Here is a 112,557-nt window from a genome sequence, read left to right on the forward strand (position 1 = left end):
GTCACGGTGTGACCGCTTCGGAGAAATGCCGTCATGACGGCTGGGTTTGATGGATCGGTTGCCGGTGGTGACAGGCGTCCTTGAACCGATGTCGAGCATCTGGTCCTGGGGCGCGGCGATAGATCGTTCAAGCCATGATTGTTGGTGTTTCTCTGTGCCGTCTTCAGGAGAATAAAGATGAAGATCATGGCGTTGTTGCGTGCCTTCGACAGGCACTTCGAGCCGGTGCTTATCGTCATCGGTGTAACACTTATCACTTTTTTTATTTCGCTGCAGATAGTGCTGCGTGTCTTCGACAATCCCATCAGCTGGGCCGAAGAACTCTCACGCTACCTGTTCGTCTGGGTAATCTATTTAAGTATCAGCTACGCCATTAAAGACGATCGACATATCAGGATAACCGCGGCCATCGCCTTGCTGCCGAAGAGGGGACAAGTGGCTTGTTTGATCCTGGCGGATATGATTTTTCTGGTGTACTCCGTCTTGGTGGTCTATTACGGCGCAAACATCATTGAGCGAAGCCTCGAGCTGGGCCAGATATCCTCCGGGCTCGAGATCCCTGTCGCCATTCTGTACGGGTCCATTGTTCTCGGTGGTGCCTTGAACGTGATCCGGCTGCTGCAGAAGATTTCCCAACGTCTCAAGGAACGGCACGCTTCGCCCACCACGGAAGGAGCCTTGTCATGACGGCCACCTTGCTGTTCGGTTCATTTCTGGGATTGCTGGTGGTGGGGGTTCCCATCGGTATCGCGCTTGCGGTTGCCAGCCTTATCGTGATCTATAGCCTGCCGTTTCTTAATCCGGATTTTCTTTTTCAGGGGCTGGTGTATGGGTTGAACTCTTTTCCTCTGCTTGCCGTCATCCTGTTTACCCTGGCCGGAAACATCATGAGCCGTGGCGGTATCGCCAATCGTCTGATTCGTGTTGCGGAGCTGTTTCTGGGGCGGGTGACGGGAGGCTTGGGTATCGTTGCCATCGTGGCCTGCATGGTGGTTGCCTCAATTTCGGGTACAGGCTCGGCGACGGTAGCGGCGATCGGACTTGCCATGATTCCTGCCATGGTTCAGAAGGGATACGACCGTGCCTTCTCTGGCGCTATTGTCGCTTCTGCCGGGGGGATTGGTGTCATCATTCCTCCTAGTGTGGTGATGATCGTTTATGCCATCACCGCGCAGGTATCGGTGACCGATATGTTCCTGGCGGGGATTCTGCCTGGCATCATCATCGGCGTAGCGCTGATGGTCTATACCTATATCCAGTCCAGGCGTCATGGCTACCAGGGGTCGGATACCAAGTTTTCCAAAGCGGAAGCGCTGCAGATTCTCCAGCAGGGCATATTGCCCCTGCTGATGCCGTTCATCATCCTTGGCGGTATCTATTCCGGCCTGTTTACACCCACCGAGTCCGCTGCCGTTGGCGTGGTTTACGGACTGGTGCTCGGAGTGTTCGTCTATCGCGAGATAAAGCCACAGGATCTCTACGGAATCATCCTACAGTCGGCGCTGCTGGTGGGTGCCGTGCTGGTGATCGTTGGCGCCTCGACGGCCTTCGGTCGAATCCTCACCATCGAGAGAGTCCCGACCGACATTGCCAACTGGGTGCTCGGCGTTACGGATAGCAAGGTTCTGATACTACTGGCTATCCTCATGCTGCTATTGGTGGTGGGCACCTTTATGGAAACGCTGGCGGCGATTGTCATCCTGACGCCGCTGCTGCTTCCTATTGTCACGTCGCTAGGGATGTCGCCGGTGCATTTTGGTGTCGTGATGATCGTCAACCTGGCCATCGGATTCGTCACCCCGCCACTGGGGGCGAACCTCTTCATGGCCTCTCAGGTCGGCCAGGTAGAGATCGAGAAACTGTCCCGTGCGGTGATTGGTTTCATCTTTGCCATGATCATTGCGCTGTTGATCATCACCTTCGTGCCGTGGTTCTCGCTGGTCATACCGGAGCTGAGGACTGGTTAGTCGACTGGCTGAGCGTCAACGCTATGTCGTGCCAGGCCTATCCTGCCCGGCCTGCACCTCGGCAAACCGATGACGAAAGCGCTGAACAAACTCCTCGGCCAGCCGCGACAGCGGCTGGTCCCGGGGTGTCAGCAGGTAGAAGGTCTCGGTCAGGGGCTCTTGCAGCGGTAGCGCAATGCTGTCGCTGCCGCCCATGGCGCGGGCGTTGAGGGCGTCGACGATGGCGATGCCGGCGCCCTGGCCAACCAGCCGGGTCGCCTGCAGCGCCAGCGACACCTCCAGCCGCGAGCGCGGCGCGACGCCTCGCTCGGCCAGGGCACGCTCCAGCGTCTGGCGGCTGGGGTCTCCCGGTTCATAGTGGATCAGCGTCTGGCCATCGAGGTCCTCAACGGCGATGCTTTCGTGCCCTGCCAGCGGATGATCCCGGGGCAGCAGGCAGACGCTATCGAGCGTGAAGGCTGACGCACCGAGGCGTTCGTCCTGGCCTCCCAGCAGGGAAAAACCGATCTCCGAGCGCTGGGTGACCACGTCTTCCACCACCTGCTCGGAGCGGTAGGTGGACAACCGCAGGTGCTGGTCCGGGTGATCCTTGGCCATCCCGGCGATGACGTCCGGGACAAAGGTCAGGCCGAGCAGCGGCATGGCGCTGATGCCGAGCCCGCCAAGCTCGCGCTGGCGAATCCGCCGGGCGCTGTCTCTAAGGTGCTCGAGTCCCTGCCACAGGCGCTGCTGTTCGCGATAGAACAGGCGCGCCTCCGGCGTCGGCACCAGACGTCCCTTGATCCGCGAGAACAGCGCAAAGCCGAGGTCATGTTCGAGCTGCTTCAACAGCCGAGTGACGCCTGGCTGGGCGATGCGCATGCGGCTGGCGGCGGCGGTGACGCTGCCGCTGTCCATGGTGTGCTGAAAGGCCTGCAACTGGCGGTCACTGAGCCGGGGGCTGTCCATCGCTGTCCTCCATCGAAACCTCCACTGAACCCATCCATCAGCCCCACCCATCAGCCCTGCATCCAGCCCTGCATCGAAAGGGACCATAACATCAGGGTATGGGTTTGCCATTGATTGGTATTGGATCGTATGGGATGTGGCTTCTATCGTCGAGTCATCGGCAATCGACGGCTAGGGGATCGAGGCTTCCATGGCACACGAGGTGATGATCATTGGCGGGGGTGTGGTGGGCATGGCGGTGGCCTACGGGCTTGCGCGCCGTGGCCGTCGCGTCTGCGTTCTCGATGAGCACGATACCGCGCTCAAGGCCTCCCGGGGCAACGCGGGCCTGGTCTGGGTTCAGGGCAAGGGCGCCGGCATGCCCGCCTACGCGGCGATGTCGCTGGCCTCGAGTCGAGCCTGGCCGAGATTCGCCAGCGAGCTTGGCGAGCGCACCGGCGTGGATCTGGAATTCGAGCAGCCCGGAGGCGTCGATCTGTGTCTTGACGACAACGAGGTGCGCAGCCGTTGCGCCGAGTACCAGGCACTGTACGACGTGCCCTGGGCGCGTGAGGCTGGCGTGCGCTGGGAGTACCTGGAGGGCGAGCGGCTACAACGGCTGCTGCCGGGCCTTGGCGGCGACGTCCCGGGGGGCATCTGGACACCCCACGACGGCCACTGCAATCCGCTGTTTTTGCTGCGCGCACTCTACAGTGCCTGCCAGGCGCTCGGCGTGGACGTACGGCCTCATCATCCGGTCGCCTCGATCGACCCCGGCGAGGCGGGCTTTGTTGCCCATACCGCCCGTGGCGCCGTGCGTGCCGAACGGCTGGTACTGGCCTGCGGACTGGGGGCGGCGCGGCTGGCACCGCCGCTCGGGCTCTGCGGTCGGGTCACGCCGGTGCGTGGCCAGGTGCTGGTCAGCGAGCGTCTGCCCGCCGCCGGCCGCCTGCCGACACCGCAGATTCGCCAGACGGCGAGCGGCGGCTACCTGATCGGCGACGTGCTTGAGCACGTTGGCCACGACACCCGGGTCACCCTCGATACCCTGCACGCCCTGGCGCGGCGGGCGGTGACCATCTATCCCGATCTGGCGTCGGCGCGGCTGGTGCGCAGCTGGGCGGCGCTGAGGATCATGACGCCGGACGGCTGCCCCGTCTACGAGGCCTCGCAGCGCTATCCCGGGGCCTACAACCTGAGCTGCCACAGCGGCATCACCCTGGCCGCCTTTCACGCCGATGACCTGGCCGCAGCGCTGGACGATGATCGGCTCACCGAGCGCTATCCGCTCTTCTCGGGAGGACGCTTCGATGTTCAAGCGGCATGAAAGGGCCACGGCCACGCCCGAGGTCACCATCACCATCGACGGCGCACCATACCAGGTGCCCTCGACGCTTAGCGTGGCGGCCGCGGTGCTGATGCACCAGGGCGCTGCTGGCTACCGCCGACATGCCGCCGGTGGCCATCGCGCGCCGCTGTGCATGATGGGGGTCTGCCACGACTGCCTGATCACCATCGACGATGCCCCCAATCGACAGGGCTGCCTGGTCACGGTGGAGCAGGGCATGCGGGTACGCCGCCAGCTCGACGAGGCGGCCGCGACCGCCACCCGGTGGGACACCGCCAACCATGCCAGTGGTGACGAGCAGAGGGGGCGCGACGATGCAGACCTGTGAGCCGAGGGAGACCGTCGGCACCGACGGCAGCAAGGAGCGGGCCCGGGTGGTGGTGCTCGGCGCCGGCCCGGCCGGCATGGCGGCGGCCCTGAGACTGGCCGAGGCCGGCCTGCGCGCGCTGGTGCTGGACCAGGCCAGGGCGCCGGGCGGGCAGATCTATCGCGATCTCGACCAGCCCCAGCTCGACGCCGCCGTCATGGGCAAGGACTACCATCGCGGTCGGGCCCTGGTCGGCGCCTTCCTGGACGCCGCCAGGCGGGGGGAGATCGACTATCGCCCAGGCACGCGGGTGTGGTGGATCGAGGCGCTGGATGACGCCCTGAACGACGCCCTGAACGACGGCCTGAACGACGCCCATCGCCTGGGCGTGCGGGGGCACGATGGCATCAGCCGGGAACTGGTTGCGGAGCGTCTGATCATCGCCACCGGCGCCATGGAGCGGGGCTGGCCCTTCCCCGGCTGGCAGCTACCTGGGGTGATGCAGGCCGGCGCCGCCCAGATCCTGATGAAGCAGGGCGCGCTGCTGACCGAGGGGCCGCCGGTGCTGGCGGGCAACGGGCCACTGCTGTACCTGCTGGCCTGGCAGTACCTCAACGCCGGCTGCCCGCCCCGGATGATCCTCGATACGGCGCCGAACCTGGGACTGGCGCGGACCCTGCGTCACCCGCTCAGGGCCTGGCGGGCGCGCGGCTACCTCGCCAAGGGCGCTCGCATGCTGGCGACGTTGAGGCGCGCTGGGGTGCCGGTCGTACGTGGCGTCCAGTCGCTGGCCGCCGAGGGCGACCAGCGCTTGACCGGGGTGCGCTATCGCCGGCGTGGAGATGACCAAGAGCACAAGCTCAAGACCGATTGGCTGTTGACCCATATGGGGGTGGTGCCCGAGCCGCAGCTCCCCCGAGGACTGGGCATCGAGCACCGCTGGCAGGAGGCGCAGCAGGCGTTCGTGCCTGATCGTCGCGACGATCTTTCGGTGCGCCCGGGGGTGTGGCTGGCCGGTGACGGCGGCGGCATCGGCGGCGCCATGAACGCCGAACGCGAAGGGCGACTGGCGGCGCTGGCCGTGCTGGATGAGCTGATGGCTGACCTGATGGATAAGCCGCAGGACACGACAGCCAACGCGAAAGGCGCCGCGGCGCCGCGACCAGACGCCGATAATCGCCGGGCGGTCGCCAGGGATAGCGCCAGGGAGAGCGCCAGGGCGATCGCCAGGGAAAGCGCCGCGCTGAGGCGTCGGCGCCGCCTGGATCTGTCCGGTCGACGTCTGCTGGATGCGCTGTTCACCCCACCGGCGGACTGGGTCGAGCGACAGCCCGGCGAGACCCTGATCTGTCGCTGCGAAGGGGTGAGCCAGGCCCAGCTCAAGGCAGCGCTGGGAGCGGGGCCTGCCGGGCCCAACCAGCTCAAGGCCTTCACCCGCTGTGGCATGGGCCCCTGCCAGGGACGGCTATGCGGCACCAATGTGTCGCGGTTGATGGCCCGCGAGCAGGGCCGCGACATGGACGAGGTCGGCTACTACCGCATTCGCCCTCCGTTGACCTCCATCACGCTGGGCGAGCTGGCACTGGCGCCCTCCGATCACCTGACCACACAATCACAATAGAGCGAGAAACGACCATGAAAATTAACGCTTTGCTGTCTGCCTCCCTTGGCCTGGCGATGGCCCTTGCTGGCGCCGGCGCCGCTGTTGCCACCACCGCCCAGGCCGACGATCGTCCGCTGCGCATCGGTGTCGACGTGCCCTATCCGCCGTACCAGGAAAAGCTGCCCGACGGCAGCCTGACCGGCTTCGAGGTCGAGCTGGTCGAGGCCGCCTGCGAGCGCATGCAGCGCCAGTGCGAGTGGGTCGAGCAGGGCTGGGACGGCATCATCCCGGGGCTGCTGGCGCGCAAGTATGATCTGATCGCCTCGGCCATGAACATCACCGACGAACGCGCGAAACAGGTGCTGTTCTCCGATCCCTACTATCAGGTGCCCTCGGTGTGGGTCGGCCAGGCCGACGCGGAGATCGATCCCGAAGGCGACCTGTCGGAGATGACCATCGGTGTGCAGCAGGGCACCATCCAGGACGAGTACGTGACCACCTACCACGGCGAGGCGGACATTCGTCGCTACTCGGACTCCGGCGGCGTGGTCAACGACATGTTCACCGGTCGGCTGGACCTGGTCTTTACCGCCTTCCCGTTGGCCCAGGAGCGGCTGTTCAGTGATGAGCGTTTTGCGCGCAAGGGCGAGCTGGTGACCGGCCCCGAGTCGATCTACGGGCCCGGCGTCGGCGCCGCCTTCCGCCAGCGCGATCGCGAACTGGCCATCGCGTTCAGCGAGGCCATCCAGGGGCTCAAGGACGACGGTGACTACCAGGCGCTGTGGGCACGCTACTTCGAGAAATAGCACCGGCGGAGTCGACCTCCCGCGGGGGGAAGACGAGAGGCGTGAAAGCCCGCTATGTAAGGAGCCCACCATGCGACGAGCCCTCCATCGGAGGGCTCGTTGGTGTCGGGGGTTCGGCCATTTACGCCGTCGGCGGCACGGTGCAATAGGCGGCTAGGCGCTGTCCGAAAAGTCGACGAGCGAAGGTTAGACAAGGCAAAAATCGGTGAGAAAGCGCAGTTTACGTGGTGTAAATGAGCATTTTGATCCGATTTTTAACGCCGTATTACCGAGCGCAGGCACTTTTCAGACAAGCCCTAGGGCGTCACCGGTAGCGCTGCGTAGGCCACCATCTCGACCAGCATTTCTTCCCGGGCGAAGCCGGAGACGATCACCGCCGCGCGGTTGGGGTAGGGCTCGCTGACGTACTCGGCGTAGACCCGGTTGACCGTGGCCAGATCCTCGCGCCGGGTCACGTAGATCAATACCTGGGTCAGCGATTCAACGCCGCCACCGGCGCAGGTGAGGGTGTGCACCAGATTGTCCAGCGTCTGGCGGGTCTGGGCCTCGATGCCGCCGTCGACCACCTCGCCGCTCTTGTCGATGGGGATCTGGGCGGTGAACAGGATGCCGTTGCCGACGCTGGCCCAGGACAGTGGGGCGCGGGAGGCGAACAGCTCGGTCTTGACCGGGTGAACCATGGGGTATCCTCGAACGTTGGAAGTCGGGGGTAGTAGGGCAAAGAGAGTGCCAAGGGGTGAGGGTTGTGTGTCAGTCGTTGTCGTGGGTGCCGGCGCCGGCGCCGCTGCGAGAGGCCTCGGTAGATTCCACCAGCAGCCGGGTGGCCAGCGCCTTGAGCTGCGCCCACAGGCCGTCGTCGACCTCGATGCCTTGCTGCATGGCACGCTCGCGGCAAGCCAGCAGGTCGGACTCCTGGTGACGGGCCAGCAGGTCGAGCTGATACTCGGAGCGCAGCGACGGCAGCAGGTCCACGTGGTTGGCCATGATCAGCGTCACCCCGTCGTTGGGTTCGTTTTCCTCGGGCACCTCGTGCACCGCGTAGACGCGGATCTCCGGCACCGAACTTCCCGCACGAAAGCCCACCACCTGCTCGATCAGCGGGGTGGCTGCCGCCTGCTCTGCGCCAGCGGTCCGGGCCTCACCGTCAGGCGCCTGGGCATTGCGCCAGAAGGCGGTGACGTTCATCCCGCGCCCGGCCAGCCGCGCCAGGTAGCCCATGATCAACTGGCGGTTGTGGCAGTGGCGGATCTTGATCACCGCAAGGCCTCGCGCCCGGGCCTTGGCAAAGCCCAGCTCCAGTGCCAGGGTCGAGCTCTTGAGCACGCTGGCGCCGTGGCTGTCGAGCACCGCCAGGTCGCCGTCCGAGTAGACGAGTTCCGGGGGGCGCTCGCCCTGATCCGCGAGCAGAAAGTCGAGGCCTCGTCCCAGCGCCGCCAGTCCACCGAGCTCGTAGAGCTGCATCCAGGCCACCATGTCGGCGGCGTCGCTGGCGTCTCCGTCCTCGAAGCCCATGGCCTGGAAGGCCTTGCGGCAGAGTCCCTGGAGTTCGTTGTAAGACACCTTCATGAGTTGGCTCCGGCGTGCTGGCGGGGTTGGGCATCGGCTTCCTTGAGCGTGCCGGCGGCGTCCTGGTCGGGCTCCAGCGGGAAGCTCCAGTCGTCGAAGTCGATCAGGTCGCTGGGCTCGGCGTTGAGTTCCTCGACCAATGGCGCGCCCTGGAACAGGGTGATGCGCACCCAGCGATCGGACTTGGGATCGAAGCGACTGGCGCCGAAGAACGACAGCTTGGTGCGAAGCAGGTGCATCGGCTTCATCTCGCGGGCCCACAGGTTGGCGCGGATCTCGCCGAAGGGCGTCTCGGCCATGCTCTGGATGCGCCGGATGATGTCCTTGTGACGCGGGTGGTGAATCAGGAACTCCACCACCAGGGCGCGCGGATGGGCGCTGAGGAAGTCGTCGATGACCCCATGGGTATCGGCCACCCGAGGCGCGATGGCGAGCTTCAGTTCACGGTCGGCGCCGGGTTCGACGTCGCGCACGCCCAGGCGCGGCTCCTCCTTCTCGACCGATCGATACCAGAACCAGTAGCGCTCCTCGGGGTCGCCGAAGTCATGACGCAGGGCCCAGTCGTAGTGGGTCTCGATCAACTGCTTGAGTCTGACCAGCGGCATGTCCGGGGTCAGCTCCAGGCCCTCCTCGACCCCCATCTGGTCCTCGAAGGGATCGACGATCTCCGGGTAGAGCTCAAGCAGCAGGGTGTGGATCAGCTCCTGGGCTTCCAGGCTCAGGGTCTGGCGGCTCCAGTCGATCAACTCCTGCCACAGCTCCTCGGCCAGTGGTACCTGCTCGAGCCAGGCGCGTACCGCTGGCAGGGCGCTGGCGGTCTCGCGGTTACGCGCGCTCTGCTCGCTATCCTCGGTCACGGTCTGGGCCAGGTGGCGCTCGGCCCGGGCGACAAGCGCCACCAGGCGCTGTCGCTCCGGTTCACCGGGAACCTGACCACTGACCTGGGCCAGCGCCTTCTCGCGGCTCTCGACCCAGCGCTGGATCAGCTGCGGGTGGTTGATCAGAAAGGGCGCCATGCCCAGTCCGGTGGAATTGCCGATGCCCAGATAGCGGCGCAGCGGCGCGGCCATGGCGACTGCGCTGCCCGGCGCGCGGGCCCGGGCCATATGCTCGATCTGCTCGATGGAGAAGTGGCGCAGCAGGTAGACCGCCAGCATCTGGGTCGAGAAAGGGCGCTGGAAGTCCGGGTTGTGTTTGAGCCGATCGAAGTCGGCGATGCCGAACTTGCCATTTCCGTAGACCGCGGTGGTGCGATACAGATAGCCGACCCGGGTCAGCCAGGCCGGGTCCGGCTGGCGCCCGGCGCACAGCGCGTCGAGAAAGGCGGCGAAGTTTCTGAGGCTGCGGTTGGCCCGGGACAGCACCAGCAGACGTGGATGCTGGCGCCCGGCCTCCTGTAGCGGCACATTGGCGGCCATCTGTTCGAGTAGCGAGTCGTCCACGTCACCTTCGACCACGCCGAAGGTGACGTCCCAGGCCTCGGCGATGACCCGGTCGGAGCGGGCGGCGTCGTCCAGTGGCTGGGAAAAGATCACCCCGTGGTAGCGGGCCTGGGGTGTCTGCAGACGATAGATGGCGACACCGTGGCCCTCGGCGTCGAGCTCGAAGCGGGTGGTGCTGATCTGCCAGCGCTGGCGCGCCATCTGGCGCACCAGGCTACGCACGAAGCTCAGCCGGCTGGCGTGCAGGCTGCCCAGGCGATCGAGTTGCATCACCTCGTCGGGCGCGCGCAGACGCAGGCGCTGCTCGACGTCGGAAAGGCGGCTGGCGAGGTCTTCGCGTCTCATCTCAGGCCTCCCCTGTAGCGCTGGCTTTGTGGCTGGTGATGCCCTGGGCGCGGGCCATGGCGAGGGCGGCCTGGGGGCCGGTCCACAGCGACGGCAGCAGCACCAGCGACACCGGGATGGCGGTCAGCACGATGAACTGCTGCAGGGCGCTGATCTGCCCCGCGCCCATGTACAGGAGGATAGCCGCCATCAGCGCCATGGCGATGCCCCAGAAGGCGCGAACCAGCGGGCTCGGCTCGTCGTGACCGGCACCCACCACGGCGATGGCGTAGCTCATGGAGTCACCGGTGGTGGCGACGAAGATGGTGGTCAGCACCAGGATCGCCACTGCCATGACGGTACCGCCTGGCAGCGCCTGGGCCACGGTCAGCGTAGCCACGTCGAACTGGAAGTTGTTGAGCGCCTCGGTCAGGTCGATGGCTCCGGTCATCTGGTAGAAGATGCCGGAGCCTCCCAGCAGGGTGAACCAGATGGCCGTGGCCACCGGTGCCAGCACCGCCACGGTGAGCACCATCTGGCGAATGGTGCGGCCCCTGGAGATGCGCGCGACGAAGATCGCCATCAGCGGGCCGTAGCCGATGAACCAGGCGAAGAAGAACACCGTCCACCACTGCATCCACCAGTCCGGTGCGCTCTGGGCGGTCATCGTCGACATGGCGAAGAACGACGTCAGGTACTCGCCGAAACCCTGGGTGAAGGCGTTGACCATGAACAGCGTCGGCCCGAACAGGAAGATCACCGCGGCGATGGCGAGCGCCAGGAAGACGTTGAAGCGCGACAGGATCTGGATGCCCTTGTCGATGCCGGTAACCGCCGAGGTGACGTAGACCGCGCCGAGGCCGATCAGGATGATCAACTGGGTCATGTAGGTGTTGGCCACACCGAACAGCTCGTGCAGACCGAAGCTGACCTGGGTGGCAAGAAAGCCGATGGGCCCGACGGTACCGGCCACCACCGCAATCACGCACAGGGCGTCGACCACGCCGCCCAGCGGGCCCTTCATCATCCGTTCGCCGAGTACCGGATAGAGCAGGGTGCGCGGCTGCAAGGGCTGGCCCTTGTCATAGTGGGCGTGGGACAGCACCACCGCGGTCAGGCTGCCGAGCACCGCCCAGGCCAGAAAGCCCCAGTGCATGAACGACTGGGCCAGGGCCGGGGCGATGGCGGAGTCGCTGCCGGCCTCGATGGCCGCGCTGCCGGCAAAGGCCGGCGGCGTGACCACGAAGTGGTAGATCGGCTCGCCGGCGGCGAAGAACACCCCGCCCCCTGCCAGCAGGGTGCACATGATGATCGACACCCACTTGAAGGTGGACAGTTCCGGCGTGCGGGTGTTGCCGATGCGTGCACTCGCCGCCGGGGTGGCGATCAGCCCCATGGCGATAAAGAAGGTCAACAAAAGCAGGATCTGGAAGTAGCTGCCGAGCGCCTTGGCGGTCCAGGCGAAGCCCGTGCCGATGGCCCCCGCGACGCCGTCGATGTCGTACAGCGACAGGCCGACGAACAGCAGGATGAAACCGATACTGAGACAGAGCACGACGGGGTCGCCCAGGCGATACTGGCCGGCGGGCAAGTCCGTGGTCGCTGGCGCCGAGCGATCGGCGGGTGACGAGGTGCCGGTGGTGGAGGTGGTCATGGCATGAACCTCTGGCGTGCGGCACCGTCGGGGCGGTGCCTGTTATGGTGATTGATGGCCGCAGGCATTCGGTTGTTGTTGGGATCTGGGATGCCGGCGGGTCGGTGGCTGACGGGTGGCTGGTCTAACGTTGGTCGAGGGCTGGTCGGGGGCTGCTCCGAGGGCCGCCTCAGGCGACCTTGGCGATACCCTGAGGCGTGGCGGCGCGCTCCAGCAGCGCCAGCCAGTTGCGGCCCATGATGCCGGCCACTTCGTCCTCGTTCATGCCGACGTCGCGCAGGCCCTGTATCAGGTTGGGGAAGTCTCGACTGTCCTTGAGCCAGGCCAGTGGTCGCGGCCAACCGGCGTTGGCGGCGCTGCCCTCTCCGTAGTCCATGTCCTTGGACCAGCGGCCGTTGCGCATCCAGTCGAGTACCGAGGTGGGCTGGTTCTGACACAGGTCGGTGCCGATGCCCAGGTGTTCGACCCCCATCAGGTCGGCGGTGCGGGCGATCATCTCGCAGTACTCGGCAAGGGTGCAGTCCGGGCCGTTGCGCAGGTGGAAGGGGTAGGCCGAGAAGCCCAGCAGGCCGTTGCACTCGGCGATGGCCCTGAGTACCCGATCGGACTTGTTGCGCTTGGCCGGGTGGAAGCTCTCGGGGTTGGCGTGGGAGATGATCACCGGACGGCTCGACAGCTCGATGGCCTCGAGGGTCGAGCGCTCAGCGCTGTGGGACATGTCGATGACCATGCCGACCCGGTTCATCTCGCGAATCACCTGGCGCCCGAAGCGGGTGATACCGCTGTCTTCTGCCTCGTAGCAGCCGCAGGCCAGCAGGCTCTGGTTGTTGTAGGTGAGCTGCATGATCAAGAGGCCGAGATCGCGCATCACCTCGACCATGTCGATATCGTCCTCGATGGGCGAGCAGTTCTGGGCGCCGAGAAAGACCCCGATGCGCCCGCTGGCCTGGGCCCTGGCGATATCGCCGGGCCCGCGCACCGGCATGATCAGGTCCGCATGGGCCTCGAAGCGGCGGTTCCACTCGCCCAGGCGCGACAGCGTCTCGCGGGTGGTCTCGTGGTAGACCAGGGTGGCGTGGACGGCGTCCAGGCCGCCCTCGCGCATCTGCTCGAAGATCTCCCGCGACCAGTTGGAGTACTGCAGGCCGTCGACGGTCAGCATTTCTCGGGACATGACGTCTCTCCTCAGGCCTTGACGTAGCAGGTCTTGACCACGGTGTAGAACTCGCGGGCGTAGCGGCCCTGCTCGCGGGGGCCGAAGCTCGACGCCTTGCGGCCGCCGAAGGGCACGTGGTAGTCGGTGCCCGCAGTGGGCAGGTTGACCATCACGCAGCCGGTCTCGGCGCGGGCCTTGAACTCGCTGGCAAGCTTCAGCGAGTCGGTAATGATGCCGGCGGTCAGGCCGAAGTGGGTGTCGTTGAGCACCTCGATGGCCTCGTTGGCGTCGGCGACCTTGATCACGCAGGCGATCGGGCCGAACACCTCCTCGCGATTGATGGCCATGTCGTTGGTGGTATCCACCAGAAGCGCCGGTGCCATGAAGTAGCCGTCGCTTGCCGCGCTGACGCGCTCGCCGCCGAACACCAGGCGGGCGCCGTCGGCCTGGGCGTGCTCGACCCATGCCAGGTTGGAGGCAAGCTGGCGGGCGTCGGCCGCCGGGCCAATGTGCACGCCGTCTTCCAGGGCGGGGCCGACACGCACCTGCTTCAGGCGCTCGATTAGTCGCTCGACGAAGGCGTCGTGGACCTTTTCTGTGACGATCAAGCGCGACGAGGCGGTGCACTTCTGGCCGGTGCCGGAGTAGGCGCCGTTGAAGGCGGCCTCCACGGCGAGGTCGAGATCGGCGTCGTCGGCCACGATCAGCGCATTCTTCGAGCCCATCTCGAGCTGGCACTTGACCAGGTTGGCGGCGGTGGCGCCGGCCACCCGGCGACCGACCTCAAGCGACCCGGTAAAGGTCAGGGCGTTGATTTCGGGACTTGCGATCAGGGCGTCGCCGACGCTCGAGCCCGGTCCCATGATCAGGTTGAAGGTGCCGGCGGGCAGCGCCTGGCGGCTGAGGATCTCGGTCAGCGCCCAGGCGCTGCCCGGGACCAGGTTGGCCGGCTTGAACACCACGGCGTTGCCGAAGGCCAGCGCCGGGGCGATCTTCCACACCGCGGTGGCCATGGGGAAGTTCCAGGGGCTGATGACGCCGACCACCCCCACCGGCTCACGGCGCACCTCCACTTCCACGCCGGGACGCACCGACTCGGCGCGCTCATCGATTTGGCGCAGTACCTCGGCGGCGTAGTAGTGGAAGAACTGGGCGGAGCGGTGGACCTCGCCGACGGCCTCGGCCAGGGTCTTGCCCTCTTCACGGGCCAGCAGCTCGCCGAGCTCGGCCTTGCGCGCCATCAGTTCGTCGCCCACCGCCATCAGCACGCCGTAGCGCTGCTCCAGGCCGCTCTTGGCCCATTCGCGGCCACCCCGGCGGGCGGCGGCGATGGCGTCCTTGACCTGCTCGGTCGAAGCCTGGGCGTAGACGCCGATCAGGTCGCTGGTATCCGACGGGCTGCGGTTCTCGATCTGGTCGACGCCGTCGATCCACTGGCCGTCGATATAGAGTGCGTAGGCTGACTGCTGAGACATGATGACCTCCTGTGACGAATGCGACACAGCCTAGGAGAGCCACCAAAATAAAGATAATCAATAATAACGAGCATATGATAAGTAAGGCTTACCGCCTGTCTGTGTGACGGCCCGTGTGAGGAAATGCCATGCTCCCGATCCAGCCGCTGCGCTACGTGCTGGCGAGGCCTGGGCTAGTCTCGGGGCGGACTTCCTGGAGCAAGGCGCCAGCCGGGACGAGAGACGAAAGGAAGGGTGACTGAGTTAGTGTTCGTCACGGTCAGTTCAGTGTGATGGTCGATGCCTCGTACCCGAGAGCCAGCGCAACGATAAATAGGCCGCAGGTATACAGCTGTTCGAATGTGGAAGGCTTTGCGGGTGGGGGGCCGTAGCGATTTTCTTCCTTTTGACCTGCAGAAAAAAGAAGAAAGAGAAATAGAGCGATGTTGGCAACTGGAAGCAAGTGAAGAACTAACCACCAAGGTGAAAGGTTCTTGTCATTTAGCCGCCACCTGGAAACGAGGAGGATTATGGCAAGTGAAGCGATAGAGAGTAAGATCTTTCCTATGCTAAAGCTTATGATGGTCGCCCTGGGAGAGGGTATCGGTAGTGTTAACTCGCTATATAAGATTCCTGAGAAGAGCACCAATTGGATGATGAAGGCAGTGAAAATGATGTAGAAAAATTTCAATCTGCCTATTCGAGAAGATGACGTGGATGTAATGGTATTTTGGCTATAGTTCTGTGTTGTATGCATTTCTTTCTCGCAAAAAAGGGGTGAGTGTTGTCTGGGAAAATATACTTCTATCGTTAGCTGGTGTTTCGATAGGTTCGTGGCGCGATGGTTTTGATTTCGTTGGCGTGGTTCATATCGGGGAAGTGAGACTTTTATTGCTGTCATGAGCCAATGTCAAGTCTGGTGGTTTTGCTTGTCTGGCACAGCAAAAAAATGGTTGTGATCGTAGAATGTGCGTGTTTTTTTCATCTGTTGCGCTAGGGGTTAGTGTTTTACACAATATTTATTGTGCTGCTGTGAAGCCTGACGTGGAGGAGGTGTTTGTGCTTTCAGGTGGCGGCGAATATTAATGCTCTTCGGATGATGAAGTGTGCTGCTTTCGGTGGCTTCAGGTGTACTATGGTCTCAGGTGTATATTTGTCGATTTGCTGCGTAGTCATGGCAGGAAATGCCGGCAGTGGCTGTAGACATATAGCGAAACCTGTAAAAAATTTGGAATCATCAAGCACTCGCAGATGGATACAGTATGCTCCCCGACCTCAAGATCCAGCCGCTGCGCTACGTGTTGGCCATCGTCGACCACGGCGGCTTTCACGCCGCCGCGCGCCAGCTTCACCGCAGCCAGCCGGCGGTGTCGATGGCGGTGCGCGAGCTGGAGGCGCGGCTTGGCGAGGCGCTGTTCGAGAAGGGTGCCCAGGCGAGCCTCACCCCCTTCGGCGCATACTGCGTGCCGCGCTTTCGCGAGCTGATCCTCCAGCATGATCGCCTGAGCCGTGACCTGCTCGCCCAGGTCGAGCGCCAGGCGGGGCATCTGGATATGGCGGCGGTACCGTCGGTGGCCAGCCGCCTGATGCCGAACTTGCTGTCGGAGTTCGTTGAGCGCTATCCGGGCATCCGCGTGGCGCTGCACGACGGCAACGCCGACTTCGTGCGCGAGCAGGTGCTGGGCGGTGAGGTGGATATCGGGCTTTCAAGCCTGTGGCAGCCTGACGATGCCCTGGCGTTCACCCCTTTGCTGCGCGACAAGGTGGGGGTGGTGTGTCGCGATGACCATCCCTTCGCCGGGCGCGAGAGCCTGCACTGGCGCGAGCTTGCCGGCGAGACCCTGATCGGCAACGGCACCTCGCGGCTGCTCGAGGGCACCGAGGCCGAGGCGCTGCTGGCGAGTCCCACCTTCTTTATCTCCAACATGATCTCGCTGACCGCCAGCCTGGTGGCGGGGCTCGGCATCACCACCCTGCCGCGACTGGCGTTCGCCGAGGAGTACGAGCGGCTGAGGTTCGTTCCGCTGGAGTGCCCGGTGGTGGAGCGCCAGGTGGGACTGGTGCGCCTGGCCGGTCGCAGCCTGTCGCCGGCCGCCGCTGCCATGGCGGCCTTTATTATCGAGCGCCTGGAGGAGGGGCAGGGGGAGGATGGCCATGGCCCGAGCAGCCAATAGCCGATCAGCCAATAGCCGATCAGCCAATAGCCGTTCAGCCAATAGCCGATAACGCCAGGCGGGCTCGCCGTCCGTCAGCCGTTGCGGTCGAGTTCGCCGGCGTCCATGCCGTTGCGTCGCCGGACCTCGAGCAGCAGGGCGCTGTGGTCGAGGTCAGCACCACCTGCGTTGACCAGATCGCTGAACAGGCGGTCGGTCAACTCAAGCAGCGGCAAGTCGAGGCCGAGTTCCCGGGCGACGTCGCAGGCGGCGCGAGTGTCCTTCATCTGATGCCTGGCCGGTCCGCCGGGTGCGAAGTCGCCGTCCAGCATGCGTTGGCCATGCTGGTCGAGAATCCGCGAGTAGGCGAAGCCCCCCAGCATGGCCTGGCGCACCTTGGCGGGGTCGGCGCCGCCGGCTTCGGCCAGCACCAGGGCTTCCGACACCGCCGCGATGGTGCTGGCCACCGTCAACTGATTGACCAGCTTGGCCAGGGCGCCGCTGCCTGCCGGGCCAATATGCAGGGGATGGCCCATGGCCTCGAGAATGGGCTTTGCCCTGTCGTAATCGACGGCGTCTGCTCCGGCCATGATCGAAAGAGATCCTTCGCGCGCGCCCTTTTCGCCGCCGGAGACCGGGGCGTCCACCCAGCCAAGGCCAAGCTCGCGACAGCGTTCGGCCAAGGCGATTGCTTCACTGTGGCCAATGGTCGACATCACGATGAGCAGGGTACCGGGAGACAACTGACGGGCGATGCCGTCGTCGCCGAACAGCAGCGTCTCGCATACCGCGCCCGAACTTACCATCACCACCACCGCCTGGGCGTTTGTCGCTGCCTCGATGGGTGTCTCGGCCAGAGTGGCGCCAAGTTCGCCCAGCGGGGCTGCCTTGTCGATGCTGCGATTCCAGGCACGCAGGGGGAAGCCTGCACGGATCAGATGACGGCCCATGGGCAGGCCCATGATACCGGTGCCCAGCAGGGCGATGGTGGCAGGAGAGGTCATACGGGCGGCTCGTTGTAGATTAGAAAGTAGGTAACAGCCTAACCTCTTCCGCCCGGTGCCTCCACGCTCAGTCGACCTGCCGCCACCACTGTACCGGCCAGCCGCGCTCGCGGGCGGTGGCGTCAAGCGTCGGGTCGGGGTTGATGGCGAAGGGACGGTCGACGAATTCCAGCAGGGGCAGGTCGTTACGCGAGTCGGAGTAGCCGAAGCTCTCCACCGGGGTGTGCTCGGCCAGCCATTCGCGCAGCGCCTCGAGCTTGCCGCCCTGGAAGGTGCGGATGCCCTCGGCCTTGCCGGTGTAGCGCCTGCGCGAATCGAGTTCGAGGGCGGTGGCCAGCGCCTGATCGGCACCGAGGCGCTCGGCCAGCGGGCCGACCACGTGGATCGGCGAGGCCGAGATGATCACCACCCGATGGCCCTGGTCACGGTGCCAGGCCAGGCGTTCGTGGCCCTGAGGGAAGAGCCGGGGCACCACCTTGGCCTCGAGGAAGGCGTCGACCTGTTGCCTGACGTCGGCCTCGCTGCGGCCGGCCAGCGGCGTCAGCAACAGCGCCAGATGGGCTTCCATGTCGAGCGTTCCGGCGGCGTAGGCGGCCATGTGTTCGGCGAAGGCGGCGCGGTAGGCGTCGCCGTCCTCGATCCAGCCGAGATCGATCAGCCACTGACTCCATAGTCCGGTGATGTCGCCGTCGAGCAGGGTGTCATCGAGGTCGAACAGGGCCAGGGTCATGGGCGCGTCGGGGGCCTTGGCGGCATCGCCGTGGCAGGCGTCAGTGGTCATGGTGACAGGGCTCGTCAGGTCGTTCATGCATCCAGCTCCTGAACCTCGTCGAGATCGACGTGGATCGTCACCTCGCAGCCGGCGGGCAGCAGGCTGCGGGCGGAGCGATTGAGGGTATCGACGGCGAGGCTGGTGCCATCGCAGTCGATGTCGTAGCGCACGATGTTACCGAGCAGGCGATGTCGACGCACACGACCGCTGACGCCCGGTCCCACCCGCGCCGGCCGCTCGCCACCCAAAGGGCGGCCCTGCACGCTGAGATAGAGCGCCTCGGGGCGCAGCGCGACACGACCGGCCTGGCTGCGAAAGCCCAGCAGTGGCGCGGCCTCGACGGCGTCGAGCAGACAGTAGTGGCCCATGAAGCCGGCGGCGTTTTCGTCCCGGGGCCGGGTGTAGAGCACCTCGGCGGTGTCCTTTTGCAGGATCCGCCCCTGGTGCATCAGGAACACCCGGTCGGACATCAACATGGCCTCTTCCTGGTCATGGGTCACGAACAGGGTGGTCAGGCCGAGGGTCTTCTGAATCTCGCGGATCTGGTCGCGCAGATGTCGACGAATGCGGGCGTCCAGCGCCGACAGCGGCTCGTCCATCAGCAGTACCTTGGGTTCCACCACCAGCGAGCGTGCCAGTGCCACCCGCTGGCATTGCCCGCCCGACAGCTGGTGGGGAAACTTGTGCGCCTGGTCCTGCATCTCGACCAGGCGCAGCACCTCGTCCACCCGGCGCGCGCGCTCGTCACCGGGGACCTTCTGCATGCGCAGGCCGAAGGCGACGTTGTCGGCGACCTTGAGGTTGGGAAACAGCGCATAGTGCTGAAACACCATGCCGACCCCGCGCCGCTGGGGCGGCAGGCGGGTGATGTCGTCACCGCCGATGTGGATGCTGCCGGCGTCCAGCGAGGTCAACCCAGCGATGGCCCGCAGCAGGGTCGACTTGCCGCAGCCGGACGGCCCCAGCAGGGTGATGAACTCGCCATGCTCGATATCGGCGTCGATGTCGGCGAACACCGAGGTCTCGCCGAAGCGCTTGGCCAGCCCCCTCAGCGAGACCGCGTTGCCGCTTTCCTGGCGGCCTGGCGCGGACGGGGTCGTGGTCTGGACCGAGGACGGGATAGTGGACGGGACCGTGGACGGGGCGGCGCGCTGGGTGGCAGGTGTAGTGGCAGCCATCATCGTGTGGCCTCCGTGATGGTGTGCTCGGCCTGGCGATTGCCCAGCCAGGTCAGGATCAGGGTAAAGGCGAACAGGGTGATCACCAGGGCGCTGGTGAAGTGGCCGCTGGCGCCGCGCATATTGTTGAGGTAGACCTGCAGCGTCTCGAAGCGGGTGCCCACCAGCATGTTGGCGAAGACGAATTCGCCGACCAGGAACGAAAACGACAGGAAGATGGCGATCTGCACCCCGCCACGCAGGTTGGGCAGGATGACCAGAAAGAAGGCTTTAAGCGGCCCGGCACCCAGCAGCTGGGCGGCGTCCATCAGGCTTTGCACGTCCACCGCACGCAGGCTGTTGGCAATGGCGCGGTACATGAACGGCAGCACGATGGTGAAGTAGGTGGGAATCAGGATCCAGGGGGTGCCCACCAGCGGCAGCGGGCCGCCAGCGTAGAGCTTGAGTAGCCCCACCGAGGACACCACCGGGGGCACCGCGAAGGGCATCAGGATCAGGGTGTTCATCCAGCGGTCCAGCCACGGATAGCGGGTGTGGGCCAGCAAAGCCACCGGCATCACCAGCACCAGCGACAGCGCCAGGGCACCCACGGCGACAGCCAGCGACCGGGCGAAGGCCGCCACAAAGCGCGGGGTGGTCCATAGCTCCACGAACCAGGCCAGGGTCAGGCCATCGGGGACCAGGGTCGCGCCCCAGCGGGTGGCCAGGGCGTAACCCAGGGTCGCCACCAGCGGCAGGGCCAGCACCGCGAAGACGCTGCCGACGATCCAGGCGTAGGGGTTGAAGGTCGCCGACAGCGGCGCTGCGGTCGGGCTCTTGTGAGCCGGCAGGGTTTCAGCGTGAGCCATGCTGTGCACTCCTTCTCAACAGCCACTGCTGGACCAGGGTGACCAGCACCAGCAGCATCACCAGAATCAGCGCCAGGGCGCTTGCCAGATTGGGCTCGAGGAACAGGTCGCCGGCCACCAGGTTGGCAATACGAATGGTCATCAGGTTGTAGCTGGTGTTGACCAGCGCGTAGACGGTGGCGTAGGCGCCCATGGCGTTGGCGAACAGTACCGTGAAGGTGCCGGCCAGGGCCGGCCACAGCACCGGCAGGCCGATGCGCTGCCAGTAGGCGATGCGCCCGGCGCCGAGCAGGCTGGCGGCATCACGCCATTCGGCCTTGAGGCCGGCGAAGGCCGGGAACAGCAGCAGGATGCCCAGCGGAATCTGGAACCAGGTGTAGATGACGATCAGCCCGCCGGTGGAGTAAAGACGCACGTCCTCGATGATGCCGAGTCGTTGAAGCGCCAGGGTCAGCACGCCGTTGGCCCCCAGCAGGATGATGAAGGCGAAGGCCAGGGGCACGCCGGCAAAGTTGGAGGTCATGTTGGTGAAGGCGATCATCGCTCGCCTCAGGCGTCCGCCGGAACGTACCAGGGCGTGGCAGGTCAGGGTGGCGATGACCAGGCCGATGGCGCTGGACACCAGCGAGATGGTCAGACTCTTCCAGATCGCCTGGCGGAAGAACGCCGACTGGGCGATCTCCTGAAAGTGGCCAAGGCCCCAGTTACCGTTGACGTTGAAGGCGCTGATCGCGACCCAGGCCATCGGCGCCAGCTGGAAGGCGGTGAATATCACGGCGAAAGGCACAAGCCACAGCCAGGCCGGTAGGGGCGCCTTCACGAGCCGGCCTCCTCGTTGCAGGTGGCGTTCGCGGTGGATGCGACGCCTGCGCTGCTGGACGCGGCCAGCAACTCGGGATGCCAGGGCTTGTCGTGGGAGAGCCCGAGGACGCTTGCCAGGGTGCCGCACAGGTGGGTCTGGCGGATGACCCGTCCGGCGGGGTCGGCAAAGGCGTCGCCGAACAGCCACAGCGGCACCCGGCGTTCTTCTTCCAGCAGGCCCGAGTGGGAGCGATCGGCGTTCATGCCGTGGTCGGCGGTGATCATCACCTGGCAGCCGTCGGCCAGCCAGCCTGGCAGGTAGTCGGCCAGGGCGATGTCGGCGTGGCGGGCGGCGTTTCTGTACTGGGGCGAGTCGCCGCCGTGACGGTGGCCGGTATCGTCGATGTTCATGCTGTGAACCAGCAGGAAGTCCGGCGCGTGGCGTTGCCTCAGGGCCTCGGCGTCGCTGAACAGGTGATCATCCGGATAGTGGTCCTGCCAGTAGAAGATGCCGGCCTGGATGGCCGCCGCAGGGTCGTCGAGAAAACGGTCGCGGGTGCGCTCGAAGGGCGCCTTGACGTAGAGCTCACTGACCCAGTGATAGGCCGCCGCAGCGGTGGCAAGGCCCTGGCCGCGGGCCAGGTCGAACAGGCTGATGCCATGGGACCGGCGCACGATGTCGTTGTGCACTACCCCGGAGTCCACCGGGCGATCGCCGGTCAGCAGGCACTCGTAGAGCGGCCGAGACATGGCCGGCAGCTCGCAGTCGAGGTGGGTGGTGTAGCCGCGTCCGGCCTCTACCAGGGCGCTCAAGTGGCCCATGGCGTGATGGCCGACGGCGTGATTGAGGCCGTCCAGCACCACCAGTATGACGGGTCTGGTCATGATGACTCCCGGCCGCGCGGCAATACAGGGCGCGGCGCTGTCGCGATAAGACGTGGAATGCGCTGAAGACAGGCCACTTGGGCACTGTCTTCAGCGGTCGATCGACGTAGCGGCGCTGTCCTCAGCGCTTGATCACTGCTGGTGGATCAGCACCTCGGACTGCCACTGGCGCGGCAGCACCTTGGCGCTCTGTTCCCAGGCGGCAAAGTCCTGGATCGGACGGGCGCTGGCGTACTGCTCGTTGGGCAGCAGCTTGGCGGCGATGTCGTCGGGCAGGGTCAGGTGCTCGGCGCGGATCGGGCGAGCGTAGCCCTCGGCCAGGTTGAACTGCCCTTCGTCGGACAGGATGTACTCACGGGCCAGCTTGGCGGCGTTGGGGTGCTGGGCGTGGGTGTTGATGATGGTGGCATAGCCGGAGGTCACCGAAGCGTCCGAGGGGATCACCACCTCGAAGGCGTCACGGTCGATCTGGTCGCGGTAGTTCAAGGCGTTGAAGTCCCACAGCAGGGCCACTTCCACTTCGCCCTTCTCCAGGTTGGCGATGGACACGTCGGCCAGCGACAGTCGGCCCTGCTCGGCCAGTTCGGCGAACAGCTCGAGGCCCGGGGCCAGATTGCCCTCGTCGCCACCGGCGGCGTAGGCGGCGGCGAGTACCGCATTGTTGGCCTGGGAAGCCTGGCCCACGGCGCCCACCGATACCGAGTAGTCACCCTCGCGCAGGTCGGCGAAGGAACTCGGGCGCTGGTCCTCTTCCACCAGGTTTTTGTTGATCATCAGCGCAATGGTGCCAGTGTAGCCGAGCATCCAATGGCCATCGTCGTCCTTGGCCCAGTCGGGGATCTCGTCCCAGGTGGTGGGCTTGTAGGGCTGAGTCACCCCCTGCTGCACCGCGATCGGACCAAAGGCGAAGCCGACGTCGCCGATATCGGCGGTGGCGTTCTCGCCCTCGGCCTTGAACTTGGCGACTTCCTCGGCGGAGCTCATGTCGGTATCGGTGTGCGCCAGGCCGTAGACGCTTTCCAGGTCGGCCCAGGTGTCCTTCCAGTTGGCCCAGGTGTCGGGCATGCCGACGCTGTCGACGCGGCCTTCCTGCTTGGCGGCCTCGATCAGTGACTCAAGCTCGGCGGTGTTTGCCTGGGCGGCGGTGGACAGCAGGCCAACGCAGGCCAGGGCGGTCAGGGTCGGGTAACGCAGAGAAGTGACGATCACGAGAGGGTCTCCGGGTCAGGGGCGAGAAGTCGACGGAAACCGATGCGCCTTTCTGGTCTAGATCAGTTCCCGTTGACGATCACCCTAAGGAGCTAGCGTGACAGCCTCGTGTCAGTTGCGTGGCAGTCTCGTCTCAGTCCATATGAGCTAGGTAAAGGACGAAAAACCCGACTCGTTCGAGCACTGTCATCGCGTTGTCACCGGCTTGCCACTAGACTGCTGAAATTACGTTGAACCTTCTTTGGTCTATACCAGAAAGCTGGACGCCGCCGGATACTGCCCGGCGGCGATCCTGGTCAGAGCTTCGAGAGTCCGCCTTGCCTACTGTCCCTGACGACACCTCGCACGACGCCTCCCCCTCCCATCGCCTGCGCGAGCGTCTTGCGCCCTTGCTGAGTCTGGCCTCGACACGGGGCGATCGCCGTCTGCCCAGCGAGCGAGACATGATGGCGCGCCTCCAGACCACCCGCATCACCCTGCGCGAGGCACTCAATGAGCTGGAGGCGGAGGGCTGCGTGTATCGCGAGAATCGGCGCGGCTGGTTCGTGTCGCCGCCACGGCTACGCTATGACCTGTTGGCCTGCCTGCCGTTTCACGAGATGGTGCGATCCCAGCAGCGCAGCGCCCGCACCCTGTTGCTCAGTGCCGAGGAAGTGATCGCGCCCGTCACGGTCGCCCGCCGGCTGGGACTCGCCGAAGGCGAGCGCGTCTACCGCATCTGTCGTGCCCGGCTGGTGGACGAACGCCGGGTGCTCTACGTGGAACACCATCTGTTGCCGCGCTGCTTTCCCGCCATTCTGGAGTTCGATCTGGCGCGGGAATCGCTGACCGAGCTCTACCGCCGCGAGTACGGCATCCGGGTCGGGCGGGTCAGCTACGAGCTCGGCACCTGTGTACTTTCCAGCGACGCCGCCAGCGCGCTCAACGCGGTACGCGGCAGCCCCGCCCAGCGCATCACCCGCATCAACCACGACCAGAACGGCCGTGCCATCGACTGTGATGATGAGTACTGGCGCCACGACGCCATCGAGCTGACGCTTTCCGCCGCCCCTCAGGGAGTTTGAGGTGCGAGATCGAGGGGCTTCGAACTGCAGGGGAGTGCTAGACCGCGGGAGGGCGTTCTTCCAGCAGGTGCCACAGGGGGGCTGCCACTGCCGCTTCGTCGCGATGGCGATAGCAGGCCACTTCCAGAGAGGGGCCGCCGAGGATTTCCTGCAAGGAAATCAGCTTGCCGCTCTCGAGGTCTTCCTCGATCAACCCGTGGGGTAGCCAGCCGATGCCGAGACCGGCCAGGGCGAGTTGGCGAATGCCGATGGTGAAGGCGGTCTCGCAGACCAGTTCGATCTCGTAGTGGCGTTGGGCATCGAGCAGGTAAGGCGTCGCCAGGGCCTGGCCAAGAAAGCTGTCCGGATCGTAGCCGATCAAGGGCAGTCGTTGACCTTCCTCGAGTTCGTGCATGAGACCACCGTGATGATCCGATGCGCACACCGGCAACAGCCGTTCAACGCCCAGTGACAGCCGCTCGACGCTGTCGCTGCCGCTGAACAGGGGGGCGCCCTCCAGCTCCGAACACAGCAACAGGTCGGCCTTGCCTTGCTCGAAGTCGTGGATGCACTGGCTGCGGTCGGATGAGGTGATCTGCAGTCCCACCTCAGGCGCGTGATGACGCAGGTGGCGCAACAGGCGCGGCAGGTAGCTGACGGTCAGGGTGTGCTGGGTGGTCAGAATGGCCCTGGGCCCCTGGCGGGCATCGCTTCTAAGACGACTGCGCATGGCGTAAAGGCGTGCCAGCCACTCTCGTAATTGGGGCTCGTACGCCCGCGCGTGGGCGGTCAACTCCAGGCGCGAGGCGCTGCGATCGATCAGCGCCACCCCCAGCCATTCTTCCAGCTGGCGGATACGGCGCGAGAATGCCGGCTGGGTGACGTGGCGCCGTTCGGCCGCCTGGGAAAAGGTGCCCGCTTCGATAAGCTCGAGAAAATCCTCTATCCATTCGATCTTCATTGGTGTTTTGGTCTGCCTTAGTGGGTGGCGGCCGGGGCTAAGCAGTGGCTATGCAAAAATTTAACAGCTGGCGAGCAACTTGGCATTGGTCTCATGTTCCAGGCGAGGCTTAACTTGGAAGCGATCGCTCGAGGGCAGGCCTTCAGGCCTGCTGTGTCTTTCGACGTAGGTCGTCAAGAGAGCACGCCAATGCCAACAATGACTCGCCTGGAGGCCCGTATGCACCTGTCCCGTTTTCCCCGTGTCCGTCTCGGCCATATGCCCACTCCGCTGGAGCCCATGGACAACCTGAGCAAGCTGCTCGGCGGTCCGCGGCTGTGGATCAAACGCGACGACTGCACCGGCCTGTCCACCGGTGGCAACAAGACCCGCAAGCTTGAATTCCTGATGGCCGACGCCCTGGAACAGGGCGCCGACACCATCATCACCCAGGGCGCCACCCAGTCCAACCACGCCCGCCAGACCGTGGCCGCCGCCTGCAAGCTGGGGCTCGAGTGCCACATCCTGCTGGAAGACCGCACCGGCAGCGAGGACCCCAACTACAACTACAACGGCAACGTCTTCCTTGATCAGCTCCACGGCGCCAGCGTCGAGAAGCGCCCGGGCGGTGCCGACATGGCCGCCGAGATGGAAGGCCTGGCCGATCGTCTGAAGAGTGAAGGCAAGAAGCCCTACATCATCCCCGGCGGCGGCTCCAACGAGATCGGTGCCCTGGGCTACGTCAATGCAGCCCTGGAACTTCTGGCCCAGGCCAACGACATGGGTCTGCGCATCGATCATCTGGTCCACGCTACCGGCAGCGCCGGCACCCAGGCGGGCCTGGTCACCGGCCTCAGCGCCTGCAACGCCGGTATCCCGGTGCTCGGCATCGGCGTTCGCGCGCCGAAGGACAAGCAGGAAGCCAACGTCTTTGCCCTGGCCCAGAAGACCGAAGCCAAGCTCGGCCTGTCCGGCGTCGTCAGCCGCGAACAGGTGGTCGCCAACTGCGACTACGTGGGTGAGGGCTACGGTGTGCCCACCGACAGCATGATCGAGGCGGTCACCCTGCTGGCCCGTCACGAAGGCATCCTTCTGGACCCGGTGTACTCCGGCAAGGGCATGTCAGGGCTGATCGACCTGATCCGCCAGGGCCACTTCAAGCAGGACGAGAACGTCGTCTTCCTGCACACCGGCGGCGCCGTTGCGCTGTTCGGCTATCCCGATACCTTCGGTTTCCCCGACTACAAGGGCTAGGCCCAGGGCGCTTCAGGGCAGGCGCCCGCTGAGTTCGGGCGCCCTCGACGACGTTATTCGGAGACAACAATGACCATTCGTCATCTCAAGAAGGCGGAGGCCGCCGCTGGCGTTGCCGCCGAAGACCAGCGCGTGACGGAAGCGGTGCGTGGCATGCTCGAGGATATTCGTGCCCGCGGCGAGGCGGCCGTGCGCGAATACGCCGAGAAGTTTGACGGCTGGACCGGCGACTTTGTGTTGAGCGACGACAAGCGGCGTCAGTTGATCGACAGCGTGCCCCAGTCGGTCAAGGACGACATCGACTTCGCCCACCGCCAGATCCGCCGTTTTGCCGAGGCCCAGCGTGACAGCCTGACCTCCTTCGAGATCGAGACCGAAGAGGGCGTGCTGCTCGGTCAGCGTGTGCTGCCGGTACACAGCGCCGGCTGCTATGTGCCGGGCGGCCGCTACGCTCACGCCGCCTCGGCGCTGATGAGCGTGGCCACCGCCAAGGCCGCCGGTGTCGAACACGTGGTGGCCTGTTCGCCGCCCCGGGGCGACAGCATCAACCCGGCGGTGGCCTACGCCATGCATGTGGCCGGCGCCGACATGATCCTCGAGATGGGCGGCGTCCACGCCATGGCCAGCATGGCCTTCGGCCTGTTCGGTGGCCGCGAGGCCGACATCCTGGTCGGTCCCGGCAACGCCTACGTGGCCGAAGCCAAGCGCCTGCTGTTCGGTGAAGTGGGTATCGATGTGTTTGCCGGCCCCACCGAGTCGGCGATCATCGCCGACGAGTCCGCCGACCCGATGACCATCGCCGTCGACCTGGTGTCCCAGGCCGAGCACGGCCCGAATTCACCGGTGTGGCTGTTCAGCACAAGCGAAGCGACCGCCCGCGAAGTGATGGAGATTCTGCCGAAAGTCGCTGACGACATGCCTAACGCTGATATCGTTCACGCTGCCTGGCGCGACTTCGGTGAGGTCATCGTGGGCGACAGCCGCGAGGAGATCGTCGCGATCAGCGATCAGTACGCCTGCGAGCACCTGCAGGTGCTGTGCGAGGATCTGGACTGGTGGAAGCAGCATCTGAGCAACTATGGCTCGCTGTTTCTGGGTGAGGGCAGCACCGTCACCCACGGTGACAAGTGCTCCGGTACCAACCATATCCTGCCGACCAAGCGTGCCGGGCGTTACTCCGGTGGACTCAATGTCCACAAGTTCATGAAGGTGCTGACCACCCAGCAGTTGAGCGTCGAGGCCAATCTGACCTTTAGCGCGGTGGGATCCCGGATTTCCCGTACCGAGGGCATGGAAGGCCACGCCCGGGCCTGTGACTGGCGCCTGGCCAAGTACTTCCCCGAGCAGGAATGGGATTTCCCTGTTCACCGTCAGGCTCGTTACTGAGTCGCCAGCGGAGGAGCCAGCCATGCGCCGTTTTGCCAAATCCTTCACCCAGCAGGAAGCCATCTCTGACGACGCCATCGCCTCGGCGGTGGCCGTGCTCCAGAGCGGTCGCCTGCATCGCTACAACCTGGCCGAAGGCGAGGCCGGTGAGACCGCCCTGCTGGAGTCCGAGTTCGCCGCGAGCCTGGGTGTCGACTACGCACTGGCCTGCGCCTCCGGCGGTTATGCGTTGCAGCTGGCGCTGCGCGCCTGCGGACTCGAGGCCGGCGACAAGGTGCTGTGCAACGCCTTCACCCTGTCGCCGGTGCCCGGCAGTATCGTCGCGGCGGGTGGCGAGGCGGTACTGGTGGACATCCTGGACGATACCACCGTCGATCCCGACGACCTGGATCGCGCCGCCCGCGAGAGCGGTGCCGGCTTCTTTGTGCTGTCGCACATGCGCGGCCATATCGGAGACATGGACGCCATCGTCGCGGTGTGCGAGTCCCACGGCATCGTGCTGATCGAAGACTGTGCCCACACCATGGGGGCGGCCTACGATGGCCGACCCAGCGGCACCTTCGGCAAGGCAGGCTGCTTCAGCACCCAGACCTACAAGCACATCAATTCCGGAGAGGGCGGACTTCTGGCCACCGCCGATGCCGAGGTCATGCGGCGTGCGGTGATCCTCTCCGGCTCCTACATGCTGTTCGATCGGCACCTGGCCGCACCCGCGCCCGAAAGCTTCGCCGAGACGCGTCTGATGACACCCAACATGAGTGGCCGCATGGACAATCTGCGGGCGGCCATCCTGCGTCCTCAGCTGGCCGAGATGGAGCACCGCAAGACGCGCTGGAATTCGCTGTATCGGCGCATGGAGCAGCGTCTTGGAGATATCGCCGAGGTGTGCCTGATTGACCGGCCCGCCAGGGAGGACTTCGTCGGCAGCTCCATCCAGTTCCGCCTGCCGGCGCTGGGCGCCGACACCATTGCGCGCTTTGTCGAGGGCTGCGAGGCCCGCGGCATTCCGTTGAAGTGGTATGGCAAACCCTTGCCGGAGGACTACACCAGCCGCTACGACAGCTGGGGTTATCTGGCCGGCACACGTGCACTGCCGATCGCCGACAGAGTACTCGCCACCCTGTGTGACCTGCGCCTGCCGCTGACCTTCGATCAAGCAGACTGCGACGACATCGTCGCGCTGATGAGCGCCGCCATGGAAGAGGCGGTGCAGCCCCCCGAGGCAACACCCGACAAGGCGCTCGGCTCTCGCTGAGCCACGTCTGACGACGCAATAACAAGACATCCGGAGTGACAATAATGTTCAAGAAGACTCTACTTACCGCCGCCATCGTCATGGCAGCCACTGCCACCGCCGCAGAGGCCAAGACCTTCAAGGTCGGCATGGGCGATCCCATGGACTCCGACCAGGGGGCCCTGGCCCAGCGCTTCGAGGAGTTGGTCGAATCGCTGTCCGACGGCGAGATGCAGGTCGAGCTGTTCCCCGGCGGCCAGCTCGGTTCCGAGACCGGCATGATCCAGGACACCCGCATCGGCAAGCTGGACTTTGCGCTGGTCGGTGTCGGCAACCTGACGCCCTACGCAGCGCGTCTGGGCGCCTTGACCATGCCCTATGCCCTGCGTAGCCACGCCGATGCGGTCAAGGCCACCACCGGCCCCCTGGCCGATCGGTGGAACACGATCGCCGAGGAAGAGGCCGGTGTGCACATCGTCAGCTGGCTGTACTCCAACTTCCGTCACCTGACCAACTCCCAGCGGCCGGTGACGACCCTCGCCGATGTCGAGGGACTCAAGGTTCGCGTGCCGCAGAACGAGATCATGCTGGCCAGCTACGAGGCCTGGGGCGCCAGCCCCATCAGCATGTCCTGGCCGGAGGTCTTCACCGGCCTGCAGCAGGGCGTGATCGATGGCCAGGACAACCCCTACATCGTCAACAGCACCATGAAGTTTCACGAGGTGCAGGACCACCTCACCGAACTTCACGCCCAGTACTCGCTGCAGCCCATCGTGATGGGGGTGCGCAGCTACGAGCGTCTGTCCGACGAGGAGCGAGCGATCATCGATCGCGCCGGCCTGGAGGCGCAGCTGTACGCGCTGCAGTTCCAGCTGACCAAGGCCTCCGAGGCGCGTGCTGCCATGGAAGCCGAAGGGGTCGAGGTGGCCACCCTGGAAGACGAGGATGAATGGATCCGCATCGCCCAGGAAGAGGTGTGGCCGCAGTTCTACGAGGACATCGGTGGCCAGGAAGCCTTCGAGGAAATGCAGGCGGCGCTCGGTCACTGATCGTTGTCGCCGCGGGCGGCGGTCGCTGACCGCCGCCCGGGTCTTGTTGTCATTGCTGCTGCATTCCCGTCGGGAAGGAGGCCTCCATGCTGGCCAAACTCAACTATATCGAAGACTACGCCTGCCGCTTTCTGCTCGGGCTCTTTGTCATTCTGCTGTTCGTTCAGGTGGTGATGCGCGTCACCCTGGGCATCGGCATGGCATGGATCGAAGAGCTCGCGCGCTACGCCTTCGTCTGGTTCGTCTTTCTGGGCGCAGCCCACGCAGCCCACTTGAGCGCGCATAACCGCCTGCAGACCCATATCAAGCTGATGCCACGCAAGGTGGCCAATACCCTCTTGTTGCTGGTGGATCTGATCTGGGTCGCCTTCTGTCTGGTGCTGGCCTACAAGAGCCTGGATCTGATCGGGCTGTTGCTGGAATTCCCCTATGACTCGCCGGCCCTGGGCTGGTCGCTGGCCTACGTTTACTTCGTCTTCCCCATCGCCTTTACCTTGATGGCCTTTCGCGTGCTGCAGGTGCAGTACCTGAAGCTGTTCAAGGGCATCGAGCCAGGTGACGTGGACGCCCAGGAAGTGTCCAGGATCACCGAGGAAACGAGCCACTACAGCGACGGCAAGACGTCGTCCAAGGCGGAGGGCTAAGCCATGGCCGCAACCGTACTGTTTTCCATGTTTGCCGGGCTGTTGTTCTTCGGCACCCCTATCGTCGTCTCTCTCGGCGTGGCCTCGATGGCCGTCTATATACTCAACGGCGACGATCTCAGTTCGCTGATCGAGCTGGCCTTTTCGGCCATCAACTCGTTTCCGCTGATGGCCTTGCCGTCGTTCATCCTGGCCGGCGCACTGATGGGGGATGCCGGTATCGCCAGACGCCTGATCCTGATCGCCGAGGAGCTGGCCGGTCCTGCCGCTGGTGGGCTAGGCGCCGCTGCGGTGATGGCCTGCATGTTCTTTGGCGCGATCTCGGGCTCGGGACCTGCCACCACCGCAGCGGTGGGGATGCTGGTGATACCGGCGATGATCGAGCGCGGCTACGGCAGAAGCTACCCGGCGGCGATCACCGCCACCGCTGGTGGTCTCGGGGTGGTCATTCCGCCCAGCATGCCGCTGGTGATCTATGGCGTCACCGCCAACGAGTCGATTTCTGCGCTGTTCATGGCCGGCGTCATCCCCGGCGTGATGCTGGGGGCGGGCCTGATGGTGGCCAACTACATCACCGCCAAGCGCAACGGCTACCAGACCGAGGGAACTTCCTACGATCGCAAGCGGGTGGTCGCGGTGCTCAAGGATGGTTTCTGGTCGCTGATGGCGCCGGTGGTGATCCTGGGCGGCATCTATTCGGGCATGTTCACGCCCACCGAGGCGGCCGTGGTCTCGATCTTCTACGCCCTGTTCGTCGGTGTCTTCATCCACAAGGAGTCGTCGCTGCGCGGGCTCAACGAGGCCTTCCAGAGCACCACCTGGCTGACCGGGCGTGTGTTGATCATCATGTTCACCGCCACCGCCTTCGGCCGCATCCTGGTCGAGAATCACATTCCGGCGATGATCGCCCAGGGCATCCTGGATATCACCAACAGCCTGTGGCTGGTGTGGATTCTGGTGATCGGCTTTCTCCTGATCGTCGGCATGTTCATCGAGATCCTGGCCACCATCATGATCGTCACGCCGGTGCTGTTGCCGGTGATGGTTGAGCTCGGCGTCGATCCCGTGCACTTCGGCATCGTGCTGGTGGTCAGCCTGGGCATCGGCTTCTCGACGCCTCCGCTGGGCGAGAACATGTTCATCAGCTCGTCGATCGCCAATGTCTCCATCGAGAAGATTTCGGTGCGCGCCTTGCCGCTGGTGGGTTCCATGGTGGTCATCGCCTTGCTGCTGGCCTTCTTCCCGCAGCTCAGCCTGTGGTTGCCCAACCTTCTCGGCTTCTGATACCGGTCATCACTCGTCAAAGGACCCGCTATGACGCTTTCCACCGATAACTCCGCAACAATCGCCGACCATACGATGGTCGGCGTGCTGGGCGGCATGGGACCGGACGCCACGGTGGCCTTCATGCAGAAGGTCATCGAGGTGACGCCCGGCGAGGACGATATCGACCACGTGCATATGCTGGTCGACAACAATCCCAAGGTGCCATCACGCATCAAGGCGCTGATCGACGGCGACGGCGAGTCACCGGCGCCTGCCATCGCTGCCATGGCCAGACGACTCGAGCAGGCAGGCTGCGATTTTCTGGTCATGCCCTGCAATACCGCCCACTACTACTGGTCGGCCGCCCAGCAGGCGGTGGACATTCCGGTGTGGCATATCGTCGAGCGCACCCTGGACCGGGTCGCCGCCGAGATGCCGGGGGCCAGGGTGGGCATGCTGTGCTCGCCGGCGCTTCGCAAGATTGGTCTTTACGAGGGATTCATCAAGCCGAGGGGGCTGTCGTTGGTCTATCCCGACAACGAGGATCGCGTGCTCGACGTGATCCGAGCGGTCAAGCGTGGTGCCGGGCGCGCGCCCGCCACCCACGCGGCCTTCATCGAGGCCGCCCATGACGTCCAGGCGCGTGGTGCCGACGTGCTGGTCCTGGCCTGTACTGAGCTTTCGGTGATCCGTGATGCGCTCGATGGTCGCGTGCCGATCATCGATACCGTACAGGTGCTGGCCGAAGACGTGGTCGCTGCGGCCACCGGAAAGGCACCGCGCGGTTGATTCGGAGAACCGAGTCGAGCACTGAAGCGAGAGCACTGTAACGAGAGCACTGTAACGAGAGCACTGCTCAGAGGTTGAAACAGGGCGGCGTCGAGCGCCGCCAGCACGTCGATCTTCCTGTCCCGTTCACCAAAGAGACGCCTTCGTCCGCTGGCCTCATCCGGCAGGACCGGGGTCGCTCGTTTTCACGATCCGGAGTCGTCCCATGACCTCACCCTCTTCTTCCCCCTCGACGGCGACCTCGCGACAGCGGCTAAGCCGTCGACTGGCGTCCCTGAGCCCGATCGGGCGAGGACTGCTGGTGTGCGTGACCATTGCCCTGGCCACCACCTTTATCGCCGATCACTACGGTGGGCCGACCCTGCTCTACGCCTTGCTGTTTGGCATGTCGCTGCACTTCTTGAGCGAAGAGGGACGCTGCCTGCCGGGGATCGAGTTTGCCGCGCGCACCGTGCTGCGCCTTGGCGTGGCGCTGCTGGGCGCACGCATGACCCTCGAGCAAGTCGGTGACCTGGGGCTTGGACCGGTGCTGACGGTGCTCGCCGCGGTGGGACTGGTGATCTGCGCAGGGGGGCTGCTGGCCCGGGCGCTTGGCCTGCACCGTGATCTGGGCCTGCTGACCGGTGGTGCCGTGGCGATCTGCGGGGCCTCGGCGGCGCTGGCGCTGTCGGCGGTGATGCCGAAAAACGACACCAGCGAGCGCAACACCATCCTCACAGTGGTGGGCGTGACCACGCTGTCGACGGTGGCCATGGTGACCTACCCGCTGCTGGTGGGGGTGCTCGACCTTGCCAATACCCAGGCCGGCATCTTCCTGGGGGGCACCATCCACGACGTGGCCCAGGTGGTCGGGGCGGGGTACATCATCTCGGAGGAGACCGGCGACGTCTCGACCCTGGTCAAGCTGGTGCGTGTGGCCATGCTGGTGCCGGTGGTGATGATCTTCAGCTGGCTCTATCGCGCCTCGCGCAACAGCGAAGGAAAGCGCCAGGTGCCGATGCTGCCTGGCTTCCTGGTGGGGTTCGTGGCGCTGGTGCTGATCAACAGCCTGGGGCTGATTCCAGAAAGCGTGAACGAAGGACTGTCGACGCTCTCGCGCTGGTGTCTTGTCACCGCCATCGCCGCCCTGGGCATCAAGACCTCCTTTCAGAAGCTCGCGGTGGTCGGCTGGAAGCCGGTCATCCTGATGGTGCTGGAGACCCTGCTGTTGCTGGCCATCGTGCTGGGGGTGGTGGTCTTCGGCGGGCTGGGTAGCTGAGCGGCGATGGAACGCTGCTCTTGCTGATACACCAATAAAACACAATAAGGTCCCTGACAATGACAACACAAACCGCAACACCTTCACTGTCCTTTCGTGGGGGCACCCTGGGTGCCTTGACGCCTCTGATCCTGCTGGTGCTAGGCCTTATCTATCTGTCGGTGTTCGAGCGTGCCGGCACCAAGCCATTCTGGGCCTGCGCCTGGGTGGCCATGGGCGTGGGACTCTTTCTGTGTCGGCAACGCACGGCGTACTGTGACAGCCTGCTCAAGGGGATGGGCAATTCCACCGCGACGGCCATCATCGCACTGTGGCTGCTGGCCGGTGTCTTCGGCAAGTTGATGGCCGCCGGCGGCCTGATCGATGGCTTGATGTGGTTGGGAGCAGCGGTGGGCGCCGAGGGTGCGGCCTTCACCCTGCTGGCCTTTGCCATGGCCATGGTGTTTGCCCTGGGGACCGGCACCAGTACCGGTACCGTCATCGGGCTGTCGCCGGTGCTGTACCCAGCGGGCGTACTGTTGGGGGCGGATCCGTCCATGCTGGCGGTGGCGATCCTGTCCGGTGCGGCCTTCGGTGACAACCTGTCGCCGGTGTCGGATACCACCATCGTGTCCTCCTATACCCAAGGGGCGGAAATCGCCGACGTGATCCGCACCCGTCTACCGCTGGCGCTGTCAGCGGCGGCGATCTCGATGCTGATCTTCCTGTTGTTCGGTGCCAGCGGCGAGGCCTCGGCGTCAGCCGTGGAGGTACCTTCCGGTCATGCCTCCGGCCTGGTCATGCTGATTCCGCTCGCGGCGGTGGTGTTCTTTGCGCTGAAGCGCCGACACATCGTCGAAGCCATGTTTATCGGCAATCTGGTGGCCATGCTGTGCGCCCTGGCGATCGGTGCCATTGGCCTGGGCGATCTGTTCTCGTTGCCCGAGGCCAGGGGCGAGAGCACCGGCCTGATCGAAAATGGTATTGCTTCGGTAACCGGCGCCGTGCTGTTTGCGCTGATGGTGCTGGCGCTGACTCAGGTGATTCTCGATACCGGTCTGATGGAAAAACTGCTGGACGGCGCCAGGAAGCGCCTGGTCAAGGACCGGGCCAGCGCCGAGACCAGCATCGTGGCAGTGACGATTGCCGCATCTACTCCGCTGTCGGCCAACGCCCCGGCGCTGCTGCTGGTGGGGCCGGGATTGGTACGAAGCTTGGCTCAGCAGTTCGGCATCTCGCCGGCGCGGGCCGCCAACCTGATGGATTGCGCGGTCTGCACGGTGTTCTTTCTGCTTCCCTGGCACATCGTGGTGGCGGTCTGGCAGGAGGTCATCGCTTCCACCGCGGTGCAGAACGAGGTCGCCGCGCCGTCAGCCTTTGCCTCCTTCCTGACCCCGTACCCCTGGGCCATGCTGGTGGTGCTGGCTGTCTCGATCCTGCTTCGGCGGCGCAAGCAGGGCACCACCGAGGTCGCAGCCGTCTGATCGGCCTCCGCTCACCTGGCAGTAAAAGACAGCCCCGCCATGCTGGCGGGGCTGTGGAGCTCTTGTGGTTGTCGTTGTTGGTAGTAGCGCAGGGAATGTTTTTTTAGAGCGTTAGAGAAGCCAGCGCTACGCAAGCAACGACCGACAGTCCGGTCAGGAACCAGAACAGGGTCATCTCATTAGAAGTGAGGGGGGAAGGTTCAGCACCGAAGCGGTTGTCACCATCACTCCCCTTGATGAAGGTCACCATGATAAATGGGATGAGGTTTATAAGGGGGATAAAGAAAAGTAGCATGAGCCAGCCTGACTTGTTCAGGTCATTTAGCCTGCGCTTTCCCTGGATTAGCGCAAAGATAGTCAATGGAATTCCAAGCACGAATTGGCTGATGGTAAAGGCGCTGGCGGCTGTCTCTGCAGCGGCCGGTGTTGCCGTCAGACTATAGTAGATAAGTATCCCGTATACGGCATAGACGAACAATACCGGCAAGGTTAAGCGATTAAAGTATCTTACTCTACCGATACGACCATTGGTCGACCATAGTCCAGGGTTTTTATTTGCTGCCTGGCGGTCGTTTGCATCACCTTGCGTGTTGGAGATTTCTGTATCTGAAGGGAAGTTGATTTCATTTGAGTTATCTAACGTAGTGCTTTCGTTTGTCATCTTGCTGCTTCCTTCCTTGGGGTAAGAGTTCCGGCGATCCTTTCGCCGAGTCGGTTAATATCTATGCTTTTAGCAGTCCACTGGGAGGGTCTAAAGACCCAGGTGAAACTGTAGTGGTCCATAGCAGATGGCCGCTGACGCCACGGCAATGTTAAGAATGAGCAAGCACCAGAAGCGCTTCGTTTCCGATGAAGTCGATGGAGAAGGTGGTGGTCCGAAGGGGTTGCTTCCTGGTGTGCCACGAGAGAAGACTAGGGTGATGACCAGCCATACGTTGATCAGGGGAATCAGACCAAGAAGCAGTACCCACCCAGAACGCCCCTGATCGTTAAGGCGACGTTTTGCCTGAAGAATGGCGAAAAGGGTGAAGACTGAGTACAGGCCTGCGTAGGCGTAGAACAGGATGGTAAAGGTGCTCTGGGTGAGTGTCGCAGGGTACAGGTAGTCGAGATAAAGTGGGAGAAAGAGCGCGAGGTTATAGATGAGTCCTACTGCGGCAAGTCGGCTACAGTAGCGAATGCGCCCGATACGGCCACGAGTTGACCAGAGTCTGCTGCTTCTACCGGGTACGCTATACAGCGGCAGCGGCAAGGTGACGGAAGATGAGGTGGCTGACGACATGGAGTTGAGTCTCATCTTCTTCTCCTGTTTCCTTCTTTAAATCGGTCTTCGATTCATCAAAGGTGTCAAGGCGTTGTCGGATTTTCCCATGCCTTGATGGATGGTCAGTCGTCATGGCAATGGTTGGCGGTGGCGCATGTTGTCCTTGCATGAGGAACGCATCATTGGTGCCTGCAGCGAAGGCTTCACTGCGACTCTAGAAAGCCATTTCGTCAGGGGATATGGGGGATGTCCTACATCCTTTCTCTTTTTAAGAATTTTCTAATTATTTGACCTCGGGTTGGCCGAACTGGCACGAAATTGCGTCGCTGCGACAAAAAAACACCCCGATGGCCGGGCGCCTTGCCCTGCCATCGGGGTGATGTTGTTGAGATATTGCCGCGGTGATACTGAGTCGTCGCTGAGGCGATGGTCCGGAAACAGGACCGGGAGAGGTTAAGCGGAAGGGCCAATCAGATGCTTTACCTCAAGATACCCGGACAGTCCCCAGGGGCCGAGTTCACGTCCGATGCCGCTGGCGCCGAAGCCGCCCCAGCTGGCCTCGGGCATCACCAGCTGTTCGGAGTTGAACCAGATGCTGCCTGCACGCAGGGCGCGGCCAACACGCCTGGCGCGCTCGGCGTCACCAGAGATCACGGTGGCGGCGAGGCCAAAGGCGCTATCGTTGGCCAGGGCGATGGCCTCGGCTTCGCTCTCTGCGCTGCGCGCACACAGCACCGGGCCGAAGATTTCCTCGCGCCACAGACGGCTTGAGGTGGGCACATCGCGGTACAGGGTCGGGGCGACGAACTCGCCCTGGGCCGGCAGGTCACGATGGCGGCCGTCACGCACCGGCGTCAGACCTTCCTCCTTGGCGATCTCGAGGTAGCGCTCCACGGCTTCGCGCTGACGGGCGCTGGTCATCGGGCCCATGTCGGTGCCCTCGGCCAGCGGGTCACCCAGGGTGAGGCCGTCGATACGGTCGGCCAGCGCCTGGTAGAGCGGTTCGGCCAGCGTCTGATGCACGATCAGTCGCGAGGTGGCGGAGCAGATCTGCCCGGAGTTGAAGTAGATGCCGGCCATCACCCAGTCGGCGGCGGCTTCGACCTCGGCGTCATCGAGCACCAGGATCGGCGATTTGCCGCCGAGCTCCAGTGATACGCCGCGCACGCCGTTGGCGGCGGCCCGCATGACCTTCTCGCCGACCGCATTGCTGCCGGTGAAGGACAATTTATCCACACCCTGATGGGCGGACAGGGGGGCACCGATGCCTTCGCCGTCACCCAGCAAGAGGTTCAGCACACCGGCAGGCAGGCCGATCTCCACGGCGATGTCGGCCAACGCCACCTCGGGCAGCGGGGTGACCTCGGAGGGCTTGAACACCAGGGTGCAGCCGGCGGCCAGTGCCGGTGCGATCTTCCAGGCGCTGGTGACCAGCGGGAAGTTCCAGGGGGTGATCAGTCCGACCACGCCGGCGGGGTCTTCGAACACCCGCGCCTCGACGCCGTCCATGCCGTGCTCGAGCAGGCGACCCTGACGCTGCTCCAGGGCGCGGGCCTGGCCAGCGTAGTAGCGGTAGCAGGCGATGGCGTCGTCCAGGTCGATGGCGGCCTCGGCCAGGGCCTTGCCGTTGTTGGTGGAGGACAGCCGTTCGAGATCGCCGCGGCGGGTTTCGAGGGCCGTGGCGAAGGCCTCGAGAAAGTCGCCACGACGCTGCCCGCCCAGCGCCTGCCAGGCGGGCAGGGCGGCACGGGCGCTGGCCACGGCGGCGTCGACGTCGCTGGCATCGCCGGCGGTGATCTCGGCGATCTGGGTCTGACGGTAGGGATCGGTCACCGCCAGGCGCCGGCGGCTGTGACTATCGACCCAGCGGTTGTCGATAAACTGTTGTGTCAGCTGTTGCACGGAGGGACTCCAGGGGCAAAGACATTGGAAGGAATAAGCGAATGAAATGATCGGCGAGATGAGGGCTCGTTACGCGCTCACGCCTGGTGGCGCTTGAGCCAGTCATCGATCATGGCGTGGCAGTGACGGCCCGAGAAGCTCGGGAAGTGGCCGCCGTGCACCGTGGCGATCGGCAACCGCCGCAGGCGCTCGAGGCTCGCCGCGTAGTCGTCCAGGTCGCTGTGATAGGCGTCCTCGATCAGCTCACCGTCGTAGATGATGTCGCCGCTGATCAGGGTGGCGCTGGCGGCCTCCCACAGGGCGATGCCGCCGGGCGAATGGCCGGGGGTGTGGATCACCTCGAAATGGCGATCGCCCAGCTCGATGACGTCGCCGTCCTCCAGCGTCTCGATACGCGGCGGCGCCGCAATGCGATAGCCGCTGTGGGCGTAGGGCAGCGGTGGCAGGGCGTCGAACATGGCGTCGTCGAGAAAGGCCTCGGCCAGGGTGCGACGGTTGTCGGGGCTTGCCAGGATATCGGCCTCGGCGCGATGAACGTGGCAGCAGTCGAACTCGTGAGCGGCGCCGATATGATCGAAGTGGGTGTGGCTTGCCACCGCCACGATCTCGCGTTCGGCCAGCAGTGCCACGCGCTCGCGCAGTGGCACCGCGCCCAGGCCGAAGTCCACCACCAGATCGCGCTCGCGGCCGCGAACGTGCCAGATATTGCAGCGGTAGAACGGCTTGATGGCCGGTTCGTCGATCAGGGTGATGCCGTCGGCCAGGCGCTGGGTGCGATACCAGCTGGCGGCGTCACCCCGGGGCAGGGTGAAGGTGCTCACGTGTTGCCTCCCGGCAGGGCGCGCAGGTCCTTCAGGTAGTCCTGGTGGCTGCGGCTCTCGTCGATACGCGAGTGTTCGATGTCCACCACCAGCACCCCGGCGTCGTTGCCAAGGCGCCCCAGCACCTCGCCGTCCGGTCCCGCCACCAGGCTGTTGCCACAGTAGTGCAGCTCGCCCTCGATGCCGGCGCGGTTGATGCAGGCGACGAAGCGCTGGTTGTCCAGCGCCCGGGCGCGGATCTGCAACTGCTGGCGTTCGGCGTTGGGCACCATGTTTGCGGTGGGCGAGAGGATCACCTCGGCGCCGGCCTGGGCCAGCGCTCTGGCTATCTCCGGGAACTCGTTGTCGTAGCAGATCATCAGGCCCAGGCGGCCGAGCCGGGTGTCGACCACGCAAAGCTCGTCACCGGGGATGAAGTACTGGTGCTCACGATCCCATAGCTGGCGCTTGTGGTAGCAGGCCAGGGTGGTGCCGGCATCGTCGATCAGCACCGCCGAGTTGGTCAGGCGGCCGTCGGCCTGGCGCTGGGCCAGGCCGAACAGCAGGTGCAGGCGATACTGGTGCGCCAATCGGGCGACCTGATCGATCAACTCGCCTTCGTCGGCCAGCTCATCGAGCCGTTCGAACACGTTGTAGCCGGTCAGCGCCAGTTCCGGCAGGGCCAGCAGCTGGGCGCCGGCGGCCACCGCCTGCTGGCACAGGCCATCGAGAGCATCGAGGTTGGCGGCGACATCCGCGTGGACGGGGTCGGTCTGGGCCAGCATCAGGCGCATGGATCAGTCTCCTTGGGCAGCGAGGCTGGAACGGGTGAACAGGGCACAGCCCAGCCAGTAGAGTCCGCCGGTGATGACGAACACCGGCAGCGAGGCACCGATGGACAGCGGTGCCACCAGGGTCCAGTAGGCCGCCAGGGCCGCACCGATCAGGTAGGCGCCGATGGCGATACCGGCGGTGGGCCGACCGAGCTGGTGCGGCGAGCGCAGCAGCTCGGCGCTATAGCCGTCACGGCCGACCAGGTAGTAGTCGACGATCATCACCGAGAAGGCCGGAATGAACAAGGCGCCGATCAGCAACAGGAAGTTCTGGAACTGGTCGAGGATACCGGGGATCAGGGCGCCAAAGACCGTCACCACGCCGATCACCAGCGCCGGCTTCCAGAAGGCCATGCCGGGGGACACGTTCATGCACGACAGGGTGGCGCTGTAGACCGCCATCACGTTGGTGGTCATCACCGAGAAGAAGATCACCAGCGCAGCGGGCAGACCAAAGCCGAAGCTGGACAGCAGCCGGGTCGGGTCGTAGGTCTGTTCCATGCCGCCGAGCACCGACAGGCCGGATACCGCGGCACCCAGCCCCATGGCGATCATCGAGGCGCAGACGTAGCCGCCGTAGGTGCCGAGTACCGCGATGCGTCCGCTCTTGCAGTTGCGGTTGTAGTCGGCGGAGGTGGAAATCCACGAGAAGGCGGTGGCGACGACGATGTCGAAGGCGATGCCCAGGGTGATGCCGTTGCGGGATTCGGCGGGCATCTCGAACAGCGCACCGACCTCGTAGTGGCGGTTGAGCTGGTAGACCACGCCGGCCGCCAGCACCATCATGGCCGCCGCCGCCCAGCGCTCGATGCGCTCGATACCCAGGTGGCCGCGCAGCACGATCAGCACCACGATGGTCTCGCACAGGATCGTCATCAGCGGCAGGTTGGAGTAGCCGGTGGTGGCCTCGATGGCGTAGTCCAGGCTCATGCCGGCCAGCAGCGCCTGGATCCAGCTCCAGGCGATCAGCACCGCCATGTTGACCAGCGAAATGATCTTCGAGCCGGTGGGGCCATAGGCGCGGCGGGTCAGGGCCATCGAGGGCAGGCCGGTGCGCTGGCCCATCAGTCCTACCAGCAGCAGCGGAATGGCGCCGATCAGCGAGCCGATCAGGACCCAGGTCATGGCGACCGGGAAGCGCAGATCGGGCACCAGCAGCATGCCGGTGAGGATGGTGGTGACGACCACGTTGGCGCCGAGCCACAGGGCAAAGGTGGCCATGCCTCCCATGCTCTTGTGCTGGTGTTCATCCAGGGTGTCGTGGCCGATCAGCCGCTTGAGTGAAATCATCTAGGAAACCTTTGTGGTTATGGTTGGTAGGTACCGCAGGGGCGCTAAATTGGGAGCGCAAAACGGAGCAGATAAAAGGGGCGGACAAAAGGAGCAAAAGGGCCGGCGCCGTGGCGCCGGCAAAGGGGTCGTTGCTCGATCAGGCCACCGCGGCGTTCCATGCCGTGGCGTCGATTTCGATCAGCATCGGGCCGTCTTCGGGGCGATGGGCGATTGCCCGGGCGAGGCCGGCGGGGTTGCCGACCCGGGTCGCCGCACAGCCGAAGCCGGCCGCCAGGGTCTGGAAGTCCGGTGCCTGGATGTCCACGCCGAGGCGGGTGACGCCGGCGTTGTCCATGAAGCGGCGGATTTCCTCGTAGCCCTGGTTGTGCCACAGCAGCACGATGACCGGCAGCCTTTCCTCCACCGCACAGGCAAGCTCGGTCAGGGTGAACATCACCCCACCGTCGCCCACCAGCGCCACCACCGGCAGGTCCGGCTGGCCGAGGCTCGCGCCCATGGCCGCGGGCAGGCCGTAGCCGAGAGTGCCGTAGCCGGTGGACGCGTTGAAGAAACGGCGCGGCGCGTCCTGGCTGACCAGATGGTTGGCGGCGTAGGTGGTGGCGCAGGAATCGCCCACCAGGATCGCCCCCGGCAGGCTCTCGCGCAGGGTGTCGAAAAGCGGCACATAGGGGCGGAAGGCCGGATCATCGGCCAGCGCCAGGGCGCTCAGCGCATCATGTGTACGCTTGCGGCCATCGCGCGAAAGCCGCTCACCGCCGAGGCGCTGGTCGCAGCCGGCGGCCAGCGCTTCGAGGCTGGAGGCTGCGTCGGCCACCAGTGCCAGGTCGGCATGCTGGTTGCGGGCAAGCTGCTCGGGGTCCAGGTCGATGCGAATCAGTCGACCGTCGAGGGTGAAGCCGTCGTCGAACACCACGTCATAGTCGGTCTCGCCAAGCTCGGTGCCGATGGCCAGCACCACGTCGGCTTCATGGGCAAGCTCCCGTACCGCTGGCAGCGAGGCGTTGGCGCCCAGGTCCAGCGGATGGTCGCGGCCGAGCAGGCCCTTGGCGTTGATGGTGGTGACGGTGGGGGCGTCGAGGCTCTCGACCAGACGACGGGCGGCGTCCGGGGCATCGACGCAGCCGCCGCCGAGCAGCACCAGCGGGCGCTTGGCGTCGACTAGCCAGTCGAGCGCCTGCTCGAGCGCGGCGGGGGCCGGTGCGGCCTTGGCCAGCGCCGTGCGTCGTGTGCTGACAGGCTCGCTGACCGGGGCGTCGAACAGGTCGATGGGGATCTCGATATGCACCGGGCCGGGGCGGGCGCCATCGAACACGGCGAAGGCACGGGCCAGCACCTCGCCGAGGCCGTTCGGGTCGAGCAGGGTGTGGCTGAAGCGCGAGACGCCGGCCATCAGCTCGCGTTGGCCGGGAAGTTCGTGCAGCCGGCCCTGGCCGCGTCCCAGGGTGTCGCGGCGGTTGACGCTGGAGATCACCAGCATCGGCACCGAGTCGGCCAGGGCCTGGCCCATGGCGGTGGCGATATTGGTCATGCCGGGGCCGGTGATGATGAAGCACACGCCGGGCTTGCCGGTGGTGCGGGCGTAGCCGTCGGCCATGAAGCCGGCGCCCTGTTCATGGCGCGGGGTGACGTGGCGGATGCCACTGCCCTGGTGGTCGTGTCCATTGCCGCCTTCGAGGCCACGATAGAGCTCGATGGTGTGGACGCCGGGGATACCGAAGACGGTGTCCACGTCGTAGGTGTCACGCAGCAGACGGATCAGCAGTTCAGCGCAGGTCATGCGGTACTTCCTTGAGACGGGCCAGGGGCTTGAGACGGATCAGGGGCTTGAGACGAGCCAGGGGCGAGGGCAGGGTCCGGGGCCACCGAGTAGGGGGCTCTTGCGAAGATCCGCCTGACCATGGGCTCGAAGTGCGCCAGCGGCAGGGTGTCATAGGCGGGGTCGAAGGACGGGCAGTCCCAGTCACGACAGAAGGCTTCGCAGTCGTCGAACCAGGGGTGGCCGCGGAACCGCTCGCGGGCGTCCTTGTCGCCGCCGACCTTGTCCCAGTAGTAGTGACCCTGGAAGACGTCGTGATGCTGGACGATCCAGTGGGTCTTCTCGCTGACGAAGGGGCGCAGGATCGAGGCAGCGAAGGCGGCGTGGTCGAAAAGCGCCAGTTCGTCGCCGATGTCGTGGACCAGGGCGGCGACGATCATCTCTTCGTCGGCGCCGGCACGCTCGGCCCGGGTCGCGCTCTGCAGGCAGTGCTCCAGCCGGGTGATCTGGTAGGGCTGGTGGCCCTCGCCCAGCCGGGCGAGGGTATCCAGTACGCTGTCGGCGAGGCCGGCCAGGTAGTCGGCGTCGTGGGCGGCGATCACCGCCCAGTCTTCTGCCGTGCTTTGGTCGAGGCGGGTGAAGGCCGCCTTGCCGGCGGCGTGAGCATCGTTTGGGTCTGTCATGTCGGCCTCCCGATCAACCCACCAGCCAGTGGGCCATGACCACGATGATGGGCAGAGTGATGGCGGTGCGCAGCAGGAAGATCACCACCAGTTCCCACAGCTTGAGCGGGATCCGTGACTTCAGCAGCAGGGCGCCGATCTCTGACATGTAGATCAACTGGGTCAGTGACAGACAGGCGATGACGAAGCGGGTCAGTTCGCTCTCGATATCGCTGGCCAGTACCGCCGGCAGGAACATGTCGGCGAAACCCACCAGGGTCGCCGGCGCGGCGGCCTCGGCCTCGGGCAGACCCATCCACTCGAGCACCGGCACCATCGGCATGGACAGCCAGGTGAACAGCGGAGTGAACTCGGCCAGTACCAGCGCCACGGTACCGATGGCGATGACCAGCGGCAGCAGCCCGAAGAAGATGTCGGCGACGTTGAACAGTGCCAGGCGGGCGAGCTTGAGCGGGCCCGGGGCGGTCTCGGCGCGGGCCACGGCGATGCCCAGGCTGTAGCGCAACAGGCTCTGGTTGCCGGTGTTTTCTTCCTGGATCTGGCAGCCCACCGGCTCGTAGTAGGTGTTGGCCTTGCGTGACAGCGGCGGCAGGCGCGGCACGATGACGGCGGCGACCAGGCCGGCGACCACCACGGTCAGGTAGAACGGCACGAACAGGTGGTTGATGCCGATGAAGCTGGTCACCAGCAGGGCGAAGGCGATCGACACGATCGAGAAGTTGGTGGCGATGGCCGAGGCCTCGCGGGCGTTGTAGAAGCCCTGCTCGTACTGCTGGGTGGTGATCAGTACGCCGACGGTGCCGGAGCCCATCCAGGAGGCGGTGGCGTCGATGGCGCTGCGCCCGGGCAGCCCGAAGATCTTGCGAAAGGGCGTGCGCACCATGGAGCCGATAAACTCCATGAAGCCGAAGTCCACCAGGAAGGGCAGCAGGATGGCGGCGAAGAAGAAGAAGGTCAGCAGCACCGGCGCCAGGTCATTGAGCATCACCCCGCCGGTGAAGGAGGCGGTGACCATCTCCGGGCCGACCTGGAAGTAGGTCATCAGCGCGAAGGCGGCGCCGAGGGCGCGCATCACCACCCACAGCGGGGCGATGTCGAACAGCTCCTTCATCGCGCCCTGGCGGGCCCAGCCTGGTTTGGTCAGCTTGACCACCAGGGTCAGCACGATGGACAGGGTGAGCACTACGGTGGCGATGGCGGGCAGGGCGTCGCCGAGGGTGGCCTTGAGCCAGTCGGCGGCCAGACCCATGCCGATGTTGATGGTGTCACCGACCGAGAAGGGCACCAGGAACAGCAGGATGCCGATCAACGACGGGACGAGGAACTTGATCAGACCATGGGTGCTTAGCTTGCCCCCGTCGGTCGTGATCTTGTCGGCAGAATGCAGGTGGGAGGACATGGGCGATCACTCTTTGCTGTTGTAATGGTCGGCGCCCTGACGCGGGCGCCTCGTTGGCTGTCGCCAGGGCCACTCCCTGGCCCTGTGAGGATTCAGTCGCGGCGCGCGACTCCGGGGAGCACGCACAGCATTTCATAGAGCAGGGTGGCGCCCATCAGGGCGGTGTTGCCGCTGGGGTCGTAGGGCGGGGAGACTTCGACCAGGTCGCCGCCGACGATATTGAGCCCCTGGGCGCCGCGCACGATCTCCAGGCCCTGGGCCGAGGTCAGGCCGCCCATTTCCACCGTGCCGGTGCCGGGCGCCACCGACGGGTCCAGGCCATCGATGTCGAACGAGATGTACACCGGGCCATCGCCCATCTGCTCGCGCACCTCGGCCATCAGCGGCTCGAGAGACTTGTGCCAGCACTGTTCGGCCTGGACCACGCGGAAGCCCTGCTGGCGACACCAGTCGAAGTCCTCGGCGGCGTAGCCGGTGCCGCGCAGGCCGATCTGGACGACCCGGTTGGCGTCCAGCAGCCCTTCTTCCTGGGCACGGCGGAACGGGCAGCCGTGTGCCACCTCTTCGCCGAACATGTGCTCGTTGACGTCGGCGTGGGCGTCAATATGGATCAGCCCGACCGGGCCATGCTTCTTGGCGATGGCGCGCAGGATCGGCCAGGTCAGGGTGTGGTCACCGCCCAGGGTCAGCGGCACGCAGTCGTGGGACAGGACGTCGTCGTAGAAGCGGCTGATGATGTCCAGGTTCTTCGGCAGGTTGAAGGTGTTGATTGGCACATCGCCGATGTCCGCCACCTGCAGGCTGTCGAAGGGTGCAGCACGGGTGGCCATGTTGTAGGGGCGCAGCATGCGCGATTCGTCGCGGATCTGGCGCGGCCCCAGTCGGGTGCCCGGGCGGTTGGAGGTGCCGATGTCCATGGGAATGCCGATAAAGGCGGCGTCCAGACCCTCGGCGCTGGTCTGGGTGGGCAGACGCATCATGGTGGCAGGGCCACCGAAGCGCGGCATCTCGTTGCCGCCGAGAGGTTGATTGAAGTCGCTCACAGGGAACTCCTGGCATCGTGGATGGGGACGGTCGCGGCCCTGGGCCTGACGGTTGTTGTGGATGATGCAGACGCCGTGCCATCTTTTAAGCATTTATACTAAAGATGTAATAGAGGTGCAGGGATTCCAGGGGAAGGTCTGCTGTGGTGATAGAAGTGATCCAGAAGTGAATCACGATCTCGACGCATCGTGATACACTTCTGGATCAATGATGCATTTATGGATCGCTGGATGAGCGACGACGACACCAAGGTTCTCAAGACCATCATCGATACCGCCCACGACCACTTCTTCATCGTCGCGCCGGACGGTCGTATCCGCGACGTCAGTCCCGGGGCGGCGGCGGTCTACGGCATGTCCTGCGAAGAGCTCTGCGCCACCAGCGTGCAGCGGCTCGAGGCCGATGGCGTGCTGACCCCGTCGGTCAGCCTGGAGGTGATTCGCAGCGGCCGGCCGGCCCAACTGGTCCAGCGCACCGGCACCGGGCGCCGGGTCATCGCCCAGGCCCACCCGGTATTCGAGGGTGACCGGCTGGTGGCGGTGGTGAGTCGTTCCATGGACCTGACCGATTTGCAGCTGCTGCAGCAGGAGTACGCGCTGTTGCAGCGCCGCTTCAGCGAGCACTTGCGCCGGGGCCATGCGTTGGAGAGCGACAGCGAAGCGCTCGAGGCCGAGCTCGATGATCTCGAGGTGAAAAGCCAGCTGATGCGCGAGGTGGCGCTGCTGCTCAAGCGGGTCGCGCCCACCGACGCCACGGTCTTGATGCTGGGCGAGTCCGGGGTGGGCAAGACCGCTTTCGCCCGCCAGCTGCACCGTTGGAGTTCTCGCCGCGATGGCCCCTTTATCGACGTCAACTGCGCCGCCATCCCCGAAAGCCTGTTCGAATCGGAGATGTTCGGCCACGAAAAGGGCGCGTTTTCCGGCGCGGCCCCCGGGGGGCGCAAGGGGCTGATCGAGCAGGCCGAGGGCGGCACCCTGTTTCTCGACGAGATCGGCGAGCTGCCCCTGGCGGTGCAGACCAAGCTGCTCAAGACCATCCAGGACGGCAGTATTACCCGGCTTGGGGACAGGGCCCCGCGACGGGTCGACTTTCGCCTGGTGGTGGCCACCAATCAGGACCTGTCGGCACGGGTCGAGCAGGGCCTGTTTCGCCTGGATCTGTACTACCGGCTGAACGTGATTCCGGTCACCCTGCCGCCCCTGCGCGAGCGCCGCGAGGATATTCCCGGCCTGGTCGAGCGCCAGCTACAGCGCCTCAATCGGCGTTATGGACGCGACAAGATGCTGGCGCGAGACGTGTGGCAGGCGCTGATGGGCTGGGACTGGCCGGGCAATGTGCGTGAGTTGGAAAACACCCTGGAAAGGGCCTGGTTATCCAGTGACGATGTCATCCAGGGCGATCTGCTGGTGCCGTCCACGGGGGCCTCGGTAGGGCAGCTCGGCGGGCAGCAGCGTGAAGCGCAGCAGACGGCGGCGTCCCTCACCGGAGACTCCGCTGCGCTGGCTGATGGCGCTATGTCACCCGCGACACCATCCGCACCAGGTGCAGCGCGACCCGAGCTGCCGCTTGCCCGGGGCGAGGGCCTGAAGGCCGCCCTGGCCCGGCGCGAGCGTGAGATCCTTGCCGACTGCTGCCGTACCCTTCCCACCACCTACGCCATCGCCGAACACCTGGGCATCAGCCAGCCAAGCGTGGTGCGCAAGCTCAAGCAGCATGGGTTGCGGATCGGGTGACCGGTGATGAAGGGCCGAGCTCTGGGGCACCTACTGACGGAAGACGTAAAAGAACCCGACCCAGGTGGCCAGGATCAGCAGTGGCTTCAGTACCAATACCGCACCGCTGGTGGAGCCCCGTTCGTCGTGCTCGGTGTCGCTGGACTCCCCGGGCTGCATGGCGAGTACCACCGTCAGCAGCAGGTTGGCGCCGGGGACCAGCAGCATCAGGCTCCACAACCCCGCCTGGCCCAGGTCGTGCAGGCGACGAGTGCCGTGGAGCACCAAGGGCTGAAGGCTGATGACAACCCACCAGATCCCCAGCAGGCCTGCCTTGATCGTCAATGCGTCTTCGAGGGCGGGGGCGGTGATGGTGGTCGCCCACAGGGCGGCATAGTAGAACGATAGCGCCAGGGTAGCGTTGAGACAGAAGTCGAGACGACTCTCGCGCCCCGCCAGGCTGTCGAACCAGTAGCCCGGCAGCACTCGCTTGAGCTCGAAGGCCTGGGGCGATGAGTGACCGGGGGCGACAGGGTCGGGAAATCCGGGAGCAGTAGGGCGATGCATCGGTATCTCGTCCTGTAGATCCAGCGTGATGCCGGTGTGCAGTTGAGGGAGACTGGTTCGATAAGCTGCGTCCTTCCGACTTGAATCCTACCCATTTTCTCCCTTGGTCTAGATGGGCGATCACGTAGTTTCTAGTACGAACCGCGTAAATAGTGCTGGTTCATAAGTCTGGTGGGCGACCTGCTTCCGAAGGATGGAAGCGTTCGGCCTCCCCCTGGTCCTTGAACACCAGGGTGCGGTAGGGGAAGGGAATCTCGATATTGGCCTCATCGAGCGCGCGCTTGATGGATGCCACCACCTGATCGCGGGAAGCGCGAATGTCGACGGGGCGGGACCCGGTCCACCAGGCCACCTCGAAGTCGATGGAACTGGCGCCGAAGGCCTTGGCGAATACCTGCACCGCACGTACGTCGCTGCGCACCGAGTCCACCTCGGCGACCGCGCCCTGGATGATCTCGCGAGCCTGGTCCACGTCCTCGTCGTAGGCGACGCCAACGATGATGGAGGTGCGCCGGATATCGCGGTTGGTGCGAACGATGACCGGCTGCTGGAACAGCAGGGCGTTGGGCACCACGATCATCTGGCCGTCGGTGCGGCGGATACGGCTGTCGCGCACCGTGATCTGCTCTACCTGTCCTTCCACGTCGTTGGCCTCAAGGGCGATGTGGTCGCCGATCTGGAAGGGTTCTCGCCACAGGATCAAGAGGCCGGCGAGGAAGTTCTCGAACACGTCCTTGAAGGCGAAGCCGATGGCGATGGAACCGAGGCCCAGGGTGGTCAGGGCCTTGCCGGGAGTGACGGTGGGGAAGATCAGGGTGATGGTGATCAGAAGTCCCCCGAGCCAAAGACAGAGACCCGTCAGCATGGTCAGGACATCGCGCAGATTACGTCGGAGCTTGGCCTTGTCGGCCACCCGAGCCACCAGGGCGCGGCCGAGTCTCGCCACCAGCCAGGTCACCAGGATCAGCAGCAGGCCGGCGGCCAGTCGTGGGGCAGCAGAGCCAATGTCTGACAGGTAGGCCTGAACCTCTCCCAGCAGCAGCGACACGAAGGGTAGTTGTTCCAGTTCTTCCATCGCATCCTCCCGGGCCATGTTCAGGCGGCGGGCGCACTATCCCGCGCCCTTGTTGCTGAGCATAGCGGGGCGCCAGGCAAATCGCGCGTCACCTGCCAACGCTGGCAGTCCGGATACCTCGTCGGTTCCGACTTGACCCTCTATTTATCATGATAAATACTTTCTTCGACAAACGATCCAGAACGGTTCTTCCACAACAAGGACAACTCCATGAGTGCCCACGACCAGACGCTGAAAGAGCGCAAGAAGTGGTATCGCACGGTGCCAGATCCGATGGTGCTGATCTTCCTGATCCTGCTGGCCACCTATGCGCTGACCTTCATCATTCCCGCCGGCGAGTTCGAGCGGGTCATGCAGGATGGACGCACCCGCGTGGTGCCGGACTCCTTTCATTTTCTGAGCGACGTGGCGGCGATCTCGCCTTTCGACATCTTCGTGGCGATTCCCAAGGGCTTGAACGCGGCCTCTCTGTACCTGTTCATCGTGTTCATCGCCGGCGGGCTGTTCCATATCCTTCAACGCACCGGCGCCCTGGAGAACGCCATCGGGGTGGCGGTCAATCGCGTCGGCGTCGAACGGCGCAACGTCATCATCACCGCCGGCACCTTCATCTACGGCTTCTTCGGTGTGGCCGTCGGTTTCGAGAACAATATTGCGCTGGTGCCCATCGCGGTGCTGATCGCCAGCGCGGTGGGCTGCTCCAGCCTGGTGGGCACCACCATGGCGGTGGGTGGCATCGGCGTGGGCTTTGCACTGTCGCCGATCAATCCCTATACCGTGGGCGTCGCCCAGGGCATCGCCGAGCTACCGACCTTTTCCGGCGCCTGGCTGCGCGCCTTGCTGGTGCTGACCTCATTGGGCCTGTTGTCCTGGTATATCTGTCGCTTCGTCACCCGCATGGACTTCGAGGAGCCCAACGACGCCAAGGCCATGAGCAAGTCGCTGGACGAGTACCACATGAGCAAGCGCGACAAGCTCACGCTGGTGGTGTTCGTCGGTGGCCTCGCCGCCATGCTGGTGGGGGTCTTTACCCAGGGCTGGTACATCAATGAGATCGCCGGCATGTTCCTGCTGATCGCCATCGTGATCGGCATCGTCAACGGCCTGTCGGCCAACGAGATCGTCAAGCAGATGATGGAGGGGGCATCCGGCGTGACGGCGGGTGCACTGGTCATCGGCCTGGCCGCCTCGATCCAGGTGATCCTCAAGGACGCCCAGATCATCGACACCATCGTCTACGCCTTGAGCGGTCTGATTCAGGACATCCCGGGGGCGCTGTCGGCGATCATGGCCAGCGTCGTCCAGGGGGTGATCAATCTGTTTGTGCCATCCGGCTCTGGCCAGGCGCTGGTGACCATGCCGATCCTGGTGCCGGTGGCCGACCTGGTCGGCATGAGCCGCCAGCTGATGATCACCGCCTTCCAGGTGGGTGACGGCCTGACCAACCTGATCGTGCCGACCTCCGGTGGCACCCTGGCGATGCTGGCGCTGGGCCGGGTGTCCTACGAGAAGTGGCTGAAGGCTATCCTGCCCTTCATGGCGCTGGTCTACCTGCTGTCCTGGGGTGGTCTGGTGATCGGCCATATGGTCGGCTACTAGGTCGCGCCATGACACTGTCGCTGCTGCATGTTCATCCGGCTACCGGCACGGTAGCCGCCCTCACCGCCACCGGAGGTGTGGCGGTGGGCGGCTACGTTCACCATGTGTGGCGTGGCGTCGGCGCCTGCGCGACCCAGGGGCGGGTTACCCACCCCTGGTATCCCGACGGTGTCCGCCGGGCGCTGGAACGGGGGGAGGATGCCCGCGGTGCGCTTGCCCGGCAGGTCGACGCCGACAAGGGCACCTCGTTGCGCCAGTGCCTGGTGATGGATGCCCGGGGGCGCTCAGCGCTGCATAGCGGTGCCGACAACCTCGCCACCGTCGCTTCCTGCTGCTACCCCGGCGTGGCCGCGGCGGGCAACCTGCTGGCCAGCGCCAAGGTGGTCGAGACCCTGGCCCACGCCTTTGTCGATACCTGTTGTAGCAACGCCGACGCCGTGCGCCAGGGTGCAACGCCCGAGTACCGCGACGACTATGAGGCGACGCTGCTCGAGGGACTGATCGACGCCCTGGAGGCCGCCCTGGCAGAGGGGGGCGACGTCAGAGGCACGCGCTCCGCCGCCCTGCGTATCGAGTCCTTTACCCAGGCCCCCCTCGATCTGCGTGTCGATTGGTGTGAGGGCGATATCGCGGGCGAGTTGCGCGCCCTGGCCAGGCGTGTGCGCGCGCCTGGCTTTGCCGACTTTCTGGCGTCCCTGCCGCGTCGCTGACGCCATTCCTTCGTTATTCCGGTGCCTCAAGGCACCCGATCTGGAGATATCATGACCGCTGACCACGAGACCATGACGCTCGGCGCACAACTGCTCGAGCGCCTCGACGAGGCTGCGTGTTTCTCGGAGCCTGGCGCCGGCGTGACCCGGCTGTTCTGCTCGGAGCAACACCGCCAGGTACTCGAACTTATCGCCGATTGGATGCGCCGGGCTGGACTTGAGCCCGAACTGGATGCCTCCGGGAATCTGGTTGGGCGATGCGACAAGGCGCGCGCTGGCGCGCGCACGCTGATCATGGGGTCACACCAGGACACCGTGGTCGAAGGTGGCAAGTATGATGGCATGCTCGGCGTAGCGCTGCCGCTGCTGGCGCTGGAGCGATTGAAGAAGGATGGGATCGAGCTCGACTACGGCGTCGAAGTGGTGGCCTTCGGTGATGAGGAGGGGACCCGCTTTCAGTCGACGCTGATCGGCAGTCGTGCCCTGGCCGGTACCTTCGATCCTGCCAGCCTGGAGGCCAGGGATGCCGATGGCGTCAGCGTGGGCGAGGCGCTTCGGGCCTTTGGTGGTGATCCTGAGCAAATTCCGTCATTGGCCCGAGATCCTGACTCGGTGCTGGGCTTCGTCGAGGTCCACATCGAACAGGGGCCGGTGCTGGAACGGCGCGATCACGCTCTCGGCGTGGTGACCTCCTTGACCGGGATCGAGCGTCACCGGCTGACGGTTGCCGGCAAGGCAGGCCACGCCGGCACCACGCCGATGCCGGGCCGTCGCGATGCGCTGGTGGGGGCTGCCGAGATGATCGCCGAGGTCGACCGCATCCTTAACGCCACCGAGGATTTTGTCGGGGTGGTGGGTAAGCTGGAGGTACGCCCCAACGCGGTCAACGTGATTCCTGCCGAGGTGGTGTTCACCCTCGAGCTGCGCTCTCCCCACGCCGAGGTTCGGCGTCGTGGTCGCGAGGACATTCTGGCCGCCTGCCGACAATTGGCACAGGCGCGCGAGTTGTCACTGACGGTGGAGACGACCTATGAGGCCGAGGCGGTGGCCTGCGCGGACTGGCTGATCGAGGCCTTGGGGGATGCCTGCCAACGGTGCGATGAGCCGGCTGATCTGCTGTTCAGCGGCGCCGGTCATGACGGTCTGGCGATGTGCGACCTGACCGGTATCGGCATGTTGTTCGTGCGTTGTACCGATGGCCTGAGCCACCATCCGGACGAAGCCATCACCGCGGCCGACGGTGAGGCGGCCACGCGTGTACTGATGCAGTTTCTCAAGGACCTGACCGTGAAGGAACAATAGGCGTCGTCGAGACTCGCACCTCCGCAACTACTAGGCTCTGTCCGAAAAGTCGACGAGCGAAGGTTAGACAAGGCAAAAATCGGTGAGAAAGCGCAGTTTACGGGGTGTAAATGAGCATTTTGATCCGATTTTTAACGCAGTATTACCGAGCGCAGGCACTTTTCGGACGAGCCCTAGTGGTTAACCTTCGTTGAGAAACCCGCGCCGCACCTGCGCTTCGTTGTCGTGCATCACCGCCTGGGCTTCCAGCAGATGCTCGCGCATCAGGGTGCGGGCGCGTTCTCCGTCGCCGGCCTCGATGGCGTCGAGCAGCCAGGCGTGATACTGGCAGCCGGCGGGACCGATATGATGGTCGCCGGGCTCGTACAGCCGCCGATAGACGGTAAGATCTGACAGCACCTGGGCGGTGAAGCGGATGATGAAGGACAGCAAGGGGTTGCCGCCGGAAAGCTGCGCCAGTTGTTCATGAAAGTCCAGCGAGTCGATGTGCTGCTGGCGCTCGGCGTCCAGGTCACAGGCGGGCTCGGCGTAGCTCGCAAGCGACTGGCGCAGCCTGGCGATCTCTGAAGCCTCGACCTGCCCCGCCAGCGAGGCTACCAGCTCCGGCTCCAGCGCCAGGCGGATCTGGTAGATGTCGCGGATCGAGATGTCCTTGAAATAGAGATAGTGGCTGAGCAGCGAGATGGCGCGGGATTCGCTCATTTCCCGGATAAACACGCCGCCGCCGGGTCCGGTACGCGTCTCGACCAGCCCCTGGGCTTCCAGCACCCGGGTGCTTTCACGAACGGTGCCCTTGGAGGCGCCGAGGATCTCCATCAACTCCGCCTCACCGGGCAGGCGATCACCCGGTGACAGCTCGCGTTCGACGATCCAGCCCTTGATGGTCTCTGCCAATTGATAGGGTCGTCTGCGAGGTGTCGATCCGGTCATGTTGGTCTCTCGTCGGTGATGAAACCACAGCATATCAGAGCTCATGACGGACTGGCCGCCACCTCGTCGGTCAGGGTTGCCGCGACTGCGCAGGGCTGGACGGCAAAGATTTTGTGAATATTAGTTACATTTAGTAACAGTATGGCTATTCTAGAAGCCAAAGGGTGAAGCCTGTGCCTGAAGTGGCCTAAGCCGGTTAGACCGCAGTGCCCGTGAGGGGGTTACGGGTGACTTTATCTGCCACTCTGTGTGCAGCGTTTGTGTGGTGGTGGCGCCATCGACAATCTGTGGAGGCCTTTCGATGTCCTTTCGTGCTCGGCTACTGCTGGTGATGCTGGTCCTGACCATCGGGATCCAGCTGGTCGTGTCATGGGCGGTACTCAGTGCGCTCAAGACGACCGCCATGGAGCAGGGCGAGAAGGAACTGGGCGTGGCCTCCGGCGTGGCGCAAGCCCTGCTCGATGGCTGGGGCCAGCAATTGCTGCACAGTGTGGATCTGCTGGTGGAAGATCCGCGTTTCCGCGAGGCCATCGACCCGCTCGACAGCGCGGTGCGAGTGGACGTGCTTGGCGAGTACGCGGAGCGCATGGGTGCCAACATGGTGAGCCTGCTCGATGATGAGGGCCGTGTGATGGTGTCGAGCCATCATGATGCCGGGGCCACGGATGCTTTCCCTGACCTCCGGGATCAGGCGAGACGCACCGATGGGACCATCACCCTGTTCATTCATGATGGCGAGGCCTTTCAACTTGTCCTGCATCCGGTGCGGGGGACGACGTCCGTGGGCTGGCTGGTCATGGGGTTTCGCCTCGACGAGGACATGGCAACGGCGCTGTCGGCGCTGATTCGCAGCGACACCCATTTCGAGGTGCAGGTGGGTGAAGGTGAGGACGTTGGCCTTGTGGGGAGCGAGGGTCTGCGCCGAGCCTCGACGCTGTTCGAGGATGCAAAGGGGCGTATCCAGCTCGTGGTGGAACGTTCCTACGAGACTCTGCTGGCCGACTATCAGGCGATAAAGCGCCAGCTGGCCATCATCCTGGCGATCAGCCTGGCGCTGATGCTGGTGGCCGCCAGCTTGATCGCTAGAGGCGTGAGTCTGCCGCTGTTGCGGCTGGTCGGGGCGGCCAAGAGGGTGGGGCGTGGGGAACCTCTGGATCTCGATCGACTTCCCCGCAAGGGAGAATTTGGTCTGCTGTCCTCGACCATGCTGAAGATGCAGAACGACCTGGTGCGCCGGGAAGCCGACATTCGCAAGCGCTCACGCCAGGACCAGTTGACCGGGCTAGGCAATCGCCAATGCGCCAACGAGGATATCGAGGCTGCCATCGCCACCGGGCGTCCCTTTACCCTGCTGCGGCTGACCATCAACCATATGCGCCGGATCAACGACACCTTCGGCCATGACTTCGGTGATCAGGTACTGAGTACGCTGGCCGGACGCCTGGCGGATCTGCCGGCACCCAAGGCAGGGGCTTACCGTCTCAGTGGCGACGAATTCCTGCTGCTGCTGTCGGTGTCTCATCTCGACCCGCTGTGGCTTGAGGATACGCATCGTCGACTGACCCGGGCGATCCGTCTGGATGGGTCGCCGGTGACACTCGATTGCGCCATGGGCGAGGCGCGCTATCCGGAGCATGGCGGCGAGGCCAACCTGCTGCTGCGGCGGGCCGAGATCGCACTGGATCGAGCACGTCAGCTACGCCAGTCCTACCAGTGTTACCTGCACGGCCAGGACGAACGCCATCTGCGCCATCTGTCTCTGGTGCGCGATCTCCAGCACGCCGCCAGCAACGGTGAGTTCTCGCTGCGTTATCAACCCCAGGTGTCGGCCCTGACAGGACGGGCCCTCGGCATGGAGGCACTACTGCGGTGGGATCACCCCAGGCTCGGACGCATTCCTCCGGATGAATTCATTGCCCTGGCCGAACGCTCGGGGCTGATCCACCAGCTGACCCAGTGGGTCATCGACACCGGCTGCCAGCAGCTGGCCAGGTGGAGCGAGGCAGGGCTCAATGTGCGCCTCGGGGTGAATATCTCGGCCATGGACCTGCAGCAGCCAGGGTTGATCAAGCGGGTCGAGCGGGCGCTGGACCGCCATGGCCTGCGCGGCGAGTGTCTGTGCATCGAGCTCACCGAGAGCGCGCTGATGGAATCGCCGGAGATGGGGGCGCGCAAGCTGCAGTCATTGCGCGCCATGGGGGTGGAGCTGGCCATCGATGACTATGGAACAGGCTATTCGTCGCTGGCCCAGCTCAAGCGCATGCCGGTCCAGGAGCTGAAGATCGACAAGTCTTTCGTCATGCAGCTGGTGAAGGGGTCCGAGGACGACGTCATCGTGTCCTCCACGATCGAGCTTGCTCACCATCTGGGGCTCAGCGTGGTCGCCGAGGGGGTGGAAGACCAGACGGTGGCGGACCACCTGGCGGAGCAAGGCTGCCATATGCTGCAGGGCTTCCTGATTTCACGACCAATGACCGCCGAGGCCGCCACCGAGTGGCTGCGCAGTCGCGTCGGGGACGGCATCCGCGACGCCGCCAACGAAGAACTGCGCTGAGCCTTGACGACGCTGCTTCAGGCGAAGCCGCCATTGGCGCGGATGACCTGGCCATTGATCCACTCGGCCTCGGGGCTTAGCAGGAAGGCGATCACCGCGGCGATGTCACGCGGTTGGCCCAGTCGCTCCAGTGGTGGCATATGGGTGAACCTTTCGATCTGTTCCTCGGTCTTGCCCGAGCGGAACAGTTCGGTATCCACCGGTCCCGGCGCTACCGCGTTGACGGTGATCCGCCTGCCGCGCAACTCGCCGGCAAACACTCGGGTCAGCGACTCCACCGCAGCCTTGGTGGCGTTGTAGAGCCCGTAGCCAGGCAGATTCAGCGCCAGCGCGCTGCTCGACAGGTTGACGATTCGGCCGCCATCTTCCAGGCGCGAGGCGGCTTCCCTCAGGGTGTTGAAGGTGCCGCGCGTGTTGGTCTCGAAGTGCGTGTCGTAGTCGTCGTCCGCCGCCTCGGCGATGGGCACCGCCTTGAGCACGCCGGCATTGTTCACCAGCGCATCGACGCGACCGAAGCGCTGCATGGCAGTGTCGAAAAGCTGCGCCACTTCGTCGGTGCGTGAGATGTCTGCCTGAACGGCCAGCGCCGCGCCGCCCTGAGCCAGGATCTCCTCGACCAGGCCGTCGGCGACCTCGCGGTGATGGGCGTAGTTGACGATCACTGCATAGCCATCGTTGGCCAGACGCCGACTGATGTCGGCCCCGATACCGCGTGAGCCACCGGTGATGATGGCGACCTTGGGAGAGTCGGATTCGCTCATGCTTCAGGCCTCTGGGGGTGCGTCGTAAACCTGGGGGCGCCGCCGATGGACAAGCCGAAAGCGGCGGCATGTGAGCAGCGATTCAGCGCAGTGCGATCGGTGGATCATCGAGCCCACGTACGCCGGGAAGCGCTTCGCTCAGGTCGAACAGGAAGGTAGCGCCGTCCTGGCGGCCTTCCTTGTGTTCTCGCTGTCCTTCGGTGGCGGTGGTGATCAGCAGGGTGGTCAGCTCACGCCCGCCGAAGGCCGGGCAGGAGGGCTGGTCGGCGTTGACCCTGACATGACCGACCTCCTCGCCATCCGGCGTCAGCCGGGCAACCCGCCCTGACCCCCATAGCGCCAGCCACATGTAGCCATCGGCATCGATCACTGCGCCGTCCGGGTTTCCCGGGTCGTCGTTGAAGTCCGCCCAGGGTTCGGGCTCGGCCAATTGTTCGGGCCTTGCCGCCACCCCGTCCTGAAGGAAGGCGCCGCCATCCTGGCGCAACGGGAAGCCCTCGGCGTCGAGCGCCCAGCGCATGACCACCCCGGTGGCGGTGTCGGTGAAGTAGCCAAGGCGACCATCCGGTGAAAAGCACAGGGCATTGGGTATGGTGATGTCTTGCTTCAGGCAGAAGACCTCGCCGCGGTGCAGGCGATAGAGGCTGCCGGCTGCGGCTTCGGCGGCCTTGCCCATGGTCGAGAACCACAGCCCGCCGTGGCGATCGATGCGCGCATCGTTGCTGCGCGTCACCGGGTTGGCAGCCTCGACCTCGCGCCAGGGTGACACGCCGCCGTGGGCGTGGTCGCGTTCCTTGAGGCCGTGTTCGGTGACCAGCAGATCATCACCGCTGGTCAAGGGGGCGGCGAAGGACACCAGCTCGTCCAGCGCCTGGGACCGATGATCGCCGTCTTCGAGGCGGTAGCGATGGAAGCGGCGCCCGAGGATATCGAGCCAGCGAAACTCGCCACGCCGGGCGTCCCAGCTGGGGCCCTCGCCGAGTTCGCAGGGTGCCTCGACGATGGCGCGAGCCTCGCCAAGGCAGGGGGATGCGGAACGGGACATGACGTCTCCTCGAACTTGGCGGATGGCACCTTGGAGCGCGCATCCACCAGGACTGTTGTCATTGTTCGGCAACGCGATCAGCCGTCGCTCACCACTCGGCGACGGAGCCGTCATCGTGTTGCCATACCGGGTTGCGCCAGCGGTGTCCGACCTTGGCGCGTTCCTCGACGAACGCCTCGTTGATCTCGACGCCGAGGCCGGGCCCCTCGGGAATGGCACAGAAGCCGTCCTCGATCGCCAGCGCGTTCTTGTCGACCAGATAGTCGAGCACGTCGTTGTCCTTGTTGTAGTGGATGCCCATGCTCTGTTCCTGGATAAAGGCATTGTGACATACCGCATCCAGCTGCAGCGACGCCGCCAGGGTCAGCGGGCCCAGCGGGCAGTGGGGGGCCAGGGCCACGTCGTAGGCCGAGGCCAGGGTGGCGATCTTCAAGCCTTCACTGATGCCGCCGCAGTGAGACAGGTCCGGCTGGACGATATCGACCATGTTGTCGGCGAGCAGGTCACGGAAGGCGAAACGGGTGTGCAGGCGTTCGCCGGTGGCGATCGGGGTGGCCAGATCCTGGGCGATGGTCTTGAGCACCGGCAGGTGCTCGGGTGCCACCGGCTCCTCGATGAACATCAGGTGATAGGGCTCGAGCTCGCGCATCAGCGTCTTGGCCATGGGCCGATGGAGACGGCCATGGAAGTCCACCGCGATGCCCACATCGGGGCCGACGGCGTCGCGAGCCTCGGCGACGCGGGCCACCGCCTCGTCGATCTTGCGATGGCTGTCGACGATCTGCATCTCCGGCGTGCCGTTCATCTTGAAGGCGGTAAATCCCTGATCGGTCAGTGCCTTGGCGCCGGCACCCACGTCGGCGGGACGATCGCCGCCGGTCCAGGCGTACATGCGCATGCGATCACGCACCTTGCCGCCCAGCAGTTGATGCACCGGGACGCCGAGTTCGCGGCCCTTGAGGTCCCACAGCGCCTGGTCGATGCCGGCAATGGCGGACATCAGAATCGGGCCGCCGCGATAGAAGCCGGCCCGGTACATGACGTTCCACAGGTGCTCGATATTGCGCGGATCCTGGCCGATCAGGTAGTCCGACAGCTCGTGCACTGCGGCTTCCACGGTGGCGGCCCGGCCCTCGATGACCGGCTCGCCCCAGCCGTAGACGCCCTCGTCGGTCTCGATCTTCAGAAAGCACCAGCGCGGCGGAACCTGCCAGGTCTTGAGTCGGGTGATCTTCATGGTCGATGCCTCTTGTGGGGGCCTGCTTGGCCCGATGTCGATGGGGTTGGGTGAAGCGAGCGGACGGGCTTAAAGGTGTCGCGACGCAGGTGTCGTGATGCCACTGGCCGGGCGCGTCTTGTCCAGGTCTCGGGCGGTGCGCTCGAGCAGCAGTTCGGTGGCGCGGCGGGCCTGCTCTGGCTGCCTCAGGCGAATCGCCTCGAGTAGCTGGCGGTGGCGTTCCAGGCTGTCGCTGAGTCCACGCGCATGGCTACTTGCTGCGTCGTCCGTGGGGCCGTCAGAGGAACTCCCGGCATGGCGCTGCGAGCGCTGGATCAGGGCCACGATGGAGGGCCTCAACAGCAGCCCCATCTGGCGCCAGACCAGGTTGTGGCTGGCGCGATAGATGGCGTCGTGAAAGGCCACATCGTGTTCGGCGTGGGCCAGGCGTTGCGAGGGCGCATCGGCGGTCTCGCGCATGCCGACGAAGGCGCGTTCGATGCGTGCCAGGTCTTCGCCGGAGGCGTTAAGCGCCGCCAGCTCGCCGATATAGGGCTCCGCTGCCAGGCGAAAGGCAAACACCGCCTCGACCAGTTGCGGGTGGGGCGCGTCCAGGCTGGCCATCCAGCCGCTCATCTGCGGATCCAGCAGATGCCAGTCGACGATATCGCGTACCACGGTGCCGCGACCGGCGGTGCGCTCGATCAGACCCGCCGAGCTGAGTTCGCCCAGGGCGTTACGCACCCGATTGCGGCTGGCCTCGAAGTGCTGGCACAGATCCAGCTCCCGAGGAAACAGATCCCCCGGCTGCCAGTGTCCCGACAGAATCGCCCGTGCCAGTACCTCGGCCAGCGCCGCGGCACCGCGACCCTCGGCGGGCCTCGGGAGTGAAGCGAGAGCGTCCATCCAGGCCTCCATAATGTTCGACGTTACTATAGTTAATGTCTGACATTTTAGGCAAGGCAGGAATGCCTCGAATGGGGTAGACCTTGGTGGAAGGTGCGGTGCTGAACGCGTGCGCTTGTGAACTCGCCGATTGGTGGCTGCCTGATTCTCGGCAGCCTCCGTCATTCTGCCCCATGCAACTCACATGCTGGCCTTGTCTGTGCTGCAGCTTACGTGTGGGCTCGAGAAGAGTGTGATTTGCCGCCACGCTGCGATGCAGGATGTATTGACGGACCAGCCTGCCATGCGTGATAGACATGATCAGAGCTACAAGCTGCTGTTCAGTGAGCCCAGGGTGATACGTGACCTCTTGACCGGGTTCGTCGAAGGCGAGTGGGTCGAGCGGCTGGACCTGGACAGCCTGGAGAAGGTCAGCGGCAGTTTCGTGACGGATGATCTTCGCGACCGCGAAGGCGACGTGATCTGGCGGGTGCGTTCTGGTGATGACTGGCTGTACCTTTATCTGCTGATCGAGTTTCAGAGCAGCGTCGACCCCTTCATGGCGCTGCGCATCATGACCTACGTGGGTCTGCTGTATCAGGACCTGATAAAGCAGAGAAAGTTGGCCAGCGAGCGCAGCTTGCCGCCGGTACTGCCCATCGTCCTCTACAATGGAGAAAGGCGCTGGAGTGCCGCGAAGGAGCTGTCCGAACTGATTCATCCCGCAGCGGCACAACTGGCTCGCTACCAGCCCTCGCAGTCCTATCTGTTGCTGGATGAAGGTGCAATCGTCGCCGACGAGCGCTGGCCCGCGGACACCCGCAACCTGGTTGCCGCCATCTTTCGGCTGGAGTATCACCACAGCCAACAGGACGTGATCGACACCATCGGCCAGTTGGTGGAGTGGTTGAAATCACCCGGGCAGGCTCGGCTGCGGCGCCACTTCGCGACATGGATCAAGCGTGTCCTGCTGCCCAATTGGGTGCCGGGCGGGAAGGACGACCACGAGCAGTGGCAGGCGCTCAATGACCTTGAGGAGGTACACACCATGCTGTCGGAACGTGCCAAACGATGGCCCGAACATTGGAAGCAGAAGGGACTAGAGGAAGGACGACGGCTAGGGCGAGAGATAGGTCTAGAGGAAGGACGCGAGGAAGGGCGCGAGGAAGGGCGTCTGGAAGCCGCGCGTAACCTGCTTGCGCGCACCGCCATGGATGACCGCGAAATCGCAGAGATCTGCGGACTCGAGCTTGAGCAGGTGACGGAGCTGAGAAGACAAGCATGAGGCAGGACGGCAGCACATGAAGGCCCACATCCTGCTTTCCAGATGGCCCCATCCGGCGCCGATGAAGCTCTCTCAATCGAATGTCTGTGGAAGCCCCGTCCAGTCCGGGAACTCCAATCCACCCAAGCACATCTCGATAGTCAGCCCGGGTTCACGGGCGCACAGGCTCAGGGTGAGGCGGTCATCCTGGGCCTGCCAGGCGTAGAGGGGATCGCCCGACTGCTGACTATTCGTATGGCTATTCGAATGGCTGATCATGTCGGTCAAGCCAGGAGTCATCAATGAGCCGATGCGGGTGGCAAGGACGTGGTCCGGGGGCTGGCCATCGAGACAGCCGAGCTTGTAGTGAGCCTCGTACAGGGTCCAGGCGCGGTAGAAGGCTGCCAGGGCATCCGGCGCCCGCTGGATGGCCCTGCGTACGCAGGCTTCGGGCAGCGTCGCGATCAGGCCATCGAGGCGGCTTCGGTGACGCTGTCGCTGTCGCCGATCGGGACATTCGATATCCAGCCCTACCGGCACCTCGGCGAGCCCGACGACGACCAGGCTGCCGCTGTGGCTGAGGCACGCGGTCCAGGGCGAGGGTAGCCCGGGATGGCGAGGTGGTCCGGCACCGCGAGGGGACCAGCCCGCCACCGGGCAGTCAAAGCCGAGTCCGGCGGCGAGTCGGCTGAGCCGTTCACGACCCAGGTGCGAGGCAGCCTCGCCGCGAATGCCTGCTTGAATGCGTCGCGGCTGTCGTCCGTTGTCGTGTCCTTGGCGTGCTTGCTGCGACCCAATTCCCTGTTGTCTCCCCCGTGCCGCACCCTGATCGGGCGTGCCGCTGGCCGGTAGTTCGGCGATGACCAGCAGCAGGCGTGGGAGACGAGCCTCAGCGCAGGGTGACGACATCGCCCTTCAGCGCGACACCGGCCATCAAGGCGCCGGCGTGGCACTCGTACTCGCTGGTCGAGGCGCGTGCGTTCCTGTCGTAGAAGCTCTCGATGTTGACTACGGCGTTGCCGCCCTGCTGGCGGGCACTATCCTGAAGCGCGATCAGCGCCGACAGCATGACCCAGCGACAGGCCTCTTCGTCGGTCTTGTTGAAGGCGTTGGTCTTGCGGCTGGTGACCACCTCACCGAAGTCCTGGCTGACGTTGCCGCCGGCATCGGCAAACACCAGGCGGATGTTCGGATCCAGCTTCTCCTGGGCGGCCGGTGTGGCCAGGGCTTCCTGGATCGGCAGGAAGTAGGGGGTGTCCCTGGCTTGTGCGCTGGCGGCTGCGCCAAGGCCTGCGACCAGTAGCGTCAGTGCGAGGATTCCCTTTCTCATGGTGTCGTTTCCTTTCTTTTTGGTGGGAGGCCTGGTGGCCCCTTGGGCTTCAGCTACGGCCAGCGGCGGAAGATCAAGGAGGTGTTGATGCCGCCGAAGGCAAAGTTGTTGCTCATCACATACTCGCAGTCGATGTGTCGGCTCTCGCCGCGCAGGTAGTCGAGCTCGGCGCAGGCCGGGTCGGGATGGTCGAGATTGAGGGTGGGGTGAAACCAGCCCTCGCGCATCATCTCGATGGCGACCCAGGCCTCGAGGGCACCGCAGGCCCCCAGGGTGTGGCCGGTGAAGCTCTTGAAGGCGCTGACCGGCTGGCGCTCGCCGAATACAGCCCGGGTTGCCTGGCTCTCGGCGATGTCGCCACGATCGGTGGCGGTGCCGTGGGCGCTGACGTAGCCGATCTGGGCGGGGCTGACGCCGGCATCGTCGAGGGACTGGCGAATCGCGCGCTCCATCATGGCGGCGTCGGGCTGGGTGACGTGGCGGCCATCGCTGTTGGTGCCGAAGCCGACCAGTTCGGCGTAGATGCGGGCGCCGCGAGCCTGGGCATGCTCCAGGTCCTCGAGGATCAGGCTACCGGCGCCTTCACCGATCACCAGACCGTCGCGGTCGCGGTCGAAGGGGCGCGGCGTTGCCTCGGGGGTGTCGTTGCGGGTGCTGGTGGCGAACAGGGTGTCGAAGACCGCCGCCTCCGAGGCAGACAGTTCCTCGCAGCCGCCGGCGATCATCGCCTTCTGACGGCCGAAGCGGATCGCCTCGTAGGCGTAGCCGATGCCCTGGCTGCCTGAGGTGCAGGCGCTTGAGGTGGTGTGAATCCGTCCCCGTAGGCCGAGAAAGACGCCGATATTGACCGGCGCGGTGTGGGCCATCATGCGGATGTAGGAATTGGCGTTGAGGCCGTCGGTGGACTTGTTGATCAGCATGTTGCCGAAGTCGGCCACGGCGTCGGGCTCGCCGGCGGAGGCCCCGTAGGCGATGCCCATCTCGCCGCTGCCCAGCAGGTCGCTGTCGAGCAGCCCGGCATCCTCGAGCGCCAGCTCGCTGGCGCGGGTGGCCATGCGCGCGCCGCGCCCCATGCTGCGCAGGGCCTTGCGATGGTAGTGGGCGGGCAGGCTGAAGTCTTCCACCGGGGCGCCGAGGCGAGTGTTGAGCCCATCGTAGACGTCCCACTCGGGAAGGTGGCGAATTCCACTTTCACCGCGCTGCAGTCGGGTCTTGATCGTGTCCCAGTCGTTGCCGACGGGAGAAAAGCCGGCCATGCCGGTGACCACCACGCGGCGGCCAAGTCCATCGGCTCGATGTCCATTGTGATGCATCAGCAGAGGCCTCCATTGACGGCGATGACCTGGCGGGTGATATAGCCTGCGTCCTCGGAGCACAGGAAGCTGACGGTGGCGGCCACTTCCTCGGCGCGACCGCTGCGGCGCATCGGAATCGCCTTCAGCGCTTCCTCGCTGGCCAGACCCTCGGTCATGTCGGTGTCGATCAGTCCCGGGGCCACGGCGTTGACGGTGATCCGGCGCTTGGCCAGCTCCACCGCCAGGGCCTTCACCGCGCCGATCAGGCCGGCCTTGGCGGCGCTGTAGTTGACCTGGCCACGATTGCCCATGATCCCCGACACCGACGACATGACCACGATGCGGCCTGGCCTGCGGCGTCGCACCATGGGCATGGTGATCGGCTTGACCACGTTGTAGAAACCGTTGAGACCGGTATCGATGACGCTGTCCCAGTCGTCATCGGTAAGCGCAGGGAAGGCGCCGTCGGCGGTGATGCCGGCGTTGCAGACCACCCCGTGGTAGGCGCCGTGGACCTCCATGTCGGCCTCGAGAGCGGCTCTGGCGGCGTCTCTGTCGGTGACGTCGAAGCAGAGCACGCGGGCGTCACGGCCTAGGGCGCGAACTTCGTCGGCCACCTGTTCGGCGGCGTCACGGCGGCTGCGGCAGTGGACCACGATATCGAAGCCATCGCGGGCGAGCCTCAGGGCGATGGCGCGGCCAATGCCCCGACTGGAGCCGGTGACGAGCAGGGTATCGGTCATGGCGCTGAATCCTCGAGCATGGCCGACAGGGTCTCGGCGCTGTCGGGTTGAAAGACGTTGAGGGTGGCGTGGGCCAGGTGCCGATCCTCGGTGTCGCGCAGTTCACCACGAAAGGCGCCGAGTCCATTGTCGGCGCGGTAGTCGAGTTCGACCTTGACCTCGACAGGGGAATCGAAGACGAAATGCTCGACGTCGCAGTGATAGTGCCGTGAGCCCAACAGAAAGCCGATCCGGGGTTCGCCTCCGGCCTCGCGGGCGGCCCGCCCGGACCAGGCGGCAATGGCCTGGGCCAGCCACTCCAGGCCGACCCAGCCGGGAATGCCGTGGTCATTGGCAAAGGGGTCCTGCCGGTCGGGCGTGATACGGGCGATCAGATGTTCCTCACCGATCTCCAGCACGCTGTCGAGCAGGCACATGGCGCCGGAGTGGGGCACCAGGTCGGCGATAGGGGGCAGCGCGTCTGCACTGCCGGATGAAGAGGCATCAGTGGACATAAGGGGTGCTGTCACGGGAGTCGGAAGTGTCGTCATGGCGCGCGCTCCATCACCAGGGCGATATTGTTCCCACCAAAGGCGAAGGCGTTGGTCAGGGTACGGCGCACCTCGGTGGCTGGCGTCGTGTCGGATCCGCACAGCGAAAGCGCGGGCAGTTGCGGGTCTGCTGCGTGCAGATGTGGCGGCCGCCGGTTGTGGTGCATGGCCAGCCAGCAGAAGGCTGCCTCCAGCGCGCCGCAGGCGCCCAGAGTGTGGCCGGTGAGGCTCTTGGTCGAGCCACAGGCCACGCCATCGGGGAAGGCTTGAGCGACCGCCCGGGACTCCATGCTGTCGTTCTGTCGGGTGGCGGTGCCGTGGAGATTCAGATAGTCGATCTGATCCGGACCGAGGCCGGCCATCTCGAGAGCGGCGCGCATGGCCTCCAGAGCGCCCATGCCGTCGGGGCGAGGGGCGGAAATATGGTGGGCGTCGCTGGTCTCGCCGCAGCCGCTGAGCTGAACGCCGCCGGGTTCGGCGGTGACCAGGAACAGTGCGGCGCCTTCGCCCAGATTGATGCCGGCGCGATCTTCGGCGAAGGGGCGACAGGGCTCGTCGCTGACCGCCTCGAGGGCGGCGAAGCCGTTTACCGTAAGTCCGCACAGGCTGTCGGCGCCGCCGGCGATGACGGCGTCACACAGCCCCGCCTTGAGCATCCGCCTGGCGCTGGCCAGGGCTTTGGCGCTGGAGGTGCAGGCGGTCGACAGGGTATAGGCGGTGATCAGACGGATATCCGGCCGCTCGGCGGCCAGGCGCCAGGCCAGAAAGTCGGACGCTGCGCCGATCTCGTGGCGGCAGTAGTGGAAGGGCTCTGGCCACTGGCCGCTGGCGGCACGATGGGCCACTGCCGCCTCGGTCTCGCCGATACCGGAGGTGCTGGTGCCCAGCACGACGCCCAGGCGTGCCCCGGGATGGCTGGCAAGGTAGTCATCAAGGGTCGGCCGCAGACGCGCGAAAGCGGCGTCCAGCAGGCGATTGTTGCGCGAACGATGGCGCGCCGGCCAGTCACCGTCGTCGGGCAACGGCGTGGTCACGGTGCCCAGCCACAGCGGCCTGCCGGGGGTGTATTTATCGCTACGCACCAGGCCGTGCTGGCCGTCGAACAGCCGCGCGGCGATGGTCGAGAGGTCATCCCCCAGGGGGCAGACCAGTGCCGGCGCATGCAGTCGGCAGGGTGTCTGCGCAGGTGTCACGTCGAGGGGCATGGTGAATCGGTCACTGCGTTATGGTTGGTGGTGGTCGTGCTGACGCTGCTGTTCGGGCTTTTGTTCTCGCGGGCATCCGGGGAGGGCGCGAGGGTCGCCACGCTGAGCCGGTAGTCAGCCTCGATATCATGAATCACGTGGCAGGTCGGCGTCATCTCGAGTCGCACCGCCAGGCGGCCCTGATGATAGATGCGGCGCTCGTGGTCGCGCTGCTCGAGCGACCAGTCACTGCCGGCGAAGGCCTCGCGCAGGCGTGCTTCGGGCCACAGGCTGAAACTCAGGCGGCTGGCCAGCCAGTCGGCGCTGAAAGGCGGCTCGAAGGCGGCGCCCGGAGCGAAGCGCGCGCCCTCGTCATCCTGCACCAGGGTCAGCAGTCGCTGGCCCTGAGGGCTTATCAGCGCCAACTGAAGCTGCTGGTGGTCATGACGCAGCACGCCGAGCAGCACGCGGCGCTCGCCCTGGTGCTCGAAGGTCAGCCGCTGGGTCTGAGCGCTGATGGGCCCTAGCGTATGCAGTGCCGGCATCGGCGCCACGCTTGGACCCAACCCGCAGGCGCCGAGCAGGCAGAGTATCACCAGCGCCGCGAAGGACCTGCCTGGCCCACGCAGCCTGGCCCAGGGGCTCGACCACCCGCCATTTGGCGGGTGGTGCGGGAGCGTAGAGCGCACCTTCACGGAGCGACGGCCTGGCTGTCCAGTTCGCAACGCTCGGCCAGGCTGGTGAGGCGTCTACGGCTGGCGGCGACAAAGGGGTTGTCGATGTCCCAGGCGTATCCCGCCAGCACCGAGGCGATCATCTGACGCACCCGGGGCTGTTGATCCGGATGGAAGATGACGCGTGGCAGGCGGCCGTCGTACCAGGCATCGACAAACTCGCGGAAGGTGGCGACACCACGGCGCAGCGGTGCTTCAAAGTCCTGCGCCCAGTTCACGGCGTCGCCGTCGAGCTGGTCTGCGACCAGTGGCGCCGCGCGCAGCGCCGAGTCCAGCGCGATGGTGACGCCGGAAGAGAACACCGGATCGAGAAACTCGCCGGCGTTGCCGAGGATGGCATAGCCGGGTCCGTGCAGGCGGGTGATATCGGCGGAGTAACCGTCGATGCGCTGGACCTCGCGGGTGGCCGTCGCGTCCTTGAGCAGGCGAGCGTAGCGGGGCTCCTGACCCAGCATCGCCCACAGCCGCTGGTCGTCGCTGTCGCCGGCGCTCTCGAGCAGCTCGGGACTGGCGACGACACCGACGGAGGCCCGCCCGTCACGGAAGGGGATCAGCCAGTACCACACGTCGGGGTGGGTCGGGTGGACGCCGATCAGAATCTTGTCGCGGTCATGCTCGGCGCGATCGATACGGTCTTCGACGTGGGTGAACAGCGCGCAGCGAGTGGCCAGGCTGGAGGGGCGGTCCAGCGCTTCCAGGCGTGCCAGCACGCGGCCATAGCCGCTGGCATCGAGGACGAAGCGGGCTTCGATGTCGAAGCACTTCCCGTCATCGTCGACACAGCTCAGTCGCGGCCTGAACGGATCGGCGCGAAAGTCGCTGACGCTGACGCCGAAATCGACGCGCGCCCCCGCCGCCCTGGCGCCCTCGATCAGGCGCTGGTCGAAGTCCTCGCGGGGCACCTGCCAGGTGGTGCCGGGGCCATCGCTGAACTTGTCACGGAAATCGATGGCCGCGTAGTCGTCGCCCCGGCAAAAGGCGGCGCCGTTTTTCGGCTGGTAGCCACCGGCCTTGGCCGCCTCGAGCAGGCCGCAGCGCTCCAGGTGCACCATGCACTGGGGCAGCAGGCTTTCGCCGATGACGAAGCGCGGAAAGTGGGTGCGCTCCAGCACCCTGACCGAATAGCCCTTGCGCGCAAGCCAGGCGGCGGCGGCTGCGCCCGAGGGGCCGGCACCGATGATGGCGACGTCGGTATCAGGTCGATCTTCCATGGGATGAACTCTCCAGTTCTTGGGTGTCGCTTCCTGCGACACCCCGGTGGGCGGCCACGCCAGCGCGTTCCGTCGCGCCTCGGGCCGGGGGGACCAGGCACCAGGTGGCAACCAGTCCGATCAGGCAGGTCTGACCAAGAAAGTGCAGTGCCGGCGTGGCACTGAAAGCCAACAGGCCGAACGCCAGCAGGCTGGACGCGCAGGACAGGCTGATCGCCAGCCATGCGCCCGGGTCTTGCGGGTGCTCGGTGCTGAAGATACCGGCGTCGAGGCCGATGCCGAGCACCAGCAAAAGGCCCAGCAGGTGAAACAGGGTCAGGCCGGTGTGGCTCAGTGCGTAGAGACCCAGGGTGATGATCACTGCGCCCACCGGCGGCAGCAGCACCCGCCAGGCGTGGCGACGGTAGCGCAGGCCGAACACCACCACCAGCAGTGCCAGGGCGAGTGCCAGCCAGCGCACCAGCTCTTCGCTGAGCAAGGCGAGCTGCTGCGACAGCGCCGCGACCCGATCGCGGTAGATCACGTCCGGTGACTCGGCGAGCTGCGTCAGCGCCTTCGATGCGGTGGCGTCCACCTCACCGATGGTGATCAGGGCGGCGGGATGTTCGAGGCCATCGAGCCAGAGCGCACGGTCGGCTTCGCCGGCGCGGCTCGACAGCCAGGTCTGCGGGGACAGGTAGGGCACCTCGTGCAGAGGATCTTCAAGGCGCGGGATCAGCGTCGAGGGCAAGCCGGCGGCCGTCAGCAGCTCCGGCAGGGCCGCGGCGTAGCGCTCGCGCACCCGTTCGAGGTTGTGCTCCTGGGTCTGCATCGACGGTACCGCCTGGGCCAGGTGGCGATGGGAGGACAGGTGGCCCTCCCGTTCGAGCCGGGACAGCGGCTCGTCAAGCTGTTCCAGGCGCTTCAGCAAGGCATCCGGGGTCTCGCCGCTGACGATCAGGTAGCGGAAGCTGGCCGGACGCTCGAGCAGCGTCTGCACCCGCTGCTGTTCGGCGATCAGCGCAGCCGGCGACGGATTGAGCTGGCGCAGGTCATGGCTGGTGGTACTCCCGGTCAGCGCCAGCACGGCAGCCACGGCCAGCACCAGCGCCAGGGCGGGATACACCCAACGCTGGCCGCGGCCGACACGCAATCGATCGAGCCGCCTGGCGATGGTGGCGGTAGCCGGGTGGTGATAGAGCGGCAGCCGTGGCAGCCACAGACGCACGCTGAGCCAGGCGCCGATCAGGCCGAGTGCGGTGAAGGTGGCCATCTGGCGCAGCCCCGGCAAGGGAGTCGCCAGTTGCACCAGGTAGGCGCACAGGCTCGAGGCCAGGCCCAACGCCAGGCCCGGCCAGAACAAGCGCAGCGAGCGCCCCGGGTTGAGCTGGCGGGTGCATTGCAGGTGCAGCGCGTAGTCCACCGACAGACCGATCAGGCTGGCGCCGAAGGCCAGGGTGATCAGGTTGAGCGAGCCGAAGATCAGCCAGGTCAACGCGCTGGCGAAGACCAGACCGGTGGCTACCGGCAACAGCAGCGTGGCGATCACCAGCGGGCGGCGGAACACCAGCGCCAGCAACGCCAGAATGCCGAACAGCGAGCCCAGACCGATGGTGGCGATCTCGTGACTCGCCTGCCTGGCACCGGCGGCGGCATGGAACACCAGCCCGGCGCGCAGCAGGGTCAGCTCGGGATGCGCCTGGCCGAAGCGCTCCAGCACCGCACTCAGCTCTTGCTGCAGTGCCATGTCGTAGGGGCTGGCCGCCAGGGTTGCGCCGATCAGGCTCCACTCGGTCTTGTCGGTGACCACCCCGGGGCCGCCGGGGTGCCAGCTGACCGGGCCCTGGAAGCGCGCCTCGAGCCAGCCGTCGAGCAGGCCGAAGGGGTCGCGCTCGAGATCGGCGTCGACGCCTGGGGCGAACAGCCGTGACAGGCCGCGCTGGCGCCAGGCCTCGGCGTCTTGGCGGGCCAGCGAATCGGTCAGCAGGCGATAGCGATAGGGGGTCAGGGTCTGATCCGGGCGCGGCGGCGACTGGCTATCCAGGCTTGCGATGATGCCGCTGGCCGTCAGCGCCTGGCGAAGCTCGTTGACCGCCTCCACGGGGGCGGCGTGCGGCGTCGCGTCGCTCGCGACCAGCAACAAGAAGCGGCGCTCGAAGGTGGACGCAAGACTGTCATCGGCGCGGGCGATCAACTCGCCCTGCTGATGTTCGGGCAGCAGGGCGGTGATGCGGGTATCCAGTGGCGCACCGCGCAGCACTTGCACGGCCAGCAGCACGATACAGGCCAGCAGCACCAGTCCCCAGCCGCGACTCGCCAGCAGCGCGCCGCGGGCTGAATCAGTGCCCCCGAGACTCATGCGCCGGGGGCTCCGGTCAGGGCGTCACAGGGCAGCGGCGACAACTCGAGGCGCAGACGATCGCCGTCGGTGAAGCTGACCTGAAGGTGCTCGACCTGCTCGGCGCCGTCCAGTTCGATCCCTTGCAGACGCTCGGCGATGGCCCTGTCCAGGGGCGCAAGTTGTGCCTGCCAGTCATCGAGGTTGCCGCCAAGGCGCACGCTGAAATGCCCTTCAAGGCTCGCCCAGTTGCCGTCGAACAGTCCCGTCAGAACGGGTAGCAGGGCCTTGAGCCCCGGTGGCAGTTCGGGGTTGTCGGCGGACAGCACGACCCGATCCTCGATCGGGCTCAGGGTCTGCCACACCAGCCCAGAGGGCTCGCGACGAAAGTAGCCGGCGCTGGGCAGTTCGGTCTGCAGGTCCGCCATCCAGCGGTTCTGCTCGAAACTCACGCAGGCCGGCTGATGCTGCTCCAGTTGCCGGCTCAACTGCGGCAGACTCGGTACCGTGCCGGTGGAGGCAACAGCAGCCGTTGCCAGCATCGGCAGCACCAGCAGGATGCCCGCCAGGGCGCCCCTCAAGGCTCGGCTTTTCCCGTGAGCCCAGCGAGGCCGGTGTGAACGGTGGTGCGTGGAGCTGTGGTTCATGGTTGCGCCTCCTGCCAGGCGATCAGCCGCTCGATCAGCGCAGGTGGCGAGGCCAGGCGCATCTCGCCATCGTCCAGCCCCACCGCGACCTGGACCGACCAGGCGCGGGTCAGGCGCTTGCGGCTCTCGGCGCAGCGGATGGTGTAGTCGATCTTGAGGCGGTTTTCCCATTCGCTCAGGCGAGCCTCGATGGCCAGGCGCTGGGCGAAACGAGCGGGCGCGGCGTAGCGCAGGCGCAGATCGATGATCGGCCAGGCGAAGCCCGATGCGCGCATCTGCAGGTAGTTGTAGTCGATGGCGTCGAGCAACCGGCAGCGGGCGATCTCGAGATAGCGCACGTAGTGGCCGTGCCAGGCCACCTCCATCATGTCGACGTCGTGAAAGGGCACCTCGAGCTCCACCTCGGCTCGGGGTAGCGGGCGATCGTCAGGCGTCATAGAACCTCCAGTGACGGCGGCGTATCAGGCCACAGAGGTGGTTGAGGTCGCTGTCCATGGCGCGGTCCTCGGCCAGGGGGGCGACGTCGCGGCGCACGCTGTCGACGAAGGCCGCCAGGCGCTCGGGAACGGCGCCGGCGTCGTTCAGTCGGCTGCGCAGTTCGACGCCCTGCACCGCGGCGTGCAGGGTCGCGGCAGCCACCTGCTCGACCAGGGTCAGCACGCGCAGGGCATCGCGCGCGGCGATGGTGCCCATGCTGACCTTGTCCTGGTTGTGGCACTCGGTGGAGCGCGAGAACACGCTGGCCGGCATGGTCAGCTTGAGCGCCTCGGCGGTCCAGGCGGAGGCGCCGATCTGTACCGCCTTGTAGCCATGATTGAGCGCGAGGCGCTCGGCACTGGCGCCGCTCAGGTTGCTTGGCAGGCCATGGTTGTAGCGGCTGTCCACCAATAGAGCCAACTGCCGGTCGAGCAGGTCGGCCAGATTGGCGGCGGCCTGCTTCAGACTGTCCATGACAAAAGCCACGTGGCCACCGTAGAAGTGGCCGCCGTGCATCACCTTGCCGGCCTCGGCATCGATCAAGGGGTTGTCATTGGCGCTGTTGAGTTCATTGGTCAGGAACTGTCGCCACCAGGGCAGGGCGTCTTCGACCACGCCGATCACGTGGGGCGCGCAGCGGGTCGAGTAGCGATCCTGCAGTCTGGGTGAGTTACGCGGGGTACGCGGTGCGTGCAGGTCCTGGCGCAGCCTGGCGGCCACCTGCTGCTGTCCCGGGTGCGGCTTGGCGGCAAACAGTTCGGCATCGAAGTGGTAGGGGTTGCCGTCCAGCGCCTGGACCGACAGTGCGGTGATGCGCGTCGACAGTTGTGCCAGGTAGGCGCAACGGGCGAAGGCCAGGCAGCCCAGCGCGGTCATCACCGCGGTGCCATTCATCAGCGCCAGGCCTTCCTTGGGCTTCAGTCGATAGGGGGCCAGGCCGCGCTCGGCCAGGGCGTCGGAGGCCGGACGGCGGGTACCATTGTCGATGACCTCGCGCTCGCCACACAGCACCGCGGCCAGATAGGACAGCGGCGTCAGGTCACCGCTGGCGCCGACTGAGCCTTCCTCGGGAATCACCGGCAGCACGTCGTGTTCGAGCAGCCAGGCCAGCCGCTCGAGCAGCTCGAAGCTGACCCCGGACACGCCCTGGCACAGCGATACCAGACGCACCAGCACCACCGCCCGAGCTGCCTCGATATCGAGGATCTGGCCCATGCCGCAGCCATGGAAGGTGTACAGCTGGCGGGGCAGGTCGTCGATGTCCTGATGGGCCACCGGTCGGGTACAGGCGTCGCCGTAGCCGGTGGTGACGCCGTAGACCACGCCGTCTTCTTTAAGCAGGCGCGCGAGAAAGCGCTGGCCACGCTCGATGCGCGCGCGAAACTCGGGAGCGGTCGACAAGGTGACGCGCCGGCGGCGCTGTGTCACATCGAGTACGTCCTCCAGGCTCAGGGCGCCGCCATCGAGGATCAAGGGGGCGGTCGGCTCAGCGGGATGGGTCATGGTCAGTCGTCTCGTCGGCGATCCAGAAAGGAAAGAAGTTGAACCACTGCAACGGGTGGCGCTGGACGCGCCAGGCCAGGTCGGCGCAATGGCGTTGCATGGCCTCGGCGATCCAGGCGCTGCGGCCACGGCGCCCCAGCCGCGAGGTGTCGTCGATCAGGTCGAAGTCGACCACAAAGCCGTCGCCATCACGCACACAGGCAAGCCGGTAGAGCCGACAGCGCAGCAGGCTGGCGAGCAGGAAGGGGCCCTCGGGGAAGGGCGCCGGTGCACCGAGAAACTCGAGCGCACGGGTACGGCCCTGACGCAAGGGAATGCGATCGGCGGCGATGACCACGAAGCCTCCGGCGCGGATGCGCGCGTCCAGGCGCTGGGCGCTGGACGGTGAAATCTCGCTGACCTCGAGAATCTCGGGGCGACGGCGGCCGGTGGCGCGCTCCAGCAGTTCGTTGAACTTGCGCGCGTTGCGGGTGTGCATGATCACCGTCAGGTCCAGCGAGGGGTGGCGTTCGCTGAGGGCGTTGACGATGTCCAGATTGCCGTGGTGGGCGACCAGAATCAGGCCCCCCTGGCCGCCGTCCACGGCCTGGGCGAAGTGCTGTACACCGTCGCCGGACAGCCGCGAGGGGGGATACTCGCCGTTCCAGGCGGCCACCTTGTCCATCAGCGATCGACCAAAGCTCAGAAAGTGACGAAAGCTACGCGCCCGCAGCCGCAGTGGCTGTCGTTCGAGCGCCGGATCGAGCCGTGTCAGGTAGTCCTGGGAGGCGCGCCGGGCGGTGCGGTGGGACAGGTAGTACCACAGGATCACCGGCCACAGCAGTAGCTGGAAGGGCCAGTCGCCGAAGCGTCTCAACCAGACCATGAACAGCATCCCCGAGAGGGTGCCGCGCTCGCCGATGGCGGCCCAGTGGCGGTTCATGGCTGCCTCCGATGGCGCAACAGCAGACCGGGCAGGCGGGGCCACATGGCCACGAACAGGCGGGCGTGCATGGCGCTGATCTGGGCGTTGTCGCGCCACAGGGCGAAGTGGCTGACTCCTTGCTCGGGGTAGTGCACCCGTACCGGCAGGTTGGTGAGTTCGCCCCCGGCCCAGTACCAGCGCACCAGCACCTCGGTGTCGAAGGTCATGCGATCACCACAGGGGTGCCGACGCAGCAGGCCATTGACGGCGGCCAGGGGGTAGAGACGTACCCCACACATGGAGTCGCGAATCCGCCGCGACAGGGTGTTGATCCAGACCCACACATGGGTGGCGTAGCGGCCGTACAGCCGGGCCCTGGGCACGCTGTCGTCATAGCGGGCGTAGCCGACCAGCAGACGATGGGGCGTCTGGTGCATGGCATCGATGAAGGCTGGCAGGTCGTCCGGGTGGTGCTGGCCATCGGCGTCGACCTGCAATGCGTGGCTGTAGCCCAGCCGCTCGGCCTCGAGCAGCCCACTGCGCACCGCCGCGCCCTTGCCACGATTGTGCTGGTGGGTCACCAGCGCGTGGCCGTCGCTGGCCAGACGCTCGAGTTCCCGGCGACAGGACGGTTCACTGCCGTCGTCCACCAGGATCACCGGCAGGCCCAGATCGGCGAGCCGCCCGACCACTCCGGCCACACTGTCGGGGTGGTTGTAGACCGGTACCACGGCGCAGGGGCGGAGCTCAGTCATGGCGTGCCTCCAGCCGGACCCTGCCGCCGGCGTGGCGACCCTTCGGCGAGTCGAACGAGAAAGCGATGCCATCGGTACGACGCTTGAGCGTCAACGTCAGGCGCTGGCCGGGACGCAGAACCTTCTGGAACTTCAGCCGGTCGACGCCGCGAAAGGCGCAAAGCGCCGGATACCGCTCACGCGCGTGGTGGATGGCCCACTGCACCAGCACTACCCCGGGAACCAGCGCGAAGCCCTCGAAGTGGCCTTCCAGATAGCGCAGACGCTCGGGTACCTCGAGGGTGATGCGCTGCTCGTCGTCGACGTCCACCGCGCCCAGCCAGCGCGGCAGACGATCGTCGTCGAGGTCATCGAAGAAGCGACGCAGGGTAGCGTGATCGTGCTTGCCCTGGGGATTGAGTGGAAGCGACTCGACGAAGCGCCAGTAGCGCGGAATCGCCGACGGCTCGTGTTCGCTGGCGAGGTGCTCGCGCAGGGTCGAGATCAGCCGTTTTCTGGCCTCGTGCTGCTGGGGTAGCGCATCGCCGGCCACGGCCAGCACCACGCCGAGCCTTCCGTCGCGCAAGTCGAGATCCACGCAGCGGGCGTCTTGGACAACCTCGTGCTGGCACAGACGTTGTTCCAGCGCCGTCAGCGAAACACGCTTGCCGCCGATCTTGGCCAGTCGGTCGCGGCGCCCCAGCAGTCGAAAGCCCTCGCCCTGGCGCTCGACCCGGTCGGCCTGGTCCCACCACTGCTCCGGCCGGGCCAGGAAGGGCGAGCGTAACTTCAGAGCGCTGTCATTCAGGTCCAGTTCGACCCCGGGGAACGGGGTCCAGAGATCACCGCTCGACTGCCGACGATGGGCGATGCCGCCGGTCTCGGTGCTGCCGTAGATCTCGATCACCGGGCTATCGAGCAGACGCTCGCAGCGTATGGCGTCGTCCCTGGACAGCGGCGCTCCGGAGCACAGTACCCGGGCAATGCGCTGGTGGTGCAGGGCCAGGTGCTGCGGCAGCCGCGACAGTTGCGCGGGGCTCGCGACCAGGCAGGCGTCCAGCCCGACCGAGGTTGCCTCGCTGACCCGTTGGGCCATCACCTCGGGGAAGCGGCTGTCGTCGCCACAGAAGGGGGCGCCGTGACACAGCGGTGCCAGAATACCGGCGAGCAGGCCGTAGATATGCTGGTGACTGACCTGACAGACCACGGCTGTCTGTGCCAGCGGCCACAGTGCGGCGTGACGCTCGAGCTCTTCGTCGAGTTGGCGAAAGCACTTGGGCTCGAGGCTTGGTTGACCGGTGGAACCCGAGGTGCACAGCACCACCGCCTCTTTTTCCGCTGCCTCGCTGTCAGCCGCCACCACCGTCGCACCGGCAGAGTTCCGATCGGTTTCCCGCTGTGTAGTGGCGAGGGAATCCCGGGCAGACAGATCCTGGGTGTCTTCCGGCGATGGCTCGGCGGGGAGTCGGCCGACGACCAGCGGCATCAGTCGCGCCAGAGTGGCGGGACGATCATCGCCGGGAAGCAGCGCGCTTTGTCCGCTCTCCCAGAGTGCCAGCAAGGCTGCAGTAAAAGTGATCGGGTCTGGGTCGAGCAGCAGCCAGCGACCGTGCGGGCGAGGGGCGAGCCAGGCGAGCCAGGCGTCGATTCGCCGGCCAAGATCCCGGGAATGACACCAGCGGGTGGGCAGGTGCCGAGCGTCCGGCCAGGCCTGGCGCCAGGGGCGATCTGCCATACACAGATAGCCGTCACGGGTTGTCGGGGCGCCGATGATGGGGCGTGTCATGAGGAGGAGCTCCGCAACCGGCGACGGCACAGCCATTCGCCGGTAAACATCAGGGCGATCAGGCCATAGCTGATAACGCCGTTGTACAGGGTCCAGACGTCCAGGTCCGCAAAGGCCGCCGTCCAGGCAGCGATACCGCCATTGATCAGGAAGAACAGGCACCAGGCCTGGGTGACGCGCCTGGTATAGCGCACCCCGGCGGGGGGCAGGTCGGGCTCCTTGAGACGCGCCAGGCGTTCGATCACCGGCATGCCTCGCCACAGGCTGGCGGCGAAGGACGCCAGCAGTACCGCATTGACGGCCACCGGGTAGCCACGCATGCCAAGCTCGGCATCGACGGCAAGCCCCACCGCCAGCAGCGCCAGAGCGGCAAGGATCGCCAGGCCGCGTGCCTGGGGCAGGCGCCAGGCGATCAGCCCGCAGCCAATCAGCAGCAGTGGCCAGGGCCCCAGGGTGCCCTGCAGCCACCACACCGACAGCGGCCAGCTCAACGACAACGCGGTGGCAAGCACCACGGCGGTAGTGGACAGCGTGCGCAAGACCGGGCTCAGTCGCGCATCAGCTGATCGACGGCGTTGACCACATCATCGATGCTGCGCACCGACTTGAAGGCCTCGGGATCGATGCGCCGACCGGTGAACTGCTTGAGTTCGACCACCAGATCGACGGCGTCGATGCTGTCGATGTCGAGGTCTTCGTAAAGACGGGCCTCCGGGGTTACCTCGGCAGGAGAGACTTCGAACAGCTCGACCAGGGTACGTTGCACGTGGCTGAGAATCTGTTCACGGCTGATGGCGGCTTCAGTTGACACGGCGTTCCTCCACCAGTGCTTGCAGCGCCGCCAGGCTGGCGAAGTGGCGGCGAGTATCCTCGGCCTCGGCGTCAAGGGTGACGCCGTAGCGCTTCTGCAGCGCCAGCCCCAGTTCGAGGGCATCGATGGAGTCGAGCCCGAGGCCCTCGCCGAACAGCGGCGCATGGTCGTCGATGTCCTCGGGGGTGACATCCTCGAGTTCGAGGGTGTCGATGATCATGTGCTTCAAATCAAGCGACAGCGGTACGCTTTGGTTCATGGTGGAGGCGCTCCAGTTCCCTGTTGAAGTAGTGGCTCAGTTCCCGCGTCAGTTGTCGGGCTTGCTGGCTGGTCGGTTGGTTTGACGCCGGCTCTGGCGGCAGGTCGTCGAGTATGTGCAGGTCCATCTGAACCTTGCGCCGGGGGATGTGATACCAGGGCTCACCCTTGGTCAGGGTGGTGGGCGAGCATTTGATCAGCACCGGGGTGATGGCGCTGCCGGTGCGCAGGGCGATGTTTGCCCCGCCACGGCGAAACTTGATCGGGCGACCGGGCGTGGTGCGCGTGCCCTCGGGAAACAGGATCAACGAATTGCCCCGGGCAAGGCTGTCCCGCGCGGCCTCGAGCAGTGCCTGGGGATCGCGGTTGGTGATATAGCCGGCGACACCGATCGGCCCGCGGGTGAAGGGGTTGGTGGCGAGCCGGCCCTTGACGATGCAGTCGGCGTTGGGGGTATAGGCCAGCAGGAACACCACATCGATCAACGACGGATGGTTGGCCAGAATCAAACGGCCGCCACGGGCGAGTCGCCCACGACCTTCCAGGCGATAGTCGAGTACCCCGAGGCCCTTCATCAGCGCAATGAAGGCGCGAAAGACCCGCTGGATCAGACGCCTGGCCAGGCGTTGGCGACGCACCGGGTCGCGCATCCCCAGGTGCAGCAGTGGTGCCACCACCAGGCCGATGATCAAGCCGCCAATGCCGAAGGCAGTGAAGGACAGGAAGGTGCCGATGCCGCGCCGCCACTGGTCCAGCGTCATGCTTCCTCCAGGCGCCAGCCCGGGGCGGCGGCGAGACGTGGACTGCAGCCACCAAGCCAGTCGATGATGTCGAGCGGCGTCGGTGCCGCCCCGGGCGTGGCGTCCTCGGCTACCAGCGCCCGGCCCTGGGTCAGTGACAGTCGCAGGCCCACCGCGCAGGCGTGCCCCGGGTGCGGCGTGCAGTCGATATAGTCGCCGGGAAGCGTCCCTTCGCTGAACACAATGACTACCGCTCCATGGCCTTCGGCCAGGTAGCCACGGGCTTCCCACAGCAAGGCGTTGAACTCGTTGCCGCTGGCGCCGAGCGCCTGTAGCGGGCGGTAGTGATGGTTGGCGATGGCGTGGACGCCCAGGGTGGCGTTGTGCACCGACATCGAAAACCGAGTAGGCGAGAGCGGTTCCTGATTCGCCAGAGCCTTCAGCATCGACAGAGTAAAGTTGGCGTCGCCGTGGCGGGATGCGTGGATCAAGGGACAACGCGCCTCGGGATCGAGCCCTGCAAGAATATCGCAGGTGGCCCGACCGGCATTGTCCAGTCGGCGCCGGAGCATGGCCGGTAGCGAGACTCCCGGCTTGTCGGAGGGCAGTAGTCGGGCATCCTTCGTCGCGTTTTCTTCGCGGAGAGGATCCCAACCAAGCCATTCACTTAGGCGTAGTTGTTCCATGCTTAAAATCCGCCTGAGCGAAAAGGTAAATTTTACCGCTAAATCTGCACCTATCCAAGCACGTTAATTATCAGTATTACGTCGAAAAAGGGGTGTTTGGTCGCGTTTTTTTCTGATTGGCGCACATGTCGATAGGCGCGCGGTGTAAGCAAGGTTGGGCTCGATAAGGCCTTTCAAGGAAAGTTGCTCCGGAAAGTACCGAGATCAGACACCAAAGCCACATCAAACAGGGCATTAAGATGCGACATATGTGGGACGACATGGTGGCGTGTTTCATTGCTGTCCAGATCACAGCGGTTGCATGTGGTACAGGAGGCCTCGGTGGAAGTCCGTCGGCGCTGTTGACCACATTCCAGCCTGCGTCCTCGAAGCCTTCGCTGGCGTAGACGCGCACCAGCTCCGTGATGGTCTTGTCTTCCGGCAGCAGAGCGATCAGTGCCGAAGCGGAAAAATATCAGTATTGGTTGAACAAGTGCAGCTGGCACGCGCCGAGGTTGTGTCGTAAGACAATGTAATGCAGGTGTGGGAATGTAAATGTCTAACTTTTGTTAATTTTGTGTATAGGGTTTAATTTATTGATATAGAAGAATTATTCTGATATTTCGCATGTGGGGTGCCGAGATGGAGGTTTGAGAGTTGTAGATCTCTTGCCTATAAGGGAATGGCTTGTTTGGCGGTGTGACTGGTAGTTGGCGCCGACCGGACCGATGACGGCCCACGCCTGGTGGCGTGGAAGGCTCATTTCCCGAGCAAACAACGGAGTGTTTGTCATGGCGAAGAATCCGTACACCCAACCGAATCGAGACGAGGCTCATGACACTGAGCGTCGTACCGACGCCAACAGCAAGTCCGACAATCTAGAGACCTACCGCAGTGATGCGACCGGGCATGACCTGCGTACCAACCAGGGCACCCGGATCGCGGACAACCACAATTCGCTGAAGGCCGGCGAGCGCGGCCCGACGCTGATGGAAGACTTCATCTTCCGCGAGAAGATGAATCACTTCGATCACGAGCGCATTCCCGAGCGTATCGTCCATGCCCGCGGTGCGGCGGCCCACGGCTACTTTCAGCCCTATGAGGCGGCGGCAAGGTACTCAAAGGCGGGACTGTTTCAGGATACCGGCAAGAAGACGCCGGTATTCGTGCGCTTTTCCACCGTGCAGGGCGGGCGCGGCTCCAATGACACCGTGCGCGACGTGCGCGGCTTCGCCACCAAGTTCTACACCGACGAGGGTAACTGGGACCTGGTGGGCAACAACATGCCGGTGTTCTTCATTCAGGACGCGATGAAGTTTCCCGACCTCGTGCACGCGGTGAAGCCCGAGCCCCACAACGAGATTCCCCAGGGACAGTCGGCCCACGACACCTTCTGGGACTTCGTCTCGCTGATGCCCGAGAGCGCCCATATGGTGCTGTGGACCATGTCCGACCGGGCCTTCCCGCGGCACTACCGCTATATGGAAGGCTTCGGCGTCCACACCTTCCGGCTGATCGATCGACAAGGCAAGGCCCGCTTCGTCAAGTTCCACTGGAAGCCGCTGGCGGGCACCCACTCGCTGATCTGGGACGAGGCCCAGAAGCTGTGGGGTCGTGATCCGGACTTCAACCGCCGCGAGATGTGGGGCGACATCGAGAATGGCGATGCCCTGGAATGGGAGCTCGGCATTCAGGTGGTCGAGGAAGAAGACGAGCATGCCTTCGACTTCGATATCCTCGATCCGACCAAGCTGATTCCCGAGGAGCAGGTGCCGGTGACTCCCATCGGCAAGATGGTGCTGGATCGCAACCCGGACAACTATTTTGCCGAGACCGAGCAGGTCGCCTTCAACCCCGGCAATGTGATACCCGGCATCGACTTCAGCAACGATCCGCTGCTTCAGGGGCGCCTGTTCTCTTATCTGGATACCCAGATGCTGCGCCTGGGTGGCCCGAACTTCCACGAGATTCCGATCAACCAGCCGGTGTGCCCGTTCCACAATCACCAGCGCGATGCTCCGCACCGTCAGACCATCAACAAGGGCCAGGTTTCCTACGAACCCAACTCGATCGAGGATGGCTGGCCCCGGGAGACCCCGCCGGCGGAAGAAAACGGCGGTTTCGAGAGCTATCAGGAGCGCATCGATGCCCACAAGGTCAGGGCGCGCAGCGAGTCCTTCGGCGACCACTACTCCCAGGCCAGGTTGTTCTGGCATAGCCAGAGTGACGTCGAGAAAGAGCACATCATCGCTGCTTACGCCTTCGAGTTGTCCAAGGTCGAGCGTCCGTGGATCCGTGAGCGGGTGATCAAGGAGATCCTGCCCAATATCGACATGGAGCTCGCGCGCCGAGTAGGCGAGGTGCATGGTGTCAAGCCGCCGGAGCATCCGCCGGCACCCTCGGAAGAGTTGGGCATCACGTCGCTGGACGCCTCCTCGGCGCTTAGTTTGATGCATCGCGGTCAGCCGGATATTCGCTATCGCAAGGTGGCGATCCTGGCCGCCGACGGGGTCGACGGTGACCAGGTGGAAGCGCTGCAGAAGCGCCTGGAAGCCGAGGGGGCCCAGGGGCTCATCATCGCGCCGTCGATGGCGCCGGTGGCGACCGTTCAAGGCGGCACCCTGACCCCGGATGCCATGCTCAACGGACTGCCGTCGGTGACTCTGGACGCCGTGGCGGTGGCCCCTGGCGATGACAGTGTCAAGGCGCTGGCGGGTTCCGGCCTGGGGCTTTACTACGTGCAGGAGGCCTACAAGCACCTCAAGCCGATCGCTGCACTCGGCGACGGTGCCAATGTGCTGCAGGCGGCTGGCATCGAGGTGCCGGAAGACGGCGTGTTCTCGGCACAGACCGTGGACGATCTCTACGCCGATTTCCAGGAGGCGATTCGTGGCCACCGGGTCTGGTCGCGCGACGCCAAGGCCAACGACATGCCGGCCTGAGGTCCGGCGATGGCAGACCCCTTTGAACAGGCGGTCAGCACAGCAGCCCCCGAGGAGACTCGGGGGCTTTTTTTGGGTTCATCGCACTTTGCCGGGAAATGCGGCACGGATCTTCAGGAAGAAGTACGCCGTGTCGCGGTATCCATAGGCCATCCGCCGATCGGACCTGATCCACGGCTTGCTGTTGGGGCTATTGGCCGGTCTTACCCATGCCCTGTATTCGTGGACGGCACGCCGCCTCATGCAGCGGGGCATCGCTCCCCGGGCCGCCATGAGGGCCACCTTTGACCACCTTTGGGTTGGGTGGCCTGATCTGAAGCCTGTCCTCATGGTCGCCGAGGCCTTATGACTCCCAGACTTGCCAGCTGAGCCGAAACCAATCACTATTCGGCTCACAATGTGAGTCGAATGCCGTTGTCATTCGGCTCCTCCGCCTTCTTGGAGGCCTGGCATGACCGATCACGCCTCGACATGGATCTGGCAGCATCCTGACTGGCCGAACTTCACCTGGCACGCGGCCAAGATTCAGCCGCGGGTCCAGGCATGCTGGAGGGATCTCGGCATCTTGCTGGGACGCTCGTGGGCTCTGACATCCGCGGATGACCAGGACGCTGAGGCAAGAGCCGCCCTGGATACGCTACTGCAGAGCATCGTTACCTCTTCGGCCATCGAGGGAGAGCGTCTGAACGTGGCCTCAGTTCGCTCTTCCTTGGCCCGACGCCTTGGTGTGGAGGAGCCGGAGGGGGCTACCTCACCACGTGCTGAAGGCCTGGCGGAGTTGATGCTGGATGCCACCTTCAAGCCTGACACGCCGCTGGACACCACCAGGCTGTTTCAGTGGCATCGGTGGTTGTTCCCTGATGCTGACGCGGGGCTTACGACGTTAAGGCCCGGGCAGTGGCGCGGAGTGGAGCCCATGCAGGTGGTCTCGGGTCGCCTCGATCGACCCAAGGTGCATTTCGAAGCGCCGCCGCGAGAGGGGTTGGAACATGAGGTTGATCAGTTCCTCACTTGGTTCGCGTCCAGCCGTCATGACCCCGAGTTGGATCCCCTGGTTCGAGCGGGCCTGGCACACTTCTGGTTTGTAACACTGCATCCATTTGAAGACGGCAATGGTCGAATTGCCCGGGCTATCGCTGATCGCGCCTTGGCGCAGGCGGATCAGCAGAGTATCCGCCTGTATGCCATGTCGGCTGCCATCCTGGAGCGCCGCGCTGACTATTATCGGCGCCTGGAAGCGAACCAGTGTGGCACGCCTGACCTGACGGCCTGGCTTGTCTGGTTCCTGGAGACGCTGGATGCCACCTTGTTGGATGTCCTGGGGAAGGTCGATAGGACGTTGGCCAAGGCCCGTTTCTGGCAGCACTTCAGGGCAGCCGGCCTGTTGCCTGAGCAGGTGAAGGTGTTGAACCGCCTGCTGGATGGCGGTGAGAGAGGCTTCGAACACGGCATCAGTGCGTCGCAGTACCAGAAAGTCGCCAAGGTCAGTAAGGCAACTGCCACCCGTCATCTCGCTGGGCTGGTCGAGAAGGGTTGCTTGGTGAAGCTTCCAGGAGGTGGCCGCAGCACGCGCTATCAGGTACCGGAACGGTTTCATCAGGACAGCGGGGAGTAGGTGTCCGCCGTGATGACACGTGGAGAAGGAGTGCCGAGCCATACTGCTGAGCCCCGCGGTTGCGGGTAACGGTAGGACGGGGTGCCGCCCTCTCGACCTCGGTAAGGCTCGTTGTCGACAGCTAGCTTGGCCTTTCCCCAATAGCGATAGTAACTCGTTGAGACCGCCACATTTTTTTCTTCGGCTCCGCTCAAGCGCACCACTGGTGACCCTGAGTTCAAGCACCAGCCGGTGTAAGCGTCACCTGGATGAAAGTTGCAGGAGTAAAGACGGTTCCCTCAAGCTAAATAAATTGCCTGAAGTGCGCATCATTGCCCGATCTGATATCGACCTTGGTTGAGTCATCAGGAGATGTCTTGCAAGAGATATCGGCGATGACGTACTGATCGGTGAGACGTTGTTTTTTCTGCCACCGCCACTTTCACGAAGTTGGCGGTTTTTTGTTGCTTTTTCCGTTAGTTACTTATTCAAGTGACTCACTATGTGGCGGATTGGTTGACTATTTGACCGTGTATGGGGCCTTGCCTTGAATGGGATGAATCAAGGAGGCGCCATGGATGAACTGATTCCCCCAAAAGACCGCTCCGGCACCCAGACCCTGAGTCGAGGGCTCGAAGTGCTGCAGTGCGTCGGGCGTGGTATTTCCACGATCAAGGCGCTGTCCCAGGCGATGCAGCTTCCTCGCAGTACGGTGGCCCGTTCCCTGTCCTGCCTGGTCCGAGACGGCTACCTGCACAAGGTGCCCTACAAGGGCTACTACCTCGGGGCGAAGTTGATCGAGCTGGGCGAACGGGCGGCAGAGCAGCAGCCCCTGGTCGATATTGCCAGGCCGTACCTGGAGGCGCTGGCCGAACAGACGCGGGATACCGTGCACTTCGGGGTGCTCGACGGTGGCGATGTGCTCTACCTGTGCAAGTTGCCGGGCAAGCGGACTCTTGAGATGCGCTCGCGCACCGGAGGGCGCATGCCGGCGCTGGCCACTGCCCTGGGCAAGGCAATGCTGGCATCGAAGGATCCCTCCAGCTGGCCCGCCTACTATGCCGCCGTGCAGCGGGTAGCCAGGCCTCGCGAGGATGCTCCTGCACTCAAGTCATTCGCGGAGGTCCGTCACGATCTGAAGGAAGCCGACGTGCGCGGCTGGAGCTTCGACTGGGAAGAAAACGAGTACGGCATCCGCTGTGTCTCGGCACCGGTCAAGAATCATGTCGATAACGCCGTGGCCGCCGTCAGTGTCACCAGTGTCATCAGCTTTATGCCGAGAGACCGCATGGCAGCCTTGGGCCCCCAGGTCAAACGCACCGCCGACACCATCTCGCGGGCCCTTCGTGGTGAAAGTTAGCAAGCAGCATCGCGTCCATGCGCGGTCGCGCGTGGCGCTCTGTACCTGGCAGCCACCGCCCACACTGGAGCGTGAGATGGACGTATTGGTCGATACCGGCCCCTGCAGCGCCGGGGATGACATGAATGGACCACCGATGATGCTGGCATCAGCTGTCTCTGACGATGTCAGAGAGGCCGTTCCGCCTGCGGACAGTGGTTGCCTGGGATCTTGAAAAGGACACCTGCCATGAACATTGTCTTCTCCGATCTGGATCACGCCGATCATGACATCGAGCAGGACATCCTGGCTTCCGCCGGATTCGACGCACCGATGCTGGCCTGTCGCAGCGAGCAGGATCTGGTCGATCAGCTTACTGACGTGGACATCGCGCTCAACCAGTACGCCCCCTTCACCCGTCGGGTGCTCGAGGCACTGCCACGACTCAAGCTGATCGTGCGCTACGGTGTCGGCGTCAATAACGTGGACCTCGAGGCGGCTACCGACGCCGGGGTGCAGGTATGCAACGTACCTGACTACGGCATGAACGAGGTCTCCGACCATGCCCTGGCGCTGACGCTGGCGCTCACGCGCAAGCTGGTGCCGATGAACCTTGCCTGTCACCAGGGTCGCTGGGACTACGTCGAGGCCATTCCATTGCGGCGGCAGTCGACTCAGACGGTGGGTCTGATCGGCCTGGGGCGGATTGGTCGACTGTACGCTCGGAAAGTCAACGCCCTCGGTTTCCGCGTCATCGGCTACGACGCCTTCTACCGCCCCAGTGCCGAGGATGGCACCGACTATATCGAAGCCGTCGAACTTGATTCGCTCTACGGCCGGGCCGACGTGGTGGCGGTGTTCTGCCCGCTGACGGAGGATACCCGTCACCTGATCGACGCAGGGGCACTGGCCGCGATGAAGCCCGGGGGCTTTCTGGTCAACACCTCACGAGGCGGGATCATCGACGAGGTGGCACTGGCCGAGGCGCTCGCCTCCGGTCACGTCGCCGGGGCAGGACTCGACACCACCGAACGGGAGCCGCTGGAACCCGATAGCCCGTTGTGGGCCCAGCCACGCTGTCTGATCACACCGCACATGGCCTGGTATTCCGAGGACGCGGCTGCCGAGCTCAAGCGCAAGGTGGCCGAGGAGGCGGTGCGTTTTGCCAGAGGGGAGGCGGTGTACTGGGCCGTCAATCGGCTCGCGTGACGAACCCTCGAGAAGCGGATGCAGGATCGCTGTGACGACGGGCGCCTTGGTGCCCGTGCTCTTCAATGCCAACAACGCCAACAAAGGAAGACCTCATGTTAAGACTCTCCAGAATGAAGCTGTCCCTGATCGCCGCGGCACTGGCGATGACCCCGGCGCTGTCCCAGGCCGAAACGCTGCGCATGTCCAGCGTGACCTCGACCTCGGCCAAGGACGCCAGTGTCGAGTTCAAGCGCCTGGTCGAAGAGCGGACCGACGGCGAGCTCGAGATCACGCTGTTCCCGGATAACCAGCTAGGCGATGACAGGGTGGTGGTGGAAAGCACCATCTTCGGTGATATCGACATCGGTATCTCCTCGACCAGTCCGATGGCCACGCTGTTTGCGGACCTGTACGTGTTCGATGCTCCCTTCCTGTTCCTGTCGACGGAGGCCACCTACAGTGCCCTGGACGGTGAGGTCGGCGACAAGCTCCTCGAGTCGCTGGAAAGCAAGGGCCTCAAGGGGCTGGCGTTCTGGGAGAACGGTTTTCGCAACTTCACCGACAGCGGCAAGGTGGTGGCCGAGCCGGCAGATCTGGACGGCATGAAGGTGCGGACCATGGAGAATGAAGTCCATCTGGCGGCCTGGCGCGCCTACGGTGCGAATCCGACACCGATGGCCTTCACCGAGCTGTTTACCGCGCTGCAGCAGGGGACCGTGGACGCCCAGGAAAACCCGTTGGGCATCATCGACGGCAATCGCTTCCAGGAAGTGCAGGACCATGTGTCGCTGACCCAGCACGTCTATACGCCTTACCTGGTGTTCATGAACCTCGACAGATACAACGCCCTCGACGACTCCCTGCGTGAGGCGCTCGACGCCACCATCGATGAGATGACGACCTACCAGCGCGAGCGCTCCCAGCAGCTGGAAGGCGAGATCCTCGACAAGTTTGCCGATCAGGGGGTGACGGTGACCGAGATTACCCCGGAGCAGAAGGAACTGTGGCGTGATGCCGCCGTCGAGGCCGACATCTACTCGCTGGTCAAATCGAAGATGGAGCATCCCGAGTACCTCGACGAGCTGTTGAAGCCATGACCCGATGAGGCCAGAAGGCGCCCGCCGCACGCGGGCGCTTCGCTGTAGCCTTGCCGACTTCTGTCATCACCCCGCTGCCAGGGAGAGAGCGGATGAAACTTGTGAGATGGCTCGATGAGTACGCGGAGATCTCGATCTGCGTGGCGCTGATGTCCGCGATGACGCTATTGCTCGCGGTGCAGGTGTTCATGCGATACATCATGGGCGCGTCGCTGTCCTGGTCCGAAGAGCTCGCGCGCTACTTCTTTATCTGGTTGATTTATCTTGGGATCAGCTACGGCGCCCGGGAAATGCGGCATATCAAGATCGACGCGGCACTCAAGCTGTTCCCGCGCTCGGCGCGTCACTGGGTGGTCATCCTGGGGGACCTGCTGTTTCTGGCCTTCGCGCTTTATGTGGTCTGGACCAGCTGGGCGGTCATAGAGCGCCAGCTGATGCTCGGCCAGGCCTCCCCGGCTATCGGTGTTCCCATGTGGGTGGTCTACGCGGCGCCTTTCGTCGGCTTTGCGCTGACCACCCTGCGCCAGGTGCAGAGCATTCGCTGGCGGCTTGCGCATCCCGACGCCGTACACGACAAGGAGGTGTGAGATGACCGCGACGGTATTGTTCTTGAGCCTGGTCGTGTTGTTGATCCTGAACGTCCCTGTGGGCATCGCCATCGGTCTGTCCTGTGTGGTGACCATCCTGTCCTTCGGCACCCTGTCAGAGCTCTATGTGGCCCAGACTCTGGTGTCGGCCACCGACAGCTTTCCGATCATGGCCATACCGCTATTTATTCTGGCCGGCGACCTGATGGGGGCCGGCGGCGTGTCGCGGCGGATTCTCGGGGTGGCCTCCGCCTTCTTTGGTCGCTTCACCGGGGGTCTTGCCATCGTCACCGTGGTGGTGTGCATGTTCTTTGCCGCGGTATCGGGCTCGGGCCCGGCCACGGTCGCAGCGGTGGGGTCCATGGTGGTGCCGACCATGCTCGAGGCCGGCTATTCGAAGTCCTTCGTGCTGGCGCTGGTGGCGGCGGCCGGGAGTATCGGCGTGATCATTCCGCCTTCGATCCCGATGGTGCTGTACGGGGTCTCCACCGGCACCTCTATCTCCAACATGTTCCTCGGCGGTGTCCTGCCGGGGCTGTTGATTGGTCTGGTGCTGATCACCTACGCCTACTTCTATTCCCGCAAGATGGGCTGGAAGGGCGATGATACCCCCTTCGATGGGCGCAAGACCCTGTGCCTGGTATGGGAGGCCAAGTGGGCGCTGCTCAATCCGGTAATCATCCTGGGGGGCATCTATGCGGGCATCTTCACTCCCACCGAGGCGGCGGCAGTGGCGGCGGTGTACGCCTTTGTCTGTGGGGTGTTCATCCATCGCGAGCTGTCGCCCCGGGATATCTTCAAGACCATCGCAGGGTCCTGCGCCACCACCGGCACGGTGATGGTGATCCTGGGCTGCGCCTCGACTTTCGCCCGCATCCTGACCATCGAGCAGATCCCGGTGGCGATCGCCGACTTCATGCTGCAGTTCTCGTCGAGCCCTGCGGTGTTGCTGCTGGTCATCCTGGTAATGCTGCTGCTGGTGGGCTGCGTCATGGATACCACACCGGCGATTCTGGTGCTGTCACCGATTCTCTATCCGGTGGCGACCTCCATGGGTATCGATCCAGTGCACTTCGGCATCGTCATGGTGGTCAGCCTGGCCATCGGCTTCATCACGCCGCCGCTGGGGATCAACCTGTTCGTGGCCTCGCGCATCGGCAATGCCTCGCTTGGCACCGTGATCAAGGGCATCGTGCCCTTCGTGATCGTGATGATCCTGACCTTGCTGGTGATCGCCTACGTACCGCAGCTGTCGCTGGTATTGCTGTCGGTGTTCAATTGAGCGTGGCATCGTAAGTCGCACACGCTGTCCATCAACGCCTTTATCGCCCCCGTCTTCCGCTGCCGGCCAGGCCTCGGGAGACAGGGGCGATGCGCATGCCAAGGGGCAGCGGATGGCTGGCATATCGGGCGCTCCGGCCCTTGCCCAAGGTCTAGCGGTTGCCGCTGAGTTCGCCGTCTATGCTTCTCCTGTCGGTTCAGTGACCGCCAATGACAAGGAGATGCTCATGCTCGCCTCGTGCAGAACCGCCCTCGTTTTCACTACGTTCGCCACTATGCTTGCCCCGATGTCGCTTCTGGCTCAAACCGTCATGCAGGAGCACCGCATCAAGAGCTCTGTGGACGATGCCATCGAGCTCTATGTCAGGGAGCGTCTGCCTGATGGAGTGTCGCCCGCCGACATGTCCGAGGCGGTGCTGTTTGTTCACGGTGCCACCTATCCCGGCATTTCCTTCGACACCGACCTGGCAGACGGCAAGAGCTGGATGGATCACACCGCGGAGGCAGGCTTTGCCACCTACTACCTTGATCAGCGGGGGTATGGCAATTCGACTCGGCCGGAGGTGATGGCGCAGCCCTCTGAAGACAACGCACCTTTCGCGCGGGCAGAGACGGTCATCGACGATATGGAGGGTGTCATCGATTTCATTCGCGAGCGCACTGGAGTCGACAGGGTCAATCTGGTGGGCTGGTCCTGGGGTACCGTCACCAGTGGCATGTACACGGCGCGTAACGATGAAAAGGTGGATCGCCTGGTGCTGTTCGCGCCGGTCTATAGCCATCGTAACCAGAACTGGACCAGCAGCCTGGCCGATGCGAATGATCCTGGCAAGTTGGCCGACGTGGGCGCCTACCGGACAGTGAATCGAGAGCAGGCAGACCAGCGTTGGGCCAACCAGATCCCGCCCGAGGCACTTGAACAGTGGCGTGATCGGGCGGTTTTCGACCGCTGGTTCGACGAGATGCTGGCTATGGAGCCCGCCGAGGATTCCGACGTCGTCAAGGCGCCTAACGGCGTTCTGGTTGATCTGTGGGAGATCTTCAATGCGCGACCGATCTATGAGGCTTCGCGCATCAGCGTACCGACGCTGGTTATTCGCGGCGATGACGACCCTACGGCGACCGACGCTGATGCCAGAGGGCTTTTCGCAGAGCTGGCAGCTGAGGAAAAGCGCTATGTGGTGATTGGAGAGGGATCGCACTTTCTTAATCTGGAAAAGCATGCCCCTCAGCTATTTGCCGAGACTTTACTGTTTCTCGACGGTGGTGAAGGGCAGCCTTGACGACGGCGTGGCCTGGACGGGCGACGGATTAGCGGTCCAGATAGTTGCGATAGATGCGCGCCATGCGCTTGCGGTCGCGGTAGCCCCTGAGTTGTTGCGTTTCCAGGTGGTGGGGGCGCGCCTGTCCGTTGTCGTCGAACACAAAGGAGCGGCTGGCCCCCATGATGCCGGGGGCGGAGCTGTAGATGTACAGCACCAGCAACTCGAGCACGTAGTCGCTGTCTTCACCCTCACACAGGGTGTTGTCTTCGTCCTCGATGTCGGCGGCGCGTGCCCGGCGCACCAGACTATCGATTTCGCCGGCATCCAGGTGGGCGTTGGATGGCAGTGGACCCTGCAGCGTCCCCCTGGCGATGGAGGTGGGGGTATCTCCGTTTTCGTCGGTTTCCACCTCCGACACGGTGCAGCGGCGTATTCCGCACTTCTCGTGCAGCCACACCTGGACGGTCTCGATATGGATGCCCTCGGCGCTCATGTTGCTGATCAGGCAGCGGCCCTGGGTGGACAAGCCCATCACCTGATTGATGACCACCTTGGGGCGCCGCTGGCGACGGAAGCCGGCGTAGAGCAACTGAGCGTAGAAGATCCAGACCGCCAAAGTGCCGAGGCTGGTCATGAATTGCAGAAAGGTACCGTGGCTGGAGATCCATTCCATGGGAGAGGTCCTTGTCGGTTAGGGGAGGGCGAGATCGAATCCATGATCTCCACGTATGACGCTGCCTTTATTGTGCAGCGTCGAGCATCTAGAAAGAGTGGGTCAGCGGTGACGGACTTGCAAGACGTGGGGAGGTGAAGGGGTGCGTGCAACGAAAAACGGCCACCGCTCTGATGAGCTAAGTGGCCGTCTTTACTAAATTCTTGGTCGGAGTAGCAGGATTCGAACCTACGACCTCTGCCTCCCGAAGGCAGCGCTCTACCAAGCTGAGCTATACTCCGATGTTTGAGGTGTGTCCCTCAACGGATGCGTAGTATACGGATCCTTGTGGATGATGCAACCCTCGCGAGCCCGAGTCAGCCACTTTTTTCCAGCTTCCCCGTCACTTGAGGGCACTTGCCCGGTGATTTTCAGGTCTTGCGTTCCACCGCCAGGCGGGCCAGTTCGGCCATGCTGTCGCGGTAGGGCGAGGGCGGCAGATGGTCGAGTTCGGCCAGGGCCTTGGCGGCCATCTCTTCGGCCTTCTGGCGGGTGTAGTCCAGCGCACCGGTGGACTTGACGATGGCCAGTACCTCGTCGAGGTGGTCGAGTCCGCCCTTGCGGATGGCGCGACGCACCAGGCGGGTCTGGTCGGGGGTGCCGGCGGCCATGGCCTGGATCAGCGGCAGGGTGGGCTTACCTTCGGCCAGGTCGTCGCCGACGTTCTTGCCCATGGCCTTGGCGTCACCTTCGTAGTCGAGCAGGTCGTCGACCAGCTGGAACGCCAGACCCAGGTAGCGTCCGTATAGCGCCAGCGCCTGTTCCTGGCGTTCGTCGGCGCCGGCCAGGATGGCGCCGCTGTGGGAGGCGGCCTCGAACAGCATCGCGGTCTTGCCGAGGATGGTGTCGAAGTAGGCGGCCTCGTCAGTGTCGGGATTGCCCACATTGGTCAGCTGCTGAACCTCGCCCTCGGCGATGGTGCAGGTGGCGGCGGACAGCACCTCCATGATGCGCATGGAGCCGACCTCGACCATCATCTGAAACGAGCGCGAATACAGAAAGTCGCCGACCAGCACCGAGGGCGCGTTGCCCCAGGCGTCATTGGCGGTGGCCTTGCCGCGACGCATGTGCGACTCGTCGACCACGTCGTCATGCAACAGCGTCGAGGTGTGCATGAACTCGATCAGCGTCGCCAGGGTGATGTGACGATCACCTTGATACTCCAGCGCGCGTGCCGCCAGCAGCACCAGCAGAGGGCGCAGACGCTTGCCGCCGCTTTCGATGATGTACTGGCCGATGGTCTCCACCAGCGGGATGCGCGAGGCGAGCTGGTCGAGGATGGTCTGGTTGACGGCGGCGAAGTCGTCGGCGACCACCGCGTGAATCGGCGAAGGAGCTGCTGATGGTGACGGGGTGGCGTTGACTGACATGAAGGCGGCTTCGACTGGAGGTGAGGGAGGCCGTGGGCCTTGGGTTGCCGGTCATGCTATGGGCCGCCCATGGGGGCGTCAAGACGATTAGCGCCCGGCGGCGGCCTCGCGCGGGGTTTTTTCCGGTCTCGCCACTTGACGCTGGTTGTCGGGTTGTGCCCACGCGAGGGTATCGCTATAATACGCGGCCCACTCATCCATGCTCCCTGTCAGATGGCTGCCAAAAGGGGCGCCACTCGAAGCAGGTCGATCAAGAGCCAACCCCGATGAGTTTCTGGAGAAACAGCATGTACGCAGTGATCAAGAGCGGTGGCAAGCAGTACCGCGTTCAGGAAGGCCAGACTCTCAAGCTCGAGAAACTGGAAATCCCCACCGGCGATACCGTCGAGTTCGACGAGGTTCTGCTGGTCGGCAACGATGACGACGTCACCGTTGGTGCCCCGCTGGTCGAGGGTGCCAAGGTCAGCGCCGAAATCGTCGCCCACGGCCGTGGCGAGAAGGTGACTATCATCAAGTTCCGTCGCCGCAAGCACAGCATGAAGCGTCAGGGCCACCGTCAGTGGTTCACCGAAGTTAAAATCACCGGAATTTCTGCCTAAATACGCCTCGCCCTCGGGCGAATGCGTAGCGGACTATTCCCTCAACGAGCGAGGACTTTGCAATGGCTCATAAGAAGGCAGCCGGCTCCACACGTAACGGTCGCGACAGTGAAAGCAAACGCCTTGGCGTCAAGCTGTTCGGTGGCCAGGCCGTGACCCCGGGTAACATCATCGTGCGTCAGCGTGGCACCCGTTTCCACGCCGGCACCGGTGTTGGCATCGGCAAGGACCACACCCTGTTCGCTCTGGACGAAGGCGTGGTCAAGTTCGAGACCAAGGGTCCGAAGAACCGTAAGTTCGTCAGCGTCGTCTCTGCCTGAGACCGCCCGAACGCCATGGGCCGCCGGCGAGCGTGACTCGCTTGCCGACAGGTCCCGGAAGGCCCCGCCAAGCGCGGGGCCTTCTTGTATCATGGTGGAAAGCATCCGCCAGGAGAGTGATAGATGCAGTTCGTCGACGAAGCCTCGATCATCGTGGAGGCAGGCAACGGAGGTAACGGTTGCCTGAGCTTCCGGCGCGAGAAGTACGTGCCCAAGGGCGGCCCGGATGGCGGCGATGGCGGCCATGGTGGCAGCGTCTACCTGATCGGTGACGATGCCCTCAATACGCTGATCGATTTCAAGTATCAGCGCTTCTACAAGGCGCAGAACGGCCAGCCCGGCCAGGGTCGCCAGATGAGCGGCCGCGCTGGCGAGGATCTCCACGTCAAGGTGCCCGTGGGTACTACGGTGATCGACGAGGATACCCTCGAGGTGATCGCCGACGTGACCGAGATCGGCCAGGTGGTGCAGGTGGCCCAGGGCGGTCGCCGTGGGCTCGGCAACATTCACTTCAAGTCCTCCACCAATCGGGCACCACGGCGTACCACGCCGGGCACCGAAGGTGAGCGGCGCAACCTGCGCCTGGAGATGAAGGTGATGGCCGATGTCGGTCTGCTGGGCCTGCCCAACGCCGGCAAGTCGACGCTGATCCGCTCGGTGTCGGCGGCCAAGCCCAAGGTGGCCAACTACCCCTTCACCACCCTGGTGCCGAACCTGGGAGTGGTGAAGCTCGGCATGCACGAGCACTTCGTCATGGCCGACGTGCCGGGGCTGATCGAGGGTGCCTCCGACGGTGCCGGCCTGGGGCTGCGCTTTCTCAAGCACCTGACGCGTACCCGCCTGCTGTTCCACGTAGTGGATGTGGCGCCGTTCGATGAGTCCGATCCGGTGGAAGCCGCCGAGGCGATCATCCATGAGTTGGGCGAGTTCTCGCCGACCCTGGCCGAGCGCCCGCGCTGGCTGGTGCTCAACAAGCTCGACCTGCTGCCCGAGGACGAGCGTGAGGCTGCCGCCGACGAGATCGTGCGTCGACTCGGCTGGGAAGGCCCGGTCTTTCGTATCTCGGCGATCTCCAACGTCGGCACCGAGGCACTGGTGCAGGCGGCCCATCGCTGGCTGACCGAGCAGCGCACCCTCGAGAACGAGGATGAAGAGGCCATGGAGCGCGAGCAGGAGATGCGCCGGCGCATGGAAGATGAGGCGGTGGCCAGGACAGAGGCGCGCCTGGGTCGTCGTCGCAAGCGTGACGAAGACGACGATGACGATCTCGATGACGACGACTACGACGTCGAGGTCGAATACGTTCAATAGCGGTCGTCAGGGGAGTCGACAGCCTCCCCGTTCGGCCAGAGCAGCGGGGCGAGAAAAGGATGCACAGCGGAGAGCGGGTCCCGGGGCGTGACGCCCTGTCCAGCGCGCGACGGGTGGTGGTGAAGATTGGCAGCGCCCTGTTGACCAACGACGGGCGTGGCCTCGATGACCCCGCCATCGGTGGCTGGGTGGATCAGATCGCCGCCCTGGCGAGTCGCGGCATCGAGGTGGTGCTGGTGTCTTCCGGGGCCGTGGCGGCAGGCATGGTGCGTCTCGGCTGGCGGGCTCGCCCGTCATCGGTGCGAGAGCTCCAGGCCGCTGCGGCGGTGGGGCAGAACGTGCTGACCGAAACCTACGAGAATCACTTCGGGCGCCATGGCCTGGTGACCGCGCAGATTCTGCTGACCCACGACGATCTGTCCAATCGCAAGCGTTACCTCAACGCGCGCTCGGCGCTGAGCACGCTGGTGGACCTCAAGGTGGTGCCGGTGATCAATGAAAACGACACCGTGGTCACCGACGAGATCCGCTTTGGCGACAACGATACCCTTGGCGCCCTGGTGGCCAACCTGCTCGAGGCCGATGCGCTGGTCATCCTGACCGATCAGGAGGGCTTGTTCGACGCCGACCCGCGCCACGACCCCAGCGCCCGGCTGATCGAGGAGGGGCGCGCCGACGATGCTCGTCTGGCGGCGGTGGCCGGCGGCGGCGGCGCCCTGGGGCGCGGTGGCATGACCACCAAGGTGCGCGCGGCGCGCCTGGCCGCGCGCAGCGGGGCGGTCACGGTGATCGCCAGCGGTCGCCAGCCCCGGGTACTGGAGCGGCTGGCCGATGGCGAGCGGCTGGGCACCCTGTTGACGCCGGACCGGGCCCCCATCGCTGCGCGCAAGCGCTGGCTCGCCGGCCAGCTGCAGGTGCGCGGTACCCTGACCCTGGACGCCGGCGCGGTACGGGTGCTGCGCGGCAGTGGCTCGTCGCTGTTGCCGGTGGGCGTAAAGGCCTCCTCGGGTGACTTCGCGCGCGGCGATATGGTGCTGTGCGTCGACGAGCAGGGCGAGCGGATCGCCAAGGGACTGGTCAACTACAACGCCGAGGACGCACGCAAGATTCTCGGCCAACCCAGCGGGCGCATCTGTGAGTTGCTCGGCTATATGGAAGCGCCGGAGCTGATTCACCGCGACAATCTTGTGGTGCTGGCTTGATCCAGGTCGGTATCAGGCGCCTTGTTGCCCCCGGCGCCTCTCTTTAGGGATATGGTTCCCGTCTTTTCTCCGTGCTCTTATGCGCCGCCGACAGCAGCCGCTGTCGGCGGCGCATGCGCGACATCTGTCCTGTCGCGTGAGCCTTGAAGCTGAAGCGTGCCCCGGTGCGTGGTCTCAGCGGTCTTTGGAGAAGAGGGAGCGTTGTCGATGAAGTCTATTCTGGTAACGGGTGCCGGTTCCGGCGTCGGCTTTGAGGTCGTCAAGCTGTTTTTGGAGAAGGGCTTCAAGGTCGGTGGCCTGGATATCAACGTCAAGGCGCTGAACGAGCTGCAGGCGCAAGGGCAGGCGAACCTGTTTGCCTACAAGTGCGATGTCTCCTGTCGTTCCGGTGTGCATGACGCCATCGAGCAGTTCGCCACCGTCTGCGGTGGAGTAATCGATGTCGTCCACTCCAATGCCGGGATTCAGGCGAGTGGCCTGTTCAAGGACGTCGAGCTCGAAAAGTACGAGATGATGAACCTGATCAATGCCATGGGCACGATCTACATCATCAAGGAGGCGCTGCCTTACGTGATGGCGTCCGAGGCAGGCGCCATCCTGCTGACGTCGTCGGCGTCGGCGATCACCGGGCTGCCGATGTTCAGCGTGTACGGTGCGACCAAGTCCTTCGTGACGTCGCTGGGCGAGTCGCTGAGTATCGAGCTGGAGTCCGATGGCATCTATGTAGGGATCATCGAACCCGGTCTGATCAATACACCGATGAACTCCAACAACCCTGACTCCATGGTGTGCACGGAGCAGGAGATTACTCTGGGCCCGAAGGAAGTGGCGGAGGCCGCCTACCAGGCGATCAGCACTCGCCGTCAGCTCTACTGGCACGTGGGCGAAGAGGCTCATGATCTGGCGGAGGCGATCCAGGGGCTGCGGCTGCAGGAGCGTCAGCGCTTCGTCAAGCAGATGATCCAGTCGAAGCTGAAGTGATTCGAGCGGTGATGGCGGCGGCGACGTCTGCGGTGACCTGAGACGCCCGTGGCGTCGTGACAAGTGGCGCGATGACCGTTGCGGTGGCCGCCGCTGGCCGGGCACAGGGTCGGTGGAGTGAGCCAGGCGCGCCAGGCCCTAAAAGGCTGGCGCGCAGTACCTTGACATGATAGGATGCGCCATCCTCTCAGACACGGCCCGTAACGATTGCCTCGCGACAGTGCTTGCGATGGCGGTCGGCCAGATGGCCAGGCCGACGGGGATTTTTTTATTTCCCTGTTGGATCAATACGTTATCAAGTCATCGTGCGACGGTGACGACAACTTTCTCCAAGGAGACAGTCAGTGGCTAACAGCAAGCAAGCCCGTAAGCGCGCCCGTCAGGCAGAATCTCGTCGTGTCCTGAAGGCAGGCCAGCGCAGCATGGTCCGCACTTACGTCAAGCGCGTGATCAAGGCGATCAACAGCGGTGACCACGCTCAGGCAATGGACGCCTTCAAGGCGGCGCAGCCGGTCATCGACCGCATCGCCGACAAGGACACCCTGTCCAAGAAGAAGGCCGCTCGCATCAAGAGCCGTCTGAACAAGCGCATCAAGGCGCTGGCTGCGTAAGCCGGTCCCGCGCTTTCGGCGTGACGCGGATGCGTCCGTGTCGCGCACGCGAAAAACCGGCTACGGCCGGTTTTTTTGTGCCTGCCAATTGATGACCCGCGGCGCCCCGGTGCCCCTTCGTCGCCCTTCTCCGGGCGATGGCGAGCCACAGGGCGGGGAATGTCAGTGGGACAAGAGGGCCGGACAAACGAGCCGGGAATTGAGCAGGGAACCCGCAAGCAAGGAATCAGTGACGTGACCGACGAGCGTCGACAGCAGGCCTCGGATGAGGACATTGATCAGGCCCTGGAGCAGGGAGCGGGCACCTCGGTGGGGGGCGCCAAGGCGCCCGTGCGTCGGGGCCTGATGCGCTCTGGGCTGGTGGTCAGCAGCATGACCATGCTGTCCCGGGTGCTGGGGCTGGTGCGCGACGTGGTGATCGCCACCCTGCTGGGTGCAGGACAGGGCGCCGACGCCTTCTTCGTGGCCTTCAAGATCCCGAACTTCATGCGTCGGCTGTTCGCCGAGGGCGCCTTCAATCAGGCCTTCGTGCCGGTGCTGTCGGAGTACTCGACCACCCGCACCCGCGAAGAGATACGCGAACTGCTCAATGCGGTGTGCGGTAGCCTGGCGGCGGTGCTGGCGCTGATTACCGCCCTGGCTATCGTCGCCGCGCCCTGGTTGACCTGGGTGTTTGCTCCTGGCTTTGCGCGAGATCCCGACAAGCTCGCGCTGACCACCGACATGCTTCGGCTGACGTTCCCGTATCTGCTGTTGATCTCGCTGACCGCCTTCGCCGGCAGCGTGCTCAATACCTGGAATCGCTTCGCGGTACCGGCCTTCACCCCGGTGCTGCTGAACCTGTCGCTGATCGGTGCGGCGCTGGTGCTGACGCCGATGATGAGCGAGCCGGCCATGGCGCTGGCCTGGGGCGTACTGATCGCCGGTGCCGCGCAACTGCTGTTTCAGGTGCCCTTTCTGGTGAGGCTCGGGCTGATGCCCCGGCCCTGGCCCAACTTCGCCCACGAGGGTGTGCGGCGCATCCTTCGACTGATGGCGCCGGCGTTGTTCGGAGTCTCGGTGTCGCAGATCAATCTGCTGCTGGACACCATCCTGGCCTCGCTGCTGGCGGCGGGCAGCGTGTCCTGGCTGTACTATTCCGACCGCCTGGTGGAGCTGCCACTGGGGGTGTTCGGCGTGGCCATCGGTACGGTGATACTGCCGGCGCTGTCGCGGCGCCACGCCGAGGCCTCCACCGAGCACTTCAGCCAGATGCTGGACTGGGCGCTGCGAGCGGTGCTGCTGCTGGGGCTTCCAGCGGCGCTGGCGCTGGCGCTGCTGGCCGAGCCGCTGTTGATCACGCTGTTCCACTACGGCGCCATGACCGACAACGATATCGTGATGGCGGCGATGAGCCTGCGTGCCTATGCCCTCGGCCTGGTCGCCTTCATGCTGATCAAGGTGCTGGCGCCGGGGTTCTTTGCCCGCCAGGACACCAAGACGCCGGTCAAGGTCGGTATCATCGCGATGGTCGCCAATATGGTGTTCAACCTGATCCTGATCTGGCCACTGGCCCACGCCGGGCTGGCGCTGGCCACCGCACTGTCGGCCTTCCTCAATGCCGGGATGCTGGCCTGGCTGCTGCGCCGGCAGGGTGTGCTGCGCTTCCAGCCCGGCTGGGGGCGCTTTGCCGTGCAGCTTGGAGGCGGCTGTGTGGCCATGGGCCTGGTGCTTGTGTTGCTGGCGCCGGAGTGGCACCAGTGGCTCGGCTGGGGGCTCACGCCTCGTGTGCTGTGGATGGCGGCGCTGGTGGCGGCCGGCGGACTTGCGTACTTCGCCTGGCTGGGGCTGACAGGAGTCAGAGTCCGCCAGTTCCGGCTCAAGGGTTAGGGCTGGGGTTTGTCAGAAAGCTGTCTGCCCACCCAGACGCCTTCAGACGGTGGGAAGACGCGGCGCCCCGCACTTCGCTATAATCGACTCCCTTTAGGTTCGGTGTGACCCGACTCATGGAAGTAATTCGAGGCCTGCACAATCTGCGCGAGGAGCACCGTGGCACGGTGGCGACCATCGGCAACTTCGATGGGGTGCACCTGGGCCATCGGGCGATCCTTGAGCAGTGCCACGCCGAGGCGGCGCGCAGCGGACTGCCGGTGACCGTGGTGGTGTTCGAACCCCAGCCGCGCGAGTACTTTGCCGGCGACCAGGCGCCACCGCGCCTGACGCGGTTGCGCGACAAGGTCGGCCTGCTCAAGGAGTGCGGCGTCGATCGGGTGCTGTGTCTGCCGTTCAATGAATCGCTGCGCCAGCTGACGGCGGCAGAATTCATCGAACGGGTGCTGCTGGAAGGGCTCGGCGTACGCCATCTGGTGGTGGGCGACGACTTCCGCTTCGGCTGCGATCGTCGCGGTGATTTCGCCCTGCTGACCGAAGCCGGCCGTAGCAGCGGCTTCAGCGTCGAACACACCCTGACCTTTCGCATCGACGATGACCGGGTGTCGAGCACACGGGTGCGCACCCTGCTGGCCTGTGGCAACTTCGAGGCGGCAGCGCGCCTGCTGGGCCGGCCTTACCGCGTCAGCGGCCGGGTGGTGCGTGACCAGCAGCGCGGGCGCACCATCGGTGTGCCCACCGCCAACCTGCCGCTGCTGCCGGGTCCGCTGGTGCTGCGCGGTGTCTATGCGGCGACGGTGGAGATCCACGACGGCAGCGATGGCGAGGCGTCCCAGCGTCATCCCGCGGTGGTCAATATCGGCTGGCGGCCCACGGTAGGGTCGCCGCGTCCGGTGCTGGAGGCGCATCTGCTGGACATGCAGGCGGACCTGTATGGCAAACGCCTGACGGTAGTGCCCTGCGCCAAGCTGCGCGGTGAAGAGACCTTCGCGGACTTCGCCGCGCTGAAGACCCAGATATATGCCGACATCGACCGGGCGCGAGCAGTCTTTGCCCGGGACCCTGACGGCCCACGACCCTATCCTCTGGCATCGGCGCCACGTGCGCGCGAGGCCGCAACCCAGGATTCCCCGGCGGGGCAGGCCCCCGCCGATCATGACGACGGCTGACCCCAGGACTATGAGCGACTACAAGCACACTCTGAATCTGCCAGAAACCGAATTCCCCATGCGCGGCATGCTCCCCAAGCGCGAGCCGGCGCGGGTCGAGCAGTGGCAGAAGCTGGACATTTACCAGCGCTTGCGCGAAGCACGCCAGGGCCAGGAGGTCTTCGTGCTGCACGATGGCCCTCCCTACGCCAACGGCAGCATTCACATCGGTCACGCCGTCAACAAGATCCTCAAGGACATCATCGTCAAGTCGAAGAACCTGGCCGGCTTCGATGCACCCTACGTGCCGGGCTGGGACTGTCACGGTCTGCCCATCGAGCACAAGGTGGAGACCACTCATGGCAAGCACCTGGAGCCTGAAAAGGCCCGGGCGCTGTGTCGCGAGTACGCCGACGAGCAGGTCAAGGGCCAGCTTCAGGACTTCGTGCGTCTGGGCGTGGTCGGCGACTGGGACAATCCCTACCGCTCCATGGAGTACGCCAACGAGGGCGGCGAGATCCGCGCCCTGGCCGACATGGTCAAGGGCGGCTACGTGTTCAAGGGACTCAAGCCGGTCAACTGGTGCTTCGACTGTGGTTCGGCCCTGGCCGAGGCCGAGGTCGAGTACGCCGACAAGAAGTCCGACGCCATCGATGTGGCCTTCACCTGCGCAGACGACGCCAAGCTGGCCGCCGCCTTCGGGCTGGACAGCCTGCCCAAGCCGGCGGCGGTGGTCATCTGGACCACCACCCCCTGGACCATCCCGGCCAACCAGGCGCTGAACGTCCATCCGGAGTTCAACTACGCCCTGGTCGACACCGGCGAGCGGCTGTTGCTGCTGGCCGAGGAACTGGTCGAGAGCTGCCTCGAGCGCTTCGGCCTGAGCGGTGAGGTCATCGCCACAGCGCGTGGCGAACGGCTGGAGCTGATCGAGTTCCATCATCCGCTGTATGAGCGTACCGCGCCGATGTATCTCGCCGACTACGTGACCAGCGACGAGGGCAGCACCGGCATCGTCCACTCGGCGCCGGTTCATGGCGTCGATGACTTTGACTCCTGCCGCCGCTACGGCATGGACTTCAGTGACTTCATCAGCGTGGTCAAGGGCGACGGCGTCTACGTCGACGACCTGCCGCTGTTCGGTGGCATGCTGATCTGGAAGGCCAATCCCAAGATCGTAGAGGCACTGTCCGAGGCCGGCGCGCTGATGGCTCACAAGACCATCACCCACAGCTACATGCACTGCTGGCGCCACAAGACCCCGGTGATCTACCGGGCCACCGCCCAGTGGTTCGTCGGCATGGACATCCCTGGCCATGACGGTCGCACCCTGCGCGAAAGCGCGCTCGAAGGGATCGAGGCGACCGAGTTCACCCCGGGCTGGGGCAAGGCGCGGCTGCACAGCATGATCGCCAACCGCCCGGACTGGTGCATCTCGCGTCAGCGCAACTGGGGCGTGCCGATCCCGTTCTTCCTGCATAAGGAAAGCGGCGAGCTGCACCCGCAGACCGTGGAACTGACCGAGAAGGTCGCCGACCTGGTCGACCGCGACGGCATCGACGCCTGGTTCCGCCTGGACCCGGCCGAGCTTCTGGGCGAAGAGGCCAGTCAGTACGACAAGGTCACCGATACCCTGGACGTGTGGTTCGACTCCGGCACCACCCACCGCCACGTGCTGCGCGGCTCGCATCCCCACGGCCACCAGAGCGGCCCGCGTGCCGATCTGTACCTGGAGGGCTCGGACCAGCACCGCGGCTGGTTCCACTCGTCGCTGCTGACCGGCTGCGCCATCGACGGTCACCCGCCGTACCGGGGCCTGTTGACCCACGGCTTCACCGTCGACGCCCAGGGCCGCAAGATGTCCAAGTCCATGGGCAATGTGGTGGCCCCGCAGGAGGTAATGGACAAGCTCGGCGCCGACATCCTGCGTCTGTGGGTGGCCTCCACCGACTATTCCGGCGAGATGGCGGTGTCCGACGAGATCCTCAAGCGCACCGCCGACGTTTACCGGCGTATCCGCAACACCGCGCGCTTCCTGCTGGCGAACCTGAACGGCTTCGACCCCGAGCGTGACGCCCTGGCCTTCGACGACATGCTGGCGCTGGACCAGTGGGTGGTGGACCGCGCCGCGCAGCTTCAGGCACGCATCGAGACGGCCTACGACGAGTACCGCTTCCTCGACGTCTACCAGCAGGTGCACGGCTTCTGCGCGCGGGAGCTGGGCGGCTTCTACCTGGACGTGATCAAGGATCGCCAGTACACCACCCAGTCCGACTCCCAGGCCCGTCGCAGCGCCCAGACCGCCCTCTATCACGTGGTCCAGGCGCTGGTGCGCTGGGTCGCGCCGATCCTGTCGTTCACCGCCGAGGAGATCTTCGAGAACATCCCCGGCGAGAAGGGCCTGGCCGAAGGCCGCAGCGTGCTGCTTGAGACCTACTACACAGGCCTGTCCACCCTCAGCGACGACGCCAGCATGGGCCGTGACTTCTGGGAGCGGGTGCTGACGGTCAAGCAGGCGGTCAACAAGTGCCTGGAAGACGCCCGCAACGCCAAGACCATCAAGGGCAGCCTGGCCGCCGAGGTGACCCTGCACGTCAGCGATGAACTTGACGAGTTGCTCTCGCGCCTGGGCGACGAGCTGCGCTTCGTGATGCTGACCAGTGAGGTCCACCTGGCGCCGCTCGACCAAGGAGTCGATGCCGCCGAGACCGACGTCGAAGGGCTCAAGGTGGCGGTGCGCGCCAGCGACAACGCCAAGTGCGAGCGCTGCTGGCACCATCGCCCCGAGGTGGGCTCGCTGCCCGAGCACCCGGACCTGTGTTCGCGCTGCGTCAGCAACCTGCCGGACGGTCCGGGTGAGGTGCGTCACTATGCCTGACGCCACGGATTCCACGACCAAGGAGGGTGACGGGCACATGAGTTCACAGGTGGAACCGATGCGCCAGCCGCTGCGCTGGTGGTGGCTGGCGCTGGCCTGGGTCGTGCTCGATCTGGGCACCAAGGCACTGATGAGCCAGACGCTGACCTACGCTACGCCGGTGGAGGTGCTGCCGTTCTTCAATCTGACGCTTTTGCACAATACCGGGGCGGCCTTCAGTTTCCTGGCCGATCACCCCGGTTGGCAGCGCTGGCTGTTCGCCGCCATCGCGGTGGCGGCCACCGTCGGCCTGACGATCTGGATGCGTCGCCTGCGGCGTGACGAAAAGCTGCTGGGAGCGTGTCTCGCGCTGATCATCGGCGGCGCCCTGGGCAACCTCTATGACCGCCTGGTGCACGGCTACGTGGTGGACTTTCTGTCCTTTCACGCGGCGGGCTGGTACTACCCGGCGTTCAACGTGGCGGATATCGGCATCACCCTAGGCGCCATCGGCCTGATCTGGGAGTCGATCTTCGGCGAGCGCCGCCGCGCCCGGCGCGGCTAATTATCTGTTGCCGGCAGCGACGTATCGGTCCCTGCCGGTCCGTCACTCTTTCGGAGATCCCAATGAGCGACTACCGTATCGACGAGGGCATGGAAGTCACCCTTCACTTCACCCTCAAGCTGGAAGATGGCACCGTGGTGGACTCCACCCGGGACAAGGCCCCGGCGACCTTTCAACTGGGCGATGGCAACCTGCCGCCCGGGTTCGAGCAGCCGTTGAAGGGTATGACCGACGGCGACAGCGGCAGCTTCGAGGTCAGTCCCGAGCACGCCTTCGGTCAGCACAACCCGCAGAACATCCAGCGCATGAAACGTGAGGTGTTCAACGGCGACGAGCCGGAGGTCGGCACCGTGATGTCCTTTGCCGACGCCAACGGCGACGAATTGCCCGGGGTGGTCACCGAGATCGACGGCGACATGGTGGAGGTGGACTTCAATCATCCGCTGGCCGGGCGCACCCTGACCTTTGAGGTCGAGGTGCTGGGCGTCAAGCCCGCCACCACCCACTAGGCGATTCACGTCCCCGGTGTGCCGGTAAGGCGCAGTACGTGACAACCACGCAATGACCACGCGAATCATCCGCTCAACCAGGTGCCAAGACGGCACCGAGGCAAGGCAAACCATGCAAATCAAGCTGGCCAACCCGCGCGGCTTCTGCGCCGGCGTCGACCGGGCCATCGACATCGTCAACAGCGCGCTGGACGTGTTCGGGCCGCCCATTTACGTGCGTCACGAGGTGGTCCACAACCGCTTCGTGGTGGATAGCCTGCGCGAGCGTGGGGCGATCTTCGTCGAGGAACTCCACGAGGTTCCCGATGACGTCATCGTGATCTTCTCTGCCCACGGGGTGTCCCGGGCGGTGCAGGAGGAGGCCGAGCGGCGTGGGCTAAAGGTCTTCGACGCCACCTGCCCGCTGGTGACCAAGGTGCATATGGAAGTGCTGCGCTACGCTCGCCGTGGCCAGGAGTGCATCCTGATCGGGCATGAAGGGCATCCCGAGGTCGAAGGCACCATGGGGCGTTACGACACCTCTCACGGTGGCCAGATCTACCTGGTCGAGGACGAAAAGGACGTGGCCCGTCTGGAGGTCAAGGACCCCAGTCGGCTGGCTTTTGTCACCCAGACGACCCTGTCCATGGACGATACCGCTCGGGTGATCGAGGCCCTGCGCGCCACCTTCCCCGACATCCAGGGACCGCGCAAGGACGATATCTGCTACGCCACCCAGAACCGCCAGGACGCGGTGCGCGAACTGGCGGCGGGCTCCGACCTGGTACTGGTGGTGGGAAGCCCCAACAGCTCCAACTCCAATCGCCTGCGCGAGCTGTCCGAGCGAGTGGGCACCCCGGCCTACCTGATCGACAGTGCCGAGCAGATCGATCCGGCTTGGCTTGCGAATATCGGCGCGGTCGGCGTGACCGCCGGGGCCAGCGCCCCGGAGGTACTGGTCAAGGGGGTCATCGACCGCCTGACCGAGCTGGGCGCCGAGGCCCCTGAGGAACTGGCCGGCCGAGAGGAAACCATCACCTTCTCGATGCCGCGTGAACTGCGCGAGCGGGTCATCGTCAGCGACTGATGCCACCAGAGGATTGCCGTGAAGGCATTCCACCGTTCGTTTTTCCAGTGCAGCATCTCGACGCCGCCCCCAAGGGCGGCGTCCTTGTTTTCAGGCGTAGGAGAAAGCCTCAAGTCTGTGCTTAAGCGTGGTGTCGCGACACAACCTTGATCCAGCGCCTGCCGTCCATGGCGGACGTGCGACATACTCGAAGGGAAAACGAGCCGGAGAAGCCCGATGCAGGGAATACGAAAAACGCGAGGCTCAATTTACGCACAGACGCGCTGGGATGAGCATGGATTCAGTGAGCTGGACCAGAAAGTCAGTGCCGCTTCGACACGGGCTTCGTCACCAGGCTCGATGGAACGTCAGGGCGGTTTCACCCTGATCGAACTGTTGCTGTGCATCGCCATCATCGGTCTGCTGGCGTCGGTGGCCTACCCCATGTACACCGAGCATCTACGCGAGACCCGTGTCGCCGATGGCCGCGCTCTTCTGATGACGACCGCCTCGTCGCTGGAACGCTGCTACAGCCGTGACCAGGCCTATGATATCGCCGCCTGTGACGGCCTTGAGCGACCGTCGGAGTCCGGTTTCTACCAACTGTCGGTGGAACGCCACCCAGGGCGCTATTTTCTCGAGGCCAGGGCCCTCGACGCCCAGTCGGTGAAGGAAGGCTGCGATAGCCTGACCATGGACCAGACCGGCGAACGGGCACCAGATGACTGCTGGTAGCCGTCAGCGCGGGGTCACCCTGCTGGAGCTGGTCGTTTGCGTCGCGGTGATCGGCCTGATGGCTTCGGTGGCGGTGCCAAGTCTGCACCATTGGCTGGCCGGCGAGCGTCTGGTGGCGGATACCAATCGCCTGGTCGGCGCACTGACCCTGGCACGCACCACCGCCTTGACCCGACGCCAGGAGGTCAGGGTACTGGTGGTCGACTGCGCGGGACGCTGGCGGCTCGAGGTGCTGGCGGGAGACGCGGACGCCGGCGGCTGCCAGTCCACTCCAACCGCGCATGGCGATGTACTGATGGTCGATGAAGCAGCGCACACTGACGGCACCCGGGTATCGCCCGGTGGGGTCAGCTTCGATCTGATGGGGCGCCTGGATGAGTGCAGCTACGGTAGCCCCTGCCGTTGGCAGCTTCGCGGGACAGGAGGCGAGGGTCGCTGGGTCTCGGTGGAGCCAAGCGGCGTGGTACGCTCCGGCGATGAGGAAGATGCCGCGTGAGAAGGCTGCGATCCCAGGCCGGATTTTCCCTGCTCGAGGCACTGGTGGCGCTGGTGCTGTTGTCGGTGGGACTTTTAGGGGTGGCGGGGATGCAGTTGCGCAGCTTGCAAAGCGCCCATTCCAGTATCCAGAGATCGCTGGCGGACCTGGCCGCCCAGGATGCACGGGAACTGCTGTGGGCAAGCCTGGTGGCCAATGGCGGGTACTGTCCTGAAGGTGTGCCCGAGAGCCTTTCCCGAGAGCACTGGCGGGAGCACTGGGCCGATTTCCTTCCCGGTCTCATTGCCCTGAATGAGGCGGTGATCGCTCAGGACGACTGCGCCTTCGAGCTGCGTATTGGCTGGAAGGACGAGCGCTTCACCGAACTTAGCCTGTTTCAGTACTGGGTCAAGCTGCCCGCTCGGAAGGCGTCATGAGTCCGCACCGCGTCCTTTCCCCGGGCAAGTCGTTGCGTCGCCAGCGCGGCGTTTCCCTGGTCGAGCTGATGGTGGCCATGGTCGTCGGCAGCCTGGTGATCCTGGCTGCGGGCTCGCTGTTTCAGGAGGTCAACGCCAATGCGCGCGAGGTGCTGCGCCTGGCCGATCGCCAGGCGGTCCTGAGCTACGCCCTCGATACCATCACCGCGGCGGTGCGCCGGGGCGACGCCTCCCCCGGCGATTACGTGCTGCGCCCGGCGCCAGATGGCGAGTCCTGTACGCTCCACGAGGTCGACAGCGGCGAGCCTCTGGTCGATGGCCTGGCCTACGATGGTTCCTGCGAGGACGATCAAGTGCTGGAAGATCTGGGTGGGGGACTCTATCGCATCACCCTGAACCTGCCCCACGCAAGGACACCGATCCGGCTGCACGCGGTGGATCGTCTCCAGGCCGTGTCCGCGGCGGAGAATGCCGAATGAAGGCGCCAGCGAGGCAGCGAGGCGCGGCACTATTGGTGGTGCTGTCGCTGGTAGCGATCGCCTCGGTGGTGGCCATGGCCGGGGTCAAGTCGGCGCTGGTGGACGAACGCCTGGCCGGCAATATGCGCGCCATGGCCCAGGCCCAGATGGCGGCGGATTGGGGTGGGGCCGAGAGGCTAAGTGAAACGCCTGAATCGAGCGGGCTACTGGAGTGTGCCGAGATTCAAGACCGAGCGGAACAGGGCGGCGTATCCGCTGATTGGTCGGACGTACACACACTGACCAATAGCGACACAGTGGGCTATCGACATATCGACTGTATAGAACAGGATGTTGTCGTGCAGCTGATCATGGGGCAGGTCAGCGATGGTGAGCAGGTATTGGCAAGGCACTTTCTGATGGTGGGGCGAGAGAAGGAAAGCTCTGGATTGGAATTGCCCGATCTCATCCCTGACGATTGCATGGTCTATGCGGGGGGGCCTGTGGTGGCACATCCTGAGCTGGATCAGCCCGCCAACTGCCAACTAAACGGACTTGCCCACCCCGGTAACGACTACGGTCCAGACAGCTATATCGATGAGGTCGCCAAAGACTTCGAGGATGCCGACTTTGGGCCGGATGGCTGTGCGAGTCACCAAGGGATCGTCTATTGCGACGCTAGAACTCACGGGTTTGATGGCAGTCTGAATCTAGCGGATTACCCTGATGCGGATCAGATCGTGATCGTGGTGGATCCTGCCGATCCGAGCCAGAGCGTGACAATCGAAGCCCCAGCTGGGAGCTATGATACCTCGATCGTTGTTTCTGGAGCGCCAACGCTCGCTCCTCACGGACAGGTGGAACTCAATGGAGACATCTGGAGTACCGGGTCTATGGCGATAAGCGGGGGCGGGGGGCTCACGATCAATGGCAGACTAGTTGCCGAAGGTCCCGTCACGATAAATGGCAAGGTCGAAATCAGCCCCGAAGAAGGTGGAGAAGGTGACGGCGGCGTAATCTGGATCGATCGTGATGACTAAGGCGGAAACGAGGGTCCAGCACACCGACCCTTTTCACTTCTGATCCTTCCAAAATTGCTGAGTACCAGCCTAGCGCCCGTGTTTTCTCGCGCGCAGATATCGAAAGTCCCGTTATGTCCACTGGCGCGTCCATTGGCCAGAAAACGTACCGGCTTTGCATCCTCGCGAAAGTCGATACGCGCAAGCCGGCTGGGCGCAAAGACATGAAGTGTCGCGCCCTCCCAACTCGGCGCTCCAGCCTTGATCAACAGCTTCCCCCTCCAGTCCTCGCCGCAGTGCACGCCGTCGTCGCTCGGGCACAGGGTGACGGGTCTTGCCCGGGTGATGGCCGTGCCCCGGGCCAGCATCAGGGCGCCTTCTAGTCGCGAAAGCTCGCTGGCGATATCCTGTCGGGCGGCCATTGCCCGGTAGCCCGGCAGGGCCACGCTGGTCAGAAGGCCTACAATAGCCACCACCAGCAACAGCTCCAGCAAGGTAGTTCCGGACTGGCGGAAAGCGGTTCGATGAGGTTCGGGATGGCAAGACTTGGGACGGTAAGGTTCGGGGTGGTGAGGTGTGTGCCAGTAAGCCTGGGACATGCAGACATGACGGGGGCGTCGGGCGTCGTCGTCCATGGCGAACGCTTCCTTGTGGTTGTTGTTTGAATTCAGGGTTCCTTGAGCCTAGCTCGGAGAAGGGAGAACAGACGTTGGAGAAGCGCTTTGAGTGATTTCCTGGTGATTGGCGGCGGCGTCATAGGGCTGATGACGACACTGCAACTGGCCGATGCCGGTCACAGTGTGACGGTGGTAGAGCGAGGCGGCTGCGGTAGCGAGGCCTCCTGGGCCGGGGGCGGGATCGTCTCGCCGCTTTATCCCTGGCGCTACAGCTCGCCGGTATCGCGCCTGGCGAGCTGGTCGGAGGGGGCCTACCCCGAACTGGCCCTGCGCCTGCTGGAGGAGACCGGGGTCGACCCGGAGTATCGTCAGAAAGGGCTTCTCTACCTGAGGGTGGATGACGAAACGCGCGCACTCGAGTGGGCGCGGGAGGTTGGCAAGCCGCTGTCGCGGGTAGGCGCTGAAGTGATCCGCCGAAAGGAGCCCAACGCCCGCCGCGATATCGACGAGGCGCTGTGGATGCCGACCCTGGGCAGCATTCGTAACCCCCGTCTGATGCGCGCGCTGAGGTCCCGACTGGAAGACATGACGTCGGTGACGTTGCGCGAGCAATGCACGGTCACCGGGTTCGAGCGGCAAGGGGAGCGGGTGGCGGTGGTGAACACCGACCAGGGCAACCTCAGTGCCGATCAAGTGGTTATCTGTGCCGGCGCCTGGTCGGCGGGGCTTGCCGACATGGCCGGGCTCGATCTGCCGGTACGTCCGGTCAAGGGTCAGATGATTCTGTTCAAGGCACCACCCGGACTGGTCGAGCGGGTGGTGCTGATGGATGGACGCTACGTGATTCCTCGCGGCGACGGGCGGGTCCTGGCCGGCTCCACCCTGGAAGACGCCGGGTTCGACAAGGGCACCGACGACGACGCCCGTAGCTCACTATGGCATAGCGCTACCGCCATCATTCCGGCATTGGCCGACTGCGAGATCGAGCACCACTGGGCCGGGCTGAGGCCTGGATCACCGGACGGGGTGCCTTATATTGGCCAGGCCCCCGGCTGGGACAACCTGCACGTCAACGCCGGGCACTACCGCAATGGGCTGGTGCTGGCGCCGGCCTCGACGCGCCTGCTGGTGGATCAACTACTGGGAAGAGAGCCGATCATTGATCCCGCGCCCTATCGGTTGCAAGGACGTGTGGAAGAGCGCCCGAGGGGATAGGAGAAACAGGAACACCCAACATCCGCAGGCTGGCCTTGCAAAGGGACTGTGTCAGCGAGTCTTGAATATCGCACCAGGGCGCTACCTCACCGATAGCTGCCATCCGATTGGTGTTCCAGGCCGTAGTAGCTCGGGAAAAATGTACGATTTTCTTCCTGCCAGGCTCGCGACAGGGCGATGGCTTGCTGGACCTGCTCCGGTGTCATTTGTGCTTCCAGGCGTTTCTTGTCGGGGACGCCGGCCGTGCCTTGGAGGTCGAAATACTTGTAGGCTTGTACCAGGTCCACCTCGGTGCCAATGCCTTTCTCGTAGTAGTTGGCAAGACCTCGGTGGCTCAAGAACCCATTGAATGGCATATGTTCGGCACGCTTTAGCCACTCGAAAGCTGTCTGTTCATCCTTGGGCACGCCAATCCCTTCTTGATAGATGGCGGCAAGCTGTGAGGCTGATTCGGCGTCGCCCTGTTCGGCGGCGCGGGTGAACCAGATCCTCGCCTGCTGGATATCTTTCTCCACCAGTCCGCGAGGATCGGAACCTCGGTAGGCGAAGCCCAGTCTTTTCTGGGAGAGGATATAGCCCATTTCCGCGCTTGCCTGGAGGTAGGCCAGCGCCAAGGGTTTATTGATTCGGGTGCCGATTCCCCAGTTATAAGCAGAGAATAGTGAAGACCCTGCGTCGACTACCCCCATCTTCCACGACTCCTTCACGAGTGGTAGCCCTTGGGACCTATCGACGTAGTCTTCATACCCTGTTATCAACTCCGCATAGATCAAGCCGAGAAGGAACTTGGCTGTTGTGTCACCATTCTGGTTTTCACGAATCAACATTTCGATCGATGTGTTGTCGTAGAAGTCGGCGAGTGCGTAGCGGTCCGGGTTGTTAGCAATAAAATATGGCGTTCCCTCCATTTCCGTAAAGGTTGTTTCTCGAGAATCCATGAAGTTGAAAATGGAAGATTCATCGCAACCTGTTAAGCACGTTGCTGAAAATATGATAAATAGGACTATCGAGAT

General features: G+C 64.7%; 106 protein-coding genes and 1 tRNA gene (1 of these 107 cut by a window edge). 49 read left to right on the forward strand and 58 right to left on the reverse strand.

Going from position 1 to position 112,557, the window contains the following annotated elements:
* Positions 1-177 precede the first annotated feature (177 nt).
* Positions 178-687, forward strand: coding sequence for a TRAP transporter small permease (locus C6W88_RS17955; protein ID WP_108133462.1), 510 nt, complete (start codon positions 178-180; stop codon positions 685-687).
* Complete coding sequence (locus C6W88_RS17960; protein ID WP_108133463.1) at positions 684-1,967, forward strand: TRAP transporter large permease; 1,284 nt, start codon at positions 684-686, stop codon at positions 1,965-1,967. Before C6W88_RS17955 ends, C6W88_RS17960 begins: the two co-directional genes overlap by 4 nt.
* A gap of 21 nt (positions 1,968-1,988) precedes the next feature.
* Here the strand turns inward: C6W88_RS17960 and C6W88_RS17965 are convergent, their stop codons facing one another.
* Positions 1,989-2,915 carry a LysR substrate-binding domain-containing protein gene (locus tag C6W88_RS17965; RefSeq protein WP_181248673.1) on the reverse strand — a complete coding sequence of 309 codons (927 nt, stop codon included), beginning with the start codon at positions 2,913-2,915 and terminating at the stop codon, positions 1,989-1,991.
* A gap of 190 nt (positions 2,916-3,105) precedes the next feature.
* On the opposite strand from C6W88_RS17965, the gene C6W88_RS17970 reads away from it, so the two are divergent.
* Genes C6W88_RS17970 through C6W88_RS17985 form a run of 4 tightly spaced genes read left to right on the forward strand, consistent with a single transcriptional unit; the run spans position 3,106 to position 6,958 of the window.
* Complete coding sequence (locus C6W88_RS17970) at positions 3,106-4,221, forward strand: NAD(P)/FAD-dependent oxidoreductase (RefSeq protein WP_108133465.1); 1,116 nt, start codon at positions 3,106-3,108, stop codon at positions 4,219-4,221.
* Positions 4,205-4,570: a (2Fe-2S)-binding protein gene (locus C6W88_RS17975; RefSeq protein WP_108133546.1), complete on the forward strand. Its 366-nt coding sequence runs from the start codon at positions 4,205-4,207 to the stop codon at positions 4,568-4,570. The genes C6W88_RS17970 and C6W88_RS17975 overlap by 17 nt, the downstream gene beginning before the upstream one ends.
* A complete protein-coding gene (locus tag C6W88_RS17980; RefSeq protein WP_181248672.1) occupies positions 4,557-6,170 on the forward strand; it encodes an FAD/NAD(P)-dependent oxidoreductase in 1,614 nt (537 codons plus the stop codon). The genes C6W88_RS17975 and C6W88_RS17980 overlap by 14 nt, the downstream gene beginning before the upstream one ends.
* 14 nt (positions 6,171-6,184) lie before the next feature.
* Positions 6,185-6,958, forward strand: coding sequence for a transporter substrate-binding domain-containing protein (locus tag C6W88_RS17985; protein ID WP_181248671.1), 774 nt, complete (start codon positions 6,185-6,187; stop codon positions 6,956-6,958).
* 296 nt (positions 6,959-7,254) lie between these two features.
* Here the strand turns inward: C6W88_RS17985 and C6W88_RS17990 are convergent, their stop codons facing one another.
* From C6W88_RS17990 to C6W88_RS22130, 7 genes are all read right to left on the reverse strand, one after another.
* Positions 7,255-7,638 (reverse strand): RidA family protein, encoded by a 384-nt coding sequence (locus tag C6W88_RS17990; protein ID WP_045993664.1) that lies wholly within the window; start codon positions 7,636-7,638, stop codon positions 7,255-7,257.
* A gap of 70 nt (positions 7,639-7,708) precedes the next feature.
* The gene (locus C6W88_RS17995) at positions 7,709-8,524 is read right to left on the reverse strand and encodes a DUF3726 domain-containing protein (RefSeq protein WP_045993663.1); all 816 of its coding nucleotides are present in this window, start codon (positions 8,522-8,524) and stop codon (positions 7,709-7,711) included.
* The gene (locus tag C6W88_RS18000) at positions 8,521-10,311 is read right to left on the reverse strand and encodes a hypothetical protein (protein WP_231498694.1); all 1,791 of its coding nucleotides are present in this window, start codon (positions 10,309-10,311) and stop codon (positions 8,521-8,523) included. The genes C6W88_RS17995 and C6W88_RS18000 overlap by 4 nt, the downstream gene beginning before the upstream one ends.
* A 1-nt stretch (position 10,312) precedes the next feature.
* The gene (locus C6W88_RS18005; RefSeq protein ID WP_108133467.1) at positions 10,313-11,944 is read right to left on the reverse strand and encodes a BCCT family transporter; all 1,632 of its coding nucleotides are present in this window, start codon (positions 11,942-11,944) and stop codon (positions 10,313-10,315) included.
* 169 nt (positions 11,945-12,113) lie between these two features.
* A complete protein-coding gene (locus C6W88_RS18010; RefSeq protein ID WP_181248670.1) occupies positions 12,114-13,118 on the reverse strand; it encodes a dipeptidase in 1,005 nt (334 codons plus the stop codon).
* A gap of 11 nt (positions 13,119-13,129) precedes the next feature.
* Positions 13,130-14,575, reverse strand: a complete 1,446-nt coding sequence (locus C6W88_RS18015) for an aldehyde dehydrogenase family protein (protein WP_108133468.1) — start codon at positions 14,573-14,575, stop codon at positions 13,130-13,132.
* A 259-nt stretch (positions 14,576-14,834) separates the two neighbouring features.
* The gene (locus tag C6W88_RS22130) at positions 14,835-15,455 is read right to left on the reverse strand and encodes a DUF805 domain-containing protein (RefSeq protein ID WP_108133469.1); all 621 of its coding nucleotides are present in this window, start codon (positions 15,453-15,455) and stop codon (positions 14,835-14,837) included.
* 361 nt (positions 15,456-15,816) lie between these two features.
* Here C6W88_RS22130 and C6W88_RS18025 point away from each other — a divergent pair, with 361 nt between their 5' ends.
* The gene (locus C6W88_RS18025; RefSeq protein ID WP_108133470.1) at positions 15,817-16,728 is read left to right on the forward strand and encodes a LysR family transcriptional regulator; all 912 of its coding nucleotides are present in this window, start codon (positions 15,817-15,819) and stop codon (positions 16,726-16,728) included.
* A gap of 74 nt (positions 16,729-16,802) precedes the next feature.
* Here C6W88_RS18025 and C6W88_RS18030 read toward each other — a convergent pair whose 3' ends face one another.
* From C6W88_RS18030 to C6W88_RS18060, 7 genes are all read right to left on the reverse strand, one after another.
* Complete coding sequence (locus C6W88_RS18030) at positions 16,803-17,711, reverse strand: NAD(P)-dependent oxidoreductase (protein WP_108133471.1); 909 nt, start codon at positions 17,709-17,711, stop codon at positions 16,803-16,805.
* 67 nt (positions 17,712-17,778) lie between these two features.
* Positions 17,779-18,519: an HAD family hydrolase gene (locus tag C6W88_RS18035; protein ID WP_108133472.1), complete on the reverse strand. Its 741-nt coding sequence runs from the start codon at positions 18,517-18,519 to the stop codon at positions 17,779-17,781.
* Positions 18,516-19,664 (reverse strand): ABC transporter ATP-binding protein, encoded by a 1,149-nt coding sequence (locus C6W88_RS18040; protein ID WP_197037145.1) that lies wholly within the window; start codon positions 19,662-19,664, stop codon positions 18,516-18,518. The genes C6W88_RS18035 and C6W88_RS18040 overlap by 4 nt, the downstream gene beginning before the upstream one ends.
* Positions 19,661-20,509, reverse strand: a complete 849-nt coding sequence (locus C6W88_RS18045) for an ABC transporter permease (RefSeq protein ID WP_108133473.1) — start codon at positions 20,507-20,509, stop codon at positions 19,661-19,663. The genes C6W88_RS18040 and C6W88_RS18045 overlap by 4 nt, the downstream gene beginning before the upstream one ends.
* Entirely contained in the window at positions 20,496-21,329 is an 834-nt protein-coding gene (locus C6W88_RS18050) for an ABC transporter permease (protein ID WP_108133474.1), read from the reverse strand. The genes C6W88_RS18045 and C6W88_RS18050 overlap by 14 nt, the downstream gene beginning before the upstream one ends.
* Positions 21,326-22,195: an alkaline phosphatase family protein gene (locus C6W88_RS18055; protein ID WP_108133475.1), complete on the reverse strand. Its 870-nt coding sequence runs from the start codon at positions 22,193-22,195 to the stop codon at positions 21,326-21,328. The genes C6W88_RS18050 and C6W88_RS18055 overlap by 4 nt, the downstream gene beginning before the upstream one ends.
* A 132-nt stretch (positions 22,196-22,327) precedes the next feature.
* The gene (locus C6W88_RS18060; RefSeq protein ID WP_231498695.1) at positions 22,328-23,404 is read right to left on the reverse strand and encodes an ABC transporter substrate-binding protein; all 1,077 of its coding nucleotides are present in this window, start codon (positions 23,402-23,404) and stop codon (positions 22,328-22,330) included.
* 317 nt (positions 23,405-23,721) lie between these two features.
* On the opposite strand from C6W88_RS18060, the gene C6W88_RS18065 reads away from it, so the two are divergent.
* On the forward strand, positions 23,722-24,468 hold the full coding sequence (locus C6W88_RS18065) for a UTRA domain-containing protein (RefSeq protein ID WP_231498696.1): 747 nt from the start codon (positions 23,722-23,724) through the stop codon (positions 24,466-24,468).
* A gap of 37 nt (positions 24,469-24,505) precedes the next feature.
* Here C6W88_RS18065 and C6W88_RS18070 read toward each other — a convergent pair whose 3' ends face one another.
* On the reverse strand, positions 24,506-25,408 hold the full coding sequence (locus C6W88_RS18070; RefSeq protein ID WP_108133476.1) for a LysR family transcriptional regulator: 903 nt from the start codon (positions 25,406-25,408) through the stop codon (positions 24,506-24,508).
* Between the two features lie 219 nt (positions 25,409-25,627).
* On the opposite strand from C6W88_RS18070, the gene cuyA reads away from it, so the two are divergent.
* The 9 genes from cuyA (at position 25,628) to C6W88_RS18115 (ending at position 35,730) form a co-directional block, all read left to right on the forward strand.
* The gene (cuyA, locus tag C6W88_RS18075; protein ID WP_108133477.1) at positions 25,628-26,641 is read left to right on the forward strand and encodes a D-cysteate sulfo-lyase; all 1,014 of its coding nucleotides are present in this window, start codon (positions 25,628-25,630) and stop codon (positions 26,639-26,641) included.
* Between the two features lie 69 nt (positions 26,642-26,710).
* A complete protein-coding gene (gene hisD, locus C6W88_RS18080) occupies positions 26,711-28,027 on the forward strand; it encodes a histidinol dehydrogenase (protein ID WP_181248668.1) in 1,317 nt (438 codons plus the stop codon).
* Between the two features lie 22 nt (positions 28,028-28,049).
* Positions 28,050-29,282 (forward strand): DegT/DnrJ/EryC1/StrS family aminotransferase, encoded by a 1,233-nt coding sequence (locus C6W88_RS18085; protein WP_108133478.1) that lies wholly within the window; start codon positions 28,050-28,052, stop codon positions 29,280-29,282.
* 44 nt (positions 29,283-29,326) lie between these two features.
* The gene (locus C6W88_RS18090) at positions 29,327-30,310 is read left to right on the forward strand and encodes a TRAP transporter substrate-binding protein (protein WP_052704426.1); all 984 of its coding nucleotides are present in this window, start codon (positions 29,327-29,329) and stop codon (positions 30,308-30,310) included.
* Between the two features lie 86 nt (positions 30,311-30,396).
* Positions 30,397-30,954 carry a TRAP transporter small permease gene (locus C6W88_RS18095; RefSeq protein WP_108133479.1) on the forward strand — a complete coding sequence of 186 codons (558 nt, stop codon included), beginning with the start codon at positions 30,397-30,399 and terminating at the stop codon, positions 30,952-30,954.
* Positions 30,955-30,957: 3 nt separating this feature from the next.
* Positions 30,958-32,238, forward strand: coding sequence for a TRAP transporter large permease (locus tag C6W88_RS18100; protein WP_045993653.1), 1,281 nt, complete (start codon positions 30,958-30,960; stop codon positions 32,236-32,238).
* 30 nt (positions 32,239-32,268) lie between these two features.
* Entirely contained in the window at positions 32,269-33,009 is a 741-nt protein-coding gene (gene cuyB, locus C6W88_RS18105; RefSeq protein ID WP_052704425.1) for a cysteate racemase, read from the forward strand.
* A gap of 205 nt (positions 33,010-33,214) precedes the next feature.
* On the forward strand, positions 33,215-34,267 hold the full coding sequence (locus C6W88_RS18110) for a YeiH family protein (RefSeq protein ID WP_108133480.1): 1,053 nt from the start codon (positions 33,215-33,217) through the stop codon (positions 34,265-34,267).
* Positions 34,268-34,326: 59 nt separating this feature from the next.
* Positions 34,327-35,730, forward strand: coding sequence for a Na+/H+ antiporter NhaC family protein (locus C6W88_RS18115; protein ID WP_108133481.1), 1,404 nt, complete (start codon positions 34,327-34,329; stop codon positions 35,728-35,730).
* A gap of 103 nt (positions 35,731-35,833) precedes the next feature.
* On the opposite strand, the gene C6W88_RS18120 is transcribed toward C6W88_RS18115, so the two are convergent.
* From C6W88_RS18120 to speB, 10 genes are all read right to left on the reverse strand, one after another.
* Positions 35,834-36,391 (reverse strand): DUF805 domain-containing protein, encoded by a 558-nt coding sequence (locus C6W88_RS18120; protein WP_108133482.1) that lies wholly within the window; start codon positions 36,389-36,391, stop codon positions 35,834-35,836.
* A 90-nt stretch (positions 36,392-36,481) separates the two neighbouring features.
* Entirely contained in the window at positions 36,482-37,027 is a 546-nt protein-coding gene (locus C6W88_RS18125) for a DUF805 domain-containing protein (protein ID WP_108133483.1), read from the reverse strand.
* 420 nt (positions 37,028-37,447) lie between these two features.
* On the reverse strand, positions 37,448-38,896 hold the full coding sequence (locus tag C6W88_RS18130; protein WP_108133484.1) for an aldehyde dehydrogenase family protein: 1,449 nt from the start codon (positions 38,894-38,896) through the stop codon (positions 37,448-37,450).
* 77 nt (positions 38,897-38,973) lie between these two features.
* Positions 38,974-39,717, reverse strand: a complete 744-nt coding sequence (locus C6W88_RS18135) for an MBL fold metallo-hydrolase (RefSeq protein ID WP_108133485.1) — start codon at positions 39,715-39,717, stop codon at positions 38,974-38,976.
* The gene (locus C6W88_RS18140; RefSeq protein WP_108133486.1) at positions 39,714-40,490 is read right to left on the reverse strand and encodes a carbon-nitrogen hydrolase family protein; all 777 of its coding nucleotides are present in this window, start codon (positions 40,488-40,490) and stop codon (positions 39,714-39,716) included. Before C6W88_RS18140 ends, C6W88_RS18135 begins: the two co-directional genes overlap by 4 nt.
* Positions 40,491-40,493: 3 nt before the next feature.
* Positions 40,494-41,819: a purine-cytosine permease family protein gene (locus C6W88_RS18145; RefSeq protein ID WP_108133487.1), complete on the reverse strand. Its 1,326-nt coding sequence runs from the start codon at positions 41,817-41,819 to the stop codon at positions 40,494-40,496.
* 139 nt (positions 41,820-41,958) lie between these two features.
* On the reverse strand, positions 41,959-43,599 hold the full coding sequence (locus tag C6W88_RS18150; protein ID WP_108133488.1) for a 5-guanidino-2-oxopentanoate decarboxylase: 1,641 nt from the start codon (positions 43,597-43,599) through the stop codon (positions 41,959-41,961).
* The gene (locus tag C6W88_RS18155) at positions 43,596-44,261 is read right to left on the reverse strand and encodes an HD domain-containing protein (RefSeq protein WP_108133489.1); all 666 of its coding nucleotides are present in this window, start codon (positions 44,259-44,261) and stop codon (positions 43,596-43,598) included. Before C6W88_RS18155 ends, C6W88_RS18150 begins: the two co-directional genes overlap by 4 nt.
* Positions 44,262-44,274: 13 nt before the next feature.
* The gene (locus tag C6W88_RS18160) at positions 44,275-45,660 is read right to left on the reverse strand and encodes a YjiH family protein (protein ID WP_083970496.1); all 1,386 of its coding nucleotides are present in this window, start codon (positions 45,658-45,660) and stop codon (positions 44,275-44,277) included.
* Between the two features lie 92 nt (positions 45,661-45,752).
* The gene (gene speB, locus C6W88_RS18165) at positions 45,753-46,703 is read right to left on the reverse strand and encodes an agmatinase (RefSeq protein ID WP_045993646.1); all 951 of its coding nucleotides are present in this window, start codon (positions 46,701-46,703) and stop codon (positions 45,753-45,755) included.
* Positions 46,704-46,934: 231 nt separating this feature from the next.
* Here speB and C6W88_RS18170 point away from each other — a divergent pair, with 231 nt between their 5' ends.
* On the forward strand, positions 46,935-48,437 hold the full coding sequence (locus C6W88_RS18170; RefSeq protein WP_108133553.1) for a sigma-54 interaction domain-containing protein: 1,503 nt from the start codon (positions 46,935-46,937) through the stop codon (positions 48,435-48,437).
* A gap of 30 nt (positions 48,438-48,467) precedes the next feature.
* On the opposite strand, the gene C6W88_RS18175 is transcribed toward C6W88_RS18170, so the two are convergent.
* Positions 48,468-48,983, reverse strand: coding sequence for a DUF805 domain-containing protein (locus C6W88_RS18175; RefSeq protein WP_108133490.1), 516 nt, complete (start codon positions 48,981-48,983; stop codon positions 48,468-48,470).
* Between the two features lie 160 nt (positions 48,984-49,143).
* Entirely contained in the window at positions 49,144-50,058 is a 915-nt protein-coding gene (locus C6W88_RS18180; RefSeq protein WP_108133491.1) for a mechanosensitive ion channel family protein, read from the reverse strand.
* 210 nt (positions 50,059-50,268) lie between these two features.
* Between C6W88_RS18180 and C6W88_RS18185 the strand changes: the two genes are divergently transcribed.
* Genes C6W88_RS18185 through C6W88_RS18195 form a run of 3 tightly spaced genes read left to right on the forward strand, consistent with a single transcriptional unit; the run spans position 50,269 to position 53,669 of the window.
* Positions 50,269-51,657: a YfcC family protein gene (locus C6W88_RS18185; protein WP_108133492.1), complete on the forward strand. Its 1,389-nt coding sequence runs from the start codon at positions 50,269-50,271 to the stop codon at positions 51,655-51,657.
* Positions 51,658-51,665: 8 nt separating this feature from the next.
* Positions 51,666-52,367: a DUF1028 domain-containing protein gene (locus tag C6W88_RS18190; protein WP_108133493.1), complete on the forward strand. Its 702-nt coding sequence runs from the start codon at positions 51,666-51,668 to the stop codon at positions 52,365-52,367.
* Between the two features lie 51 nt (positions 52,368-52,418).
* Positions 52,419-53,669: an allantoate amidohydrolase gene (locus C6W88_RS18195; RefSeq protein ID WP_197037146.1), complete on the forward strand. Its 1,251-nt coding sequence runs from the start codon at positions 52,419-52,421 to the stop codon at positions 53,667-53,669.
* Between the two features lie 180 nt (positions 53,670-53,849).
* Here the strand turns inward: C6W88_RS18195 and C6W88_RS18200 are convergent, their stop codons facing one another.
* Complete coding sequence (locus C6W88_RS18200; RefSeq protein ID WP_108133555.1) at positions 53,850-54,599, reverse strand: FadR/GntR family transcriptional regulator; 750 nt, start codon at positions 54,597-54,599, stop codon at positions 53,850-53,852.
* 301 nt (positions 54,600-54,900) lie between these two features.
* Between C6W88_RS18200 and C6W88_RS18205 the strand changes: the two genes are divergently transcribed.
* Positions 54,901-57,153: a putative bifunctional diguanylate cyclase/phosphodiesterase gene (locus tag C6W88_RS18205; protein ID WP_108133494.1), complete on the forward strand. Its 2,253-nt coding sequence runs from the start codon at positions 54,901-54,903 to the stop codon at positions 57,151-57,153.
* A gap of 17 nt (positions 57,154-57,170) precedes the next feature.
* Here C6W88_RS18205 and C6W88_RS18210 read toward each other — a convergent pair whose 3' ends face one another.
* The 4 genes from C6W88_RS18210 to C6W88_RS18225 form a co-directional block, all read right to left on the reverse strand.
* Positions 57,171-57,914, reverse strand: a complete 744-nt coding sequence (locus tag C6W88_RS18210) for an SDR family oxidoreductase (protein WP_045993634.1) — start codon at positions 57,912-57,914, stop codon at positions 57,171-57,173.
* A gap of 82 nt (positions 57,915-57,996) precedes the next feature.
* Positions 57,997-58,959: an SMP-30/gluconolactonase/LRE family protein gene (locus C6W88_RS18215; protein WP_108133495.1), complete on the reverse strand. Its 963-nt coding sequence runs from the start codon at positions 58,957-58,959 to the stop codon at positions 57,997-57,999.
* 88 nt (positions 58,960-59,047) lie between these two features.
* The gene (dgoD, locus tag C6W88_RS18220) at positions 59,048-60,196 is read right to left on the reverse strand and encodes a galactonate dehydratase (protein ID WP_108133496.1); all 1,149 of its coding nucleotides are present in this window, start codon (positions 60,194-60,196) and stop codon (positions 59,048-59,050) included.
* A gap of 69 nt (positions 60,197-60,265) precedes the next feature.
* A complete protein-coding gene (locus tag C6W88_RS18225) occupies positions 60,266-61,081 on the reverse strand; it encodes a FadR/GntR family transcriptional regulator (protein ID WP_108133497.1) in 816 nt (271 codons plus the stop codon).
* 283 nt (positions 61,082-61,364) lie between these two features.
* Between C6W88_RS18225 and C6W88_RS18230 the strand changes: the two genes are divergently transcribed.
* On the forward strand, positions 61,365-62,345 hold the full coding sequence (locus C6W88_RS18230; protein ID WP_108133498.1) for an Rpn family recombination-promoting nuclease/putative transposase: 981 nt from the start codon (positions 61,365-61,367) through the stop codon (positions 62,343-62,345).
* 72 nt (positions 62,346-62,417) lie between these two features.
* On the opposite strand, the gene C6W88_RS18235 is transcribed toward C6W88_RS18230, so the two are convergent.
* The 20 genes from C6W88_RS18235 to C6W88_RS18330 form a co-directional block, all read right to left on the reverse strand.
* On the reverse strand, positions 62,418-63,233 hold the full coding sequence (locus C6W88_RS18235) for a 4'-phosphopantetheinyl transferase family protein (RefSeq protein WP_108133499.1): 816 nt from the start codon (positions 63,231-63,233) through the stop codon (positions 62,418-62,420).
* Positions 63,214-63,654 (reverse strand): excinuclease ATPase subunit, encoded by a 441-nt coding sequence (locus tag C6W88_RS18240; RefSeq protein WP_108133500.1) that lies wholly within the window; start codon positions 63,652-63,654, stop codon positions 63,214-63,216. Before C6W88_RS18240 ends, C6W88_RS18235 begins: the two co-directional genes overlap by 20 nt.
* 53 nt (positions 63,655-63,707) lie before the next feature.
* Complete coding sequence (locus C6W88_RS18245; protein ID WP_108133501.1) at positions 63,708-64,967, reverse strand: beta-ketoacyl-ACP synthase; 1,260 nt, start codon at positions 64,965-64,967, stop codon at positions 63,708-63,710.
* A complete protein-coding gene (gene fabG, locus C6W88_RS18250; protein WP_045993627.1) occupies positions 64,967-65,692 on the reverse strand; it encodes a 3-oxoacyl-ACP reductase FabG in 726 nt (241 codons plus the stop codon). Before fabG ends, C6W88_RS18245 begins: the two co-directional genes overlap by 1 nt.
* Positions 65,689-66,186: a hotdog family protein gene (locus tag C6W88_RS18255; protein ID WP_108133502.1), complete on the reverse strand. Its 498-nt coding sequence runs from the start codon at positions 66,184-66,186 to the stop codon at positions 65,689-65,691. The genes fabG and C6W88_RS18255 overlap by 4 nt, the downstream gene beginning before the upstream one ends.
* A 32-nt stretch (positions 66,187-66,218) precedes the next feature.
* A complete protein-coding gene (locus C6W88_RS18260) occupies positions 66,219-67,427 on the reverse strand; it encodes a beta-ketoacyl-ACP synthase (RefSeq protein ID WP_108133503.1) in 1,209 nt (402 codons plus the stop codon).
* On the reverse strand, positions 67,412-67,951 hold the full coding sequence (locus tag C6W88_RS18265; protein WP_108133504.1) for a DUF3261 domain-containing protein: 540 nt from the start codon (positions 67,949-67,951) through the stop codon (positions 67,412-67,414). The genes C6W88_RS18260 and C6W88_RS18265 overlap by 16 nt, the downstream gene beginning before the upstream one ends.
* A 146-nt stretch (positions 67,952-68,097) precedes the next feature.
* Positions 68,098-69,351, reverse strand: a complete 1,254-nt coding sequence (locus C6W88_RS18270) for an NAD(P)/FAD-dependent oxidoreductase (RefSeq protein ID WP_108133505.1) — start codon at positions 69,349-69,351, stop codon at positions 68,098-68,100.
* Positions 69,335-71,689 (reverse strand): MMPL family transporter, encoded by a 2,355-nt coding sequence (locus C6W88_RS18275; protein WP_181248667.1) that lies wholly within the window; start codon positions 71,687-71,689, stop codon positions 69,335-69,337. Before C6W88_RS18275 ends, C6W88_RS18270 begins: the two co-directional genes overlap by 17 nt.
* Complete coding sequence (locus tag C6W88_RS18280; protein WP_045993623.1) at positions 71,686-72,315, reverse strand: LolA family protein; 630 nt, start codon at positions 72,313-72,315, stop codon at positions 71,686-71,688. Before C6W88_RS18280 ends, C6W88_RS18275 begins: the two co-directional genes overlap by 4 nt.
* Positions 72,312-72,752 (reverse strand): acyl-CoA thioesterase, encoded by a 441-nt coding sequence (locus C6W88_RS18285; RefSeq protein WP_045993622.1) that lies wholly within the window; start codon positions 72,750-72,752, stop codon positions 72,312-72,314. Before C6W88_RS18285 ends, C6W88_RS18280 begins: the two co-directional genes overlap by 4 nt.
* A complete protein-coding gene (locus tag C6W88_RS18290) occupies positions 72,742-74,295 on the reverse strand; it encodes an HAL/PAL/TAL family ammonia-lyase (RefSeq protein WP_108133506.1) in 1,554 nt (517 codons plus the stop codon). Before C6W88_RS18290 ends, C6W88_RS18285 begins: the two co-directional genes overlap by 11 nt.
* On the reverse strand, positions 74,279-75,217 hold the full coding sequence (locus C6W88_RS18295) for a lysophospholipid acyltransferase family protein (protein WP_108133507.1): 939 nt from the start codon (positions 75,215-75,217) through the stop codon (positions 74,279-74,281). Before C6W88_RS18295 ends, C6W88_RS18290 begins: the two co-directional genes overlap by 17 nt.
* Positions 75,214-75,954, reverse strand: coding sequence for a glycosyltransferase family 2 protein (locus tag C6W88_RS18300; protein ID WP_108133508.1), 741 nt, complete (start codon positions 75,952-75,954; stop codon positions 75,214-75,216). The genes C6W88_RS18295 and C6W88_RS18300 overlap by 4 nt, the downstream gene beginning before the upstream one ends.
* The gene (locus C6W88_RS18305) at positions 75,947-77,719 is read right to left on the reverse strand and encodes an ApeI family dehydratase (RefSeq protein WP_231498697.1); all 1,773 of its coding nucleotides are present in this window, start codon (positions 77,717-77,719) and stop codon (positions 75,947-75,949) included. Before C6W88_RS18305 ends, C6W88_RS18300 begins: the two co-directional genes overlap by 8 nt.
* Complete coding sequence (locus C6W88_RS18310) at positions 77,716-78,258, reverse strand: COG4648 family protein (protein ID WP_231498698.1); 543 nt, start codon at positions 78,256-78,258, stop codon at positions 77,716-77,718. Before C6W88_RS18310 ends, C6W88_RS18305 begins: the two co-directional genes overlap by 4 nt.
* Positions 78,259-78,266: 8 nt before the next feature.
* A complete protein-coding gene (locus C6W88_RS18315) occupies positions 78,267-78,530 on the reverse strand; it encodes an acyl carrier protein (RefSeq protein ID WP_197037147.1) in 264 nt (87 codons plus the stop codon).
* Positions 78,520-78,789 carry an ApeE family acyl carrier protein gene (locus C6W88_RS18320; protein WP_045993617.1) on the reverse strand — a complete coding sequence of 90 codons (270 nt, stop codon included), beginning with the start codon at positions 78,787-78,789 and terminating at the stop codon, positions 78,520-78,522. Before C6W88_RS18320 ends, C6W88_RS18315 begins: the two co-directional genes overlap by 11 nt.
* Positions 78,761-79,549 (reverse strand): lysophospholipid acyltransferase family protein, encoded by a 789-nt coding sequence (locus C6W88_RS18325; RefSeq protein ID WP_108133510.1) that lies wholly within the window; start codon positions 79,547-79,549, stop codon positions 78,761-78,763. Before C6W88_RS18325 ends, C6W88_RS18320 begins: the two co-directional genes overlap by 29 nt.
* The gene (locus tag C6W88_RS18330) at positions 79,546-80,214 is read right to left on the reverse strand and encodes a beta-ketoacyl synthase chain length factor (RefSeq protein ID WP_108133511.1); all 669 of its coding nucleotides are present in this window, start codon (positions 80,212-80,214) and stop codon (positions 79,546-79,548) included. The genes C6W88_RS18325 and C6W88_RS18330 overlap by 4 nt, the downstream gene beginning before the upstream one ends.
* A 770-nt stretch (positions 80,215-80,984) precedes the next feature.
* On the opposite strand from C6W88_RS18330, the gene katE reads away from it, so the two are divergent.
* The 8 genes from katE (at position 80,985) to C6W88_RS18380 (ending at position 91,507) form a co-directional block, all read left to right on the forward strand.
* Positions 80,985-83,135 carry a catalase HPII gene (katE, locus tag C6W88_RS18335; RefSeq protein WP_108133512.1) on the forward strand — a complete coding sequence of 717 codons (2,151 nt, stop codon included), beginning with the start codon at positions 80,985-80,987 and terminating at the stop codon, positions 83,133-83,135.
* Between the two features lie 451 nt (positions 83,136-83,586).
* Positions 83,587-84,750 carry a Fic family protein gene (locus tag C6W88_RS18350; RefSeq protein WP_108133513.1) on the forward strand — a complete coding sequence of 388 codons (1,164 nt, stop codon included), beginning with the start codon at positions 83,587-83,589 and terminating at the stop codon, positions 84,748-84,750.
* Between the two features lie 553 nt (positions 84,751-85,303).
* Positions 85,304-86,089, forward strand: coding sequence for an IclR family transcriptional regulator (locus tag C6W88_RS18355; protein WP_197037148.1), 786 nt, complete (start codon positions 85,304-85,306; stop codon positions 86,087-86,089).
* Between the two features lie 228 nt (positions 86,090-86,317).
* Positions 86,318-87,277, forward strand: a complete 960-nt coding sequence (locus tag C6W88_RS18360) for a C-terminal binding protein (RefSeq protein ID WP_108133515.1) — start codon at positions 86,318-86,320, stop codon at positions 87,275-87,277.
* 95 nt (positions 87,278-87,372) lie between these two features.
* Entirely contained in the window at positions 87,373-88,356 is a 984-nt protein-coding gene (locus tag C6W88_RS18365; protein ID WP_181248666.1) for a DctP family TRAP transporter solute-binding subunit, read from the forward strand.
* Positions 88,357-88,448: 92 nt separating this feature from the next.
* Complete coding sequence (locus C6W88_RS18370) at positions 88,449-88,943, forward strand: TRAP transporter small permease (RefSeq protein WP_045993609.1); 495 nt, start codon at positions 88,449-88,451, stop codon at positions 88,941-88,943.
* Between the two features lies 1 nt (position 88,944).
* The gene (locus C6W88_RS18375; RefSeq protein WP_108133517.1) at positions 88,945-90,225 is read left to right on the forward strand and encodes a TRAP transporter large permease; all 1,281 of its coding nucleotides are present in this window, start codon (positions 88,945-88,947) and stop codon (positions 90,223-90,225) included.
* 112 nt (positions 90,226-90,337) lie between these two features.
* Positions 90,338-91,507: an alpha/beta hydrolase gene (locus C6W88_RS18380; RefSeq protein WP_108133518.1), complete on the forward strand. Its 1,170-nt coding sequence runs from the start codon at positions 90,338-90,340 to the stop codon at positions 91,505-91,507.
* A gap of 28 nt (positions 91,508-91,535) precedes the next feature.
* On the opposite strand, the gene C6W88_RS18385 is transcribed toward C6W88_RS18380, so the two are convergent.
* The 3 genes from C6W88_RS18385 to ispB all read right to left on the reverse strand — a co-directional run bounded on the left by C6W88_RS18385 (position 91,536) and on the right by ispB (position 93,571).
* Entirely contained in the window at positions 91,536-92,162 is a 627-nt protein-coding gene (locus C6W88_RS18385; protein ID WP_108133519.1) for a hypothetical protein, read from the reverse strand.
* A 204-nt stretch (positions 92,163-92,366) separates the two neighbouring features.
* Positions 92,367-92,443, reverse strand: a tRNA-Pro gene (locus C6W88_RS18390).
* A 129-nt stretch (positions 92,444-92,572) separates the two neighbouring features.
* Entirely contained in the window at positions 92,573-93,571 is a 999-nt protein-coding gene (gene ispB / locus C6W88_RS18395; protein WP_045994438.1) for an octaprenyl diphosphate synthase, read from the reverse strand.
* Positions 93,572-93,858: 287 nt separating this feature from the next.
* On the opposite strand from ispB, the gene rplU reads away from it, so the two are divergent.
* The 17 genes from rplU (at position 93,859) to C6W88_RS18480 (ending at position 109,733) form a co-directional block, all read left to right on the forward strand.
* Positions 93,859-94,170, forward strand: a complete 312-nt coding sequence (gene rplU, locus C6W88_RS18400; RefSeq protein WP_045994439.1) for a 50S ribosomal protein L21 — start codon at positions 93,859-93,861, stop codon at positions 94,168-94,170.
* A 62-nt stretch (positions 94,171-94,232) separates the two neighbouring features.
* Complete coding sequence (gene rpmA / locus C6W88_RS18405; protein ID WP_045994440.1) at positions 94,233-94,490, forward strand: 50S ribosomal protein L27; 258 nt, start codon at positions 94,233-94,235, stop codon at positions 94,488-94,490.
* Between the two features lie 123 nt (positions 94,491-94,613).
* A complete protein-coding gene (gene cgtA / locus C6W88_RS18410) occupies positions 94,614-95,801 on the forward strand; it encodes an Obg family GTPase CgtA (protein ID WP_108133520.1) in 1,188 nt (395 codons plus the stop codon).
* 59 nt (positions 95,802-95,860) lie between these two features.
* Entirely contained in the window at positions 95,861-97,003 is a 1,143-nt protein-coding gene (proB, locus tag C6W88_RS18415; protein WP_108133521.1) for a glutamate 5-kinase, read from the forward strand.
* A 207-nt stretch (positions 97,004-97,210) separates the two neighbouring features.
* Positions 97,211-97,984, forward strand: a complete 774-nt coding sequence (locus tag C6W88_RS18420; protein WP_108133522.1) for an SDR family NAD(P)-dependent oxidoreductase — start codon at positions 97,211-97,213, stop codon at positions 97,982-97,984.
* Positions 97,985-98,328: 344 nt separating this feature from the next.
* Complete coding sequence (gene rpsT / locus C6W88_RS18425) at positions 98,329-98,595, forward strand: 30S ribosomal protein S20 (protein WP_045994444.1); 267 nt, start codon at positions 98,329-98,331, stop codon at positions 98,593-98,595.
* A gap of 345 nt (positions 98,596-98,940) precedes the next feature.
* Entirely contained in the window at positions 98,941-100,464 is a 1,524-nt protein-coding gene (gene murJ / locus C6W88_RS18430) for a murein biosynthesis integral membrane protein MurJ (protein ID WP_108133558.1), read from the forward strand.
* A gap of 116 nt (positions 100,465-100,580) precedes the next feature.
* A complete protein-coding gene (gene ribF, locus C6W88_RS18435; protein WP_108133523.1) occupies positions 100,581-101,633 on the forward strand; it encodes a bifunctional riboflavin kinase/FAD synthetase in 1,053 nt (350 codons plus the stop codon).
* Positions 101,634-101,643: 10 nt separating this feature from the next.
* Positions 101,644-104,490, forward strand: a complete 2,847-nt coding sequence (gene ileS / locus C6W88_RS18440) for an isoleucine--tRNA ligase (protein ID WP_181248665.1) — start codon at positions 101,644-101,646, stop codon at positions 104,488-104,490.
* Between the two features lie 37 nt (positions 104,491-104,527).
* Positions 104,528-105,034, forward strand: coding sequence for a signal peptidase II (gene lspA, locus C6W88_RS18445; protein WP_231498700.1), 507 nt, complete (start codon positions 104,528-104,530; stop codon positions 105,032-105,034).
* 62 nt (positions 105,035-105,096) lie between these two features.
* Positions 105,097-105,543, forward strand: coding sequence for an FKBP-type peptidyl-prolyl cis-trans isomerase (gene fkpB, locus C6W88_RS18450; RefSeq protein ID WP_045994447.1), 447 nt, complete (start codon positions 105,097-105,099; stop codon positions 105,541-105,543).
* A 112-nt stretch (positions 105,544-105,655) separates the two neighbouring features.
* On the forward strand, positions 105,656-106,609 hold the full coding sequence (ispH, locus tag C6W88_RS18455) for a 4-hydroxy-3-methylbut-2-enyl diphosphate reductase (RefSeq protein ID WP_181248664.1): 954 nt from the start codon (positions 105,656-105,658) through the stop codon (positions 106,607-106,609).
* Positions 106,610-106,948: 339 nt separating this feature from the next.
* Entirely contained in the window at positions 106,949-107,323 is a 375-nt protein-coding gene (locus C6W88_RS18460) for a type IV pilin protein (protein ID WP_162816485.1), read from the forward strand.
* Positions 107,310-107,819 carry a GspH/FimT family pseudopilin gene (locus C6W88_RS18465; RefSeq protein WP_108133560.1) on the forward strand — a complete coding sequence of 170 codons (510 nt, stop codon included), beginning with the start codon at positions 107,310-107,312 and terminating at the stop codon, positions 107,817-107,819. The genes C6W88_RS18460 and C6W88_RS18465 overlap by 14 nt, the downstream gene beginning before the upstream one ends.
* Positions 107,816-108,235 (forward strand): type IV pilus modification protein PilV, encoded by a 420-nt coding sequence (pilV, locus tag C6W88_RS18470; RefSeq protein WP_231498701.1) that lies wholly within the window; start codon positions 107,816-107,818, stop codon positions 108,233-108,235. Before C6W88_RS18465 ends, pilV begins: the two co-directional genes overlap by 4 nt.
* Positions 108,232-108,714 (forward strand): PilW family protein, encoded by a 483-nt coding sequence (locus C6W88_RS21695; protein ID WP_108133526.1) that lies wholly within the window; start codon positions 108,232-108,234, stop codon positions 108,712-108,714. Before pilV ends, C6W88_RS21695 begins: the two co-directional genes overlap by 4 nt.
* Positions 108,711-109,733: a PilX N-terminal domain-containing pilus assembly protein gene (locus tag C6W88_RS18480; RefSeq protein ID WP_108133527.1), complete on the forward strand. Its 1,023-nt coding sequence runs from the start codon at positions 108,711-108,713 to the stop codon at positions 109,731-109,733. Before C6W88_RS21695 ends, C6W88_RS18480 begins: the two co-directional genes overlap by 4 nt.
* Here C6W88_RS18480 and C6W88_RS18485 read toward each other — a convergent pair.
* Positions 109,730-110,347: a GspH/FimT family pseudopilin gene (locus C6W88_RS18485; protein ID WP_108133528.1), complete on the reverse strand. Its 618-nt coding sequence runs from the start codon at positions 110,345-110,347 to the stop codon at positions 109,730-109,732. The two genes, C6W88_RS18480 and C6W88_RS18485, sit on opposite strands and share 4 nt — an antisense overlap.
* Before the next feature lie 87 nt (positions 110,348-110,434).
* Between C6W88_RS18485 and thiO the strand changes: the two genes are divergently transcribed.
* Positions 110,435-111,544 (forward strand): glycine oxidase ThiO, encoded by a 1,110-nt coding sequence (thiO, locus tag C6W88_RS18490; protein ID WP_108133529.1) that lies wholly within the window; start codon positions 110,435-110,437, stop codon positions 111,542-111,544.
* Positions 111,545-111,630: 86 nt separating this feature from the next.
* Here thiO and C6W88_RS18495 read toward each other — a convergent pair whose 3' ends face one another.
* Positions 111,631-112,557 carry the 3' portion of a tetratricopeptide repeat protein gene (locus tag C6W88_RS18495; RefSeq protein ID WP_108133530.1) on the reverse strand. The gene runs 21 nt beyond the window's last position, so the window shows 927 of its 948 coding nt (coding positions 22-948); its start codon lies off the right edge, out of view; it ends in the stop codon at positions 111,631-111,633.

The organism is Halomonas litopenaei, from assembly GCF_003045775.1.
GTDB classification, from domain to species: domain Bacteria; phylum Pseudomonadota; class Gammaproteobacteria; order Pseudomonadales; family Halomonadaceae; genus Halomonas; species Halomonas litopenaei.

Bases quoted from the DNA above. Each gene is read 5' to 3' on its own strand.
- C6W88_RS18095 (WP_108133479.1), top strand. From the start codon at position 30,397: ATGCTGGCCAAACTCAACTATATCGAAGACTACGCCTGCCGCTTTCTG.
- cuyB (WP_052704425.1), top strand. From the start codon at position 32,269: ATGACGCTTTCCACCGATAACTCCGCAACAATCGCCGACCATACGATG.
- rplU (WP_045994439.1), top strand. From the start codon at position 93,859: ATGTACGCAGTGATCAAGAGCGGTGGCAAGCAGTACCGCGTTCAGGAA.
- C6W88_RS18190 (WP_108133493.1), top strand. From the start codon at position 51,666: ATGACACTGTCGCTGCTGCATGTTCATCCGGCTACCGGCACGGTAGCC.
- C6W88_RS18195 (WP_197037146.1), top strand. From the start codon at position 52,419: ATGACCGCTGACCACGAGACCATGACGCTCGGCGCACAACTGCTCGAG.
- C6W88_RS18175 (WP_108133490.1), bottom strand. From the start codon at position 48,983: ATGCATCGCCCTACTGCTCCCGGATTTCCCGACCCTGTCGCCCCCGGT.
- C6W88_RS18200 (WP_108133555.1), bottom strand. From the start codon at position 54,599: ATGACCGGATCGACACCTCGCAGACGACCCTATCAATTGGCAGAGACC.
- C6W88_RS18005 (WP_108133467.1), bottom strand. From the start codon at position 11,944: ATGACCACCTCCACCACCGGCACCTCGTCACCCGCCGATCGCTCGGCG.
- C6W88_RS18025 (WP_108133470.1), top strand. From the start codon at position 15,817: ATGCTCCCCGACCTCAAGATCCAGCCGCTGCGCTACGTGTTGGCCATC.
- C6W88_RS18485 (WP_108133528.1), bottom strand. From the start codon at position 110,347: ATGGACGACGACGCCCGACGCCCCCGTCATGTCTGCATGTCCCAGGCT.
- proB (WP_108133521.1), top strand. From the start codon at position 95,861: ATGCACAGCGGAGAGCGGGTCCCGGGGCGTGACGCCCTGTCCAGCGCG.
- C6W88_RS18140 (WP_108133486.1), bottom strand. From the start codon at position 40,490: ATGCGCCTGATGCTGGCCCAGACCGACCCCGTCCACGCGGATGTCGCC.
- C6W88_RS17970 (WP_108133465.1), top strand. From the start codon at position 3,106: ATGGCACACGAGGTGATGATCATTGGCGGGGGTGTGGTGGGCATGGCG.
- C6W88_RS18290 (WP_108133506.1), bottom strand. From the start codon at position 74,295: ATGACCCATCCCGCTGAGCCGACCGCCCCCTTGATCCTCGATGGCGGC.
- katE (WP_108133512.1), top strand. From the start codon at position 80,985: ATGGCGAAGAATCCGTACACCCAACCGAATCGAGACGAGGCTCATGAC.
- C6W88_RS18235 (WP_108133499.1), bottom strand. From the start codon at position 63,233: ATGTCGTCACCCTGCGCTGAGGCTCGTCTCCCACGCCTGCTGCTGGTC.
- C6W88_RS18170 (WP_108133553.1), top strand. From the start codon at position 46,935: ATGAGCGACGACGACACCAAGGTTCTCAAGACCATCATCGATACCGCC.
- C6W88_RS18375 (WP_108133517.1), top strand. From the start codon at position 88,945: ATGACCGCGACGGTATTGTTCTTGAGCCTGGTCGTGTTGTTGATCCTG.
- C6W88_RS18155 (WP_108133489.1), bottom strand. From the start codon at position 44,261: ATGACAGACCCAAACGATGCTCACGCCGCCGGCAAGGCGGCCTTCACC.
- C6W88_RS18125 (WP_108133483.1), bottom strand. From the start codon at position 37,027: ATGAGACTCAACTCCATGTCGTCAGCCACCTCATCTTCCGTCACCTTG.
- C6W88_RS18180 (WP_108133491.1), bottom strand. From the start codon at position 50,058: ATGGAAGAACTGGAACAACTACCCTTCGTGTCGCTGCTGCTGGGAGAG.
- C6W88_RS18350 (WP_108133513.1), top strand. From the start codon at position 83,587: ATGACCGATCACGCCTCGACATGGATCTGGCAGCATCCTGACTGGCCG.
- C6W88_RS18185 (WP_108133492.1), top strand. From the start codon at position 50,269: ATGAGTGCCCACGACCAGACGCTGAAAGAGCGCAAGAAGTGGTATCGC.
- ispH (WP_181248664.1), top strand. From the start codon at position 105,656: ATGCAAATCAAGCTGGCCAACCCGCGCGGCTTCTGCGCCGGCGTCGAC.
- fabG (WP_045993627.1), bottom strand. From the start codon at position 65,692: ATGACCGATACCCTGCTCGTCACCGGCTCCAGTCGGGGCATTGGCCGC.
- C6W88_RS18115 (WP_108133481.1), top strand. From the start codon at position 34,327: ATGACAACACAAACCGCAACACCTTCACTGTCCTTTCGTGGGGGCACC.
- ileS (WP_181248665.1), top strand. From the start codon at position 101,644: ATGAGCGACTACAAGCACACTCTGAATCTGCCAGAAACCGAATTCCCC.
- C6W88_RS18225 (WP_108133497.1), bottom strand. From the start codon at position 61,081: ATGGACGCTCTCGCTTCACTCCCGAGGCCCGCCGAGGGTCGCGGTGCC.
- C6W88_RS18265 (WP_108133504.1), bottom strand. From the start codon at position 67,951: ATGCCGGCACTGCATACGCTAGGGCCCATCAGCGCTCAGACCCAGCGG.
- C6W88_RS18305 (WP_231498697.1), bottom strand. From the start codon at position 77,719: ATGACACGCCCCATCATCGGCGCCCCGACAACCCGTGACGGCTATCTG.
- fkpB (WP_045994447.1), top strand. From the start codon at position 105,097: ATGAGCGACTACCGTATCGACGAGGGCATGGAAGTCACCCTTCACTTC.
- C6W88_RS18085 (WP_108133478.1), top strand. From the start codon at position 28,050: ATGCGCCGTTTTGCCAAATCCTTCACCCAGCAGGAAGCCATCTCTGAC.
- C6W88_RS18245 (WP_108133501.1), bottom strand. From the start codon at position 64,967: ATGCATCACAATGGACATCGAGCCGATGGACTTGGCCGCCGCGTGGTG.
- C6W88_RS17965 (WP_181248673.1), bottom strand. From the start codon at position 2,915: ATGGACAGCCCCCGGCTCAGTGACCGCCAGTTGCAGGCCTTTCAGCAC.
- C6W88_RS18040 (WP_197037145.1), bottom strand. From the start codon at position 19,664: ATGATGGCTGCCACTACACCTGCCACCCAGCGCGCCGCCCCGTCCACG.
- C6W88_RS17990 (WP_045993664.1), bottom strand. From the start codon at position 7,638: ATGGTTCACCCGGTCAAGACCGAGCTGTTCGCCTCCCGCGCCCCACTG.
- C6W88_RS18360 (WP_108133515.1), top strand. From the start codon at position 86,318: ATGAACATTGTCTTCTCCGATCTGGATCACGCCGATCATGACATCGAG.
- C6W88_RS17995 (WP_045993663.1), bottom strand. From the start codon at position 8,524: ATGAAGGTGTCTTACAACGAACTCCAGGGACTCTGCCGCAAGGCCTTC.
- C6W88_RS18330 (WP_108133511.1), bottom strand. From the start codon at position 80,214: ATGGAACAACTACGCCTAAGTGAATGGCTTGGTTGGGATCCTCTCCGC.
- C6W88_RS18010 (WP_181248670.1), bottom strand. From the start codon at position 13,118: ATGTCCCGAGAAATGCTGACCGTCGACGGCCTGCAGTACTCCAACTGG.
- C6W88_RS22130 (WP_108133469.1), bottom strand. From the start codon at position 15,455: ATGACAGCAATAAAAGTCTCACTTCCCCGATATGAACCACGCCAACGA.
- C6W88_RS18110 (WP_108133480.1), top strand. From the start codon at position 33,215: ATGACCTCACCCTCTTCTTCCCCCTCGACGGCGACCTCGCGACAGCGG.
- C6W88_RS18160 (WP_083970496.1), bottom strand. From the start codon at position 45,660: ATGTCCTCCCACCTGCATTCTGCCGACAAGATCACGACCGACGGGGGC.
- C6W88_RS18270 (WP_108133505.1), bottom strand. From the start codon at position 69,351: ATGGAAGATCGACCTGATACCGACGTCGCCATCATCGGTGCCGGCCCC.
- C6W88_RS18320 (WP_045993617.1), bottom strand. From the start codon at position 78,789: ATGAACCAAAGCGTACCGCTGTCGCTTGATTTGAAGCACATGATCATC.
- C6W88_RS18280 (WP_045993623.1), bottom strand. From the start codon at position 72,315: ATGAACCACAGCTCCACGCACCACCGTTCACACCGGCCTCGCTGGGCT.
- C6W88_RS18480 (WP_108133527.1), top strand. From the start codon at position 108,711: ATGAAGGCGCCAGCGAGGCAGCGAGGCGCGGCACTATTGGTGGTGCTG.
- cgtA (WP_108133520.1), top strand. From the start codon at position 94,614: ATGCAGTTCGTCGACGAAGCCTCGATCATCGTGGAGGCAGGCAACGGA.
- C6W88_RS18260 (WP_108133503.1), bottom strand. From the start codon at position 67,427: ATGCCCCTCGACGTGACACCTGCGCAGACACCCTGCCGACTGCATGCG.
- C6W88_RS18055 (WP_108133475.1), bottom strand. From the start codon at position 22,195: ATGACCAGACCCGTCATACTGGTGGTGCTGGACGGCCTCAATCACGCC.
- C6W88_RS18420 (WP_108133522.1), top strand. From the start codon at position 97,211: ATGAAGTCTATTCTGGTAACGGGTGCCGGTTCCGGCGTCGGCTTTGAG.
- ribF (WP_108133523.1), top strand. From the start codon at position 100,581: ATGGAAGTAATTCGAGGCCTGCACAATCTGCGCGAGGAGCACCGTGGC.
- murJ (WP_108133558.1), top strand. From the start codon at position 98,941: ATGCGCTCTGGGCTGGTGGTCAGCAGCATGACCATGCTGTCCCGGGTG.
- C6W88_RS18205 (WP_108133494.1), top strand. From the start codon at position 54,901: ATGTCCTTTCGTGCTCGGCTACTGCTGGTGATGCTGGTCCTGACCATC.
- C6W88_RS18325 (WP_108133510.1), bottom strand. From the start codon at position 79,549: ATGACGCTGGACCAGTGGCGGCGCGGCATCGGCACCTTCCTGTCCTTC.
- C6W88_RS18000 (WP_231498694.1), bottom strand. From the start codon at position 10,311: ATGAGACGCGAAGACCTCGCCAGCCGCCTTTCCGACGTCGAGCAGCGC.
- C6W88_RS18385 (WP_108133519.1), bottom strand. From the start codon at position 92,162: ATGGAATGGATCTCCAGCCACGGTACCTTTCTGCAATTCATGACCAGC.
- C6W88_RS18030 (WP_108133471.1), bottom strand. From the start codon at position 17,711: ATGACCTCTCCTGCCACCATCGCCCTGCTGGGCACCGGTATCATGGGC.
- C6W88_RS18275 (WP_181248667.1), bottom strand. From the start codon at position 71,689: ATGAGTCTCGGGGGCACTGATTCAGCCCGCGGCGCGCTGCTGGCGAGT.
- C6W88_RS18355 (WP_197037148.1), top strand. From the start codon at position 85,304: ATGGATGAACTGATTCCCCCAAAAGACCGCTCCGGCACCCAGACCCTG.
- C6W88_RS18300 (WP_108133508.1), bottom strand. From the start codon at position 75,954: ATGACTGAGCTCCGCCCCTGCGCCGTGGTACCGGTCTACAACCACCCC.
- C6W88_RS18465 (WP_108133560.1), top strand. From the start codon at position 107,310: ATGACTGCTGGTAGCCGTCAGCGCGGGGTCACCCTGCTGGAGCTGGTC.
- C6W88_RS18365 (WP_181248666.1), top strand. From the start codon at position 87,373: ATGTTAAGACTCTCCAGAATGAAGCTGTCCCTGATCGCCGCGGCACTG.
- C6W88_RS18100 (WP_045993653.1), top strand. From the start codon at position 30,958: ATGGCCGCAACCGTACTGTTTTCCATGTTTGCCGGGCTGTTGTTCTTC.
- rpmA (WP_045994440.1), top strand. From the start codon at position 94,233: ATGGCTCATAAGAAGGCAGCCGGCTCCACACGTAACGGTCGCGACAGT.
- C6W88_RS18035 (WP_108133472.1), bottom strand. From the start codon at position 18,519: ATGAACGACCTGACGAGCCCTGTCACCATGACCACTGACGCCTGCCAC.
- lspA (WP_231498700.1), top strand. From the start codon at position 104,528: ATGAGTTCACAGGTGGAACCGATGCGCCAGCCGCTGCGCTGGTGGTGG.
- C6W88_RS18090 (WP_052704426.1), top strand. From the start codon at position 29,327: ATGTTCAAGAAGACTCTACTTACCGCCGCCATCGTCATGGCAGCCACT.
- hisD (WP_181248668.1), top strand. From the start codon at position 26,711: ATGACCATTCGTCATCTCAAGAAGGCGGAGGCCGCCGCTGGCGTTGCC.
- C6W88_RS18210 (WP_045993634.1), bottom strand. From the start codon at position 57,914: ATGAGCGAATCCGACTCTCCCAAGGTCGCCATCATCACCGGTGGCTCA.
- C6W88_RS18015 (WP_108133468.1), bottom strand. From the start codon at position 14,575: ATGTCTCAGCAGTCAGCCTACGCACTCTATATCGACGGCCAGTGGATC.
- C6W88_RS18285 (WP_045993622.1), bottom strand. From the start codon at position 72,752: ATGACGCCTGACGATCGCCCGCTACCCCGAGCCGAGGTGGAGCTCGAG.
- C6W88_RS17985 (WP_181248671.1), top strand. From the start codon at position 6,185: ATGAAAATTAACGCTTTGCTGTCTGCCTCCCTTGGCCTGGCGATGGCC.
- C6W88_RS18120 (WP_108133482.1), bottom strand. From the start codon at position 36,391: ATGACAAACGAAAGCACTACGTTAGATAACTCAAATGAAATCAACTTC.
- C6W88_RS18145 (WP_108133487.1), bottom strand. From the start codon at position 41,819: ATGATTTCACTCAAGCGGCTGATCGGCCACGACACCCTGGATGAACAC.
- C6W88_RS17960 (WP_108133463.1), top strand. From the start codon at position 684: ATGACGGCCACCTTGCTGTTCGGTTCATTTCTGGGATTGCTGGTGGTG.
- C6W88_RS18070 (WP_108133476.1), bottom strand. From the start codon at position 25,408: ATGAAGATCGAATGGATAGAGGATTTTCTCGAGCTTATCGAAGCGGGC.
- C6W88_RS18255 (WP_108133502.1), bottom strand. From the start codon at position 66,186: ATGTCCACTGATGCCTCTTCATCCGGCAGTGCAGACGCGCTGCCCCCT.
- C6W88_RS17980 (WP_181248672.1), top strand. From the start codon at position 4,557: ATGCAGACCTGTGAGCCGAGGGAGACCGTCGGCACCGACGGCAGCAAG.
- C6W88_RS18460 (WP_162816485.1), top strand. From the start codon at position 106,949: ATGGAACGTCAGGGCGGTTTCACCCTGATCGAACTGTTGCTGTGCATC.
- C6W88_RS17975 (WP_108133546.1), top strand. From the start codon at position 4,205: ATGTTCAAGCGGCATGAAAGGGCCACGGCCACGCCCGAGGTCACCATC.
- C6W88_RS18045 (WP_108133473.1), bottom strand. From the start codon at position 20,509: ATGGCTCACGCTGAAACCCTGCCGGCTCACAAGAGCCCGACCGCAGCG.
- C6W88_RS18240 (WP_108133500.1), bottom strand. From the start codon at position 63,654: ATGAGAAAGGGAATCCTCGCACTGACGCTACTGGTCGCAGGCCTTGGC.
- ispB (WP_045994438.1), bottom strand. From the start codon at position 93,571: ATGTCAGTCAACGCCACCCCGTCACCATCAGCAGCTCCTTCGCCGATT.
- C6W88_RS18380 (WP_108133518.1), top strand. From the start codon at position 90,338: ATGGCTGGCATATCGGGCGCTCCGGCCCTTGCCCAAGGTCTAGCGGTT.
- cuyA (WP_108133477.1), top strand. From the start codon at position 25,628: ATGCACCTGTCCCGTTTTCCCCGTGTCCGTCTCGGCCATATGCCCACT.
- C6W88_RS18230 (WP_108133498.1), top strand. From the start codon at position 61,365: ATGCGTGATAGACATGATCAGAGCTACAAGCTGCTGTTCAGTGAGCCC.
- C6W88_RS18215 (WP_108133495.1), bottom strand. From the start codon at position 58,959: ATGTCCCGTTCCGCATCCCCCTGCCTTGGCGAGGCTCGCGCCATCGTC.
- C6W88_RS17955 (WP_108133462.1), top strand. From the start codon at position 178: ATGAAGATCATGGCGTTGTTGCGTGCCTTCGACAGGCACTTCGAGCCG.
- C6W88_RS18370 (WP_045993609.1), top strand. From the start codon at position 88,449: ATGAAACTTGTGAGATGGCTCGATGAGTACGCGGAGATCTCGATCTGC.
- dgoD (WP_108133496.1), bottom strand. From the start codon at position 60,196: ATGAAGATCACCCGACTCAAGACCTGGCAGGTTCCGCCGCGCTGGTGC.
- C6W88_RS18150 (WP_108133488.1), bottom strand. From the start codon at position 43,599: ATGACCTGCGCTGAACTGCTGATCCGTCTGCTGCGTGACACCTACGAC.
- C6W88_RS18295 (WP_108133507.1), bottom strand. From the start codon at position 75,217: ATGAACCGCCACTGGGCCGCCATCGGCGAGCGCGGCACCCTCTCGGGG.
- C6W88_RS21695 (WP_108133526.1), top strand. From the start codon at position 108,232: ATGAGTCCGCACCGCGTCCTTTCCCCGGGCAAGTCGTTGCGTCGCCAG.